The following is a 114,075-nucleotide window of genomic DNA, read 5'->3' as shown; positions in this document are numbered from 1 at the left end:
ACGAGCGGTGACCGAGCTCGGACTCGAGTCCTATGCCGCGATCTTCGTCGGCGGCTACCACGGCACCCAGGACCTCACCGAGCTGCTCTACAGCAGCTGGGACCTCGACGCGATCGACCAGAGCTACCGCGACTTCATCACCGCCCACAGCGCTCTCGCCGCCCGACTGGAGGACTCCACCCCATCGGGCCAGGACGCATTCGTGGCCTACCTCGGCGTCGTCGGCCAGTGGCGCAAGCTCCCATTCCGCGACCCGGGCCTGCCCCACGACGTCCTCGCCCCGAACTGGAGCGCGCCCGCCGCGGTAGCCCTGTTCGAGAAGCTCGTCGCAGACCTGGAGAAACCCGCACTCGCGCACGCGAGCGCTCACTGGCGCTCGGGCTGAGCGACGCCCGGTCGTCAGGGGCTGGGATACCGACTCTGAAGACGTACGCGCAAAGGCTACCCATTTCCGCCTTGCCGAGGGTGTCAGAGGCTCCTCCACCGCCCGAGGCGCATTGGCAAAAGTGTTCCTTCGATAAGTCGATACCCCAGCCCGTATGGGCATTATCACTTCACCACGCATTCACGCCCACGGCAGAAAAAGGGTGAACGACAACAAGGCGTTACGGGGGTGTTGCAGCCACCCCAATTCCCTGAACACCAGCGTTAAGAGCACTTCACTCAGCACTTTTCTTCGTTACAGGCGACATGCGCATGCGTAACTGCTCCGCAACTGGTGTGAGTTCAACTATTAGTGCCAACTTTCGGAACCAACCAATGCACATCGTCGTGCGCTTTCGCGAACACAGAATGGGTGGATGGGTATTCGCCATCCAGAAGGTTATCGACCGCAGCATTGCCGTTATCCCCACCCCATTCCTCGTCGCACCGGAACCACGGTTACCGCAGCCGCTCCCGCGTCGACACTGACACGGACGGCGGGAAGAACCCCGAGCCAGATCACGGGCACTGAGGCCATAAAGGGCATGCGACACGGTGCTGCACTCTCCTGCGCGGGTCCCGGCGCCGGCTGAGCCATGGACCACCCCTAGTTCGATGACCCTCGAAAACTCGCTTAGGTGGAAGCAATGTCGAATGCTTCAATACGCGGATCGCAGCGCCTCGCCACGGAGTTCGCAGCGACGATCTTCGCGCTCTCGTTCTTGATCCCCACACTGTTCACAGCCGAGCCAGCGTCCGCGCACGCCCACTTGGTCAAGAGCCTTCCGAGTGCCGGCGCCGTGCTCGCCGCCGGACCGTCGGAGGTGGTGCTCACCTTCGACCAGCCGATCCAAGCGTTTCCCGGCGCCAACGGCATAGTGGTGACCGGACCACAGAGCAGCCACTGGGCGTGTGGTCGTGCTCGCATCAACGGGGACACCCTGACCGCCTCGATGAGTGCGGTGGGGCCTCCGGGCCGCTACCAGATCCACTACCGGGTGCTCGGAGCGGACGGTCACCCGATCACCGGGTCGGTGCCGATCGACATCCGGCGGTCGGCGTCCACCGCGTCTACCGTGTCCACCGCGTCCGCTGCCACCGCGATGACGGCATTCGACGTAGATCGGCCGCGTGGTTTGGCAGCGATGCCCACGTGGGTGTGGATCGCGCTGCTCGCCGCGGCCGCGGCGTGTGTCGGGGCTGTCGGTCGCCTGACCGTACGCCGAACGGATGCGACATGAACGACCGTATCCGGCTCCTGCAGGTCTCTGCGCTTGTCGGCGCGAGCCTCGTCGTGCTTGCCTTCGGGATCCTGGTCACGCTGCCCCAGCCAGTCGTCGGCATTCCGGAGCCGTCGGTGGTGGTGCGCACCGGGATCCCGCTGCTCCGCTGGATCGCCAACGTGTGCGCGATCGGAGCCGTGGGCTCCGTGCTGGTGCTGGTGCTTCTGGGTGAGGCTGGTCGCGACCGTGCCCCTGCCCTGGCCCGACGTACTTCAGCGGCGGCGGTGTGGGCCGCAGCTGTGTGGGCGGTCGCGGCGCTGCTGGGTCTCTGGTTCAACGCGGCGGAGATCTCTCTCCGCCAGCTACGGCTGCCGGTCGGCGGCGTGCTCGGCTACGGCGGAAGCGTCAGCCTAGGTGTCGCACTGCTGATCAGCGCCGGGTCGGCGGGAGCGTTGACCGCCTATTCGGCTGCCCGCTTGCGGCGGCCGTCGCTGCCACCGGACGTGGGCTTGCTGATTGCGCTGTCGGGCCTGGTGGCCGTGTCGATGAGCGGGCACGCCTCGCAGGCTGAGCCGCCGTTGCTGCTGATGACGGCCAGCGCCCTCCACGTGACCGGAGCGTCACTCTGGGTGGGCGGACTGGCAATCACCTCTCTGATCATCAGCGCCGACCGGCAGGCGCTGGCCGTCGTTCTTCCCCGGTTCTCGCGGGTCGCCGAGGCGAGTTTCGCGCTGGTGGCGGTCAGCGGCCTGTTGTTGGCCGCGCCCCGGCTGACCGGCGACGTGACGCCGTCCCTCGGCGAGGCAGTCGACGCATTGACGCATACAGGTGCCGGCTGGCTGGTCATGGGCAAGCTCGTCTGCATGGTTCTGCTGGGCTGCTCGGGGGCGTACATCCGTACTGCCGTGGTCGACCGCGTGGCGCGCCAGCAGCCCACGCCACTCATCGTGTGGGCCGGGCTCGAGCTCGCCGTGATGGCGGTCGCGGTCTCGCTGGCCACGGCGCTCGGGCGTCCCCTCTGATATGTGACGACCTCTTGCCAAGCGCAGGGTGACGCGCCGCCGAGGCCTTGACGGCCTTCGGCGGCGCCTCTGCTGCCCATGGGCCTCAGGCAGCGCTCACGCGGGCACGGCGCCGCCGCAGTGTGTTCACGGTGCTGTCGAGGACGACGAACGCGACGAGGGTGACACCGAAGACCGGCATCGCCCAGCCCAGGGCACCCGCAGCGATAAGCACCACGACCAGCATCGGCAACGGCAGGTTGCGCCACACCGGCGCCGGGGAGGTACGCCCGGACCGAGTGGGCCGGCGCTGCCACCACATCCGATACCCAAGGCCCAGGAGAACGAGCGATCCCAAGGCCAGCAGGGCCAGCGCGAGCTGGTTGGCCAGACCGAACAGGGTGCCGCTGTGGGCGTCGACACCGATGCTGGTGAGCTTGGCCATCAGGGGGTAGTCCTCCCAGCCCTGGCGGGCAGTGACCTGCTCGGTGTAGGGATCGATGACGACCGAGGTCTTGCGGATCGGCAGCCCGTCGGACGACTCCTCAACGGTGAAGGGCCCTTCGGCGGCGTGCGGCGGGACGAGGGTGAGTTCACCCTGCAGGCCTTCCGACCTGGCCACCTCGACAGCGCGGTCGAAACCGATCGGCTCAACACTGTCCACGGCCGTCACCTCCGGCGCGGAAAGCAGAGGGGTCTTGCCGTTCAGGGCGGTGATCGCCGCGTCGACGCGGGCACCGGCATAGTTCGACCAGGTCAGGCCGGTGATGCTGATGCCGAGCAGACCGACCGCCAGCCAGAGACCCAGGACCCCGTGCCAGGACCGAGTGCGTGCACGTCCCTTCGCAGTGAAGGACGGAACCAGCACGGTCCGCAGGGAGCGGCCGCGGGCGCGCTTGCTGAGCCACAGCACCAGGCCACCGAGCACGATGAAGGGCAGCCAACTGGCGACGAACTCGGAATAGAGCCGACCGAGGTCGCCCATGTGCAGGTTGCCGTGGAGCTCGCGCAGCCACACCTGCGCGGGTGGCCGGTTGTCCACGGTGACCAGTTCGCCGTTGACGCCACCGGTGTACGGATCGACGTACACGGTCAGCGACTCCGAGGAGAAGTGGCTCCCGGTCTGTTTCAGGCCTTCTATGCCCGCGAGCACGACCCGGGCGGTCCTGTCGGGGTCCTCCGCCGGAATGACCGAGGTGACGTGTGCATCCGGATGGACGGCGAGTGCGGCCGCGACCTGCTCCGACAGCGGTCGCGGGCTTCCTGTGTGCGCCTCCACGTACAGCTTGTCGCCGTACAGCACATCGTTGATCTGAGGAGTGAAGGCGTAGGCCAGGCCGGTCAACGCCAACACCGCAAGGAACGGCGCGACCAGAAGGCCAGCCATGAAGTGCACGCGTCGCGCGAGCAACCACAGCAGGGCGCTGGAACGCTTTCGATCGGGCGTGCCGACACCAGCCCGGGGCTGTGAGGGTTCGGTGGGGATCGTGGTCATGCCAACTCCATCGGTACGACGTAGGTAAGACTGGGCATGGCCCCTCCTTCTTTACGTTTCCCTCGTTATACCCAATTGGTTTTGGATGTTTCAGAGGTTTGTTTTGGATGTTTCAGGGCTTCGTAGAAACGCCATTTGGGCCCCGATAGTCAGTAGGCCGACCGGGTATGTCTGATTCGTCGCTGTCACGTAACGCGACAGTAAAAGAGCCCACCAGTACCGAATTTTGCCTTTTCGGTGACTGTTCTCCAGGCACGCATTAGAGGTCTCAAATAAGCACCCGGGGGTATTATCGAAGCGAAACCACCCGGGGTATTATCGAGAAAATCAGCCGCCCCGTTCTTAATGCCCTCGTGAGGTTGTGAGGTCCCATTAACGATTAGATTTCAGCCAGGGTTCTGGGCCCTTAATGAGCGCGGGATTAAGTGGATTGCACTCCTCGGAATCCCCAAACTTTCCCCTTGGAGCTCGAAATCAATGCTCGAAAAGGAGAGGCATTCTTATGTCTGAATCAGCTCCCCAAGACTTCTTGGGGCCCAGGAAGCGACGACGACGGCTCAGCGCAGTGGCCGTGGCGGCGGTCTCGGCGATCACCGCGGCGGGTCTGACCACGATGCCGGCGGCAGGCCAGCAGCCGGTCGGGGTGGGCCCGCTCCCCATCACCTTCGACCTGACCGACGAGAACGGAGGATGGTTCGACTCGGGTCTGAACCTCTTCGGCAGCAAGTCCCTCGCGGTCGGCGTACTCCCCCGGGTCGGCGTACCTGCTGGCGGAGTGCCCTCTATCGGCGGTCCGCTGCTGCCGACTGACGCGTCGTTGGTGGAGAACCTCCTCGGCGGCCTCGGCACCACCGGCGGGGCGGGTGCCGCGACCGACCCGCTGGCCCTCGACTCGACCCTGGCCACCGTGCAGGGCATCGCGAAGTCCTCGCCGGAGGCGGCTTCCAAGGCCGCCGAGGCCGAGGATCTGATCGGCCAGCTCGAGGCGACCATCGCCGACATGCCAGCGGACGAGCCGGTCGACCTGAGCTCGCTGCCGGTCGGCGTCGACCTGGCGGGTGTCCTGGACTCCCTCCAGGAGTTCGCGGTCGAGGGTCCTCCGGTCACCGTCAAGTTCAACGTGGACCCGGCCAAGTCGGAGGGAATCCGCAACCCGATCGGGCTGATCGCCCCGGAGGGGGCGGACGAGTTCCCGTACATGGATTCCAAGGGCGCCTTCTTCGGCGAGAAGACGATCCAGCTCACCGAGCCGGGGCTGTACGCCTTCACCGACTCGGTCGCGCCCTACATGCTCGGCGCGGTCGTGGTCGACGACCCGCTCACGTTGGGTCTCGACTTCGGCGAGAAGCTGGTGGTCAACGGCAAGCCCGAGGCCGTTCCGTCGAACGCCGACATCATCCAGCGGCTGGTGAACGCGTTCTTCACCATCACCAACCCGAACAACTGGCAGCAGTTCAGCAGCACCAAGGAGGTGTCCTGGAACCCGGTCCAGCCGCCCGCCCCGATCCTGCAGTACGACGCAGACGGCAAGCCGGTGCTGATCCCGAACCTGGACGCGTACTACGACCAGAAGTTCGAGTACCCGAGGAAGCTGCCGGCGTTGAAGAAGCCGACCACCCCTGGCGTGGGTGAGGTCTGGATGGCCACTCAGATGGAGGACTTCGCAGGGAAGGAGAAGCACGGCTCCATCACGAAGATCAACGCCGAGGACTGGACGATCGACCGGAAGATCGCAGCCCCCGAGATCAACATGAACAACGTCCACAACATGTGGTCGGACAAGAACTACAAGTACGTGTACGGGAACGAGTGGTTCGACAACGAGACCGATGTGTTCGACCGGGAGACCGGCAAGTTCGTGCGGAGCCTCGAGGTCGGGCCCAACCCGGCGCACGTGATGACCCGTCCGGGCAACGACAACCTCACGATCGGCGTCAACGCCGGGACGGACATCGTCGAGGCGTCACCCGGCGCCACGAAGATCGTCAAGCGTATCCACGCCGACCCGGAGAGCGGCATGACGCCGCACCCGCACGCGCACTGGACCAGCCATGACGGCAAGACGGTCGTCGCGCCGAACACGATGACCGAGGAGGCCGTCATCGCCGACATGGACTCGGGGACCGTCAGGCACGAGCCCGTCGGGGCGTTCCCGATCGCCACGTCGATGACGCCGGACTCGAAGAAGGCGTACCTGTCCAACTTCCTGGGCATGAGCGTGTCTTGCGTGTCGCTGAAGGAGGACGCGTGTGCGACCCCCGACGGCGGTGTGGCCAAGAACTCCACGATCGACCTGTGGCAGAACTACGACGCGAAGACCGGTCCTGAGAAGGGCAAGCCGTGGGGCGGTCTGACCATCCAGCTCCCGGTGAGCCCGGACGGTAAGGCGCTGCTGGCGGTGAACACCCTGTCCCAGACGGTCAACGTGATCGACCCGAAGACTCACAGGTTGATCAAGGATCTGCCGTGCAACGCCGGTTGCCACGGCGCCAACTTCGGCGCCAAGGAGGGTGGCGGCTACTACGCCTACGTCTCCAACAAGTTCTCCAACGCCATGCAGGTCATCGACGTCGACCCGAACAACGATGGTGACATCTCCGATGCCGCCATCGCCGGCCAGCTGACGCTGGGGCCGACCTCGGACACCAAGATGGACGACGAGCTCGTCGCTCACCCAGGTGTGGGTGGACAGGGCGTCCTGGCCCTCCCGCTGGTCTACAACGGCTGGTCACAGGAGATCCCGGCGGCTTGGCGAAAGGGCCTGACCTGCGAGCAGATCAACCCGATCGACAAGTCGGCCTGCTGATCACCAGCTGACACCACCGACGGTTCGGGGCTGGGCAGCGCAGCCCAGCCCCGGACCGTCCGGAACCGACATCTTCCCAAGAGTTCCCAACCATGCAGGAGGCTGGCCGATGACGGCGCAGGAGATTCGCCCACAGGCTGTCACGACCCCACCCCGCCCCGGGTTCCGTCGGCGCGTGATCGGACTGGTTGTGTTGGTCGCAGCCTGCTGGGGAGTGTTGCCCACGGTGCTGCCGTCGCCATCCGGTGACCCTGTGCTGGTCTCGTTGAGTCCGGCGGACGGCGAGACGGTCAAGTCCCCCGACGAGGTCCGGATCACATTCGACCGGCCCGTCCCCGCAGAGCTCGCGACGATCCAGATGACTGATCCCGCAGGCGAGCGCATCGTGTCGACCCGGCCGTACAACCCGCCGGAGGCCGACGACACGATTGCCGTGCCGATGCCGAAGACCCGCTACGAGGGGATCTACTCGGTCGTCTGGTCGGTGCCGTCCAGCACCCTCGAACCGATGGTCGGGTCGTCGACCTTCTCGGTGTTCTCCGCGGCGAGGCTCACCGCGGTCCCGGGGCTAGTCGTCGACCGCGACCCGGTGGTCGTCACGGTGTACACGGTGGCGGGAGTCCTCGCGACGGCCGCCCTGGTGCTCGGTGTCGGGACCGTGTTCGTGCTCGGGGTCGTCTGGCCTGGGGGCGCCCGTCGCCCGGGATCGCGACGTCTGCTCCGGCTCACGTGGGCGACCATGGTGCTGGCGACGCTGGTGTCCCTGCTCTCGTTCGGCGGTTACGCCGCCCGGACCTCGCTCGGTGACGCGTTCGACCCGGCGCTCCTCGCCGGGACGGTCAAGTCGGACATCGGGGCGGCGCTCATGGCCAGGCTGCTCATCCTGCTGCCGCTCACCCTCGGCTTCTGGCAGCTCCTGCGGAGCGCCCCCGCCCGGACCTCGGTCGAGCGCTGGACGGCCGCGGCGACGGTGCTCGGTGCCGCCTCGGCGTTGGCTGCCACCTGGGTCTTCGCTCGCCCGCACGCACCGGCGGGACCGGCGCCGCTCACCGTGGCCGCGGACACCGCGCTCCTACTCGCGGCTGCGGTCGGCGTCGGCGCCGCGGTGATGCAGTGGACGGTCCTGCGTCGAGCCGGTGGACAGGCGGCGTCCGCCACGCGGCTGCTAGCCCGGATCATGCCGGTGGGCGGTGCGGTGCTGCTGCTCGCGGCGACCACGACCGACGGCCGGCAGCTGGCTGCGTACGGCGCGCTGGCGGTGGTGATCTTCGGCACGGGGTTGGCACTCCTGTACCGGGAGCGGCGCCGCAGATCCAACCCCGAGCAGAGCGCCGGCCAGCGCGACAAGCCCGCTCGCCGGCGGCTGCAGGCGGTGACCGCGATGTCAGCCTCGGCCACCGTCGTAGCGCTCGCGGCGCTACCCGGTTCGGGCCTCGCTGGTTAGGACCCGCCCATGCCTACACACCACCGCCCTCTCGGGCGATTCACCACCACCATCGCTGCGACGTTCACACTCGTCCTCGCGCTCGCCGCGTGCGGAAGTGCCGACGAGGACACCGCCCCACCGGCCGAGCCGACCGACGCATCGTCCTCCGTGACCCTCTCGGTTGCCACATCGCCAGCAGCTCCGGTCAGCCCCACGACCGAGTCGGCCGATCTCGGTCCGCTGCTCACGGTCACGATCGACGGAGACGAGGTGTCGCCCAATGCGGAGGAGATCGATCTCGGCACCGGAGAGAAGCTTCGCGTGGAGATCGACTCCGATCGAGCCGGCGAGCTGCACGTCCACTCCGCCTCTGAGCAGTTCATCGAGTTCGTCGAGGGGACCACGAACGGCGAGATCGTCGTGAACACGCCTGGCACCGTCGAGGTCGAGGACCACGACACCAGCGCCGTCGTCGCCCTCATCGAGGTGCGCTGACTTGTTCCCCCTGATCCTGCCCATGCACGGCTTGGGCGGGGGCGCCGACCTGCCCATTCCAGCCTCCTTCGCGATCGCTGGCGGCACCGCCGCCCTCGCCTTGTCGTTCGTCGTGCTGCTCCTGGCGTGGCGTACGCCTCGGTTCTCGACCGCCGGCGGCGAACGAGCCGTCCCCGTCGGGCTCGCCGCACTCCTGGACAGTCCCGGCTGGACCATGAGCATCCGCACGCTCGGGATGACGTTCTTCTGCTTCATGCTCTGGCCCGCGCTGTTCGGGCCGGACCTGCTGAACAACCCCACCTTTGGCGTGGTCTACGTCTGGCTCTGGGTCGGCATCGTCCCCGCTTCGCTGCTGCTCGGCCGCTTCTACCGTGCTGTCAGCCCGGCCCGCACCCTCCACCTGATCCTCGCGAAGGTCGCGGGACGACCACCTGGCGAAGGCGTCCGCAGCTATCCGGCCCACCTGGGGTACTGGCCCGCAGCAGTCGGTCTGTTCGCCTTCGTCTGGCTCGAGCTCGTCTCACCCCAAGCGACCTACCTGGGCTCGGTCCGCGCGTGGTTCGCGTGCTACCTGGCCGCGATGCTCCTCGGCGGCGCGATCTTCGGCGAACGCTGGCTCGAGCGCGCCGACCCCTTCGAGGTCTACTCCACCCTGCTCGCCCACCTCTCTCCATGGGCACGCAACGACGAAGGCGACCTCGTCTGGATCAGTCCGCTACGCCACCTTGCCCGGGTGCCGGGCGAAGCAGGACTGGTGGCCACGGTCGCCGTCCTGCTCGCGAGCACCGCGTACGACAGCTGGCGCGAGAGCGTGACCTGGATCCGGTTCGTGCAGTCCAGCGGCATCGATGGCACCGTGCTGGGCACGGCCGGGCTCCTGATCGCGGTCACCGTCGTCGGAGTCGTCTTCGTGGCGGCGTCGATGGCAACAGGGGTCGATGAGAGCGCCGATCGCTGGCAGATCCCACGTCAGCTCGCTCACTCCATCGTCCCGATCGTCGTCGGCTACATGGTGGCGCACTACCTGAGCTTCTTCGTACAGGTCGGCTCACAGACTCTGATCCAGATCAGCGACCCCATCGGAACCGGGGCGAATCTGTTCGGGACCGGGGGCTGGGAGGTCAACTACTGGTTCTCCCAGCATGGGACCTTCCTGGCCACAGCGAAGGTCGTCTCCATCGTGACCGGGCACGTCTTGGGCGTCATCGCAGCTCACGACCGTGCCCTGGAGATCCTCCCACGGCGTCACCAGGTCGCCGGTCAGCTGCCGCTACTCATCGCGATGGTGCTCTACACCTATATGGGCCTCTACCTGCTGTTCGGAGCCTGACCCGGTGGCCGACAGCTCGCCGCGCTGGCGAGTGTCGATCAGCCAGTCCTTGTAGTCGAGGTGCGCCTTGCGCAGCGCGGCACCCGGCCAGTCCGCGGGAAGCAGCTCGTCGGGCAGGACGGGATCCGCGAGCAGGTGACGTACGGAGGTGGCGCAGGCGGTGAACCGCAGCACGGGGTCGTCGGTGTCGGTGGCCGCCAGCAGCTCGCGCGCCCGGTCAGCCCAGCCGGCCAGATCCCACAGCCTGCCGGCAAGCTCCGCGGGGTCGGTCGTGGGCCGCATCGTCAGCCGCTCACACAGACCGGTGAGGTCATCGGACCACTCGAGGTCGAGGTTCGCGGGGCGTACCCAGACACCCTCACGCAGCTCGGCCAGACGGAGCTCCGTGAGCGTCGCCCGGAGGCTCGCCCTGTCGGCGGCGGATCGGCCGGTGGCGGTCACCACGACCATGTCCCAGTCACCGTCCCAGGCGCCGGTCTGCACGTGGATCGCCGCCTCCTGGCGGCGCTGGCGGTGGCTCAACCTCTCGGAGAGCTGGTATCTCCCGTCCGCGGTTCGGACCAGGTCGTCGGCGGCGACCATGCGGGAGAGCGCGACCCGGACCGTCGTCTCCGAGAAGCCGACCAGACGGCCGCCGGCGACGAGCTCGCGGGCGGACAACGTCGGCACCTCGGCGCTCATGAGCAGACCCAGGAGCGCAGAACGGGCGGACACAGGTCGAAGAGCGCTCGCATCGGAGTGAGTCGGTGACATCCCTCCGAATCTTACATGAATCCCGCATCCGCAGACGATGTGTTATTTACATCATTGCCACAGCCGCGGGAGATCTGTAACGTCCCCAGACATGAGCCTTACTGGACGCACCATCATCATGTCGGGCGGCAGTCGCGGCATCGGCCTGGCCGTGGGCATCGCCGCGGCCAAGCTGGGAGCCAACGTCACGCTGCTGGCGAAGACGGACAAACCCGACCCCCGCCTCCCCGGCACGGTTCACACCGCCGCCGCCGAGATCGAGGAAGCGGGCGGTCAGGCGCTCGCAGTGGTCGGCGATGTCCGCGACGAAGCCTCGGTGGAGAACGCCGTCGCACAGACCGTCGAGCGGTTCGGCGGCATCGACATCGTGCTCAACAATGCCTCCGCGATCGCCCTCGACGGCACCGAAGACCTGCCGATGAAGCGCTTCGACCTGATGACCCAGATCCAACTGCGCGGGACGTACCTGCTCACGAGCAAGTCGCTCCCCCACCTGCGCGCATCGACCAACCCGCACATCCTCTCGCTGTCGCCGCCGATCAACCTGTCGCCGCAGTGGCTCGGCGCGCACCCGGCGTACACCCTGGCGAAGTACGGAATGAGTCTGCTGACGCTCAGCTGGGCGGCGGAGTACGCCGAGCACGGCATCGCCGCCAACTGCCTGTGGCCCGAGACCCTCATCGCCACGGCCGCTGTGCAGAACCTCCTCGGCGGAGACGCAGCGGTGGAGAGGTCGCGTACGCCCGATATCGTCGCCGACGCCGCGGTGGAGATCCTGGGGCGCCCCTCGCGCGAGTGCACCGGCAACTCGTTCCTGGATGTGGACGTGCTTCGGGATGCCGGAGTCACGGACTTCTCGAAGTACGGCGGGACCGGCGATCTGGAGTACGACATCTTCGTGGACCGGCCATGACCAGCCTCGTGCGGGAGCGGCGCGGAGACGTCGAGATCCTCCGGCTCAACCGACCCGAGAAGCGAAACGCCCTCAACACCCCGGCGCTCCGCCTGCTCAACGACGCGTTGAGAGAGCTGTCCGATGACGGCGAGATTCGCGCGGTGGTGCTCTCGACGACATCTCCCGACGCCTTCTGCGCAGGCGCGGACGTCACCGAACCCCTGGACGCAGCAGGCGGAGTCGCCCGGATGGAAGCATTCGCGGAGCTCTACCAGCTCGTCGAGCAGGTGCCCGTGCCGACGATCGCTGTCTGTGTCGGCAACTGCGTGGGCGCCGGCGCCGAGATCATCGCCGGCTGCGATCTGCGCGTGGCCGGGGACAATCTGAAGCTCGCCTGGGCGGGCGCCCGGCTGGGCGTTCCGGTCGGCCCGGCCCGGCTGACCCAGCTCGTCGGCCTCTCGCGCGCCAAGGAGCTGATCTACACCGGGCGCCCCGTCGGGGCGGACGCGGCTGTCGCGATGGGCCTGGCTCAGCGTACGGCTCCTGCCGGCGAGGCCGAGGCGGTCGCTCTCGAGCTGGCTGGACTCATCGCGCGACAGTCGTCCGACGGGATTCGCACCCTCAAGGAGATGTTCCGCGAGCTCGAGGGCACCGCCCACCGCATCACCTATGAGAACGAACGGCTGCTCGACTTCCAGAGGAACAGCGTCGGCTTGCCGCAGGGCTAGCTGCAGCAAGCGGCTAGCTCGGGCTCGGGGTGCTCAGCGCGGATGCGTACGTCTTGGGGCAGGTGCTGCCCGAACAGGCGCGGTACTTCGCATCGAGTGCCTTCATCTGGGCGACGACCTTGGCGTACCTCCGGTCCCCAGCCAGGTTGCGCGTCTCGTACGGGTCGACGGCGCGGTCGTAGAGGACGGGCACACCGGTCGCGGTGAGGGTGATGTAGGTGTAGCGCCCGTAGCGGATGCCGCGATACTTGCTGTTCGTCCCGCCCTGAGTCGGCCAGGCGGCCACCGGGATCGGCCGGTAGAGCGTCTTGCCCGCCTTCACGCTCGCCGCGAGCACGCGGGTGATGTCGACACCGTCCTGTGCCCGCCCCGGCGTCGCCCGCCCGAGCGCGGCGACCGTGGTGGCGATGTCCGGGTTGCCGACCGCGGAGCCGACCTTGATGTTCTTCGGGATCCCGGGCCCGACCATGATCAGCGGGATCCGCATGGACTGCGACGACTCCCACAGCTTGCCCAGACGGTTGTGGTGCCCGGTGGTGTAGCCGTTGTCGCCGGAGAAGATGATGACGGTACGCCGGTACTGCCCGCTGTTCTTCAGGTGGGCGATCGTGCGGGCGACCGCCCGGTCGACCGACTGCGCCGCTTCGATGCGCTGCTGGTAGACGTAGCGCATGACCCGCTTCTGGGCTGTCGTGTAGGGCTTCCCGGCAGTCACCTGGCCCGGTCCGGCATAGAACATGTCCGGAGTCGTGGGCAGCCCGAGGCCGCTGAAGCGCCCCTTGTCCGCACCCATCGGCCGGGTGTTCTCCAGCCACAGTGACGGCTGGTTCGGGTAGCGCCTCTTCGGGTCGCTGGCCTCGACCGGGCCGCCCGCGTGCGGCGCCACGTAGTTGACCCACAGGAACCATGGCTTCTTGCCGCCGACGTTGGTCCCGGCGTTCTTGATCATCTTGATCGACCGGTTCTGCAACGCGACCGAGCTGTAGAGACCAGGGCTCTGGATCGTGCCGTTGTTGTTGAACTTCGGACTCAGCAGGTTATAGGTCGACGGATCGATCGTCGCCTGCCAGTTGTCCCACCCGGGCTCGCCGTTGGAGTAGCGCTCGGATCCCTTGCCGTAGTTGTTGAGGTACTTCCCGAGGAACATCGTCCGATAGCCGGCCTTGTCCATCCACACCGGAAGCGTGTTCCGACGCCCCGTGAAGCCTGTGTAACCGCCGTTGGTCCCGGAGATCGACCAGTTCTTGTGGTTGTGCGCATATTTCCCGGTCAGCAGGCTCGCCCGCGCCGGCACGCACAACGGCGTCGGCGCCACCCCATCGGTGAACGTCGTCCCCTGCTGCACCAGCAGCTTCTGCACGTGCGGCATGTACTTGATGTCCGTCGCCGCCAGGTCATCGACGTTGATCATCAACACGCTCGGCCGCCCCGACTCCAACCGCCCCGGCAGCGCCGCCGCCTCCGCCGACGATGTGGGCCCACACAGGACCGCAACAGTGCTCGCCACCGCCAGGGTGGCGATAGTGGTCCGTCCACGCCGAAGCGCCCGGCTCAGGCCCATCCCGGAACTCATCTTTCAACCTGTCTCTTCATGACCTCTGCCATCAGCGCCCAGGCCGCGTCAACAGCGCGGATCACTCCGGCCGCTAGGCCTGCTGCGCGAATCACGCCGCAACCATCGAATGACTCGACTCAAGCCATTCGACTCACTGCTTCTCGGCTTCCGTCAGCACCGGGTCTCGCGTCGAAGTTCGACGAGACTCCTGGCAACGAATCGGACAGCTGGAAACGCTTCTCCGATCCCGAGCCGGCGAGCAACACGCAATTTAGCCCGCGGCGGATTTTCGCCGCAGCCGTTCAGGGCTCTGTTAACCAGTTGTACACATCGGCCAGCCGCGCTTCGGTTCCACCACCCGTGGCGAGCGTTGGGGCCCGCGAGCCCTCGAGGCCGTGCCGTTCTCAGAGAAGGCCGAGACCGGTGGCGTGGCGACGTACCGCCTCGCTGTCGGCGACGAGCACGAGCGGAACCTCGTCGCCCATGGAGCTCCACACGCGCTCGACCCGGCCGTCGTGAGGATCGAGCCGCACCTCGCGGATGTAGACCGCGAGGATCCGCCCCGGATGGCGGCGGACGGCATCGGCGTAGATCTCCGGATCGTGCTCACCGGAGTCGCCCAAGAGGACGAACGGAAGACCAGGGTGGAGCGCGAGGACCTCGTCGATGCGCCCGCTCTTCGGTTCCCGGCCGTCGGCGCTGCCGAGCAGATCGCGCAGCAGCAGCGGCCCGCGTGGGAAGTCGCGGTGGCGCACGAAGGCGTCCAGGAACGCATACAGGTTCCACGGGCTGGAGGAGATGTAGAACACCGGGTTCGCGCGGGCGGCAAGGTCGCGATAGAGCTCGGGCGCGCCAGGGAACGGCGTACGCGTGAGCGCCGACCCGGTGAGGGTCTGACGCACCATCCGCCCGACGCGCTGCACCCCGGTCTCGAGGATCGTGTCGTCGATGTCGGAGATCACGCCGAACCGCGCCTCACCGACAGGCACGCGGACCTCCACCGTGGCCCGGTAGTCGCCGGCCAGACCGCGATACTCGCCGGCCAGCTCGACGGCGCCGAGCGTCAAGGGAGCCTCCAGCGTTTCCGGGTCGGGCCGCAGCCGTGCCACGAAGTAGCCCTCGTCATCGGTGACCGCGTCCACCGCGGCATCACCCACGGTGACCCGCAGCGGGACACCCGGCAGCTCGTCGGTCACGAAGTGGCGGATCATGCGGCGTACGGCGGCCCGTGCGCCCTCGCCCTCCACGGCCTCCGAGGGCGGTGGATCGTCGACGACCCGACCGCGTACCACGACTCCCTCGGCACTCCCGTGCCCGCCGTAGCACTCGATCCGGAAGTCCGCCGGCACCCGCGATCCTGCCCGACGGAATCTCGCCGCATCCCACGCTCGCTCCAACCCGAGCATCCACTGACGTGCCGACATGGCCACAGCCTAGGGTCCGCCCCGTCCGGACGGCTCACCGCCCGCGACGGGACCAGGGACGTACTCAGCGCGCGTCGCGCGCACCTTGTCGACGGGCGCCCTGTGCACGCGAGGACGCGTCCCGCTTGAGGCCTCCGGTCGTCCGGGTCGCGTCCCGCCGCGCACTGGGCACAGGGGTGCCCCCGTCGTTCACGGGAGTTTCACGAGGTGGCCCTGCGCTGGTGGCGGCTCGCGCCGCGGCGATCCGTTCGGCCCGCAGCTCCTGCGAGGCCTTCCTCGCCGCCGTGCTGACCTGTCGACTGACCTGCGCCAACACGGACTCGAAGACCTCCACCTTGGCCCTGGCGCGCTGGTTCTGGTCGTAGGCCTTACCGCGACCGCCGACGCTCTCCACCGCGGCGCTGGCACCACGGCGGTAGACCTTCAGGTGCTTGCTGCGCTCGCGTCTCACCCGCTCATGAAGCTCGAGGAGCTGGTCCTCGTCGAGCTCGCGCAGGACAGCAGGGTCCGCCTCACGGACGAGAGCTGCTTCCTTCTCGGTCAGGGAATTCAGCAAAGCCTTGTTCACAGGACCCTCCGGTGTCTTCGCCGACGACTGCGCCGCCCCCGGTTGACGCACACGGCGCAAGCCCATGCTACGCCCGGCACAGGGCCCCGGTCTGGTGTTCAGGACCTCCGGGGGCACGAGGCGAGTGGAACGCAGAAACCCGGCCTGTTCAGCAATGAATTGCCTACTGAGACCGGGTTTCGCTTGGTGGAGCTGAGGGGATTCGAACCCCTGGCCTTCTCTTGGTGCCGGGCGGCCTTCGTCGGGTGCCGAATCTCTCGAGACTCTTCGGCCAGCTTCGGAGAAACCTCCGTTTGACCTGGGCGAACATCCGTCATCAATGTCGATGACGAGGTCCACATTACCTCGTCGCCTCGCCTGATCTCGGGGACTCTCGAAGGGGTTTTCGCGGAGTATTCGCGGAGTTCAGGACCACGTCCGGGCCTCTGCCCGCCACTGCGCAGCGCCGGGGATATCGGCACTCAGCAACGGGTCGGCGAACCTGACCGCCATCTCCACTACTTCCTCGAATGTCGCGGGGAGATGCTCGCCATCGGCACCGAGCCCGCGGCGATACGCGACGTACGCTGAGGCCCGGACCTTCACGAGGTCACCGATCGCCTCAGACATCGATCTGACGACGACGCCTCGAAAGTTCATGGTGGCCGCCACCGCCGCGCTCACCTCGGCACCGTCGAGGTCATGGGTCGTGACCAGGGTGTAGATGTCGGCCCAGTCCCGCACTCTTGTGCTCGCCGGCCCGAGATCGATCGCGGTCGAGATCTTCTCCGCCAGCACGGTCGCGATCGGATACCCCAATATCCGCACCGGCGCCGCACCTGGTCGCAGCGCAGGCAGTTCGACGACTGACGGCTCCGGTGTCACTGGATCGCCGAAGTTGATGTCCAGCTTGAGCTTCAGCTGCGCCGTGCCCAGCGTCGCGTCCATGGTCACGCGGACGCCGGAGTAGAGCGCATCGTCTCGGATCATCGCCGCCTTGACGGTCTCGGTCAGGTAGACAACTCCGTCATCCGGGTCGGCCAGACCTGCGATCTCGACGACCCGGGCCGCGACAGCGCTCTCCTCGGCAGGCATGTTCCGAGCCAGTGCGTCCGCATCGGTGGTCGGACGCCGGCTCCCGAAGCTCGCCAGAAGCATCCCGCCCTTGAGGACGAAGTCACCGGCGTACGGCGATGTACTCATCCGCGCCAGCCACCGCTCCACGACATACATCGTCAACAGGTCCTGGGTACGCCTGCGCTCCCGCCGAGCTCGGTTCTGCAGATCCAGATACGCCCGCCCAGCAGCTGTTTCCCGCGTCAGCCGACTCATCGTGCCCCTGCGATGTCCAGCGCCAAGCGCACCGGCCCAACGGCACCGAGGATGTTGGCGTACTCCAGCACCCGCCCCGGCTTCGCTCCTGGCGATTCCAGGTATCTGTTCAGGACCGTGTGCGCCAGCGGCTCACCAAGTCGGTGCCGCAGACGCATCAGGTCCACCACCGTTCGCGCAGGGTCATAGATTCTCGTGAACTCATTCGGCGCGGCCTCCACTCGCGAGAGTCCGACCTCGAACGTCTCAGCGTCGAACCGGAACACGGTGGTCGGCGGATAGGCAATGCGGGCCAGGTTTCGCCCGGAGGCGATCGCGATCTGGACCGCGGGCTCCATCTCATCGCTGAGCCCGTGGGCCACCGCTGCGCTCACACAGCACACGATTGCCTCCGGGGCCCGCATCCCAACCGCCAAGAGATCGGGAAACGAAGGTTCGGGCGCATCCGCGTGACGGAACACGCCGCGCGAGAGCTCGATGGCGTCACCTTCGTCCCGCCAGCGATATAGGTCCCGCGGATGCACTCCTGCCTGCAGGGCCGCTCGTGTCGTGAACGTCACCGGAAGTGACTCCAATCCCACCATGGATAAAAACCATACACTCTCACCGGGAGCGTGAGTGGTTTTTATCCATGGTTGCAGGCTCATGCAGACACCGCCAGGCGGCGGCTAGAAGTGGCGCGCAACGCTCGGGCGGGTCGGATGTAGCGGTCGATGAGGATGTCGATGCGTCGGTGCCGGGCCTGGGCGGCGATCCGGTCGATGCCGACGCCGGCCATGGCGGCGGTGGTGGCATGTCCTGCGCGCAGCGAGTGAGCCGTGATGCGGCCGGTCAGCCCGGCGGCCTCGGCATAGCGCTTGACGACACTCGTGACAACGTTGCCGGAGATCGGTTGGAGCGGCGGAGCGCCGTTGCGGAAGCTGGTGAAGACCGGGCCCTGCCCTGGTCCGCGATGACTGAGCCAGGCGTCGAGGGCCGTGATCGGGTCGGTGTCGCGGTGGCGGCCCGGTGCGATCCCGACGACCTGCCCGCGAGCATCGGGGTCGGTCTTCGAGCGGCGCAGGCGGAGCAGTAGTCCGCCGGGCTTGGGTTCGAGGTCGGCGAGCGTGAGGTTCGCGAGTTCGGAGCGGCGCAGTGCGCCGGCGAAGCCGAGCAGGATGATCGCGGCGTCACGGTACCCGGCCGATGTGTCGCGATCGATGGCGGCGAGCAGCCGTCGGATCTCCTCGGGGCCGACCGGGCGGGCGGGTCGATGTGGTGCGGTGCCGAGGATCCGGTGCAGTCCGCGGCGTACCTGGCGGACCGCCGCTGTCTGGGTCGGGTCGGCCAGGCCATAGCGATGGTGGTGGTACCGGATCGCGGAGCAGGCCACGTCGATCGTCGCGGCCGAGGCCCCGTCGGCGGCCCGCTCAGCGAGATAGGCGCACACTACATTTGGTTCGGCTCCGGTGCCGCCGAGCGAATCGAGGCCTCGCCCGGCGCACCATCGTTCCCAGGCGCGCCAGGCGCAGGCATACGCGGTGCGGGTGGTCTCGGCGTGGGAGGCGCTGATCGCGGCAGCGATCCGGGCGGTGTCGTCCTCGGTGAGCAGCGGATACGTCATGGCGTCGACGCGTACAGGCAGGGTGGAGGTCATCGCCGGGTTCTACACCTGCACCACCGGAGCGCGACCTGCCCGCGCATACAGCCGGCCCGAGCGGGCACTGGCGCGAAAAAGTGCGAGTATTCGCGGAGTTCAGGACGATGTCCGGGGCCCTACCCGCCACCGTGCAGCGCTGGGGGCGTCTGCACTCAGCGCTGGGCCGGAAACCGGACCACCATCTCCACGACTTCCTCGAGGGTCACGGGGATGCTCACCAAGATCAACTCTAGATCGACGGCCGTGCAACCTGCGGCGACCTCGATCCCGGGACGCCTCCGCGGACAGCCCTGCGTATCGGCCAATTCGTACTGATACCCTCCACGGGTATACATTCATACCCCTATTGGGTATCTGACCCCGTCGTCGCCACGACGCCGGGGGTGAGTTCGTTCCGCGCGGCAACGTCTGCGCGAAGGAGGAGAATCCAGATGACGACCACGAAGTCGACCCGCGGTGGTTTGGTTCCGCTGCTGGTGATCGCCTCAGCACAGCTGATGGTGGTGCTCGACGATTCGATCGTGAACATCGCGCTGCCGAGCATCCAACGGGAGCTCGAGGTGGCGCCGACGTTGCTGCCGTGGGTTGTCAACGCCTACATCCTCGCTTTCGGAGCGCTCCTGCTCCTCGGCGGCCGGATCGGAGACCTCTGGGGACGCAAGCGGACTCTCCAGGTCGGCATCGCGGTCTTCGTCGTCGCCTCCCTGGTCGGCGGTCTCGGCCTGAACGTGGAGATGCTCGTCGCGGCGCGCGCGGTGCAGGGCCTCGGCGCGGCGTTGGCCGCGCCCAACGCGCTCGCTCTGATCGCGACGACGTTCTCCGAACGGAAGGTGCGCGATCAGGCGCTCTCCCTCTACGGGGCGATGTCAGGCCTCGGTATCGTCATCGGCCTGCTCCTCGGCGGTGTGCTCACCGACCAGCTGGGCTGGCGATGGGTGTTCTTCATCAACGTCCCGATCGGCATCCTCGTCCTCCTCGGGACACGCACGCTGATCGCCGCCGACCGGGGCACCGGACGCCTCGGCGCGCTCGGAGCCGTCCTCGGCACCGCCGGCATGGTCGCCCTCGTCTACGCGATCACCCGCTTCGGCGAGAACGGTTTCGCCGACCCGACCGCCTACACGGTCGTCGGTGCAGCGCTGGTACTCCTGGCCACGTTCGTCCGTACGCAGCGCTCGAGCCCCAACCCGCTGATGCCACCGAGCCTGTTCCGCGACCGCAACCGCACCGGCGCCTACCTGACCATGCTGGGGCTGGCGATCGGACCGATGGGCACGTTCTACGTGATCACCCTCTACATGCAGGAGGTCGTGGACTTCAGCCCGCTGCAGACCGGGCTCACCTGGCTGCCGTTCGCCCTCGGCATCGTCCTCGGCGCCGGGATCGCCCCGCAGCTGCTGATGAAGATCGCTCCTCGGTACGTCGCCGCATTCGGCGCGCTGCTGGGCGCCGGCGGGGCGTTCTGGTTCTCCACCATCACCGTCGAGCCCAGCTACTGGACGCTGATGGCTCCCGCGATGGTGCTCATCGCGCTCGGTTTCGGGCTGGGGACGATCACCCTGACGCAAGCGGCTGTCTACGGCGTCGCGGCGGATCGAGCCGGCATCGCCTCGGCGCTGCTGAACTCCGCCCAGCAGATCGGCGTCGCCCTCGGCTTGGCCATCCTCGCCGGAGTCGCGGCCACCGTGACGGCAGGGAACGGCACCACGACGCCCTCGTCGCTCGTCGACGGATACAGCACCGCACTGGTCGTCGGCGCGGGGATCCTGCTCGCGTCGGCAGTGCTTGCGCTGCTCACGCTTCGCGGCGGAGTCAGCGATGCGGAACAGGCGATCAAGGAGCCTCGAACCATCTCCGCCTGAACACCCGACCAACCGACACATCGGAATCGAACAACCAAGAAGGAGCAGCAATGCACTCTCACAACGACGAAGCGAAGTCATGGTCGACATCAAGCACGCCGCCCCGGAGATGGTCTCGGCATTCTTCGGGTTCGACAAAGCCGTGTTCAACAAGAACACCGGCAACCTCGACCTGGCCACCCGAGAGCTGATCGCCGTCGGAGTCGCAGTGACCACGCAGTGCCCGTTCTGCATTGAGGACCACGCCAAGCGCGCCGTCAAGGCCGGTGCATCCAAGGCCGACGTCGCCGAAGCCGTCATGGTCGCCGCCGCCCTCCGCGCCGGCGGCGGCGTCACCCACGGCTGGAAGGCGATGAAGAGCATCGCCGAAGACGAGTAGCGCCGTCTCACAAGGCACGTGCCGCAGCTTTACTGTCACCAGCCGGTCGCGACCGCTGCCCCCGGGAGACCACGTCTCGGGGACAGCGCTTGAACGGTCCGACCAGCATGAAGGAGAGACCCCGGTCAGCGACCGTGCAAGTAGAGGCTATGCAGGTCCAACGGTCAATCGCCGTCGCTGGTGCCGGCATCTAGATTGGCGCATCGTGCTTCTGGCGGCTCTCGGCATTCGCTGAGACCAATTCGAACTGTTGCACGGGGATCGACTTGCGGGATCGAGGAATCTCGAAATTGATGCCAACCGACAGGCTGTCGTGCACATCACGACGAGACTGGTGATCTGTCTACGTGCCTATCCGCCGGCGCTAGTCACCGTCGCCGCATCGGCTGCCCACGCCTCGGCGGCTCGTCGTATCTGCTCGACCGTGGTCCTGCCTTCGGAAACCGAGGCGATCTTCGCCCCATCCAGCAGCGCCATAAGGACTTGGGTCGTCTGTGTTCGCCGGGACTCATCGAGGTTCGGGAGGTTGCGTGAGAAGAAGTCGAACACTGTCTTCCTGTGGTCGGCGATGATCTCGGCGACCCCACTGCTGGGATCCAGGTGCTCGGCCGCCGCGTTGATGAAGCAACACCCGTTGTAATCAGGCTCGTCCGCCGTGGCGGCGACATGGTCGAACAAGGCGGCGATCCGGCGAAGGCCCGGGTCGTTGTCCGCCTCGATCCGCTCGAGGTCCGCTCGCGCCATCTCGGCTCGGGTGCGCAGGTACGCCGCGATGAGGTCGTTCTTGGATCGGAAGTGCGAGTACAGCGTCGCCTTGGCGACGCCGGCGTCTTCGATCACCTTGTCCACCCCTACCGCTCTCACCCCGTGGGCATAGAACAGATGAGAAGCCGTGCTCAGGATGCGGTCCCGCGCCGTACTTCCGCTTGCCAGCTGATTCATGGAGTTGACGTTAACAGACAGATCTGTCTACCGTTCAAGTGAACAGACAGACCTGTCTGTTCGGACGAATTTGAGGAAGGTGCCCTCGATGGGTGGCACGAACCAGGAAGTCAGGCATTACGACCTGGCAGTGATCGGCGCCGGTTCCGCCGCAGAGGCGGCAGCAGCGGAAGCGCGCCGCCGCGGAAAGTCGGTCGCGCTCGTGGAGCGTGGCGTCATCGGGGGGACGTGCCCGAGCGTGGGCTGCGTTCCGTCGAAGTCGCTGCTGGCGGCAGCGGCAGTCCGCGCTACGGCCATGAGCGGACGCTTTCCGGGGATTGCCACGAGCGCGGGGCCGGTCGACCTCGCGGGACTGGTGGAGGACAAGGACCAGATGCTGACCGTGCTGCGTCAGCGTGACCACGTTGAGCGTCTGGACCGCGAAGGCGTTGACGTCCTCGTCGGGTCGGCAGCCTTCGCGCCCTCGCAGGAGGATCGTCCAGTCCTCCTCGTCGCGGGGCGCGATGGCGCCGAGACGCAGGTGGTGGCGGATCAGGTGATCGTCGCCAGTGGTGCCGGTCCGTCCATTCCAGAGGTTCCCGGTCTCCAGGAGGTCGACTACCTCACCTACGCCACGGCGATGTCGCTGGACCGCGTGCCGGAATCGTTGTTGGTGGTCGGCGGCAATGCGGTCGGCCTCGAGCAGGCGCAGCTCTTCGCGCGTCTCGGTGCCGAGACCACCGTCATCGAGGTCGCGTCCAGGATCGCGCCGCACGAAGACCCGACCGTCTCCTCCGCGCTACGCGAGGCGCTCACCGCGGAGGGCCTCACGATCATGACTGAAGCGACCCTGACCCATGTCGAATCAACCCCGACCGGGATCGAAGCCACTCTGACCCATGACGGAGAGACCCTCACCATCGCGGCGGAGAAGATTCTGATCGCGACCGGCCGTCGGCCGGCAACCGACGGTCTCAATCTGGCCACCGTCGGGGTCGAGACCGGCCCGCGCGGGGAGGTACTCGTCGACGAGCAGCTCCGCACTGCCAACCCGCGCATCTGGGCCGCGGGCGACGTGACCGGCGTGGCGCAGTTCGTGTACGTGGCACACGCCCAGGGCACGGCTGCGGCTGCGAATGCCCTTGGCGACGAGAATCGGACACTCGACTACACGGCCATGCCGCGAGTCACGTTCACCTCTCCGTCGGTGGCCGCCGTCGGGCTCGCCCCAGCGGACGCGGAGGCCAGGGGGCAGGAGTACGAGCAGCGCGAGCTACCCCTCAGCTCAGTGCCTCGTGCGATCCTGGACCGCCGGTTCCACGGCGTCCTCAAGCTGGTCTCCGATCCCACCACCCAGCGCCTGCTCGGCGTCCACATGGTCGGCGAGGACGCCGGCGACATCGTCGGCGCCGCCACCTACGCCATGTCCGCGGGCCTGACCGTCCAGCAATTGGCGACCACCTGGGCGCCCGCCTTCACGATGGCCGAGTCGCTCAAGCTCGCCGCGCAGCTCTCACCCGTTCCTAGCTCCTCGACAGAATTGCAGGCATGACATGACATTCTCCACGCTCGCCCAGATCGCGCACCGCTTCGTTGACGTCGATGGAGTGCGGGTCTTCTACCGCGAGACGAAGCCCGAAGGGCAGGATGCGCCGGTGTTGCTGCTCCTGCACGGCTTTCCCTCCGGGTCTCACCAGTTCCGCCGGCTCATCGACCTGCTCGGCACGCAGTATCGGGTGATCGCCCCCGACTATCCGGGTTTCGGTCACACCCAGGTGCCGGACGACTTCGAGTACTCGTTCGACCGGCTCGCCGATATCACCGAGGGATTCATCCAGGGCCTCGGTCTTGACCGCTTCACGATGTTCATCTTCGACTTCGGTGCCCCGGTCGGCTTCCGGATCGCTGAGCGACACCCCGAGTGGATTGCGGGGCTGATCATCCAGAACGGCAACGCCTACGAGGATGGCCTGTCGGAGGCAGCCCGGTATGTACTCACGCTGAGCCCTCGGGACCCCGGTGCCGAGGACACGTTGCGCGAGTTCTTCACACTCGCCGGAACCCGGGCCCAGTACGAGACCGGCGTCACCGATCCAGAACTGATCGCTCCCGACGGGTGGACCCTCGACCAGCACTTCCTGGACCTGCCGGGCCGCAAAGAAGCCCAGTTGGCGTTGTTCTTCGACTATCACACCAACATCGAACGCTACGACCAATGGCAGGCCTGGCTGCGCCAGCACACCCCTCCCACGCTCATCACCTGGGGACGCAACGACCCCTACTTCATCGAGCCGGGCGCCCACGCCTACCTTCGCGACCTGCCCGACGCCGAGCTCCATCTGCTCGACACCGGTCACTTCGCCCTCGAGTCCCACTCGCCGTCGATCGCCCCGCTCATCGCCGACTTCCTCGATCGCACGTGGAGATGAAGACCCACGCTCGAAGCCAGTGTGGATGGTTTGATGCTTGCATGAGCGCTGGCCCGGTTCTGAGGGCCCTGGACAGGAGCAGTAACATCCCGCAACTTCGGTCGTATGCGGCCCTCGGCGGGAGCGTCAGTCGTAGGTGTAGAAGCCGCGTCCGGTCTTGCGGCCCAGGAGGCCGGCCTCGACCATGCGGGCGAGGAGCGGCGGGGCGGCGTAGAGCGGCTCCTTGAACTCCTCGTAGAGCGACTTGGCGACGGCCTTGGTGGTATCGAGGCCGATCAGGTCGGCTAGGGCTAATGGACCCTGGGGGTGCGCAGCGCCGCGGACGAGGCCTTGGTCGATGTCCTCGGCGGTGGCGAAGCCGGACTCGAGCATCCGGATCGCGGAGAGGATGAACGGGATCAGCAGGGCGTTGACGACGAAGCCGGCTCGGTCTTGGCAGTCGATGGCGTGTTTGCCGAGTTCGTCTTGGACGAACACGCGGGCGCGTTCGGTGGTCGCGGTATCGGTCATCAGCGAAGGGACGAGCTCGACGAGCGAGAGCACCGGCACCGGGTTGAAGAAGTGCACCCCGAGGACGTGGCTGGGGCGCTGCGTCGCGACGGCGAGCTTCATGATCGGAATCGAGGAGGTGTTGGAGGCCAGGATCGCCTCGCGGCTGCTGACGATGGCGTCGAGGCGGCGGAAGAGGTCGGTCTTGGCTGCCTCGTCTTCAACGATGGCCTCGACGACGAAGTCGCGATCAGCCAGTGCCTCGAGGTCCTCGACGACCCGGATCCGGTCGAGCACGGCGTCCGCCGACTCGATCTTGCCGCGGTTCTCGGCCTTCTTCAGCGAGGCCTTCAGTCGGTGGCGGGCAGCGTCGACGGCGGCCGCGGACGACTCGACCACGATCGCGTCCTTGCCGGCGCGGGCGCACACCTCCGCGATGCCCGACCCCATCAGGCCGCCGCCGACCACGCCGATTCGTCCAATGCTCTCCATGTTGATCACTTTCTTTTCGGTGGACGCTTCGCGCGCTACGAGTTGCTCCGACGGCGCCCGCGAAGAACCCGGGCGCAACTGTGTGAGAGGGGCGCCGCACGGCTCCGACCAGCAACCCGACGGATTCCAAGCATCAGGGCGCCGAAGCCGACCCGGAAGCCGGTGGTCCCGACGCGGCCGGCGCTGAAGGCCTAGCGAGGCCGCCACCGCTTCCAGTGGGCCTTGGCGCTGCTGCGCTCCTTTCCTTTCCACTCCAGCCAGACCCTGACCTTCATGTCCGCCTCGGACGCCCCGCTGATTCGAGCGCCAAGCGAGATCGTCCGGTTGAGTGGGGCTGGGCGGAGGTAACGGACGTCGAGGCCGCGGTCACATAGGCGAGCGATGCTCCTGGCAGCGGTGGCCAACCCAGCAGGTGCGCTTCGTGTGCCACTGCAGCTGCTAATGGCAGTCGGGAAGCGTGCGATGATGCCGCCGTTCAGATACCCGAGGCCGTTGTCGTGTTGAGGCCATGGGGTGGACTCACCTGTCGTGAGACCGCCACCGGCGTCGAAGCTCTTCAGCTGCAGTCCGTCGGCGTTCGACGGGCCGCAACCGAAGCACGAGAGAGCGGGAACGTACCGGACCTGCAGCGAAGCCTCGACTGTCACAGCGGAACCCGATCTCTTCGCGCAGGGCTACGTCGCGAGCCGTCGCTCGTTCGCATCACTTGAACCTCGGAGCGCGTTTTTCGAGGAACGCGCGGATGCCCTCCTGACCGTTGGAAGAGCCGACGAGTCGGCTGATCGACTCGGCTTCCTGGCGCATCCGCGACTCGGGCGTCGGTTCGGCCACATTTCGCACCAGGCGCTTGGTCGCAGCGAGTGCCTCCCTTGATCCGGTGACCAGCCCGGCCACGATCTCGTCGGCGGTCGCCGCCAGCTCTTCGGCGGGAACCAGACGCGCGACCAGGCCGGCGTCGTACGCCTCCTGCGCGGTCAACAGGTCGCCCAGCAGGGCGAGCCGGAGGACGCGATGCAATCCCAGAGTGTGTGTCAGCATGCTTCCCCCGCCGTCGGGGCTGAGACCGACCTTCGCGTAAGCGAGGCTGAACTTCGCAGAGTCAGCGGCAAGGACGATGTCCGCGGCCGCCGCGATCGGGAACCCGATGCCTGCTGCGGTGCCATGGACAACACTCACCACGAGCGCATCGCCCCGGACCAGTTCCGTCACGACCCGGTTCGCGCCCTCGGCGAGCTCGAGAAGCAGTGCCTCTGGATCGTTGGCCGTGGCGAAGCCGTCGAGCGCGCCTCCGACCGAGAAGAATCGGCCTTCGGCGGCCAGCACAATCACGCGTGCGGCGTCGGCCTTCGCCCGCAGCACCGCGTCCCGCAGCTGGTTGCAGGACTCGATGTGCACCGGGTTGCCGCGGTCGCCGTTGACGAGCGTAATCCTCGCAGCCCCGTCATCGAAGGTGTAGTCGACGTACTTCTCGCTCATGCTGGTTCCTTCTCCGAGTCCGGGCTCAGTTGACCGCACGCTCACGGCTCTCCCAGTAGGGGGCGCGCAGCTTGTACTTCTGGAGCTTGCCGGTCGCTGTGCGGTCCAGGACCTCGCGGAACTCCACCGTGGTTGGCGCCTTGTAGCCAGCCAGTCGCGCCTTGCACCACGCGATCAGCTCTGGCTCGGTCACCAGGACGCCCGGGGCCAGCACGACGAGCGCCTTGATCGTCTCGCCCCACTCCTCACTCGGTACACCGATGACGCAGACCTCGGCGACCGCGGGATGGGAGAACAAGCAGTCCTCGACCTCGATCGAAGAGACGTTCTCGCCGCCGGTGATGATCACGTCCTTCTTGCGGTCCGCGATGGTGAGGTAGCCGTCGTCGCCGATCACGCCACCGTCACCTGTGTGGAACCACCCGCCCGCCAGCGCGTCGGAGGTCTCCTCCGGCTGCTCCCAGTAGCCCTCCATCACGACGTTTGACCGGGCAAGTATCTCACCGGCACCCCCTTCGGAGTCCTCGGTCCTGAGGCTGACACCAAGGGCAGGCGCACCTGCCCTGATCAGCTTGGCGGCACGGTCCTCCACATCGAGGTGGTTCCACTCGGCACGCGAGCGGTTGATGGTCAGGAGGGGCGAGGTCTCGGTGAGGCCGTAGATCTGCATGAATTCCCACCCGAGCTCCTCTTCCACCCGCGCGACTGTCCTCGTCGGCGGCGGCGCCCCTCCGTTGATGATCCGCACCCGACCGCGACCCGGGATCTCACCGTCCCATGTCTGCGCCGCCTCGAGCACTGCGGCGGTGACCGCCGGCGCCCCGCACATCAGCGTCACCCCGTGGTCACGTACCCGGCGCAGGATCTCGGAACCGTCGACCTTGCGCAGGATGATGTGTTGCGCGCCGACGCCTGTCATGGCGAACGGCATGCCCCAACCGTTGCAGTGGAACTGGGGCAGCGTGTGGAGGTAAACGTCGCGGTCGCTGACCGTGGCGTGCAGACCGAACGTGACCGCGTTGACCCAGATGCTGCGGTGGTTGACCTGAACACCCTTGGGCCGCGACGTGGTGCCGGACGTGTAGTTGATGGCCGCCGTAGCCGACTCATCGTGAACCCATGGCGTCGGCTCCGCGCCGGGCGCGGCGTAGATGTCGGAGTCGGAGCCGAGCACGAACTTGTGCTCGCACTCAACGTCCTCGAGCGCCTCCTCGAGCTCCGGGTCCACATACAGGGCCCGGGCCCCGCTGTGCTTGACGATGTAACGCACCTCGTCGGGCCCGAGGCGGAAGTTGATCGGCACGATGACCCGGCCCCAGCCACACACGCCGAAGAATGCGGTCATCAGCCGGCTCGAGTTGTGGCTCACGACCGCGACCCGTTCCCCCACACCGATGCCGAGTTCGTCGAGCCGCGCGGCCTGTCGACAGGCCAGATCGCCGATCTCGGCGTAGGTCAGCGACCCCAGGCCGGGCGCAGGCTGATCGGGCTCGTCGACCACCCCGACCCGATCGCCGTAGACAGCGACCGCACGGTCGAGGAAGTCATTGACACTGAACGGGACGAGCAAGACGGTCTCCTCGGAAGGTTGTGGGCGATATGCGCAGGCTCACAAGCCTCGCCGAGGCGAGCCGACATGTCAATACACAATGACGCATTTCGCCCGTGTATAGTTCTCATGTCAGTAGTCGATGACTCGAACAAGCGACAGGAAGGCCAGCACGCATGGCGAGCAACGATGTGTCCGCCGTCCTCGACGCCCTTGGCGACGCCACCAGGAGGGAGATCCTCCTCGTGCTCGGCGAGGGCGAGATGTCGGTGAACCAGATCGCGGATCGCGTTCAGCATGTCGGGCGTACGGCCGTGTCCAGCCACCTGCGCGTATTGCGACTGGCCGGCGTGGTCTCGGAGCGCCGCGAGGGCCGTTTCCGCTACTACAGCATCGATCCGACACCCGCGTCCCAGGTCGTCGACTTCGTCGCCTCGATCTACCGCTCTGCAGTGACCGATCTCGGACAGATTGCCGCTTCGGCCCACGAGTCGGGCGGCGAGGAGTCCAGCGTCATCTCGGCGTGAGGACAAAGCTGCGATGGGCGAGATCATCATCTCCGACCAGCTCGAGCTTCCGTGCTCGTCTCGCGACGCTTTCGACCTGATCGCGATGCACGGTCTGCCGCCGTGGCGATTGCCTCTTGGCACTGACCTGCGGGTAGGCGTACCGATCAGCGTGCCGATCACCTTGCCCGCCAGCCTCGGTGGGCAGCACGCCGACGTCTTGGGTCGGGTCGTTCGCGTCGAGCGGCCCCATCTCCTCGTGATCGCGCACGAGCTGCCTTGGCGCGGAACGATCACCGTTAAGGTTCGACCGGTCGGCGGTGACAGCTGCCGGCTCCGTCTGGTGAGCAGCGTGGACGAAGACCTCGTCACCTGGGCGACTCGACTGTTCATGCCGCCAAGCGTCCAGAAGGACAGCGCCGAAACCTGGCGGATCGGTCTGCTCTCGAGCGGCAGCGGACCAGCGGGCGTCTTCTCGATGGCCACCAAAAACATGGCGACGCTGGCTGTGGAGGAGCTGAATCAGGACGGCGGAGTGCTCGGGCGGAACATCGAGCTGACTCACGGCGACGACGCCTCGCATCCCGGCCTCGGCGCAGCGGAACTCGTGCGTCTCAAGGCATCGGGCTGCGATGTGGTGCTCGCGAACGTCATGTCTGCCACATTCCGTAAGCTCCTGCCCGTCGCGCGCCGACACAACATCCTCCTCGTTCATACTCTGATGAACGAAGGCGACGCCACCGGCGAGGAGAGCTTTCAGCTCGGCGAACGCCCGATGGCGCAGGCGTCCGCTGCCATTCCGGCCCTCATGCGAGCGACGGGCGGCGACCGCTTCTACCTGGCAGGCAGCGACTACTGCTGGCCTCGGGTGATGATGAGGTCGGCCCGGGCTGTGATCGAACGAGCTGGCGGCTCTGTCAGCGGCGAGCACTACTTGCCCCTGGGAAGCAATGACTTCACGAGCTTGATCGAGTCGATCGATCGTCACGGCACCGAGCTGGTGGTGTCCACGTTCGTCGGCGCCGACGAGGTCGCTTTCGAACAGCAGATGCACATGGCTGGCGTGGGCGAGCGCGTCAGGACTGTCTCCTTCACCCTGGACGAGTCGACCCATGAATACATCGGCCCAGCCGCAAGTGCCGGACTGTGGACGGTGTTCTCCTACTTCCAGGCACTCGACTCAGCGGAGAACATCGCCTTTCTCGCCCACTATCGCGCGCGTTTCGGTGCGGATGCTCCGCCGGTCTCGAGCCTGACCGAATGCGTCTACGAGGCAGTGCACCTCGTTGCCAGAGCAGCGATGGCGGCTGGCGAGACGTCACCGTCCGCACTCGGGCGGCAGCTGCGTGACGGTGTGGCGTTCACCGGACCGCGCGGGCGAGTCGAAGCAACCGCAAGCGGGATCCGCCAACCCATCTATGTGGCGCATTCCAGCAGCGGGCAGCTCGAGGCCGTCGATCAGCGTTCCACCCTGCTGGGCTGATCATCGACCCTTGTCGTGGCCAGAGCCGCCATCGATGGTCGACTGAACGGCTGGGTGAGGTGTGAGGCCAGATCCGCAGGAAGGGGTGCACAACCTGGGCCGCCGTCGGCGATCCAGGCCGCGATGACGTTGTTCTGCCCGTGGTCGAGGATCCTGCCCAACCAGACTGGCGACCCTCCCCTGATTCGACCAGCGCGAGAGGGAGAGACGACAACGACGTTGGCCTGCTCGCATTTCAAGAGGCAGTCGGAGATTCGCATCCGGGCGCGTCCCGCCACGCGTAAGCGGAGGTCGGTGACCAAGGCATCGTGATCGATGCCGGGATACTGGAGCGGATCTCCGCAGCAACAAGCACGGCAGACCGTGACCACACAGCGGTCACGGTCTGCCGTGGCGTTCTGCCCCATCAGCGTCGGTCTTTCACACCAGGCTCCGCTGCCGGCGCGCAAGGTCCGAGCCTGCTCTGGTCATGCGATGTGTTCGGATGCCGTGGACAACACCGATCGCCGCCCACATGCCTGCCAGCTGCGCCAGCGAACCGACCCGGAACTCCCAGATCAGGTCCGCAGGGACAACCGCCGGGATCTCTGGGGCGATACCAGAAGAAGCGAGCAACAAGACCGCAGTCGCGGTCACGGCGCCCAGCACCGTTGTCATCCATGCCCACTCAACCGGAACGGACCGACGCTCCAGCTTGCGCTTGAGCGCGAACACAGCGCCGATCGCCAGGATGCTGAGCAGGATCGTCAGCAGATAGGCGAGCGTCCGCTGTGTCACGGTGTCCGGGTCCCCCACCGCGGGCGGGTTGGCGGGCACGGTCAGCGCTGGCATCAAGACGATCGCTCCGAACGCGAGGGCCGACAGATGGAGCGAGCGGCCCATGGCGGTGCCACCTGCCATCCGGTGGTGAGACTTCGCGTAGGCGACGGCGAATGCCAATCCGAACAAGATCCCGACCAGCACGACAGTGAGTGTGCCACCGAGCTGTTGCTGAAACCGCGTGACGAGCTCACCGTGGTCGTGGGCCGCGACGCCCTCGGCGCCGTGATGGTGCGAGTGCTCGTCGGCCGCGCCTGCGTTCTCGATCGCGATGGCACGGTTGATCGACGGCTCGACCAGGATCCAGAAGAGCGCGGCCGAGACCACACCTCCTCCGAGGCCCGCCAGTGCGCCGGTGCCGAGGCGTCGCCCCCAGGACAGCTCCCTCATCGGACTAGTGGCACGGCACGCCGAGCGCGTGCCGTCCGTCGTGGGTGACCTCGTGCAGCCAGGTCGCTGCGCCCGCGGAGAGCAGGGTTCCGTTCTCCTGAAGCAGCACGTAGACGGCGAAGAGCGCGATGGCCGCAATTGCCCAGGCCCAGACGGGCACCTGAACCTTCGTTGCCCCGCTCGCGAGTGCAGTGTTGTTGATCATGGTGAATCCCTTCGTTCAGTTCGGGGTCGCCGGGTCGACGGCGATCGGGTCGAGGTGGGCCTTGTGGTGACCACGGTTGGGTGGGACGGCCAGGACCTCCTGGGTCTTGGCCTCCAGGGCGCCGGGCTCGATGCTTCCGATCTGGTCGAGGACCGACTCGAGTGCGTTGACCCAGTGCTCGTAGTAGGACCAGCCCGGATCGGCGAGATCGTTGGTCTCCTTCTCCCACGCCTGGATCGACTCGATCAGTGCTCCCTGGAATGCGGACCACTCGAACTCGCCGACCTTGTGTGCGCCCACCGCCAGGGCGAAGGCCCTGATCTGCCACGGCTCGTCGAACGCCCGATCCCCCTCGCGACCGGCCGGAACTCCGCACACCAGGGCCTCGATCTCGGCGCGCTGTACGTCGACCGACTCCTTTGTCGCCGCCGCGCTCACGATGCCGCCTTGACCGCGCCGACGCCGATCATGGAGTCGCGGGTGACGAGCTCGGCGAGCTGCTCCTCTGACCATCCTTCGGTGCCGGTGGGCCGCTGGGGCAGGACCCAGTAGCGCATCTCGGAACTGGAGTCCCACACGCGGATCTCGGTGGACTCGGGGACGACGTACCCGAACTCCTCGGCGAGGACCTTGCGAGGCTCACGCACCATTCGCGAGCGGTACTGCGGCTCCTTGTACCAGTTCGGCGGGAGGCCGAGCACGGGCCACGGATAGCAGGAGCACAGCGTGCACACGACAGCGTGGTGGACGTCGTCGGTGTCCTCGAGGGCGACCATGTCCTCCCCCTGAAGGCCGCTGATGCCCAGCTCCTTGCACGCCTCCGTGGTGTCCTCGAGGAGTCGTGCCTTGAAGTCGGGGTCGCTCCAGGCCTTGGCGATGACCTTGGCGCCGAGCTGCGGCCCGACCTCGTTCTCGTAGATCTCGACCATGCGGTCGACCATCTGGGTGGTGATGAGGCCCTTGTCGATGAGCATCGACTCCAAGGCCTTGACGCGCGCGGTGATCTCCTCGGGCGTCCGAATGATGCTGCTCATGCGGTTGCTCCTTCCAGCTGCTTGGCGAGCTCGATGTAGGGGTCCCAGACATCGAAGGTGGTGGTGGTGTTCGGCTCGGCGTGCTCACCCCAGAGCTCGGTGGCGTCGAACTGGACGGTGTAGACGTGCTGTGGGTCCTCCCCCTGGAGGTTGCCCGCCGCATCCGGGTAGACGAACGAACCGCGGTGAGCGATGACCGTGCCGGTCTTCCCGCGCACGTAGCGGGCGAGGCGGGTGTGACCCAAGGGCGCGTTGGTGGAAAGCGTCACTCGGTCGCCGACAGCGAAGCGGACCGGGTTGTCCGTCGGCCGCCGAGGCGGCACCCCTCCGACTGCTGCGGCGGTCGCAAAGTCGACAAGCTCCTGGTTCGGCTCGTGCTCGGGCAGCGGTGCCTCGGGGTTGTCGAGGTAGTACGTCGTACGCCGGTCCAGCTCGTCCATGTCGAGCTCGCCGAGTCGCTCGCCGTGAACCTCGAACGTGTGCAGCCAGTGCTCGTAGTACGGAGACTTCAGGTAGACGACGGGGTCCATGACCTCAATGCCGTGCCGGAACGAGTCGAGACCGAACCAGCCGGCCCGGAAGAGTGCCGGGAACATGGTCAGGATGGCCTTCTCCCAGTCGGCCCGGAAGACCGGCTCTTCGGCTGGCGGGTTGACGGGGCCGAGGCCGTCGGCTCCTCCGAGGTCGAACAATCCATTCATGCGTTGCTCCTCATCATGTTGGGGGTCGGGAATCCGCCGATTGCGGTTTCGAAAGCGTGGGCCACGCGAAGCACGGTGGCGTCGTCGAAGTGGCGGCCGATGATCATCAGTCCGACCGGAAGGCCATCGCTCATGCCAGCTGGGACGGTGCAGGCGGGATGGCCTGTAACGTCGAAAGGGCAGGTGTTCCCGATCATCTCGAGAGCACGTCCGATGACCGCGTCGACAGGGGCGTCGGCTCCGGGAAGGGGGGTTGGGAGCATGGGCATGGTCGGCATCACCAGGACGTCGTACTCCTGCAGCGCAGCGTCGTAGGCAGCGCTCAACTCCTGCTCGAGGTTGCGCGCCATCGCGTAGTGGCGGCCGTGGTTGGTCTCCAGGGCATACCGACCGGCCAGAGCGACCATCTTGACCGTCTCCGAGAACTGGCTGGCGTCCTGACGCCACCGCGACCCGTAGTGAGCCATCAGCTCGGGGTCGTAACGCCCCTTCCAGTTCATTCCATAGCCGTTGCCGTCCACCATCTGCCAGGTGGCGCCCTCTGTGGCGATCACGTCCCAAAGGGCGGTCCCGTCGAGGTGCCAGGGGATGGAGACGTCCTCAGCCGGCAGACGGGCCGCACGCAGGGTCTCGACGGCTTCGCGGACCACCGCGTCTGCCCCCGCGTCGGAGTTGACGCGCCCGAAGCCCTCGACGACCACCCCGATACGCAACCCTCGGGCAGGCTCGTCGAGAGCTGCGACGTAGTCGACGGGATCGAGGGTGGTGGGCTGGCGAGGATCCTTGCCGTCGGCTCCTGCCATGACCGACAACATCAGCGCGGCGTCGGCGACGGTTCTGGCGATCGGGCCAAGGTGGTCGATGGACTGCTCGATGGGAAATGCCCCGGTGTAGGGAACCAGTCCGTGGGTGGGCTTGTGCCCCACGACACCGCACCAGGCGGCAGGCATCCGCACCGAGCCACCCTGGTCGCCACCCACCGCCAAGTCCACCTCGCCCTGCGCCACCAGGACTGCACTGCCGCTCGAGGATCCGCCGGCTGACCGGGTCGTGTTCCACGGATTGCGGACAGCATGAGGCTTGCTCGTGTGTGAACCTCCGGAGAAGCACAGGTCCTCGCAGGTCGACTTGCCAGCGATCACCGCGCCGGCGTCGAGGAGGCGGCGCACGACCGTGGCGTCTTCGGCGGGAACGAATCCCTCGAGCGTGCGCGAGCCGTTCATCATGGGGATCCCCGCCACGGCCGTGTTGTCCTTGATCGCAACTCGGCGCCCGGCCAGGAGGCCGGAAGTGCTCTCCTGGATCTCCGTGGTGACGTACCAAGCGTTGTCGGGATTGTCTGCAGGGTCGGGCTGTCCCCAGCGTCGGTCCGGCGGGGTCGGGGCGATCTCGCCGTAGAGATCTTCCACCTTGTTCCACGACTGCAGCAGCCCACTGGCGGCGGCTTCGTAGATGGCCATGTCGCCCTCCGCGATCCCGAAGCCATAGCCCTCCGCGATGCGGGCGAGCGCGGCAGCATCCGGCTGATCCATCGGCATGCGTTCCTCCCTTCGAGCGGGCCACGGTGTGTGTCCCCAGCCACAGTCAAGGCGGAATCTGTCAATATGTCAATGGTTAGGCACAGATTAACAAGAACGCCAGACGCGGTACACCGGCACGTCACACAAACGCCGAGCGCCGATACCTCGAGGTATCGGCGCTCGGCGTTTGTGTGGTCTCAGGCGGAGGCCATCTTGTAACCGGCCTTTTCGACGGCCTGCTGCACGGATGCGTCGCTGATGTCGTTCTCGCTGGTGAGAGTGATCGCGCCAGCGGCGAGGTCGACGTCGACGTCGACGTCGAGGATGCCGGGGATCTGCTTGACCTGGTCGGTGACCTTGCCGGCGCAGCCGCCGCAGGTCATGCCGGAGATGGTGTAGGTGGCGTTGGTTGCCATGGGTGAACCTTTCTGGTGGATTCCGTGCCCGGGTCGGGCCGGTTGTTGTGGGGTCCTGCCTACGAGGCAGGACCCCTGGGGCCCCGATTCGTCTCAGGGAGCCCAGAAGTGCGAGGTCAGGCGATTGCCGGCTCGGGCCGGGACACCTCCGCGTCGGTGTCGGAGCCAGTTCGGGGACCGCTGTTGGTCGCTCGGAAGCCGCGCAGCCGGAGGCTGTTGGAGACCACGAACACCGAGGAGAACGCCATCGCGGCTCCAGCGAGCATCGGGTTGAGCAGTCCAGCGGCTGCCAACGGGAGGGCCGCGACGTTGTAGGCAAACGCCCAGAACAGGTTCCCCTTGATGGTGGCGAGGGTGCGTCGGGAGAGCCGGATCGCGTCGGCGGCCGCGCGGAGGTCTCCGCGGACCAAGGTCAGGTCGGAGGCCTCGATCGCGACGTCAGTGCCGGTGCCCATGGCCAGGCCGAGGTCGGCCTGGGCGAGTGCCGCGGCGTCGTTGACTCCGTCACCGACCATGGCGACGGTCCTGCCCTGCTGCTGAAGTCGCTTGATCACATCGACCTTCTCCGACGGCATCACCTCGGCGATGACCGTGTCGGGGCCTGCCTCGATGCCCACCGCCGTCGCAACCGCCGTGGCGACGGCGGCGTTGTCGCCGGTGAGCAGCACCGGCGTCAGCCCGAGGCCGCGCAGCTGGCCGATGGCCTCGGCGGAGGTCGGCTTGATCGCGTCGGCCACGACGAGAACCCCACGAGCTCGACCGTCCCAACCGACCGCGACCGCGGTCTGGCCCTTCTCGGCGGCTTCAGCCATCGCCGCCTTCAAGGGCGGCGTCAGGTCCTGGGACCACTCGGCAAGCAGTTGCGGTCGTCCGACCAGGACGGCGTGCGAGACCTCCCCGTCGACGATGATCCCCTGCACACCCAAGCCTTCGATGTTGGCGAAGTCTTCGACCGCAGGGAGGTCACCGACCTGCGCAGCCGCGCCCTTGGCGATGGCCTGGGCGATCGGGTGCTCGGAGGCGTCCTCGAGGGCGCCGGCGAACCGCAGCAGCTCATCGACGTCCTCGCCATCGGCTACGACCGTACGGACCAGGGTCATCTGACCGGTGGTGACGGTGCCGGTCTTGTCCAGGACGATGGTGTCGACCTTGCGCGTGGACTCCAGCACCTCGGGCCCCTTGATCAGGATGCCGAGCTGGGCGCCACGCCCCGTGCCCACCATGAGAGCCGTCGGCGTCGCCAACCCGAGCGCGCACGGGCAGGCGATGATCAACACCGCCACGGCGGCAGTGAATGCCGCGCCGACGCCACCGCCCGTGCCTGCCCAGAACCCGAAGGTCGCCACAGCCAGGCCGATCACGATCGGCACGAAGATCCCCGAGACCCGATCCGCCAGGCGCTGTGCCTGAGCCTTGCCGTTCTGGGCGTCCTCGACCAGCTTGGCCATCTGGGCCAGCTGGGTGTCGGCACCGACCCGGGTGGCCTCGATCACGAGTCTGCCGCCAGCATTGACGGTCGCGCCGACCACGAGGTCTCCGGGGCCGACCTCGACCGGCACGGACTCGCCGGTCACCATGGAGGCGTCCACGGCCGACGAGCCTTCGAGGATCAGACCGTCGGTGGCGATCTTCTCCCCGGGCCGGACCACGAACCGGTCACCAGCTGCCAGCTGGTCGATGCCGATCCGTTCCTCGATGGGGCCGCCGGGGCGCTCGCGGAGGACCGCGACCTCCTTCGCGCCCAGTTCGAGCAGGGCACGCAGCGCAGCGCCGGCGCTGCGCTTGGAGCGCGCCTCGAAGTAGCGACCCGCCAAGATGAACGTGGTCACTCCTGCGGCGGCCTCGAGATAGATGTTGCCGGATCCGTCGGTGCGGGCGATGGTGAGCTCGAACGGGTGGGTCATACCCGGGGCTCCGGCGGTGCCGAAGAACAACGCGTACAGGGACCAGCCGAGCGCTGCCAGGGTGCCCACGGAGATCAGCGTGTCCATGGTCGAGGTGGCGTGCTTGAGGTTGGTCCAGGCCGCCTTGTGGAAGGGCAGAGCGCCCCAGACCACCACCGGGGCGGCGAGCGTCAACGAGAGCCATTGCCAGTAGTCGAACTGCAGCGCCGGGATCATCGCCATCGCGATCACCGGGACTGTCAATACCGCAGAGACAACCACCCGGTTGCGCAGGGCGCGCACAGAGTCGTCCTCGGTGCCAGTCTCCGCAGTCGATCCCTGGCTCGACGTGCCCTTTGGCTCAGGGAGGCGCGCGGTGTAGCCGGCCTGCGAGACCGCCTCGACCAATGCGGTCGGCTCGATGCCGTCGGCGTAGGTGACCTTGGCCTTCTCGGTGGCGTAGTTGACCGTTGCGGTCACACCCTCGAGCTTGTTCAGCCTCCGCTCGATACGGTTCGCGCACGAGGCACAGGTCATGCCACCGATAGCCAGCTCGACCTGATTGCCACGGGCACCGCTCTCGGGCGTGACGTCATCGAGCGCGCTCATCGTCTCTTCCTTCCATACCGAATGCTTCTCGTTCTCGTGCGTGCTGGTCGGTTCTGGTCATGCGGGTCAGTGGCTGTGCTCGCCGTGACCGCCCGAGCCGGATCCGCTGGGCTGTGCGGTGGACTCAGCTGCGCTGGGTTCGCCGGACGCGGGCGCGGACCTGCCGGCCTGGACGGTGAACTCGGCGGTTCGGACCACACCGTCGTGCTTGAAGTCCAGGTACAGGCGGTACGGACCGGCAGTAGGCGCGGTGGCGAAGAAGGTGACATCCGGGCCGGGCTTGGTGATGCCATCGCCCGGCTCACCCTCCGGGTGGACGTGCAGGTAGGCAAGGTCTCCCGAGCGCAGCGCCACCAGGTGTCCGTACGCGGCGAGGTAGGGCTGCAGGTCGGTCACCGCCTTCCCATCACGGCTCACCGTCAGCGTCAGCTCCGAGGACTCACCGGGAACGAGCTGCCCCATCAGCGAGACGGTGTAACCGTCGACCTCCGCAGTCTGGCTGACCGGCGGCAGCGGCGTCGGCTGGTAGGTGCCTGGGACCAAGATGTCGCCGCCCAACGGCATGGTCTCGCCGTGGGCCGCGGCCCGGAAGTCGGCAAAGACCCGCCACGCCCCGGGCGTGAGGTCTACCTCGATCGTCCAGGTACCCGCCTCATCACCCGACCTGGCCAAGGTGGGGTGCAGGTGCTGGAACCCACTCATGTCTCGCCGGACCGCGATGAAGTGGAGCTCCTCGTCATGGGTGGGCTCGTAGTCGGTGACGGGCTGCCCGTCAGGTCCGATCACCCGGAACTTCACCGGAGTACGTCCTGCGGTCAGGATCGTCGAGTCCAGGTCCAACGTGTATCCGTTCTCGGAGATCATCAGCCCGCCGGGCTGCTTGGCAGGCGCTGCACCGTGGCCGGCCTCTCCGTGGCCTCCTGAGTGGCCGGTGACTTCCGCGGTCCGGCCGATCGGCCCGGTGGCATTGCCGACGCCGAACGCGACGGCGAGGACTGCAACAAGGGCGGCGATGAATCCGCCCAGCTTGAGCGATGTCTTCACGGGAGGCTCCTGATTCGGGGACCAAGTCGATATGGCCGGCTGGCTTCTTCTCGTAGATACTATACCCCCGTATGGTATCTCGCGAACCAAGGCACCCCGAAGCCCGCCGCGGCCCAGAGCATGACGCCCTCGAGGTCGGAAGAGAGGGGTCGACAAAAGTCACGCCCACCGGCGGCCCCTGGCCGGTGGGCGTGGTCTCGTCTTCGTCGATCAGCTCAGCGCGCTTGGCCCCGACCTCGTCGCCGGGACCGGCTCAGGTGAGGGCGAACAGGGTTCCGCCGACCGGGAACCGGTTGGCGAAGACGCCCGGCCCCCTGCTCGAGAAGGGCGGCTCGTCGGGGATGATCTCCGGGCTGGGGTCGGGTTCCGGATTGTGGCCGTGCGACATCTCGACCATGGCCGGGTAGAGATCGGCGAAGTCGATCGTGCGACCGTTGAACGTGAACGGCGTGCTTTCGAGCAGGCTGTAGTTGACGCGGGTGTCGAACACTCCTGCACGTGGATCGATCTGGAAGAACTCCTCGGCCTTATAGGTCGCCACGAGCTCACCACGCTGGAACGAAGCGCGATCGTCAAAGCTCCGCGAACCGTCGGGCGACGCGTCGAAGTAGACCCGGAATCGGGTCTCCGATGACGACCGCCCAAAGGTGTGGCCCTGGAAGTCGCTGTCGTGATCGGTCACGAAGCCTTCGAGAGTGATGCCGCTCCGGATCGCGACCAGGTGCGCACTCTGCGGGCCGCGCCCGAACTCCGCAACCGCGTCTGCGGCGAAGAGCGAGACGTCCTCACCGAAGACGGGCGCGTCATGATCGAACAGCCCGAAGACAACGAAGCGGCCCTCGAAGCGCGCGCCGTCGACGTCCCCCGGCGGGTGACCTTCCAGACGACCGCGTCCCGCGAGCTGCATGGCGAGCCGTAGGTGAGGACTGTTCATGTGTGAAGCCTCCTAGATGACATGGCGCTTATGCGTGTACGGTATACGCAACGGCGTCGGCCCACAAGAGTGTCACAACACGCGACTCCCCTGGTCGGCGTTCCGCAATCGCGAGCCCGTCGATCCAGGAGCGTTCCATGTCACTGTCACCCGGTCGCCGAACCGTGCTGGTCGTCCAGCCCGACCACGAGGATCCGCTTGAGCTCTTCGACTCGGTCTTCCGGTCGAGCGGCGTCGCAGCGACGATCGTGAGACCGTTCGACGGCGAACCGGTCCCCCGCCAGGTCGAAGCCGACGGACTCGTTGTCCTGGGCGGAGACATGGGCGCGAACGACGACCATGAGTATCCATGGCTCGCCGATGTCCGCCACTTGCTACGAGTGGCAGTCGACGAACAGGTGCCCACCCTGGGAATCTGCCTGGGCGGCCAGCTCCTGGCTGCCGCGTGCGGTGGCACCGTCGCGCGCGGGGAAGCCGGAGTCGAGGTGGGCGCCGTCCCCATCGATCCTCGCCCCGAAGCGTCGGACGACTCCCTGGTTGGCCAGATCACGTGGCCGGCGACGTACGCGACGATGCACCGGGACGCCATCGTCAGCCTGCCGACCGATGCGGTCTGGCTCGCAGAGTCGGGAATGTACCCACACCAAGCGTTCCGTCTGGGCCAGTGCGCGTGGGGCCTCCAGTTCCACCCAGAGGTCTCGCTCAGCCGATTCCGACGGTGGGCCGATCACCTCAGCGATGACGCCGAGACCAGCAGGCGGATGCAGCACGGAACGGCCGAGTTCGCCCTGAACTCGCGCCAGGTCGCAGTCTCCGCGCACGAACTCGCGACCGGCTTCGCCAGAATTCTTCGCGAGCACGAGGGTGTCCCTCACTCCCCGTCCTCACGCGAACCCACGGCATAACGCATATACGGAATACGGTAGCCTAATATGGAGTCAGGGTGCCGCGGTAGCGCACGACCACCCTTCGGGCAGTCCCCACTCGCCCGCGATATTGGCGGCAACTCATCCACGAGGAGTAAGCATGTCTGAGCCAGGTCCAAGCCCGAGGAGCATCGCCCCGGTGGCCAGCCCGCGAAACGCCCTGGCGAACGAGGTGTACGAGAACCTGCTCGACGCCCTCATGAGCGGCCGATTGGCGGCCGGCGACCGCCTCGTGATGGACCGGCTCGCCGAGGACCTGGGCGTTAGCCGGTCTCCGGTACGCGACGCGCTGCTCCGTCTCCACAGGGAAGGCGTGGTCGAGCCCGGAGGACGGCGCGGCTATCTGGTGCGCGAGGGGTCCGACATGGACATCCACAACTTCTACGCGGCTCGCACCGCGGTGGAGGCATTCGCCGCCGAGCAACTGGTCGCACTCGACATCGACGCATGGGGAGAGCTGCGCGAGCTGCTCAACAGGCTCGCGGCGAAGGCGCCGCTGTCGGTCAAGGAGTCCTTCGACGCGAACCGTACGTTCCACCGAGCGATCGTCGCCGCGACGGGCAACACCTATCTCGAGGACATGTTCGACACCATCTGGAACCGCAGCCGCACCGCTCTGACCTTCCGTTCTTTCGCGGCGGCTCATCCCTACGCTGGATTCGTGCCCGATCACGCCAAGCTGATCGACGCGCTCGAGCAGGCTGATCCCGAACAGGCGCGGACCCTGATGACCGAACACATCGCACACGGTCTTGAACAGACCACCTCAGACGCCGGCTCGGTCGACGCAATGGGCTGATCTCTCCGGACTTCTGGTTGAGATCGTCTCAAGACCGGCCGGCGTCTTTGCGGGCATGAACCCCGGCGGCTGCGGAGCACGCGCCGCAGAGGGGTCCGTTCTCAAAGGACAGATGCCAAAACGTACGCCACCCGATGGTGCTCATTCCGCAGGCTGTGGACATGGTGGCATCGCGCCGGATGTGCCAGGCACCCCAGGGGTGACGGCCTTGGGGGTGCGCTGGGTCCAAGTGCTTCGTGGTCACGAGCCACTTGGTCCCAGGACTCGCCGGTCGTACTTGATCGACATGACGTTCTCGCACGAGTCTGCCTTCCTGAACGGTAATCGCTGGAACAGCGGACGCCCCGGCGCCCGGCGGCATGGCCAGGGCGTCCGCTGGGTCTCATTAGGCGCCCGGTGCACCCGGGATCCAGTTGGTGCCCGCGAGCGGCACCCGGGCCATGGCCGCTGCTTCGACGGTGAGTGCCACGAGGTCCTCCGGCTCGAGATGCGTCACGTGGGCCTTGCCGCAGGCGCGGGCGATGACCTGGGCCTCCATGGTGAGGACTCGGAGGTAGTTGGCCAGCCGACGGCCGCCCTCGACCGGATCGAAGTGCCGTGAGAGCTCGGGATCCTGGGTAGAGATGCCAGCCGGGTCCCGTCCGTCCTGGTAGTCGTCGTAGTACCCCGCTGCGGAGCCGATCTTGCGGTACTCATTGTCGAGATGCGGATCGTTGTCGCCGAGCGCGATCATGGCGGCCGTCCCGATCGCCACTGCGTCCGCGCCGAGCGCCAGCGCCTTGGCGACGTCCGCTCCGGTGCGGATGCCCCCCGACACGATCAGCTGGACTCCGTCGGGTTTGCGATGGACGCCGAGCTCCTGAAGGGCCTGGACGGCCTGCGGGATCGCGGCCAGCGTGGGAATACCGACGTGTTCGATGAAGCAGTCCTGCGCGGCTGCGGTGCCACCCTGCATGCCGTCAACGACGACCACGTCCGCCCCGGCGTTCACTGCCAGTTTCACGTCGTAGTAGGTACGCGTCGCGCCCATCTTGACGTAGACCGGCTTTTCCCAACCGGTCAGCTCACGGATCTCGCCGATCTTGATCGCGAGGTCGTCGGGCCCGCACCAGTCCGGGTGTCGGCTGGCGCTGCGCTGGTCGATCCCCATCGGCAGGGTCCGCATCCCGGCCACCCGCTCGGAGATCTTCTGACCGAGCAGCATGCCTCCCCCGCCAGGCTTCGCGCCCTGTCCGACGCCGATCTCGATGGCGTCGGCCTTGCGGAGGTCATCGGGATTCATGCCGTACCGCGACGGAAGGTACTGGTAGACGAGGTGCTTGGACTGCCCACGCTCCTCCGGGGTCATACCGCCGTCGCCCGTGGTCGTCGAGGTTCCCGCCTCGCTCGCCCCACGACCGATGGCCTCCTTGGCCGGTCCGGACAGGGCGCCGAAGCTCATCCCAGCGATGGTGACCGGGATGTCGAGATGGAGTGGGAAGGCGGCGTTGCGCCCGCCCAGCACCACATCGGTGCCGCACCGCTCGCGGTAGCCCTCCAGGGGGTAGCGGCTGAGGGTGGCGCCGAGGAACAGCAGGTCGTCGAAGTGCGGAACCTTCCGCTTGGCCCCGCCGCCGCGAATGTCGTAGATGCCCTTGTCCGCCGCGGACTGGATGGCGTGGATGGTGGCCGGGTCGAAGGTGGCGGACTGTCGAAGTCCGCGCCGGGCCAGCTCGATGTCGTCCATGATCATCTCCTGGGGTCTCAGTACGCGGAGTGGTTGTCGATGTGGAAGTTGTAGAGCTTGCGGGCGGACCCGTAGCGGGTGTACTCGCTCGGGTCGTCGTCGTAGCCGGCGCGCTCGAGCAGCTGGCGGAGCTCTTCGATGTGCTCGGGGCGCATCTCCTTCGCGGTGCAGTCCGCACCAAGAGAGGCCACGCTCCCGCGAACGTAGATGCGCGTTTCGTAGATCGAGTCTCCGAGCGCATCGCCGGCATCGCCACGAACGACCAGGCGGCCGGCCTGGGCCATGAACGCGCTCATGTGGCCGATCGAACCGCCCACAACGATGTCCACACCCTTCATCGAGATGCCACATCGGGCTCCGGCGTCGCCCTCGATGACGAGCAGCCCACCGTTGCCGGTGGCGGCCGCCGACTGGGACGCGTTGCCCACCACTCGCACCACACCGCTGATGATGTTCTCTGCGACCCCGACGCCGGCGCTCCCCTGGATCGTGACCTCTGCCTGCTTGTTCATCGCGGCGGCGTAATAGCCGACGGACCCCTCGATGGTGACCTGGCGAGTGTGGTCCATTCCGACCGCGACAGCGTGAGCCCCGCGGGCGTTGCGAACGACCACCGGCTCGCCCTCCTCCAAGGGCTTCAGCCCCTGAGCGGGGCGCCCCTGGAGCAGGTCGTTGACGACCCGCAGGGTCGTGTCGGCCAGGTCGACTTCGCGGGCCTGGGTGACGGTCATCGTGTCCATGCGTAGATCCTCTCGGGCTCGGGCTCGTAGATGCGGGCGTCGTCGATGCCCGGGAGTTGGACGAGGGCGCGGTACTCCGAGGCCATCGCGACCCAGTCGGGGTGCTCCGCGATGACTGCCGGCTTGAGGGCGATGGCGTCGCGAACCACGGCGAACGACTCGGTGTTGCTGACCAGGAGTGTGTAACCGCCGTCGAAGGTTGCGAGCAGCTCCTTCAACGCCGTCTCGACGTCGTACCCCTGCGCCAGACGATCGGCGACGAACCATGCGCCGACCTCGGTGTCGTTCTCCGAGCTGAAGGTGATGCCCTTCTCGCGGAGGTGGCGGCGCACGGATGCGTAGTTGTGGAACGACCCGTTGTGGACCAAGCACTGGTCCAGTCCGACGTTGTAGGGGTGGCACCCACCGGCCGTGACCGCTGACTCCGTGGCCATCCGAGTGTGACCGACGCCCTGCCAGCCCTGCGCCTGGGGAAGGCCGTACGCGTCCGCGAGGTCGCGCGGTAGACCGACGCCCTTGAGTACGGCGAGGTGCTCACCGAAGCCTGCGATCAGCGCCTTGGGGTACGCCGCGAGGATCGCCGCGCGGAGCTGATCGGCACCCAGGTCGCGAGGCACGTGCGCGACGAAGGTCGGACCGGCATCGATGACCTCGACCGGACTTCCCAGGGCGTCGGTCAGCGCGGTGGCCGCGTCCTGCTCTGCGAGGCCGGTCGACAGCGCACGCGAGGTCGAGTCCGGCACGAACGACACGGTCATCCGCCCCTCGGGCGACCACCGCGGGTCGCCATAGACGGCGACGCCCGCAGACTCATCGCCGCGGTCGGTCATCTCGACCAGCATCCCTGTCAGCAGTTCGCCGAGTCGGGGATGCAGCTCAGGGTTGCGCAGATGCAACCCGACGATTCCGCACATGTGGTGTCAGTCCTCTCAGTGGTTAGGTCAGGGTTCACACCCTGCGAGGTCTTGCTTGGCCTCGGCCGACACTCGGGTGTCGACGATTGGCGATCGAATGGTTCAGTCAGCCGATCGGGTCGTCATGCTGACCCGGGCAGTGAGGCCTTCGGTCACGTCGACAGAGTCGACGATGGCCACGATGGCTAGGTCGGTCGCAACAGTTCGCGTCTCTGGAGCGAGCCGCGCGGCCGATCCCCTAGCGAGTAGGACCCGGTCTCCCGGGCCGGCTCCCACGAGGTCAACTGCGACCTCGCACAGGGTGTCAGTGGGTCGATCGATGCCGACACGCTGCACCACAAGCAGGCGGTGTGACCTCAAGCTCGACACCTGTTCAGGTGCGGTCACAGAACCGAGCACATCTCCTAGTTGCATTCGTACACCGTATACGAATTCAACAGTCGAGTCAACACACAGACCGATCCACGCACGACGAAAAAGACGCGGCCCCGGACATAACGGTCCGGGGCCGCGACATCACGAATCAACTCAACGGCGCACGCGATCGGTGGTCTGATCGAGGTCTGGGCCCGCGTCCTTGTCTTCGTCGAGCACCACCGCGCCATGCGCGTCATCGGCCAGGACGACGTGGCCGATCGTCTCGTACTTCAACGGGTCAGAGCGGCGCAGGTAGAGTGCCTGCGCAGCTCCCCACACAAAGAGCGCGGCCGAGATGTAGGGCACCATCTTGAACAGGAGCGACGAGGCCGCAGGTCCCGCTGCCGTGTCGAGGTTGTCGATCATCAGGGCCACCACGGCTGCCATCGCCAGTCCGCCGACGACGGGGGCGACCTTGGTCCGCCAGATGTTCTCCTCTGGATGGTGCTGGGTGAAGTAGCGGAAGACGGCGGCCATCGTGATCGTCTGCACGATCAACAACGAGAACGTGCCGAGCACGGCGAGGAGGACGAAGACGTCCAGGTACGGGTCCTTGTCGAACGCCGCGAAACCACAGAGCCACATCACGGCGACGAGCGTCTGGAGACCGGAGGCGACGTAGGGCGAGTGATGGCGCCGGTGGGTCCGGCCCAGAATCCTGGGAAGCAGACCCTCGCGGCCCAGCGCGTATCCGTAGCGTGACGCCGCATTGTGGAACGCCATGGCGCAGGCAAAGGATCCTGTGATCATCAGCCACTCCATGACCACGACGGCCCAATGACCTACGTACGTCTCCGTGGGCGCGAAGAAGAGCTGGAGCGGGTCGGCGCTGGTGCTCAGCCGGATCGACTCCGTCGCGCCGTTGCCGGCGATGGTCATCCAGGACACGAAGATGTAGAAGACCCCGACTCCGGTGACGGCGATCATGGTGGCGATGGGGATGATCTTCTTAGGGTTTCGAGACTCCTCGCCGTACATGACCGTTGACTCGAAACCGGTCCAGGACCAGAAGGCGATGAACATCGCGAGGCCGATCGAGGCCACGGCGATCCCGTTGGGCCTAAAGGCCCCTGCCGGATCAAGCACTTCCGGCATCAGACCGTCAGGTCCCCCACCCTGCACCAGGACCGCGAGCGCCATCACCCCGAGGATGGCGATCTCGGTGAGCAGCAGCACGGTCAACACCTTGGCCGCGACGTTGATCTCGAAGTAGGACAGCACGGCGATGGCGACGAGACCCACCAGGGCGCACACCAGCCAGGGCACCTCGATGCCGACCTGGTTGGCGAGCGTGTTGCGGGCGAAGTAGGCAAAGATGCCGATGATGGCGCCCTCAAACACCGAATAGCTGAAGGTGACCATGTAGCCCGCGCCAAGGCCCGGAACCCGCCCGATGCCACGCGATATGAAGCCGTAGAACGCGCCGGTCGATGTGACATGCCTCGCCATCGCAACATAGCCCACAGCGAAGACCGACAGGATCATTGTTGCCCAGATGTAGGTGGCTGGCGCACCGGTGCCGACGCCGAAACCCACGCCGACCGGCAGGTTCCCGCCCATCGCGGTGATGGGCGCGGAGGTTGCGACCGCCATGAACACCACATCCCACAAACCGAGAGCGTTCCTCTTCAGCATCCCGGCAGAGCGGTGCCGGGCAGTCCCTTCCTCGAATGTAGCCATCGGAGATTCCTCCTCGTCCGGCCTCAAGCGGCCGGGTCGTCCGGATACGGAGCCGAGGTCTCCGCTGGTCCCACATCACTCATACGGTTTCGAGTACCGTATACGAAATGCAAATCTGATACAAGGGGCTCCGACTTACAAATGGTCGACGTCGCCCGTAGGTCGTCTGTGCTGGGCGGATCAGCGCGCGTTCATGCGCGCGCTCCCGGCCCATAGGCGAGCGCGAAGGAGCTTTCGCCGTTGATGAGGCGGTCCGCTCCGAGCTGGCTGATGTCGACGGGCGATTCAGTGCCCAGGATCTCGGCCGCGAGGCACTCCCCGATCGAGGGCGCAAGCTTGAACCCGTGGCCGCTGGTGCCCACCGACATGTAGGCGCCCTCCACGCCAGGGACTGCGCCAACGATCGGGTGCCAGTCGGGGGTGAAGTCGTACGGACCGGCCCAACCACGTACGGGCCGAGCGTGAGCGAGTGCCGGGAACCGTCGACGGAACCGTTCGGCAAGCTGTTGGTCGTGCTTGGCCGAGACGGAATAGTCGAAGTCGCCGAGAGCGTCGGCCGGACGCTCAGGCGAGTACGCGACGGCCAGGAACTCGTTGGCTCGGTCAGGGCGGACGACAAGGCCAGAGACACCGTCGGAGCAGACCACCTGGGGAATCAAGCCACCGGCCGGGACTCGCCACACCGAGACCTCGATGCGGCGTAGCCGGATCGGCGGCTCCCACCCGACGTCGGCAAGCAACGGACGTGCCCACGCGCCGGCAGCTACGACCACCGTGTCGGCCTCGATCACTCCGCACGATGTGCGGACACCGACGACGCGGCCGTGTCGGACGATCAACGATTCGACACCCGCGCCAAACCTGGCCTCCATACCCATCGACGCGGCCGCCGTGATCCAGCCGAGGATCATGAGGTACGAGTTCGCGAACCCACTGTCGGGCTCGTAGGCGCCGCCCGCCACCCCCTCGAGGTTGATGAGCGGCTCGATCTCGGCGATCTCTTCCGCCGTCACGAACCGCGTGTTCAGCCCGAGCCGCTGCAGTCGACGTACGTTCGTAGTGCACGCCTCGAGGCGCTCCTCGGGAACGGCCAGGAGGTAGCCCGAGCGCACGAAACCCGCGTCCGCGACACCGACGCTCTCGGACCAGTCCCGGATCGTCTGCGCGCCGCGGATGGCGAGCTTGGCGGTCACGTCGTTGGAATAGTGGTGCCTGACCATCCCGACGGTTCGGCCGGAGTCACCGGATCCTGGCATCGCCTGGTCCAGGAGCAACACCTTCCCCGCCCCGCCCTTGGTGAGCTGGTATGCCACGGAGGCGCCGTACAACCCGGCGCCCACCACGATCACATCCACCTTCGACGGCATGGGGCCGCGCATTCCGTTCAGACCCTCAGCACTCATCTCGATTCCTCATTTCGATCGATCCTCGTCACCGCGCGATGTTGTGCCAGTCCTGACCGCGGCGATCTAGACCTGCAGCTCGGCCAGGGCCTGGAGCCCGCGGCGCACGCCGTTCGCGGCCGCCTGAACCGCCGTCCGCTCGTCGGCCGAGAGTGGCACCTCGACCACCGACTTGAGCCCGTGCTGATTGAGCGTCGCGTTCACCCCGAGAACGGTGTCCTCGACGCCGTACTGGTCGTCCAGCCACACCGAGGCCGGAACCGGTCCTGGCCGTGCACCGCGCAGCGCGTTGACGATCTCGAGCGCCGCGTGAGCGGGAGCGATCGCCGGCGGCCGCGTCGACCGGAGACTCTGCACGTGGTCTGCCGCCACCCGGGCGTCAGCAAGAGCGGCCTCGAGCTCGGACGGGCGCAACACGTCCCCGACCGCCCGGCCACGCACGCGGGCCGACGACAAGAGCGGCACATAGGCACCGTCGGCGCCGAGAGCAACCGCTTCGACCTCCTCACGGGCGACGCCGGCATGGGCGGCGAGAGCATTCACCAACCGCACCGAGGCCAGCGTCGCACCGGTCCCGATGACCTTCTCCGGCGCGAGGTTCCCCGAACGCCTCAGCTGTTCTGTGAACACCTCCGACGGCCAACCGCCGAAGATCACCACAGCGTCGGGAGCGTGTGAGGCGATGGACTCCGCCGCGAGCTGCACCTCTCCGAGGAGCACCTCGGTCATTCCGGGCAAGCAGGCGGCCTCAGGGGCGACCACGACCACGTCGGCGCCGGCGATGTCGGCGCGGTCGGTCCCGCTCACGACGTCGGTGCTCTTGCCGATGAGCGGGGCGGCCTGCCGAAGGTCCTCAGCCACGCTGGCGGCCAAGCCAGGGATGAGATCGACGATCTTGACACGGTCACAAGCACCCTCGGAGGCGAGCAGGCCGGCGAGTGCGCTCCCCATACCGCCCGCTCCGATGATCGCGATCTTGTCGAACCGCACGGCGCGTACGTTGGTTCGGCGACCTGCCGGCACGAAGCCCGGATGCCGACGGTAGAGCGTCCGACTCAGCGCCCTGCCGGGCTCGGTGCTGAGCGGAGGCGCCTTCGTCGTCGGCGCCCGGAGCAGGCGCATACCGAGCCGGTCGACCGCGTCGAGCGCCTGAGGCGTGACGATGTCGGTTGGTTCGGCGACGACCTTGCGCTGCCCACGCCGGTAAGCCGCGCGTACGACCTCCTCGCCGACGACGTTCACGACCGGCCTTCAAAGGCTGAGAGGGCCTCGACCGCGGTGTCCACCGCCGCCCGGACGTCAGCCTCGGACCCAGTCATGAAGAGCCTGCCGAACCGACCGACCGAGTTGACGTCGAGGAAGCTGATGGACGCAGACTTCTCCGCTTCATTGGCCGCAGCCATGATGTACGCCGCCGGGGCGCACTCCACGATGCCGAGCGTGTTGCCAGGCACCAGCAGCGAACCGGCCTTGCGCTTGTTGAGCAGCTGCGCCTGGTACGGCTCGACGGACGTGATGACCTGACGTGACTCGACCGTCGGCGCGCGGCGGCTCTCGAGCGGAAGGCCCAAGTAGGACAGAAGGGCCTCACGCGCAGCAGTGATCTCGGAGTTCACCGGCGATCGCAGCACGAAGAAACCGAACTCCCGCTCGACAACCTGGGACGCGGCCTGGACGTCGGCCGCCTTGAGGGCCACGTCGACGACGCGGAACACCTCGTTGCCTGGCCCCATCTCCCCGATCAGCAGGGTGTCACCGGCAAGGGGCACTGCCCCCTGCACCACTGCGCCCGTGTAGGCAGCGAACTGGGGCTGAAGGCGGTCGATCTGAAGGAGTGCGCGCAGGTCGAACGCGTTGCTGCTGGCCATCAGGAGGTCCTCTCGTCGAGCAGGTCGGTGATCGAGCGCCAAGGCCGCGACTCGTAGGCCACGCGCTTGATGTTGATGAGATGAAGTGCAGTGACGTTGTCGGAGACGATCGACCCGGACACCGACCCGGTGCCGAGCATGAAGCTGGGGTCGATGTCACACGACCATCCGATGCCTCCGTGCAGACAGGGCGTGTCGACGAGCACCCGGGCGGCCGGCACCCGCGAGAAACGCGTGACGACATCGGGGTCGGTGGCGTGCACGGCAGCCGTGTGCCCCAGGCCACCGAACTCGAGGATGTCGTGTGCGCGACGAATGCCTTCGTCTGCGCCATCGACGACATAGAAAGCAAGTACTGGGGCGAGCTTCTCCGCCGACAACGGGGTGGACCGACCGACCGAGTCGAGCTCGGCCAGAATGACTCGCGTGTCCGGCGGAGTCTCAAACCCGGCGAGCTCACCCAACTTGTGTGGCGACTGGCCGACGCTGTCGACGACCAGGGCACCATTGGGTCGGAACAGCACCTTCCCGAGAGCTTCGGCTTCACGCCAGGTGCAGAAGTAGCCGCCGGCCGAACGAATCGCGTGCTTCAATCTGTCAGCGACAGGCCGGTCCACGATGATCGCCTGCTCGGCGACACACGCCGTGCCGTAGTCGAACGACTTCGAGCTGAGCAGCATGTCTGCCACCTCGTCGAGGTCGTCGGCGCGGCTGCGGTCGACGTAGACCGGAACGTTGCCGGCACCCACCGCCAGCGTTGGCTTGCCCGAGGAGTACGCCGCTCGGACCATCGCGGGACCGCCGGTCGCCATCACGATCGCCGTGCGCTTGTGCTTCATCAGCTCGGCCGTGCCTGCCAGGTCACCACTGACGAGGCACTGGATCAGACCTCGCGGCGCGCCGTGTGCCTCGGCCGCATCCGCCATGACACGCGCCGTCTCTGCGCAGCACTTTGCTGCACGCGGGTGCGGAGCATGGACGACGGCATTGCCGGACTTGATCGCTGAGAGTGTCTTGAAGATGACGGTCGCGGTCGGATTGGTGACCGGAACGATCGCCGCGACCACCCCCATCGGCTCTCCGATGCCGGCTACGCGAGTCACCTCGTCCCGCCACAAGACACCGAGAGTGCGGACACCTCTGAGCCAGTCGGCGACCGCCAAGGTGTTGAAGAGGTTCTTCAGCTCCTTGTCATCGACGTTGCCGTAGCCGGTCTCCTCCACCGCGAGCGCACCGAGTCGCCTCGCTTCCGGTGCCACCGCGCGAGCCAGGACCTCCACCAGATGGTCGACCTCGTCCGGCGACCACTGGCGGAACTTCTGCCACGCGTCATGTGCCGTCTGAGCAGCCTGTCGAGCCTCTTGAATGGCGTCCAGGTCTGAATAGGTCAAACTCATGCGAGCACCTCCTGGGCGAGTGCGTTGTCAGCGCCGTCGAGAGCGCGACGGATCTCATCGGGGCGCATGCGGTCAAGTCCGAGTGCGGCCATGGTGCGGCCGTGACGAGCGTGATCGAAGCCATCGATTGCCGACGCCAGGGCGATGAGCGATGCCGTCGCTGGTGTCGGAACGTTGGCGATGGCCGCGGCGCTGGCGATCGGCACCAGGCAGGTGGACACCGCGTCGCGGACCTCCGCTTCGCCGACGACAGGCGCACGGAGCCGACTGAATGCAGTCACCTCATCCAGTGCGGTGACGGTGTCTTTCTCCGTCGTGCCTAGAGCGACCTCCAGCCACTGGTGGAAGCTGGCGAGCTCGCGGACCCCGAACGCGAACGCGGTACGACGGCGTTCGGCATCGACACGCGAGATGACACTCTCGACGAGTGCCGCGGGCAGCCGCTCGCGGACCGTCGCGGGCCCGGGCGCCGACGCTGAGAGAAGAGCTGGGACGGCAACCAGCAGGCCTGCCATGTTGGCGAAACTTGTATGCAGGACGCCTGCGGCAGGCTCGACTGCCGGGAACAGGGTGCGGAGCACCGACACCGCGCCTTGGGTCGCTGCGTTCGACAGTGCAGCGCCCAGCACGCGCTGGTGCTCAGCCTCGATGGTCAGCTGTCCCGGGTGGCGCGAAGTCACCAGATACGGAGCCGAGCACAGCTCGACGACGGTGACGTCCTCGCTCGGCCGCTGTCGACGCAGTCCCCTGGCGACCTCCAGCGCCCCCATACTCCGACCGGGCGCCAATACGATCATCTGGCCGGATCGGAGCACGGGAGCAAGGAGTGCGGCATAGGTCGCGTGGGCGCTGGCAGGGACCGCAAGCACGACCACATCCGCTCCACGGATTGCGATATCGAGCTCCGGAACCACGCGAATCCCCTGTGAACGACGTCGAGCGTCGCCGGCGACGAATGCGTAAGAGCCTGCCAGAGACCCACCATCCACCTCGATAGCGCCGGCGTCAGTCAGTTTGCGCGTCTCCTCACCGAACGCCGAGTGCAGCGTGACCTCGGTACCACCCGCGAGAGCAGCGCACGCGATCGACTGACCCACCGGGCCGGCGCCGATGACCGCGACCGAGGAGACCGTGTCGGCATGAGGTGTCATCGGTGATTGCTCCAACTGCGCGAGCATCTGCTCGAACATGAATTCCTCCGATCGCGATCGGACTACCGCGGCCGGGCCGGCACCGGTGTATCACCGGCCGGCTCGGCCTCAAGCGGGTCCTGGTTGGGTAGGTCAGGCTTCGATCTGCGGCAGCGCGCGCGCCAGATCCGTGTGCGGGCGCGCGATCACGTGGATCGAGAGCACCTCTCCCACCTTGGTGGCGGCCACGCCGCCGGCGTCTGTTGCGGCCTTGACGGCACCCACGTCGCCGCGGACGATCACGGCCACCAGGCCGCCACCAGACGCCTCTCGAGCAATGAGCTCGACGTTTGCAGCCTTGACCATCGCATCGGCGGCCTCGAGAGCCGGGACCATGCCACGGGTCTCAATCATGCCGAGCGCTACCTGGGGAACTTCGGGCATCGGAGCAGCCTTCCTTCTCTTCGAGCCGGCACTTTTCCGGGACTCAGTCATTACGTGTACCGTATACGGAGTACGAACTAGCTGTCAAGGCCCCCTGGCACTGTTTCCAGCGCTTTTTCGCACCAACCAGCGGGCCCATGGGCACGAAAAGGTGCGTCGAGGCCGGGGCGACCGCCGCCAGCGGTCGCCCCGGCCTCGACGGGGACATCAAGTAGGTCAGATCATCAAGTAGCGCTTGGTGTCCCAGTCGCTGACCGTCGAGATGAAGCTCTGCCACTCCGCGCGAGCGAGGGTCAGGTAGTCCGCTACGGCGTCCTTGCCCAGAATGTCAACGATGCGCGCGTTTGCCTCCGCGGACACGATGGCGTCCTGGAGCGTCGTCGGGAGGGGCGCACCCACACCGTAGAGATTGCCGACGCCCTGCTCGGGAGGCTCCTTGCCGTCCTCGAGACCGCACGCGACCGCAGCGAGCATGCTCGCGATGGCCCAATGCGGCTCGGCGTCGGCACCCGGGGTGCGCAGTTCGAGGCGCGTGCTGGTAGGGCCTTCGCGCAGCGAGCGCAGTGCGGTAGTGCGGTTGTCGACGCTCCAGCCACTTGTGGTCGGCGCGAAGGAACCTGGTTCGAAACGCCGGTAAGCATTGACCGTAGGGGCCTGGTAGACAGCGAGGCCGGGCAGGTTGTTGAGGATCCCCGCGGCCGCGTGCCGCATGACCTTGTTCTCTCGCCCGTCCTCGAGACCCATGGCGGGGTTACCGTCGCGCCACAGCGACACGTGCAGGTGCATCGAGCTTCCCGAGTAGACGTTGAACGGCTTGGCCATGAAGGTCACCTCGGCGCCGGCGCGACGGGCGAGCTCGCGCGTGGCGTACCGGAAGAAGGTGGCCTCGCCGGCGACTCGCAGCGCTTCGTCGTGGCGGATGTTGAACTCGCACTGCGCAGGGCCGTACTCGACGTTGCCGGCCTCGACGTCCACGAAGCCCATGAGGCCCTGCGTGAGCGAGCCGAAGACGGGCTCCATCACGTTGGCACGCTCGAGCGAGTATGCCTGGAGTCCGTCGGCGAACGGCTGACCGTCCTTGTCGATCAAGTAGAACTCGATCTCGACTCCGACCGACGTCGTGTATCCGAGCTCGGCGAGACGGTCGACAGCGCGGTGAAGAACGCTACGTGGAGCGGTCGGGACGAGGTCGCCGTGATGGTTGTACACGTCGCAGTGCACGAGCCCGGCGTCCGAACGCCAGGGCAGGTAGCGGAAGGTGGACAGGTCGGGGCGGGCGATCAGATCCGGCATGCCGGTGTCCCAACTGGAACCCACCATGCCGTCGACCACATCACCAAGCACGTCCCACGACAGGGCGACATCACAGAAGGCGACGCCCGGACCCGTCACTTTGTCGATGAAGTGCTTGACCGGGATGCGCTTACCCCGCGGGTGACCCTGATGGTCTGACCAGAGGATCTCGATCTCCTTCAGGCGACCAGAGGCCGCCTCCGCTTCGATGTGTCGAAGCGCTTCCTCGTGACCGAGGCCCTTGAGCCCCGGGCCGTCGAACTCGGCTGCCATGAATCCTCCTACAGATCTCTTAGCCATGCGCGTCGCATGCGCTCGTGCTGAGGGGTTCGGTGGCGCCCCCGCGAGTGAACTCCGATGGGACCGGCGACGACGCCATTCTGAACTTTCGTACACGGTATACGGAACGTGCTTGCCCGTCAATGCCCTTGCGCACGTTGCTGGACGCCGGCCGGTGCGACATCTGCAGTCACCGCTCCCCCATCCGTTGACCTGAGGACTTCTCCTGAACCAAGTCTGCGAACGGGCTCCGACCGAACCATCGCGGAAACTCACCAACGAGGAACTGTGGCCCTTCGATCTCGACGAGCCCAGCCCCCAGAGCAGCTGGAAGTGCGCGGTGGCCATACCACACTTCATTCAGGACGCGTGGTGTCGCTGTCACGATGAGGTCGACGTCGTAGTCCGGAGATCCAAGACACGCCCCCGACCCCTTGGAGTCAGCGCGTATCCACCCGCGCGAGGGATCGGTATCCGGGAACCGGAACTCGATGCAGATCCCGCCACCAGGGATGGCATTCCGATCCATCCCTTGGTGCATCCGCCACAGCAGCAGGGCAGGATCCGACTGTCGATCCGTCGGGCGCGGGAAGCGCCAGTCGACAGTCCACGCGCCAATCGCCTTGATCACCGGGTACAGGGCGCGGCCAGCATCGGTGAGCGCATACTCATGCCGCCTGGACGGCGAATCGATCGGCAACCGCTCGAGCAGACCAAGGTGCTCCAGATGACGCAGCCGGTCGGACAGCACACTCCGATTCAAGCCAGGCAGGCCGCGGTGGATGTCGTTGAACCCGCTCGATCCGACCATCAACTCACGGACGACAAGCAGGGTCCATCGATCGCCTATCAGGTTGGCGCCGATCGACACCGGACAGTACTCAACCGGGGGAACCGCCCCGGTCAACGGATGAATCTCCACCAGATTCCGCTCATCGGACCCGATCGATGTCATCTGAACTCCCTCTCGTGAGGCCGCCGGTCGAACCGATGCCATCCCGAACGACCACAGCTTCGGACCTGCAGCGCTACGCGCGGAAGAAGTGATTCGTATACGGTATTTGTTCAAACCTGAGAGTGCAAGGGGTAACGCTCGGTTCAGCCCGAATTTGCCAACCAGGGGCTTCCGGTCGGCGAGGCGGGGCGTCCTCGCGAGGCAATCTGCAGGGCGAGCCGGGTGGTGGCCGCACCTATAGCGAGTTGCACTCTCTTGGGTCCGGGATCGATCGGAACCGGGACCTACGCCGCCTGATCACGAACGGTAGGTCCGGATCTCGTACTAGAGGTTCCCCGCGAAGCGCCCTTGACTGTACCGAAATCTGGACCTCCACGCCGACTTCCTGCAGTGACGCGGCGTCCGGAGGCTGACCCGAGGAGCGCAACATGACTCACCCGAAAAGTCGCCCGAGGCCCATGGGCCGGATCGCTTTCGCAAGCCTCATCGGCACCACCGTCGAGTTCTACGACTTCTTCATCTTCGGCACCGCCGCCGCCCTTGTGTTCGGCGCCACCTTCTTCCCCGCCCTGGGCCCCGCAGGTGGGACTTTGGCCTCGCTCGCCACGTTCGGCGTCGCGTTCGTCGCCCGCCCGTTCGGCTCGGCATTCTTCGGACACTTCGGCGACCGCCTCGGACGCAAGGTGACCCTGATCTCCACGCTCATGTTGATGGGCGGTTCCACAGTCGCGATCGGTCTGCTGCCCACAGCGGCCACGATCGGTGCCGCCGCCCCGATCCTGCTGGTGCTCCTCCGGATCCTGCAGGGCATCGCACTGGGCGGCGAGTGGGCCGGCGCGGTGCTGCTGGCCGGTGAGCACGCGCCGTCGGAGAAGCGGGGCTTCTACACCATGTTCCCCCAGCTCGGCCCAGGGATCGGGCTCGCACTCGCCCTCGGGACGTTCTTGGCCACCGGCCTGACCATGTCCAACGAGGCGTTCGTGTCATGGGGCTGGCGGATACCGTTCCTGGCCAGCGTGGTGATGGTCGCGATCGGTCTTTTCGTCCGACTGAAGATCGCAGAGACTCCCAACTTCGAGAAGCTGAAGTCCGCGAACCATGTGGCCAAGGCCCCGGTCTGGGAGGTCATCCGGAACAAGCCCGTGCAGCTTCTCGCCGGCGCAGGGTCCCTCGCGATGGCATTCGCCATGTTCCACACCGGTGCGACCTGGCTGATCGGATACGGTCCGACGGCACTGGGCCTCAGCCGCAGCACCGTCCTGTCCCTCGGGGTTCTCGGAGCGCTGGCGTTCGCCGCGATGGTCCTGGTGGGCGGAGCACTGTCCGATCGTCGCGGCCGCCGGTTCGTCATCATGAGCGCTGCTCTGGTCTCGATCCCATGGTCGCTGGTTCTGCTGCCCATCGTTGGCACAGGCGCTCCGCTGGCCTTCGCCGTCGCGGTGATCGTGACGCTCGGAATCTCCGGATATGCGTACGGCCCTGTCGGCGCCCAGCTCCCCGAGCTGTTCCCGACCCGCTACCGCTACACCGGCGCCGGCATCGCCTACAGCCTCTCCGGAGTCGTCGGCGGCGCACTCCCGCCTCTCATCGCTGAAGCGTTGATCCCCCGCTTCGGCACGCAGGCCGTCGGCTACTACCTCGTCTGCTACGGGCTGATCACGGTCGGCTCACTACTCGTGCTGCGCCTTGAGACCAAGGCGATCGACTTCGACGCCCTAGAGACCACCGAACCCGAAGGAGCAGCACAGGCCTGAACCGGCCAAGCAGCGCTCATCGAGGCTCCACAACAACGAATACAGAATCTGGAAGGTGATCACATCATGAAATCACGCAGGCTACGGCGAGGCTGGCTCCTCGCCCTTGCGATGGCCACCGCACTGGTGGCCAATCCGATCCAGCCGGCGACAGGCGCTGACCCAGAGACCGTCAACGAGGTCCGGACTCGTCTGCTCGGCGCCGGTTGGGACGATCCCAACGAGATCCGGGGTCGCTCGATCGGCAACACCACGTGGCTGGTCTCGTACGGCGGGACTGTCATCCTTCACGACTCCACGATCGAGGACCAGCTGACCGACACCGGAGAGAATGCCGAGACCAACGGCTACGTCAGCCTCGACGACATCGTCGCCGCCAAGCCCGTCGCGATCCTCCAGGACCACACCCACTTCGACCAGCAGCACCACGCCGCGCAGGTCGCCGCCCGAGCGGGCACGCCGATCGTCACCGACCTGGGTGGCTGCGTGTGGACGAAGACCGACGCCATCAAGCTCGGCCTCGACCCTGCGGACGTGAACTGCAACCTGATCCGGGACGCCTCAGGAAAGCCCTTCTTCACAAATGACTCCTACTTCCTGCCGGTCGGTCAGGGGCTCGACCTCGGGATCGACGACCTTCTCGACGGCCTCAATCTCAACCCAGACCTGAGCGGCGCCGTGGGCGAGGACGCCACGCTTGGTGACTTCTTCACGTTCACCGCGTACGGCGACAAGGGTTGGCCCGAAGACCCGCTTCCGGGCGGAATCGATGCCATGGCGACGCAGATCAAGCACAGCCCGACCTTCACCAACCGCCCGTACCCCGAGCACCTCGACAGCGGGCCGAGTGTCGACCCCCTGGCGTCGGCCCAAGACATGCTCGAGGACTACAAGGACGCCAGCCCGGAGGAGATCGCCAACAACATCTGGGGGATCTACGCTCCGTTCGACCTCGAAGGATCGAACATCGCCTGGCGCGTGAAGTACCGCGACTTCTCGCTGGTCCACCACGGCTCGACCGGCCCGACCAACGCGATCGAGCCTGGCGCCACCGACGTCAAGCGCGCCTTGGAGACCCTGTCGCAGGACGACCGTGTCGACCTCGAGATCGGCGGGCTCGCCGAGCAGGTCTTCTACCTCTACGGCGGTGAGTCCCACCCCGAGCAGAAGGAGTACGCCCGCGCGATCGGGGCGAAGAAGTACTTCCCGACGCACCACTACAACTGGTTCCCTCAATGGCTCACGCAGCCGGCTGCGACCTACTGGCCGGCAATGCAGGAGACCTGGGCTGCTGGCCGGAAGGAGTACGGCACGAAGTTCCCGGAGATGTGCTACCTGACCGAGGACAACTACGCCACGCTCTGGTCGACCAAGGCATCCACATGGGCCGGGGACAAGGTCGGCACGTTCACGCCGCTCACCGGACCGGGTTGCTACACGGGATGATCCGATGCGCATGATTCAGCCCCGCATGTCGAGGCTGGGCCGCGCAGCAATGGTGGTGGGGCCGGCGACGGCAGGGGTGCTCAGCATCCTGTCGTTGCTGGCTCCGCCAGCTGCCTTCGCCCATCGCGATCCGACGATCGCCGTCGTCCTCACGGGCGTGACGCCGAAGCTGCCCGAAGGGGTGGTCCTCGAACTCCTCGACAGCGAGATGACCTACGCAGCCCTGAGGAACGATGCAGAAGAGCCCGTGTACGCCCTCGATCGGGAGCGCAAGCCGTTCCTCCAGGTGTCGGCCGACGGCGTGTACGGCGACCTCGATTCACCGTATCTCCAGTCGGCCCCCGGGCAGATCACGCAGGACTCGACGGTGAAGCTCGACTGCTGCCCCGACGGCAGATGGGCCCGACTGAGCACCAAACCGGCGTGGGTCTGGCCCGATCCTCGCCTCGATCCCCCGCTGCGCACGCCGACGACCAACGATGACCGCGGCCTCGGCGGCATGCCCTCCGACGAGCCGCTCGCCCATTGGGACTTCGATCTTCGCTACGACGACACCAGGTACACGGCCAAGGGAGTTGTCGAACGGCGGCAGGTCGGCGAAGTGACGACGAAGATCGAGCACGCACCAGACGGGATCTCTGCCTCGGTGATCGAAAGCAGGCCGCCCCAGATCAGGATCCAGGTAAGCAAGGGAACTAACGTCGAAGTCCTGGATGCCGACGGCGCCAGCTTCATCCAGATCTCGCCAAGAGGCGCCTACGGCCGAGTCGCAAGCGCCTCGTACCAGGCGCACCTCCGGGCGACAGGTCTGTCGACACCCGAAAGCGGGGCCTGGCAGCCGATCGCCGGTGGTGGCCCCGGCAAAGCCACCTGGGCCGATCTGCGCCTCGACTACCAGGCCAACATGCCTGACGATGCCGGGCAGGCCCAGGCTGCGTCGGTCGACAAGTGGAGCATCCCTGTGCTCGTCAACGGCGAGCGCTCCGAGATCAGCGGCGTGTCGAGGTGGAAGCCGGCCACGCCGCCGCCCCTGCCGAGCGAGGAAGGCAGCACCGGCTTCTGGGCAGCAGGCGGCACGGCGTCGTACCTCGTCGCCGGGGGCCTGACCATCGCTGTGCTCGGCGCGTACGCGCTGTCCCGCGCTCGAAGGAAGGAACCAACATGACTGTTAAGGACACGCGACTCCGCGTCGGGTCGGCCGTTGCTGCACTGGTGATCGCATTCGGCGTAGCCGGCTGCGGAGGATCCGACGAGGCGCAGACCCCATCGATCACCAAACCAAAGGAGCTGTTCAAGGACGTAGCTCTGTCCTACGACTCCCGCACCGCAGCCACGAAGCCGAAACGTGTCGAGGTCGCTCAAGGGCAAATGGTCGTCATCGCCGTCATCAGCGATGTCCCGGGGATCGTCTCGGTGGAGGGACACAACGTCGAGCGCGACGTGCGCGCGAAGGAGGTCAGCACCCTGGTCATCAGCGCCGACGCGTCAGGCTCCTATGACGTGACGATGAAGGGCAAGGGCGTTGACACACATCTAGCCGAACTGGAGGTCACAAAGTGAACAGGATCAGCAACGTCAGGCGCGTGTTCGCCGGGTCCGCCGTCGCGCTCAGCCTGCTCGGGCTCGCGGGGTGCGGCACGGCGGCGGCAGAGCACGCCGGACACCACGAGCACACGTCGCACCAAGCAGAGTCCACGCAGCCCGAGCACTCCTCGCACCCCGAGGGCGAGCACCACACGATCAACATCACGGTGGAGAACGGTGAGGTCGTCGTCGACTCCGACCGAATCACCGTCGCAGTGGGCGATCGTGTGGAGCTGAAGGTGACCTCCGACGTCTCCGATGAGGTGCACCTCCACGGCTACGACATCGCGGAGGACGTCGACCCAGGAACCCCGGCCACCATCTCATTCGTCGCCGACGTTCCCGGGCAGTTCGATGCGGAGCTCGAGCAACGCCATCAGAAGATCCTGGAGTTCGAGGTCAGATGAGCGGCTGGTCGTCACCCGACACGGCCGTGCTCGCCCATGGAATCGGAGGCAGATCCGACCTACCGGTTGCGCCGTGGCTCGCGACCTATGCGGGGGCGGCCGTCGTCGCGTTCACCTTCTTCGCCCTGGCTTCGCTCTGGGCGACGCCCAGGCTGCGCGGAACAGATGCCGGCGTGGCCGTGCCTTTGCTGCAACGCGTGGCAGACGCACGGCTGACCCGGATCCTCCTGCGCCTGGCCGGCGTGCTTCTGCTGGGCGTGTTTCTCACGGTCGCGTGGTTGGGACCGGACGACCTCGGACGCACCAACCCCGCTCCGACCTGGTTCTACGCCTGGTTCTGGGTGGGGTTGGTGCCGACGTCGCTGCTGTTCGGGCCGGTGTGGAAGCTCTTCAACCCGTTGCGGACCGTCACGGATGCCCTACGCGTGACGTTGCGGGTGAAGCACCATCGCCTGCCGACCTGGCTGTCCTACTGGCCCGCGACTGCGGGTCTGCTCGTCTTTCTATGGATCGAGCTCGTGTACGACATGGCGGCCTCGCCGCGGGCGGTAGCGCAGTTCGTCTCGATCTACTGCTTGATCCACACGGCCGCAGGCACCTTCTTCGGCGGTGCCTGGTTCTCTCGTGCCGACGGATTCGAGGTCTATTCCTCGCTGATCGCACGCGCCGCGCCGATCGGTCGGCGTACTGACGGCAGGCTGGTGCTACGCAACCCCCTGGACGGGCTCGCCGGAACGCCGATCAAGCCCGATCTGACCCCGGTCGTCGTCGTGGTCCTCGGTTCGACTGCCTTCGACGGCCTCAGTCGCACCTCGTGGTGGTCGAGCCTCGTCGCAGGCACAGGCCGTGCGGAATACCTGCTGTTCGGCACCATCGGGTTGCTCGTGACCATAGGATTCATCGCCCTGACCTTCTCGACCGCCATGCGGCTGACCCGACGACACCTGAAGCTGGATGAGAACCCCGGGCCAGACTTCGCGCCGACCCTCATCCCGATTGCCATCGGCTACACCGTCGCCCACTACTTCTCCTTCGTCCTCTTCCAAGGGCAGCAGGGCATCCTGCTCGCCAATGACCCGCTCTCGATCGGCTGGGACCTGTTCGGGCTGAGCGACGCGACAGTCAACTACACGCTGCTATCGGGGACGCAGATCTCGATCGTTCAGATATCGGCGATCGTCCTTGGCCACGTGGTGGCGGTCATTTCCGCCCACGACCGATCAGTTCGCCTCTTCAACCCGACAGCGACCGTTCGTGGGCAGTACCCGTTGATGGCCGTGATGGTCGCCTACACAGCAGGTGGAATCGCGCTGCTCGCAGGATCCTGACCCGAGCGGCGTACGCCCTGGGTCGGCTTGGCGTGGGATCGCGCGCCACCAACCGTGAGGCTCATCAGGGGCGTACGTCGGGACTCTTGTCGTCTCGACGCATGAGCCCTGACAACACTCGAGGAGAGCAGGATCCAGGGAGCTGTCCGGATGTGAGTTATCGGGACCCAAGCCTGGGCTGTCCTTTCGACATCGACGCGCGCGTTGAGCGGCGGTGTTGCCACGCCGATCGCGATCCGGGCACGGATCGGAGTGCCGCTGTCTCCCCAGTTCAGCATGCCCTGGCACGATCGAGACTCGCTGACCTGTTCGGGCGCTGGTCAAGTTGGTGGCCTTGGTCGGTAGTTGGGGACTTGACCAGTACGTCGAGTCCGAGGTGGCGGCGGCCTTCCTCACGCACTTTTCAGCGACGGCGTCGGCGGCCACGAAAAGTGAACGGGCCACTCGGGATCACCGGTCAGACCCGTGATCCCGAGTGGCCCGTCGCCCCATCTCGTTGAAGATGTGCACCCGCTGGGCCGCCCAGCCGGAGGCCGCGAGCAGGACCCCCGGGCTCGCGGCTATGCCGGGATGGTGATGGTTTCGCCTGGTGCCACGGGGACGAAGAGACCGCCGAGACCGTCCGCCTCGAATGCCGCCTGCATCGAATCGGCCCCTTCGGTGAAGTGCCGCCAGCCTTCGGTGTGGCACGGCACCACGTGCTTCGCATCGACAAGTCGCGCGACCTTGACCATGCCCTCGTTCGACATCGTGATCATCGTGCTGTCCAGGATCTCGGCAAACCGAGCGCCACCACCGAACATCACCACGATGTCCACCGGAGCGATGTGAGCGGCGATCTTCTCGGCCACCTCGAGCGAGTAGTTGTCGCCGGTGAGGTAGACCTTGGGAGCGTTCGGCGCCTCGAGCAGGAATCCCAGAACAGGGGCGAGCTCCTCGCAGAGCGGTGCCGGTCCGTGCTGCGCCGGCAGGCCAGTGATCGTCATGACCCCGCCGCCGGGCAATGGCAGGGTGGTGGACTCGAAGTCAGCCAAGCCGATCACCTCGGGGCCAAGCCTCTTCGCCCCGTCAGCCGTGGTGATGACCTTCCCCGCGGCCAGGGCGACCTGCCTGCCCAGTGTGTCGAGGTGGTCATGGTGGTGATCGTGAGTGACGAGGACCGCGTCGATCGGCCCGATGTCTTCGGCGGCCACGGCCGGTCCACGAGTCTTCACCAAGTCGATCCCGTCCACGTCGTACGTCTGTGGGGGATCGAACGTGGGATCGATCAGGATCCGTAGGCCGGCGAGCTCAGCGACGGCCGTTGCTCCGCCAACCAGCGTGTAGGTGAACGTCATGGTGCAACCTCCATTAGTAGGCTGTAGGTTGTCGGACAACCTACGACTCGCCAGTGACACTAGTGAGCCGAGCCGTGATGCGTCAATAAGCAATCCAGTGCCACTGCGTCCCACTAGCTGGTGCTTCCTTGACAGGGCAGGTCCGTCCGGCGCCCACAGTTCTCGCCGCCGCACACTCGTCCGAACTCCCGGTCGGGACAGGGCTGGTCCGCAACAATCACCGCCCGCCGCAGCGGGCGTATTGGCTGTTGGTCAGCGTGGTGCAGTGGGTGTGCGAGAAGCGGTTGAGCTCGACTCGCTCGCGACCGCCGCGGCGTCCGCCCCTGGCCGAGACAGGTTGACGATTGCATCGATGATCGCCCGAGCGCCTTGTTCGTCGCGGTTCCGCAATGCCTGCGACAAGTCAAGGTGAACCCGAGCACTCACGGGCAGTGCGTCGGGGAACGTCTCGGCTGTTGTATCCAGGTTCGCCCGGATTCCAAGGCGGAATAGGTCGCGAATGCTGCTGTAGACCATCTCGAACAGAGGGTTGTGGCTGAGCTTGCAGAGAGCAAGGTGGAACTCGTAGTCGTAACCGAGGTACTTGTTCACGTCACCTGTTGCGGCGACCTCGACCAGTTCCTTGGCCAGTTCACCGAACTCGTCAAGCTCGGCATCTGTCGCCCGCTCTACGGCCAGCGTGATCGACGCATTCTCGATCAGTTCTCGAAACTCTGCGACGTAGGGAGTCATCGACTCCTGTGCTACGAGCGCACTCACCTCCCTCATGAGGCTCTCGAAGGAGCCGTCTCGAACGAAGGTTCCCTCGCCGACGCGGCTCTCGACGAGTCCGAGGGTTCCGAGCTTCTGCAATGCCGCCCGCACGGACGCACGACTGACTCCGTAGTTCTCCGAGAGCGTGTGCTCAGCGGGAAGCTTCTGTCCTGCCTGAAACTCCCCGGCCAGGACCCGCGCCTTGAGGTCGTTGAACACCTGGTTCGCGACACCATCGCGGTTGATCTTTTCGATCGGCCGTACCACCGTGCCTGCTCCTCCGAAGCCGTGGACCTTCCGGGCAACCCGGGCGGGCCCGGGCCCGCCATGTCGGTTGTCTGACAGCAGAAGGATACCGGTCGCAGCGAGGCTGCGCGTCGTTCGGGCGCCTACCCCTTGACATCGGTGTGACGCGAGTCATACCGTCGCTGTCAGTTGTCTGACAACCTACAGATCGGGGCATCGAATGCGAATCACCAGCGTGCGGATCATCCAACCCAAGACACCAGGACTCAATGACTTCGGCATTCCGTGGAACCCCACCGTGCTGCGGATCGAGACCGACGAAGGCATCTACGGCATCGGTGAGATCGGCCTGCCCATGGGCCATGCGGCTCACGGGCAGGTGGGACTCGCTCGTGACTATGCGCCGCTGATCATTGGCATGGACCCGTTTCAGACGAGTGCGATCTGGGAGAAGCTCTATCGGCAGACGTTCTGGGCGATGGGTGGAGGCATGCTCATCTTCGGGGTCATCAGCGCGATCGACAACGCGCTCTGGGACCTGAAGGGGAAGGCCCTGGGAGTGCCCGTCTACCAGCTGCTTGGCGGGAAGACCAACGATCGACTGCGCGCCTACGCCTCTCAGATCCAGTTCGACTGGGCCCCATCGCTGGGCACCATGGTGACGCCCGACGACTACGCCGAGGCGACCCGCAAGGCGCTGGCCGACGGTTTCGACTGCGTGAAGGTCAACCCGATCGGCTTCGACCTCGACGGCCGTTGGATGACGTGGAACATGCACGGCGCCCTCACTCATCAGCAGGTCCGGACCGCGGTCGAACGGGTCGCCGCCGTTCGGGAGGCGGGTGGCGAGGATCTCGACATCATCATCGAGCTGCACTGCCATACCGACGCCAACACAGCCATCCAGCTCGGCAGAGAGCTGGAGCAGTTCCGGATCCTCTATTACGAAGAGGCCACGGCGCCGCTGAACTGGAAGACCATGAAGGAGATCGGGCAGCGCATCAACATCCCGATCGCCACCGGCGAACGCCTCTACAGTCGGTTCGGTTTCCGGCCCTATATCGAGCACCAGGCGGTCAACATCGTCCAGCCGGACCTCGGCACCTGCGGCGGTTTCACCGAGTGCCGCACGATCTGCGACATGGCATCGACCTATGACATCGGCGTGCAGCTGCACCTCATCGGCAGCCCGATCTCGACAGCGGCCGCACTCCAGATGGAGGCGGTCCTACCCAACTTCGTCATCCACGAGCACAACAACACGAGCCTGGTGCCGGCGAACATCGACCTCTGCGTCAACGACTACCAGCCCAAGGACGGCTGGTTCGAGATTCCCGATCTTCCCGGAATCGGTCAAGACCTGACCGAGGCGGCCTACGCGAGCGCGGACACGATCGTCGTGAACTGACCTCACGCCGTCAGAGCACCTCATTCCACCATCACAATCCCATCCAAGGAGTCACCATGAAGTACCTCATCGTCGGCGGCGGTGCGATCGGGTCGGTTCTCGCCGCGTACATGACGCAGGCGGACAAGGACGTCACCCTCCTGACCCGGGGCGCGCACTTCGATGCCATCCGAGCCAACGACGGCCTGAAACTTCACTACGCGCCGGACAGGGTGGACCACCTGGTGCCGGTCAAGGTCGCAAACGAGGAGGAGTACGACGAAAAGCCCGACGTGGTCATCGTCGCCGTCAAGGCCTACTCGCTCCCGTCGATCTATGGGTTGCTCGACCGCGTATGTCGCACCGACACCGTGATCCTTCCCCTGATCAACGCGCTGGACATCGGCCGGGAGATCGACGAAGGCATGTCCACCTCCGCCATCGTCGCCCAGGGCGAGGCCTACGTCGCGTGCGAACTGGTTGAGCCTGGTCAGTGCAAGCACAAGCTCGACTTCTTCCGGATCGTCTTCGGCCCTCGCCTCGGACAGCCGGCCATCGACCTCGCGCCTCAGATCCGTCAGGACCTCATCGACTGTGGCTGCACGGCGGAGATCTCGGAGAACATGCTCCAGGCCGCGCTCATGAAGTTCTGTCGGGTGTCGGCGACGTCCGGCGCCATGGTCTATTTCAACGCCCCGCTGGGTGCGATCGTCGCTGACCGTGAGAAGTGCGACTTCATGGTCTCGCTCTGCAAGGAGCTGATCGCCATCGCCGACGCCGCCGGCTGTCCCTTCCCCGAGGAGTTCGACGCAGTCGACGACCTGCTAACGATCGCCCGCACGATCGACCCGAACTACAAGACGTCGCTGATGTACGACTTCCTCGCCGGGAAGACGGTCGAGTCCAAAACCATGTTCCACGACCCCTATCGCCTTGGCCGTGAGCTCGGACTGGACATGGCCTCCTATGGCAAGGTCTGCGAGCTCTTCGGACATACCGGGTGAGCGTTCGTCCCCTCTGACCGGGCGAGGCCTCGGGCACCCCGCCCTCCGACATGCCCCCGCTGCATCCCCGCAGCGGTTGGGCACCGACCGCAATGAATCGCCTCTCGTACAATCCTTCCAACGACCGATGGAGGTCGCCATGACCGTCGCCGAGCACTCTCCGCGCACCTATGCCCGATGGACGCGGGTAGGAATCCCCCTCCTCATCATCTATCTGCTGACGATGGTGGACCGGACGAACATCAGCATCGCCGCATCGGACATCATCACCAGACTCGAGCTCACCAGCGCCGCGACGGGTGTCTTGCTGTCCGCGTTCTTCTGGGGCTACGTCATCACCATGGTTCCGGGAGGCGTACTGGCTGATCGCACCAGTCCTGTACGCGTCATCTCCTGGGCCCTCGCCGTCGTCGGCGTCACCGCCGCACTGACGGGCATCGTCGAGAACTTCACGCTCCTTCTCGTGGTACGCGTTGCCCTTGGTCTTGCAGAAGGCGTGATCTTCCCGGCCTTTGCCGTGCTGTTCCTGAAGTGGTTCCCCAGCCACGAGCGAGGGCGCGCCGTGGCCGCGACGACCTTCGCCGTTCCGCTCTCGACAGTGGTTGCAGCCCCGCTCGGCGGCTGGATGATCGATCAGTGGAACTACCAGACGATGTTCATCCTGCAGGGCCTACCGGCCATCATCGTCGCCATCATCTTCGCTCGTACGGCCTCCGACGACCCGGCCAGCGATCACCGCATCAGTGCGACGGAGCGTGACCTGATCCTGGCCTCCCGCGCGGCGGACACCCAGGCCGAAGGTCGCTTCAGTGAAGTGATCGGCAAGCCCTTGGTCTGGATCGTCGGCTTCACGTTCTTTCTCTGGGTCAGCGGAATCTACGGCTTCAACCTCTGGATGCCCAGCCTGATCAAATCGCTCTCCCAGAGTGGCATCGGCGCAGTTGGCCTCCTCTCCGCCATCCCGTTCGCGGCGGGCGGTCTGGGCCTCTTCATCAACTCCTGGTTGTCGGACCGGTCGAAGCTGTCGCGCAGCTGGTTCATCGCAACCCCGTTGACCATCGGCGCGATCGCCCTCATGCTCCAGCACTACATGGACCTGGGACTCGTAGGAGACATGGTCCTCCTGAGCTTCGCCGGCCTCGGCCTCTTCGCAGGAACCGGCCCTTGGTGGTCATGGATGGTTTCGCTGTTCCCCCAGAACCAGGTGGCCGGCAGCGTCGGGCTCATCAACGTGTTCGGCAATCTCGGAGGCATCGTCGCCCCCGTTCTCCTCGGTGTCCTCGGTGGCGCAGCCGGTGGCGGATCCAGCTTCTACGTGCTGGGCTACGGCCTGGTCATCGCCGCCGCTCTGGTGATCGGCCTGTCACTTCGCCATGGACAGCGCAGCGATACGCCGAACAAGGTCGCGATGGCCAAGGCGGGATCAGCGCCGGCCGACTCTTAGAGGGGCGTGTCACGTACCAGTCGCGAGTTCGCGAGTACGAATTCTGGACTACCGATGCCTCAGGAGTGCCTATGTAATCGAGACACGCGCGTATGAACGTCGGTCGTTCGTGCAGAGAGACCCATGAGCCAAACGCTAGTCAACGAGAAAGGCGGACCCATGTCCGATTCTGAGATTCCGAGTGGCACCGTAGACGAGTGGGGGGTGCTGTTCGCCGGCTACGCGCCATGGCCATTCCCATCCGAGATGGGCGTGACCATCGATGCCGCCTCCAGCGTCTCCTTCTTCCGCTCCGGCGACAAGACGATCATCCACGATCCCGGGTTTGTCCCGGACCGCAAGGTGATTCTGGACCCGCTGCGCGACCGGGGGGTCGCCCCGACCGACGTCACAGATGTGGTCATCAGCCATCATCACCCGGACCACACCCTCAACATCGCGCTCTTCGAGAACGCTCAGACCCATGACGTCTGGGGCATCTACAAGAACGACAAGTGGCACGTCCGGATGGCTGAAGGCGTCGACGTCGCACCGGGGGTGCGGCTCATCCAGACGCCGGGGCACACCGACCAGGACATCACCATGCTCGTGAACACCAAGGACGGCCTGGTCGCCTTCACCCACCTCTGGTGGCGTCCCGACACCCCGACCAACGATGACCCCGTCGGGACCAACAACGAGGCTTTCCACCTCAGCCGTGAACGGGTCCTGGGCTTGCAACCGGCTCTCATCGTCCCAGGCCATGGGCCTGCCTTCGAGCCGACGAGCAAGACGCCGCGATAGCCGGGGTCGGGAAGGACCCTGCATGAGTCAGCCGGGCAACGCGGTCGTGTTGCCCGGCTGACTCATGCAGGGGTGGAACGGTGAACTCGACAGCTCCGAACGTCATGACGGAGCGAGGAGAACGAGCGGTGCAGCACGCCGCTCCATATCCAAACCCGTCAACAACACGGATACCGACTCGATCCTCGCTAGGCGGGGCTGCTAGGGGATCAGGTAGCAGGTCCCTATCGCCTCTCGGCTGTTCCCACCTCGAAGGCAGACAGACCTCTTTCATTCAGACGTACCCGCCCTACCCGGTGGCCACTCGCGCGCCGTCGTACCCCCTTGTGGGACGTGACGATGACGATCCACAAGCTGGCGGCTGGATCGGGGTATGAGTACTTGACCCGGCAGGTCGCCGCGCAGGACTCGACCGAGCTCGGCGACATGGCGCTGGCCGACTACTACGCCGCCAGGGGCGAGGCACCAGGTCGCTGGGTCGGGTCCGGGCTGACCGGTCTCGGCTGCTCAGACACGGGTGCTCTCGCGGAGGGCGATCTCGTCACCGCCGAGCAGATGGGGCACCTGTTCGGTACAGGTGAACACCCTGTCACGGGCCGGCCGTTGGGGCGTCGGCAGCGGTCGGACGGGGTGGCCGGTTTCGATCTGACGTTCAGTCCGGTCAAGTCGGTCTCCACTTTGTGGGCCGTTGCCTCGCCCAATGTTGCAAGGGCGATCGAGTACGCCCACAACGCTGCGGTGGCCGATGCGCTCGCCTACCTGGAACACGAGGTGCTCTTCACCCGGGAGGGGGCCGATGGAGCTCGGCAGGTCGAGACCCGTGGGTTGATCGCGGCCGCGTTCGTGCATCGCGACTCCCGGGCCGGGGATCCCGACCTGCACACCCATGTCGCGGTCGCGAACAAGGTCCAGGCCCGCGCGTCGGGCAAGTGGCTCTCGGTCTACGGGGTGGTGCTGTTCCAGCACGCTGTGGCGATCTCGGAGACCTACAACACCGCCCTCGAGGCCCGGCTTCATGACGTCCTCGGTGTCCGGTTCGCCGAACGCCCTGCCTCGACGGGTCGCCGCAGCGTACGCGAAATTGTCGGGGTCGATGCCGACTTGTGTTCGCGCTGGTCTCGTCGTGGGAGCGACATCAACGACCTCGAGCACGAGCTCACCAACGGGTTCGTTCGCGACCACGGACGCCAGCCAACCGAGAAGGAACGTCTCGCCCTGGTCCAACGAGCGAATCTGGAAACCCGAACACCCAAGCACGAGCCACGCGCCGAGTCCGAACAGCGCGCCGCGTGGCGCGGTGACGCCGCCGAGGTGCTCGGTGGGGATGCTGCGATCGGGGCGATGGTCCGCAAGGCAATCCGCCCGGCGGCCGGGTCGTGCAACGTCGCGGCTACCGTGGATCCTGCGACGATCCGGGCAATCGCGATCGCGACGATCACCGAGCTCGAGATCCATCGTGCGACCTGGCAGATCTGGCACCTCAAGGCAGAAGCCGAACGCCAGATCCGAACCCTCGGTCTCGCCACCGCCGACGCACTCCCCCACCTCGTCTGCGACGTCGTCGAGGCCGCCAAGCGGCTCTCGGTCCACCTCACTCCCGAACTCGACCCGATCACCCAGAGCACGGCAGAGCCTCCGGGTATGCGGCGCTCGGACGGCACCAGTGTCTACCGGCACACCGGAGCCGACCGGTACACCAGCCAGCGAATCCTCAACGCCGAAGACCGAATCGTCCAGGCCGCTGGGCGTACCAGCGACTTCGCCTTCACCAACGATGAGGTCGAGATCGCGATTCTGGAGAGTGCCGTCAACGGCATCGAGCTGAATCGCGGTCAACATGACCTCCTCCGCGACATGGCAGGCAGCTCCAACCGGGTACGTCTCGCGCTTGCCCCGGCAGGCACCGGGAAGACCACCGCGGTCCGCGTGCTGACGCGGATCTGGTCCGGCAACGGCTACGCCGCCGTCGGTCTCGCACCTTCCGCGGCCGCCGCGGCCGTCCTCGGCGAGGCCACCGGCATCACCACCGACACGCTGGCCAAACTCGACTGGGAACTCCTCAAACCCGGCCGCACCAGCACCGCGGGGATCAGCCAGCGGATCACATCCGGCACCCTGGTCGTCATCGACGAGGCCGGGCTCGCCGACACCTTGACCCTCGACCGCGTCATCGACCATTGCCTCGCCCAAGGCGCCATCGTGCGACTGCTCGGTGATGACCAACAGCTTGCCGCCGTCGGCGCTGGCGGCATCCTGCGCGACATCGCCGACCGGTTTGGTGCCGCCCGGCTCAACGAGGTCGTACGGTTCGCCGACCCCACTGAGGCCGCCGCATCCCTTGATCTTCGTGAAGGTGACCTCGCAGCGCTCGGGTTCTATCTCGACCAAGATCGCCTCCACACCGCCGACCAGGACGGCACCATCAGCGACGTCCTCGACGCCTGGCACCGCGACCGGACCGCCGGGCTCGACTCCCTCATGCTCGCCTCCACCCGCGACCTCGTCGCGCACCTCAACCGCCGCGCACGAGCCGACCGGCTCGCGGGCATGACCCCGAAGGTGGAGGTCGACCTCGCCGATGGAAACAGGGCCTCGGTCGGGGACACCGTCATCACGCGCCTCAACGACCGACGCCTACGAGTTGCGGCGACCGACTGGGTCAAGAACGGTGACCGCTGGACCATCACCCATGTGCGCCGCGGCGCGCTCACTGTCCAGCACACCACCACCGGCCTGAAGGCGGTGCTCCCCGCCGAGTACGTCGCCGACCACGTCGAACTCGGCTACGCCTCCACCGTCCACACCGCCCAAGGCATCACCGCAGACGTCATGCACGGGATCGTCACCGGGCGCGAGGACCGCCAGATCCTCTACACCATGCTCACCCGTGGCCGCCACGAGAACCACGCCCACATCATCACCGAGCCCGACGCTACGGCCGAGTGCGACCAGCACCCTCTGCCCGGCCTCGACGAACAACTCACCGCCACCCAGACCCTCGAGAACATCCTCGCCCGTGACGGCGCCGCGGCATCGGCCACCACGGTGCTTCGACGCGGCCGCAGCAATGCCACCCGGCTCCAGTTCGCCGCGACGCGCTACGCGGATGCGGTTGCGACCGGTTCACATCACGTGCTCGGCAACGCCTGGGAGGACGCTCTGGAGGCAGCGGGGCCAGGTCCGCTCCCGTGGTTGGCCGCGGTCCCGTTCGACGTTGCGCGTCACGAGAAGTGGGGTCCGTATCTGGCCGCCTGCGCGCGCCATGTCACGGAGTCTGCTCGGCGCTTCCACGCTGATCTGGACAATGCCGGAGTCGCGGTATCGGAGGCTGGACCGCACGGCTGGGTGGATCGCGCCCGTGCGGTACTCGGCGACCTGCGAGAGCCGGTGGCGTTGTGGCGGGCAGCGCACGGGGTCCCCGAGGACGATCGGCGTCCGACTGGTCCACCGGTCACGGATCCGGTCGCAGCGCGCTACCAGCGTGATCTCCTGCGCCAGGTTCGTGACCGGTGCAGCGAGGGCGTGCGGGCTTGGCAAGACATCGTGCTGAACTGCACCCGGACACCGGACGAGGACACCCAAGGTCGAGGCGAGGCCCTAGAGCTCGCAAGACGGCTCGATGCCCTCCAGCGTCACGGCTACGATGCGAGCCGCCTGCTCCGACGGGCGTTGGCGCGGGGGCCGCTTCCTGCCGAGCACGCGGCTGCTGCGTTGACCTACCGGGTGCGCAAGCTTTCCCCGACACCTTCTGTACCTAGGGCTCGCGACGGTCGACGCCGCGCCCTCAACGAGCCCTTGCCGCAGATGGGTCAGCAAGCGAACACGGAGGCACCACCCTCCATGGGTCTGTGACCGCCAGTTGCGTATGCCCGGCAGATTTCAGGCCGCGCCAGGGTCATCGGCATGCACCTGCTCGACGTGCGCCGTGCCCGAGGCCGCGTACGCCCGCAGCTGATCCAGCGCCTGGCTGGCTCGGCGACGAAGGGTGCGAGCCGCCTGAGGTCGATCCCGGGCGACAAGTTCCACGGCCGCGGGCGTGGTGAGGCCAAGTCGGCCGCGATGCGATGGCGCGTCGACGGCGTCGGCCGCGATCGCGAGGTCATGCAGGAGCGTGACCTGATCCTCGTCGACGGCTCCGTCGGCGATGGCCAGACCGACGAAGGCATCGAACTCCGCAGCCGCATCGAGGCTGGCTTCCCCGCCCGGATCGACGCCGGGAATGGACTGGGCGAGGGCCGTGAGATCGGCAGCGAGGTGCACTTGGCGCCAGGTCCGGTCGCAGCGATGCCCGACACCGAGCTGGCCGGCAACTTGGCGTCTGGTCGCGTTGAGCAGTGCCCGCGCGATCCAGGGCGTCCGAAGCCGATGAGCCTGGGATGCCTGCACCCACAGCTCCGAGGCGACCAGGGCGTCGACGTCCGGGGACAGATCGCTCAGTGCCTCGGCGACGCGACAGGCGCCGGGGATCAAGAGCCACACCAGGGCGGCGACGGCCGACCGGTCCGACGCGGTCAGCTTCGCCAGCTCGCGCAGCACTGTCAACTTGTCCTCGAGGCTCGCCTGTTGGGTCCAGCTCCGCAGGTCGGTCAGGTCGTCGACGACCGCGAGACATGGATCGGTCGCGCACCATCGCTCCCATCCGGTCCGCGCTTCGGCCAGCAGCGGTGATCCTGGATCATCGAATCCGTACTCATCTGCAACGCTCATCGGTGCCTCCTGCCTGGGGTCACCAGGTAGGTGCGCAGCACGAAGACGCCTCTTGAGCGTGCCAGATCCGAAGAGTTATGTTTTGGTATGCCCATCGGCCACGAGGGCTCGTTGCTGGAGGCCGCTCGCGTTGCTCGCGGGTTGACCCAAGAGGCGCTCGCGCGCCGATGCGGAACGTCACAGCCGTCGCTGTCGGCTTACGAACGTGGCACGAAGTCGCCCACGCTGGCGGTCCTCGAGCGGATCTTGCGCTGCCTCGACTTCGAGCTCGCCCTCAACGAGCGGATCGTCTTCCACCAGATCGAGGTCGCCGGGCCCGGGCGATCCACGGCCCTGGTGCCGAACCGGCTGTGGCGGTTGTCGCCCGAGCGGTGCTTCGCGCCGCTATGGGTATGGCACGGTCGCGATCACAAGGTGCTCTCCCTGGGTGATCGCGACAAGCGGGCTGCTGGTTATGCCTGGCTGTTGCGCTACGGCGACGAAACGCAGCTCTTCGAGCACCTCGACGCTGCACTTCTGGTCGACGTATGGCCCGATCTGGTTGACGGCCTGCCTCCGGAGATTCGCGAGGCGTGGTGGCCGTTGATCGGCTGGACCAAGGATCAAGCCATCGAGGAGCTGATCCTCGCCGACGCTCAGGCATGGGGGCAGGACTACCGACGCCGAACCGCGACCCGCGCGAAGAGGTTGCGGGTGTTTCGGCGGCTGGCCGAATACGGGTTGGACCCCGATCAGATCCGAGCACTGATGCGGCACTGGTGACGGGCCCGGCCATCACCACCGGCGTCGGCACGCCCGGGCAGCATCACGCGGCGGTGTCACCGTCATCAACCTCCTGCTCGACCCGCGCGATGACCCCGTCCTCCCCTGGTGCGGGCGGGAGGGTGAGCAGGGTGCCGTCGGGGTTCTCCCGGCGGAAGGTGCGCTCCATGTGGGCCGCCGGGGTCCGGTCGATGGTGGTGTCGACCTCGATGTAGAAGCCCTCGGTGATGGCCGATGAGGTGTGGCCCAGGAAGGTGGCTGCCGCATCACTGTCCATGCCGCGGGCGATGACAGTTGCTCCGGTGCGGCGGTACCAGCGCAGGCTGATCCCGGAATCGGCGAGGCCGGCATCGACGAGGAACTCGCGGAAGGTGCGGCGTACGTTGGGCGGGACGAGCGGACCGCCGGTGCGGCCGGCAAAGATGGTGCGCTCAGTGGGGACACCGCGCATCCGACGGCGGATCACCGCAGCCGCGAACTCCGGGACCGGGACGACCCGGTTCGAGGAGTCGGTCTTCGGGCGTTCCTGGCGGAAGGTGCCCTTCTTCTTGCGCTGCACCACGGTGCCGGTGACCGCGGCGACCATGCCTGCGGGGCCGTCGGTGATGTCGCAGGGGCGCAGGGCCAGCACCTCGCCGGGGCGCATCGCGGTGCCGAGCAGGATCTCGATGATGTCGCGGACCTGGCCGTCGGGTTTCGGGCCCGGCAGCCCGGGCTGGGTGCGCCAGTTGGCGGCGGCCTCGCGGATCTTGCTGACCTGGTCGAGGGTGAGCGCCTTTGGCTTGTTCTTCACCGCGCGCAGCCGTGAGGTGCCCTGGACCGGGTTGCGGTTGATCGCGTCGTGACGCAGCGCGTAGCCGAAGAGAAGGTTGAGCACGGTCCGGGTCTTACGGGCGCGGGAGGGCGAGTCGACCTCCTGGGCATTGAGCAGCGCCTCCACTCGGCCGGTGGTGAGCTCGGCGAGGGTGAAGTGCTCGAACGCGGGCAGGATGTACAGGCGGACCTGGTCGCGGTAGTGATCCTTGGTGCCGTCGGCCAGCTCCTTGGTCTCCAGGTCAGCGTCCCAGCGTTCGACCAGGGTGGTGAACGGGGCGTCGGGGCGCAGGTCGCCGGCGTGACCGAAGCCGGGGCGCCGTAGCAGGCGCTTCTTGAGTTCGCGCCGTGCCTGCGGTGCTGTCTCTCGGCTGACCCGAACCTGCCGGACCCTACCGTCGGCATCGCGCACTCGGGTCTCAGCGATCGTCTTCTCACCCTTACGGCGAGTGGTGATCGTGCCGTAGGTGCCGATGTCGATACGCGGTCGAGTCATCACCGCTCACCCCCGTCAGCCGGCCTCCGCGTCGGGACGATGACGTTGGGCGTCCTCCGCCTCCAGGTTGGCCAGCCAAGCCTCGATCTCGCCCGCCCGGAACCGAAGCTCGCGGCCGACTCGGAATCCCCGCGGCCCGCGGCCCTGGGAGCGCAGGTCGTAGAGGGTCTGTATGGGGACGTGGAGATGGGCGCAGAGCTCGGAGAGGGTGACCACCTGACCGAGTGGCACTGACGTATCTGGGCGTGCGGGGTTCGCGTGGCTATCGGAGTTGGCTGCAGTGCTGGGAGTGTTCTCGTGGGTGTCCATGCACCCCAAGGCACCGAGCCTGCCGCGAGTGGCCGAGACGGCCCGAGGAAACTCGACCATGCTGTCGTGGGCGGAGCGGTGGTTTCGCTGAATTCGCGGAGTAAACGCGGAGCGGGCATCTGTTCATCCTTGGTTCTGGATGACGGATGCCCGCTCTGACCTGGTATTTCTTGGTGGAGCTGAGGGGATTCGAACCCCTGGCCTTCTCATTGCGAACGAGACGCGCTACCAACTGCGCCACAGCCCCAAGCGATGAGAAACGTTAGCATCTCGTCGCGGGTGTTACCCAATCAGTATGGCCTCAGGAGCCCGTGGCGCGGCCGCGGGCAGCCTCGGCGGCCTCGGCCGCTGCACGCTCGGCCTCTTCGGCCTGGCGGACGAGCTCGGAGTCGGCGGCGTTGCGACCCGAGCTCCACACACCAGTGGCGTCCAGGTCGATGGTGCGGACGGTGCGGCGCGGCGCGGCCTCCTTGGAGACGTACGTCGGCAGCGGTGTCTCCACCGGCTTCCAGGATCCCGCGGGGAGGTGCTCGCCGGTGTCGTCGTGCTCGACGACGGCCACCAGGTCGCCGGTGTCCTGGTCGATGTCGAAGGTGACCCGGGGCGGGGCGACCGGCTCGGGCTCAGGGATGTCCTCGGGGAACGGGATCCGTGCCCAGACCTCACGCTGGTGGCGCACGCTGAGCCGGCAGGTGACGAGCCAGGCGACGACCAGCACGCCCGGGATCGCGATCCACACCGGCCCGAAGACACCGAAGCCAGCGAGCGCGCCGACCACGGCGAGACCGAGGAGGAGCACACCGAGCACGATGCTGCGGCGCTTGGCCGCGGCGCGAGCAGCGCGGCGGCGTACGGCCATCGGGACGGGTCGCGGAGCACGCCCTTGATCGGGCTCCGGGATCGCCTCGGCCTCCACCTCCGGCTTCTTCGGCGACTTCTCGGTCACCAGATCGGTGGAGTCTTTGCTGGTGGCTTCTCGCCGTGCGAGGATCCGGCGGGACTTGGAGATGGCGGCGCTGGCCCGGCTCTTGGTCCCATCCTCGGCCGTCGCTGTCTGTTCAAGCGCTTTGGGCACCAAATACACCGCCCACGCCACGGCGAGGGCGACGAAGATGAGTGCGCTCGGGTCCACGTTAAGAAGCGTAGGAGCCATTACCAGCCCGTAGGCGGACGTGCAGTGGTGTGTCGCGTGTGACTTGTGTGATTTCAGCAGGACACGCCGAGTCAATGCCTCATTCAGGTGACAAACCGAGCCTGGCCAGCATTCCTTGGTGACATTCTTCAACCGTTATCGCGAAGATACGGTGATCTCTCCAGGCCCCGTCGATATGCAGAAATCGGGGCGCATATCCGATCTCGTTGATGCCCAGTTTCTCCACGACGCGGAGCGAGTTCGAGTTCTCCGGGCGGATGCAGATCTCGATCCGGTGCAGCCGCGCGGCGGTGAAACAGTGGTCGATGACCAGCGCCACCGCCAGCGGCATCACGCCGCGTCCGGCGAAGCGCTGGTCGATCCAGTAGCCGATCGAGGCGAACTGGGCGGAGCCGCGCACGATGTTGTTGACCGTCACCTGACCAGCGAAAACACCGTCGACATCGATCGCGAACGGATAGGTCACGCCACGCTTGGCCTGACGCCGCAGACGACGTACGAGGCTCGCGAACGTCGTGGGTCGCGCGCTCGATCCCGGGGGAACGGTCGCGTCCCATTGGTGCAGCCAGGCCGCCGAGCGGCGGCGTGCCTCGGTCCATGCCTTGGCGTCGGTGCGGTCGAGCGGGCGTAGAGTCACCGCGCCGTGAGAGAGGACGGCGGGCCAGCCGGGATCGGTCACTGATGGTCGCTTCCGACACTCTGCTCCACGGCGTGGGGCAGCACCGGACGAAGGACCTCGATCGCATCCTTCACGCCACCCCGAGACCCGGGAAGGTTCACCACCACGCACGCTCCGATCTGACCGGCCAGACCGCGGGACAGTAGCGCCGTCGGGATCCCCTTGGCCACTCCGGCCGTGCGGATGCCCTCGGCGATGCCGGGGATCTCACGATCGAGCAGCGGGCGGGTGACCTCGGGGGTGCGGTCGGTGGGAGTCAGCCCGGTGCCGCCGGTGGTCAGGACCACCCTCGCGCCCTCCTCCGTCGCGCGGGCGATCGCCTCGCCGACCGGGTCTCCGTCGCGTACGACCTCGGGAGGGCCGACCACGAAACCGAGCTCTTCCAGAAAGGTGACCAGGAGGGGGCCGGTGGTGTCTTCGTAGACACCGGCCGAGGCGCGGTTGGAGGCCACGACGACGGTCGCTTTGAGGCTCATCGCTGGAAGGTACCCGACTTTCCGCCGGTCTTCGTCTCGACCCGGATATCGGTGATGACCGCCCGCTTGTCGACGGCCTTGATCATGTCCACGACGGTGAGTCCGGCGACCGCGACCGCGGTCAGTGCCTCCATCTCGACACCGGTGCGGTCGGTTGTCTTCACGGTCGCGGTGATCTCGACAGCATCGTCAGCGACGCTCAGCTCGACCTTGACGCCCGAGACCGCCAGCGGGTGGCACAGCGGGATCAGGTCGGGGGTCTTCTTGGCACCCATGATCCCCGCGATGCGGGCGACGGCGAGCGCATCGCCCTTGGGTACGCCCTCTCCGCGGAGCAGCTCGATGACCTCCGGTGCGACCAGCACCCGCCCGGACGCGGTCGCCGTGCGGGTCGTGACCGCCTTCTCGGAGACATCGACCATCCGAGCCGCGCCGGTCTCGTCGACGTGGGTCAACCTGTCAGCCATCAGAACTCCACGTCCAGCTCGATCACGTCCACCTCGGCGTCCTTGTCCAGCGACGTCGTCTCCGGCGGGACGACGATCAGGCAGTTGGCGCCGGCGAGGTCACCGATCAGGTGGGACCCCGGGCCACCGATGGGCGAGACGCCGGCACGGGAGCCGTCGTACCAACCGCGCAGATACTGCTCCTTGCCCTTCGGGGAGCGCACCGCGTGGGTCAGGGCGGCGCGGCGTACGGGCCTGGCCTCGGGGGTCATCCCCATCAGCCGGCGCAGCGCCGGGAGCACGAAGAGCTCGAAGGAGACGAACGAGGAGACCGGGTTGCCGGGGAGGCAGAGGACCGGCACCCGCTCCTCGCCGATCCGGCCGAACCCCTGCGGCTTGCCCGGCTGCATGCTCACGGGGCCGAACCAGACGCCCTCCGGGGTCAGCGCCTCTTTGACCACGTCGTAGTCGCCCATCGAGACGCCGCCGGAGGTCACCACCAGGTCGGCCCGGACGAGCTGGTCGGAGAGCGCGGTCATGAACGCCCGCGGCTCGTCGGGCACGATCCCGACGCGGTACGCGATCGCGCCGGCCCGACGGGCGGCGGCGGCCAGCAGGAAGGAGTTGCCGTCGTAGATCGAGTCGTGACCCAGGGTCTCGCCGGGCTCGCGCAGTTCGGTGCCGGTCGAGAGCACCACGACCCGGGGGCGCGGGCGCACCGCCACCTGCGCACGGCCGACGGAGGCGATCAGGCCCAGATGGCGCGGGCCGAGCACCGTGCCCGCGGGGATGAGCAGGTCGCCCTTGGCGACGTCCTCGCCCGCGTAGCGGACATGCTGAGCCTCTTCCGGCGTCTGCCGGATCTCGACCTCGGCGACGCCGCGGTCGGTCCACTCGTACGGCACGACCGTGTCGGCACCCGTCGGTAGCGGAGCGCCCGTCATGATCTTCGCCGCCGCACCCGGCGGAAGCGCCAGCAGCGAGGCCTGCCCCGCACCGATCTCACCGAGCACCGGCAACCGCACCGGAGCCTCGGCCGAAGCGGTCGCGACATCGGCGTAGCGGACCGCGTAGCCGTCCATCGAGGAGTTGTCGAAGCCCGGCAGGGCGACCTCGGCGTGGATGTCCTCCGCCACCGCCAGCCCGAGGCAGTCCATCAAGGGCTGCGGGTAGGCCGGCATCGGCTCGAGGTCGGCCAGGATTCGCTCGCGGTACTCGGCGGGGGTCACCCCGCCAACACTAGTCGGAGAGAACTGTCGCGGGCGCGACGCGTTCGGCGTTGGCACCGTCGAGCGAGACCGCCCCGATGACCTGGACGCCCTTGCCGAAGGTCCAGTCGCCGTTGACGGTGAGCGAGGCAGCCTTGCGCAGCGACGGCGCGCCCTCGGGGAAGCGCTCGTCGAAGTTCGCGACGTACTTGTAGTAGTCGCCGTCCAGGTCGATGAACGGCACCACGTCGGCGACCTGGTCGAGCACGAAGTTCTCCCCGATGTCGTAGACGTCGGAGCGGAGGACCAGGAGGTCGTTTGTGGTCTTGACCGGGACGAACCGGTCGCGGCCGACCTCGATCAGCTGCGAACCCTCGAAGACCTCGATCGCGGCGCCCATGGCGGTCTCGATCTGGACGACCTTGGGGGTCTTCGGGTCGGCAGGGTCGACGGTCTTCTCGTTGCGGATCAGCGGCAGGCCGAGGATGCCGTCGCGCTCGGAGAGGACCTTCTTGAGCGCCTTGAGGTCGAACCAGATGTTGTTGGTCGAGCAGTACTTGTGGCGGTTGAGGTCCTGCAGCGCCACCTTGTCCTCGTCCAGCGTCTGCGCGGTCTCACGCAGGATGAGGCGGCCATCGGACTTGCGGCGCGCGAAGTGGCCGCCCTTGCGGTCGCTCGGGGTGCGGCGTACGGCCTCGATGGCGAAGGGGGCACCGGACTTGGCGAACCAGCCGGCGACCTTCTCGTCGGGGACGGCGCCGAGGTTGTCGGAGTTGGAGACGAAGACCCGCTCGTAGCCCTGCTCGATGAGCAGGTCGAGGAGCCCGGTGTCGAGCAGGGCGGTGTAGATGTCCCCGTGGCCCGGCGGGCACCACTCGAGCTCGGGGTCCTTGGGCCACTCGACCGGGGTCAGGTCGTCGACGAGCAGGCGCGGCTCGCGGTTCTGCAGGAACTCCAGCGGCAGGCCCTCGACCGGCAGGTCCTGGTAGCGCTCGAGCGCGGCCAGGCTGTCCTCGGAGGTGCGGAAGGAGTTCATCAGCAGCAGCGGGAGACGTACGTCGTACTTCTCGCGCATGTGCAGGATCTGGCGGGCGATCACGTCCAAGAAGCTCAGACCCTTGCGCACGCACAGCAGCGACTTGGCGCGGTCCATGCCCATCGAGGTGCCGAGGCCGCCGTTGAGCTTGATCACCGCGGTGGTCGAGATGGCGGCGTGCGCCTCCTCATCGGTGACCACGGCGTCGCTGATCGACGGGATGTCGACCGGCTCGATGGTCTCCTCCGGGATCATCCCGGTCTCACCGTGCTCGAGCTGGCGGTAGTAATGTGCGAATGTCTGCACCGCGACGTCGTCTACGCCGGCATCGCGCATCTTCGCCATTGCCTTGGCCAAACCTGGGCTACCCATAGAGGAAAGCCTAGGCTGTCGTTGTGTCGGGTTCACACACCCCTCCGGGTTCTGATAGTCCAGCCCCCGCTGACTTCGTGGGGCGCAAGACTGCCTTACGCGACCAGTTGCTGACCAGCCGAGGGCGCATCGGGCTCCCTCGGTTGGGTTCGCTCGCGCGTTCCCTGTCGCAGGTGGTCACTGATATTCCAGACGTACGCAGCGCCGGAACGGTTGCGCTCTACGTCTCGATCGGCACCGAACCGGGCACCGGACCTCTTATCGACGAGCTGGACGCGGCCGGGAAACGCATCCTGCTGCCCTGTCTGCTGCCGGACAACGACCTGGACTGGGCCGCCTACGACGGAGAGCTGGTCCGGGCGCCTCGGGGGCTGCTGGAGCCCGGCGGGGAGCGGTTGGGCGTCTCCGCGATCGCCGGCGCTGACGTCGTGCTCGTCCCCGGCCTGGCCGTCGACACGCGTGGGCATCGGATGGGACGTGGCGGCGGATCCTACGACCGTGTCCTGGCTCGGGTGCCGGTCGGAACCTTTACCTGCGTACTTCTCTATCCGTGGGAGATCGGTGTCGCGGTGCCGGTCGAGGCGCACGACCGGGCGGTCGGAGCGGCCGCGAGCGCGGAGGGAATGCAGCGCTTCTCCTAGGCGTTCGCTAATATTGGCAGTCGCGCCCGTCGAGTGCCAGATTCTGTTCTAGGAGAAACGTGCCCACCTATCAGTACGCCTGCACCGAGTGCGGCCACGCCTTCGACCAGTTCCAGAGCTTCAGCGACGCCTCGCTGACCGAGTGCCCCGAGTGCGGCGGCAAGCTGCGCAAGGTCTTCAGCGCCGCCGGCGTCGTCTTCAAGGGCTCCGGCTTCTACCGCACCGACTCCCGGTCCGGGTCCTCCTCGTCGACGTCCTCCACGTCCTCGACGACGTCGCCCTCGAGCACCTCCTCCCCGGCACCGGCCGCGTCCAGCTCCTCGGACTGAGCCCCACCCGCGACAGCGGGTTATCCACAGGGTCATCCACAACCTGATCTGGGCTGTGGATAGCGAGATGCGGGAATCGCGCGGGCGACTTAGCGTGCCCGCATGTTCACTCGAGCCACGTCCTTGTCCCGCCGCGTACGCCGCGGAGTCCTCGCCCACCGACGCCTGCTGGCGTTCCTGCTGACCGCCTCCGCGGTCGCGATCGGCTTCTCGGCCACCCGGGCTGAACCACCCGACACCTCGACGATGGCGGTGGCCTCCCGAGATCTGCCGGTCGGCACGGTCCTCACCGCCGCCGACCTCACCGACGTCTCGACCGACCCCGCCAACGTGCCCGCCGACCTCGCCGAAGCGCCGCTCGGCGAGCGCCTGGCAGCGCCCTTACGGCGCGGCGAGCCCGTCACTGACGTACGTCTCGTGGGTCCGGAGCTGACCGAGGGACACCCCGACCTGGTGGCCGTCCCGGTCCGGCTCCCCGACGCCGAGATGGCCGGCCTGCTCCACGTCGGCGACACCGTCGACCTCTACGCCACCGACCCCGCCACCGCCGAGACCGCCCTGGTCACCACCGACACGCTGATCCTCAGCCTCCCTCAAGCCGCGGAGACGAGCCGCGATGATTCCATGGCACAAGGAAAGACCGACGGGTTTGGCGTCACGAACGCTTCGGCGGGGCGTCTGGTCATCGTCGGAGTCGCCGAGAACAGCGTCGAGGACGTCACATCAGCAGGGGTGGGTGGCTACCTCACCTTCGCGTATTGACGACCAACGCACGCCATATCCGGGGTCTCCTTCACCTCACACAATGAGCAACAGGAGAATGCAACACATGAACGGTTTCAAGAAGTTCCTGCTCCAGGGCGACCTGATCAAACTAGCGGTCGCGTTCATCATGGGTGCCGCGTTCGCCTCGGTGGTGACAGCCACCGTCGCGGTGATCATGGACCTGATCGGCAAGCTCGGCGGCACGCCTGACTTCTCCAACTGGAAGCCCTATGGCATCCACTTCGGCGACTGGTTCACCGCGGTGATCTCCTTCGTCATCATGGCTGCGGTCGTCTACTTCATGATCGTCAAGCCCTACACCGCCGCCAAGGAGCGCTTCTTCCCGGAACCCGAGCCGGGCGAGACCGAGATCGACATCCTCAAGCAGATCCGCGACCGCCTCAGCGCCGCCCGCTGACCCGTTCGCACCCAGGTGCCGTCTCACCCACCGTGGTGAGGCGGCACCTGCGATTTCAGCCATCGATCCGACGCCGACTCCTCCGACTCCGCCGACGACTCCCGCTCGTCGCTGGTCGTCTCGGGCAGTACGTCACCGAAGATCCGCGCCAGCCTCTGCTTGCGCTTCCACTCCGGCTCCTCCGGCGCTTCCGGTTCGGGCGAGGTGTCCTCAGCCATCAGCAGAGTCCCGCACGCTCGCGCGCCGCCTTCGCCTCTTCAGCGATCTGGGCGAGCTCCTCCTCGGAAGCACCACTGCTGGCACCGCCCGAGGCGGTATCCGACGACTCGCCGGACGCGGCCTCGTCGCTGGGTGAGGTTTCCGCGGTCTCGCCGTCGGTCGCGGTGTCGTCCGGAGCTGCGTCGCCTTCGCCCGAACTCTTGCTCTTCTTGCCCGAAGCCTCGCCGGCGTCCAGCGCCCCGGCCGCGATCTTCTTGGTCAACGGCTTGTCGTTCGCGATTGCCCTGAAGACGTTCTTCGCTTTCTCCTCATCGAGGACGACGGTCGCTTCAGGGTTCTGAGGATCGGCGACCGTGGGAATCGTGAGGAACTTGATGTTCTCCATCCCGATGCTCTGGAACCCGGCGCCGATCTGCGCCATCGTGTCGAGGTTGTCCTTGAGACCCTCGTCCATCGTCAGGCCCTTGGTCGCGGCGTTCAAGAAGCTGAGCACCTTCGTGGGACTGGACAGAGTGTCGCCGGAGAGCAGCTTGGCCGCCATCGAACCGATGAAAGCCTGCTGGCGTTTGGACCGGTCGAGATCGCCACCGTCTCCGAGTCCATGCCGCAAGCGCACATAGTTGAGCGCCTGCTTGCCGGTCAGCGTCTGCTCACCAGCGTCGAAGTGAGCGCCGGTGAACTTGTCGTCGACCTCTTCAGGAAGGCAGACGTCGACCCCGTCGATGGCATCGACCATGCCCTTGAAGCTCGCAAAGTCCACCACGACGAGATGGTTGACTGTGATGTCGCACTTCTCACCGCACATCTCGCTGGACACGGACTCCAGCTGCTCGATCGTGCAGGTCGGGCCCGCCGTCGCGTACGCAGCATTCCATCGCACGTACTCAGCAGGCGCCGTCTTACCGTCCTCGGTCTTGCAAGAGGGCCGATTCACCATCGTGTCGCGCGGGATCGAGACACCGTAGGCGAACTTCCGGTTGGCGGACAGGTGCAGCAGGATGTTCGTGTCCGAACCACCGCCACTCTCACCGTCGACGCCACATCCCTTGCAGTCGCGGCTGTCCGACCCCATCACGAGGATGTTGATCGGTTCCTTCGGGCCGACGTCAGCAGCCGCCTCGCCAAGACTGACGGTGCTGATGTTCGACCGCAGGCTGCGGTAGGTGTAGACGGTGAACAGGCCGACGAGCAGCGCCAGCACGAGCAGGGTCGAGCTGAGCACCTGCCACACACTGACCCGCGGCTTGTCGCGCTCCTCGCGCTCGTCGTCCGGGTAGGGCGCGTACGGCTCCTGGTAGCCATCCTGGGGCGGATAGTCGTCGTAGGACTCGTCGTCGTAACCCGCTGCGTACGCAGCGCCGCGGCGGCCCGGGGCGGGATAGGCCTCATGGCGGGCCTCGTGCAGCTCATCGCGTGAGGACGTACGCCCTCGGGGCCGGTCGGCCGGGTCAGGTCGGGGCGCGACAGCGGTCGCGCCGGGGTCGTTCCAGTCGAACTCGCGCGCGGCCGGCGGGGCGAGCTGCTGGTCAGGGACCTGGGGTGCGGGAGGAGCCGGGTGAGGATCTTGGCGATACCACTCAGGTGCCGGCGCGACCGCGGTCTCCTCGACGGAGGGAGCGGGGGCGGGCGGCGAAGGTATTCGGCGCTCGGGACGCGGGGTCTCACGCAGCGGAGGGGCTACGGCCGTTGCGTCGGGGTCCCACTCCTGAGGGGCAGGAGGGGGAGGCATCGACGGCCCCGGAGTCCCCCGGCCCATCGCCTGCAAGCGCTCGGCGCGGGTCGGCTCGCGCCGCACCGGTTCTGCGTGCAGCGGCTCGACAGCGGGAGGCTCAGGCTGAACCGGCTCCCGGTGGGCCGGACGCGCAGCCCGGCGGCCGCCACCCGACGAACCGGGCCCGGGAGGCGGCGGCGACACGAACTCGGACTGCGGACGCGCGGCCCGCCGGCCACCGCCCGGCTCCACCGACGGCTGGTCGGTCGGTACGTCGGCGACCCGAGCACCACGGCCGGAATGAGTCCCCCCGGACTCGTTGCTCTCAGGCTCGTCGGCGCCGTACATCCACTCGAATCCGGACACGCCGGAGCCTGAATCCGCACCCCCACGTCGGGGAGGCATGGAGGCGTCAGGCATAGATCACCGTCACTCGTCGCTTGTCATTGGGGGGATTCGGGTTGAGTCGACGGTGACTCAACCTACGCGAGGGCCCCAAGTTTGGCCCCTGACCGCATCGAACCCCAAACCGTAGTATCACCTGCCACCATGGCAAGATATTCGCGAATGCCCCAGTAGCTCAGTGGATAGAGCAGCCGCCTCCTAAGCGAAAGGTCGCAAGTTCGACTCTTGCCTGGGGCACCAAGACAACCAGAGCAGCCGACTCCCCAACGGCGAAAGGCCCGCAAGTTCGACTCTTGCCTGGGGCACCAGTGCCAGATATTTCCCTATGCCACCGCGCCCTGCGACGCGTCGATGACCTCGAACCGGATCCCCGCGGCCTGGAGCCGATCGAGCAGCGCGTCGCCCATCGCGACAGCGGTGGTCACCGAACCGGACGTCTCGGGCAGCGTGTCGAAGGCCAGGCAGAGCGCCGACTCGGCGAGCATCTTCGCCGTCTCGGTGTAGCCGGGGTCGCCTCCGGAGACCTTGGTGTGGATCTTCCGGCCGCCGGACTCGGCGACGAAGTCGACGGTGAACCACGACTTCTCGCGGCGGCCCTCGGAGGGTCCGGTGCCCTGCTTGACCCGCTCGCCGAGCTTGGCCCGCAGCGGCGGCACCTGCATCGCGAGGGCGAGGGCACCGACGCCGACCGCGCCGCCGACGGCGTACCTCAGAGTCTTGGTCCCGGCGAAGTGCGAGTAGGTGAAAGCGGGGCCGTAGGCCTCCAGCGCCCGCCCGGACCGGGCGACGATGAACGGATCGATGGTCGGCAGCGGCAGCAGCCAGAAGCCGAGCTCGCTGTCACGGCCTAACGTCGGCTTCGCCGGTCGAGACGTACGCCCCTTCGGCCGCTCCTCGAGCGCGCGGCGCTCGCGCGACGCGGCCGCCATCTCCCGGGGCCGCGACATCTGTCCCAGCGCGGAGTGGAAGGTGCCGCCGGAGAAAGTGGCGTTGGAGCGGACGACGCCCTTCATCGTCAGCGGACCGGTGATGTCGCCGCCGGCGGCGAGCTCGCGCACCGTGAAGTAGGCACCGAGGTCGTGCGGGATCGAGTCGAACCCGCAGGCGTGCACGATCCGGGCACCGTTGGCGCGGGCGGTGGCGTCGTACATCACGAACATCCGGTCGACGAACTCGGGTTCTCCGGTCAGGTCGACGTAGTCGGTGCCGGCCTCGGCGCAGGCCTTGACGAGCGGCTCGCCGTACTCCAGGTAGGGCCCGACGGTGGTGATCACGACGCGAGCACGAGCGGCCAGCGCGGCCAGCGACGAGGAGTCGTGCACGTCGGCCTGGAGGAGCTCGACGCCAGCAGCGTCGAGTCCGTCTCGCACGGCCTCGAGCCGCGACAGGGAGCGGCCCGCGAGCGCCCATCGCAGTCCCTCGGGCGCGTGCTCGGCGAGATATTCGGCCACCAGACCGCCCGTGAATCCGGTCGCGCCGAACAGGACGATGTCGAGATCGCGAGGAGACGTCATAACCGCTACCTTTCCAGAAGCAACGAAATCCGAGACGGCACGGGTCTCTCAGTGATCAAATGTTGCATCAATAGGGATACTCTTGAGCGGTTTCTTTCGGTGAATCAGCATTTGAGTGAACGACCAGGCACCATCCCCAACCACGAGATGAGTGAGACGAGCCTGTGGGCGACGCGGTGATCAGCGTTCTGCTGGCCGACGGTCACGACGTTGTGCGTGTCGGCGTGCGTACGGTCCTGCTGCCCGAACCGGACATCGAAGTCGTCGGTGAGGCCCGCACCGCCGCCGAGGCACGGCCGCTGATCGCGACGCTCCGTCCTGACGTACTCATTCTCGACGCCCACCTGCCCGACGCCTCCGGCGTGGCGCTCTGCCGCGAGGCGCTCGCGATCAAGAGCGACATCCGCTGCATGATCCTGGCCACCGACGCCGACGACGAGGTGATGAGCCAGGCGATCATGGCCGGGGCGGCCGGTTACGTGCTCAAGCAGATCGAGGCGACGAGCCTGGTCTCCGGCGTACGCCTGGTGGCCAGCGGCCACACCCTCTTCGACCCCGAGGCGGCCGCCAAGGTGGTCCACAACGTCGAGGAGCGCCGCCGGATGCACGAGGTGGTCGCCGACCTGACTCCGCAGCAGCGCCGGATCCTGGTCCTGCTCGCCGAGGGCATCTCCAACCGGCAGATCGCCGACCGTCTGGTGCTGGCGGAGAAAACCGTGAAGAATCACATCACCGGTCTGCTCGCCAAGCTCGGCGTCAGCCACCGCACCCAGGCCGCCCTGATGGCGAGCCGGCTGCTCGAGGACGGCGTCGTGCCGCGGCCCGCTCCCCCGGCCGACGACGCGAGGCAGGCCAAGGGCGCGCCCAACGGCGGGCCGATGCCCCCGCACCCGCGCGGCCAGGCCCCCTCCCACAGCCCCGGCCGATCGCGCTGAGCGTCGCCTCGATCCAGGTACCGTTGAAGGCATGTGCCGCAACATCCGCCCGCTCCACAACTTCGAGCCGCCTGCCACCAACGACGAGGTCGCCGCTGCCGCCCTGCAGTTCGTACGCAAGGTGAGCGGCACGACCAAGCCTTCGGCCGCCAACCAGGAGGCCTTCGACCACGCCGTCGCAGAGATCGCCCACATCACCCGGCATCTCCTCGACGATCTGGTCACCAACGCTCCCAAGAAGAACCGTGAGGTCGAGGCCGCGAAGCGCAAGGCTCGCGCCGAGGGCAGGTACGCATCGTGACCCTCGCCCCGGAGGCGAGCAACACCGATTCGTACGCAGAAGCCCTGGCCCTCCTGCAGGACCGGCGCCTCGTGGTGCTGACCGGGGCCGGCGTCTCGACCGACTCGGGCATCCCCGACTATCGCAGTCCGGGCAGCCCGTCACGGCAGCCGATGACGTACCAGCAGTTCATCTCTGGCCCGCAGGAGCGGCAGCGCTACTGGGCGCGCAGCCACCTCGGCTGGCGGCGGATGGGCAGCGCGGTGCCGAACGCCGGCCATCGCGCCCTGGCCGCGATCGATCCCGAGCTGCTGATCACCCAGAACGTCGACGGTCTGCACGAGCAGGCGGCACCCGAGCTCGCCAGCAGCGGCCGGATCGTGACACTGCACGGCCGGGTGGCCGATGTGATCTGCCTGTCCTGCCGAACGCTGAGCCCGCGCCGCGACCTCCAGGAGCGGATGGAGGCGCTCAACGTGGGATGGGCCGAGGCGCACGCGGACGTCGAGACCCGGCCTGACGGTGACGTCGCGCTCGAGGAGACGCTGGACTTCGTCGTGCCCGACTGCGAGATCTGCGGTGGCATCCTCAAGCCCGACGTCGTCTTCTTCGGCGAGAACGTCCCCAAGGACCGGGTCGCCCGGTGCATGGCGGCGGTCGACGAACTAGCAGAACCAGATCTCGAACGCCGCGACGAGCGGCAGGGGAAGGGCGTGCTGCTCGTCGCGGGCTCGAGTCTGGCGGTGATGAGTGGCTATCGGTTCGTACGCCGGGCGGCGAAGGCCGGGATCCCGGTCGTCATCGTCAACCGCGGCGCCACCAGGGGCGACGGGGAGGCTGCGTACAAGCTGGAGGTCGGGACCAGCGAGTTCCTCACCACCTTGGCGTCACGCAGAGCGTGATTGGGGCAGGTCGGCCATGCGGCCGGCGGCCTCGTCGACGGAGAGTCTGGCACCGATGAAGAAGTGGTAGACCGGGCCTTCGTCGATCAGCAGCACCTTGGCGCTGTGGTAGTCACCGCCGAGGTCGGTGAGCACGATCTCCTCGCCGCGCTCGAGGTGACGGGTCAGGCCGGTGTCGGTGTGGTGGACGGCGACTGGGCGGAACGTCTCATCCAGCTCGCGGCCGCGAGCGGGCAGATGAACGACCTCCATAGAGCTCTCCCCTCCGGAGACCCCCGCAAGTCTCGACATGACAACTGCTGAAGCCCACATCGACAATCGGGCTTCCAGCAGGCCTTGCACGTCAAACATAAGCATCTATGCCGTAATCGGTCCAGAGTGATGTGCCAGATTCTGCTGACGTCGAGAGAATTTCACCCACGGTTACAAAAGTGGGCGCAGCGTTGCCACATCGAAAACGACTCGTGGAGCCGCCCAGCGACAAATCTGCGGGTCAGAGGGCCTTGACGAAGATATGGTCCGCGGCCTCGGGGATGATCTCCGCGGTCTCCCCACCGGAGCCGAGCATGACCCCGTCGGGGGTCGCCTTGATGGCGACGGTCTGGTCCGGGGTCGCACCGACCCGGCGCAGGGCGCTCATCAGCGACTCGTCCTTCTGCATCTCCTCGGAGATGCGGCGCACCAGGACGGTGGCGCGCTCGGAGGTCGCCGCGGCCGTGAGTGACTGGACGCCGGCCATGAAGTCCTCGTCGGCGGGCTTGCCGCCGAGCTCGTCGAGACCGGGGATCGGGTTGCCGTAGGGCGACTCGGTCGGGTCGCCGAGCAGGTCGAGCAGTCGCTTCTCGACCGTGTCCGACATGACGTGCTCCCAGCGGCACGCCTCCTCGTGCACGAGCTCCCAGTCGAGGCCGATGACGTCGGTGAGCAGCCGCTCGGCGAGGCGGTGCTTGCGCATCACCCGGGTGGCCAGGCGAAGGCCCTCGTCGGTGAGCTGCAGGTGACGGTCACCCTCGACGGTGAGCAGCCCGTCGCGCTCCATCCGGGCGACGGTCTGGGAGACCGTGGGGCCGGACTGGTGCAGGCGCTCGGCGATGCGGGCGCGCAGCGGAACGATTCCCTCTTCGACCAGCTCGTAGATCGTGCGGAGGTACATCTCGGTGGTATCGATGAGATCGCTCACGGGCTAATCCTACATCCTTGAATCAGTCAGAAAAACCGAACCCAGCAGGGTGTGTCCCGAACGACGTCGGCCTGCAGGAGAGATCATCGCGGCGCGATCCCCTAGGAGCCCTGGCGTTCTAGGGCTTCGTTGTATCTCGAAAGCATAGCGCTGAGCCGGTCGATGTCGTCGGGACTCCAGTCGGCCAGCCGGTCGTTGAAACGTACGCGACGCTCCCGGGCCACCCGCTCGAGCCCCTCGCGGGCCTCGGCGGTCACCGAGACCAGGCTGGCCCGCCCGTCCTCGGGGTCGGGATGGCGCTCGAGCAGGCCCAGGTCGATCATGGCCTGCACCATCCGGCTGACCGCTCCCTTGTCGATGCCGAGTCCGTCGACCAGCGCGGAGGCGCGCACCGGGCCACGCTCGGCGATCCAGGTCAGCATCATGTAGCCACCGGGCGGCAGATCCGGGTGGAGCATCCGGCCGCGTGCCTTCATCGCCCGCTTGGCCCTCCACACGAGCACGCCGACCTCGGACTCGAGCCGGCTGAGCGACTCACCGCGAGGGCCGTCCTCGAACTGCTCGCCCTGAGCGGCGTCGTCCATGGCTGTCATCCCTGTCATCTCCGGCCCGCTCCCCCCGCCTCGAGCTCCGCGGCGACCTCAGGAGCGATCTCATCGTCGGCGAGGTCCTCGATCGTAGTCTTGAGCGGAACCTCCTTGATACCCAGGATCGCCACCAGCGCGATGACCGCGCACGGGATGGCCACCAGGAAGAGATCGGCGGTGGCGACGGCGAAGGCGTGCTCGTAGAGGGCCTGCATCGCGCTCGGCATGCTCGCCGGGTCGGCGAGCCCACCGCCCTGCAGGCTCTGGAGCTCCTCGGGGGTCACCTTTCCGCTGGCCACCAGCTCCGGGATGCCATCGGTGATGACGTCCTCGACCCGGTGCGAGAGCACGGCGCCGAGCGCGGCGATGCCCATCGAGCCGCCCATCGACCGGAAGAACGCGACGACCGAGGAGCCGGCACCCATGTCCTTGTTGTCGAGGTTGTTCTGCACCGCGAGGACGAGGTTCTGGTTGGTAGCGCCGACGCCGAGACCGAGGATGGCCATGAAGGCACCCACCAGGGCGAGGTTGGTGTGCTCGTCGATCGTGCTGAGCAGGAAGAGCCCGATCGGCAGCATGACGCCGCCGAAGATCAGGTAGCGCTTCCAGCGTCCGGTGGAGCTGATCAGGCGCCCGGTGACCATCCCGGCACCGGAGAGTCCGAACACCATGAAGATCGACATCAGTCCGGCGTGGGTCGGCGTCATCCCGCGAGCGGTCTGGAAGTACTGCTGCAGGTAGACCGTCGCGCCGAACATCCCGGCACCGACGAAGAACGAGGCGAGGGTGGAGAGGACCATCGTGCGGTCGCGGAAGAGGCGCAGCGGGATGATCGGCTCCTTGGCGAACCTGCCCTCGACCAGGATCGCGAGGGCCAGCACCAGGACGCTGCCGGCGACCAGGGCGTACGACATCGGTGAGGTCCACGCGAAGGAGTCGCCGCCCAGGGTGACCCAGATCAGCAGCGTGGAGACGCCGGCGACCAGCAGGAAAGCACCGAGGTAGTCGATGCTGACCTCGCGGCGTACGTGCGGGAGGTGCAGGGTCTTCTGGAGCAGGATGAAGGCGACCACCGCGAACGGCACGCCGACGTAGAAGACGCCGGGCCAGCCCAGCGGGGAGTCGACGATCACGCCGCCGACGAGCGGCCCGATGACCGTGGCCAGGGCGAAGACCGCGCCGATGTATCCCGAGTAACGACCGCGCTCACGCGGGGAGACGATCGTCGCGATGATCACCTGGATCAGTGCGATGATGCCGCCCATGCCGAGGCCGGCGATCACTCGGCCGGTGATGATCACCGGCATCGACGGCGCCAGACCACAGATCGCCGATCCGACGATGAAGAGGCCGAGCGCGGCCTGGACCAGCACCTTCTTGTTGTAGAGGTCGGCGAGCTTGCCCCAGATCGGCATCGTCGCGGTCATCGCCAGCATGCTCGAGACGACGATCCAGGTGTAGCCACCCTGGGTGCCGCCGAGGTCGGTGACGATCCGCGGAAGCGCGTTGGCGACCGACGTACCGGACAGCATGGCGACGAAGAGCGCCATCAGAAGGCCGGAGAGGACCTCCATGATCTGGCGGTGGGTCATCTGCGGCGCCGCGATGGCCTGCGAGGACTGCTGGGACTCTGACAAGTGGGACTCGGCTCTCACGCGAATTGGTTGAACATCGACAACCAATGTACGTCGGATTAGTTGCTAAACGCAACTTATCGCCGGGCCCGGCTGATCCCAACAATGCAGAAAACGGGGCGACCCGCAGGCGGGCCAGGTGGCCAACCCGGTGGATGAGTCCGGTACGCCTGCGGGTCGGGTGGCTGCTGATTTATTGCCAGCCCCCATCCGTAGTTGGGGAAGCTGCTAGCGAGCAGCCACCTCACGCATCCAATCGTTCTTCATCTGATCGGATCACCTCCTTTCCCGTGTGGCTCAACGGTAGGCGCCGGGCCATCGCGGGATCAAAGGGTTATTTCTCAAGCCGGCTCCTCGACGAGTGCGTGGCTGAACTGCGACTGGTAGAGCTCGGCGTACGCTCCCTTGGCCTCGAGCAGCTCGGCATGGTTGCCCTGCTCGACGATCGCGCCGTCGCGCATGACCAGGATCAGGTCGGCGTCGCGGATCGTGGAGAGCCGGTGGGCGATCACGAACGACGTACGGTCCGAGCGCAGCGCTGCCATGGCGTGCTGCAGGAGCAGCTCGGTGCGGGTGTCGACCGAGGAGGTCGCCTCGTCGAGGATCAGCAGCGACGGCTCGGCGAGGAACGCGCGGGCGATCGTGATCAGCTGCCGCTCGCCCGCCGAGAGGTTGCCGCCCTCGTCGGTGATCAGGGTGTCGTAGCCATCCGGCAGCGAGTGCACGAACCTGTCGACGTACGTCGCCCGGGCCGCCTCGAGGAGCTCCTCCTCGGTCGCGTCCGGCCGGCCGTAGCGGATGTTGTCGCGGATCGTGCCCTCGAAGAGCCAGGTGTCCTGGAGCACCATGCCGGTGCGCTCGCGCAGGTCGGAACGGGGAATCGAGGCGATGTCGACGCCGTCGAGGGTGATCTGGCCGGCGTCGAGCTCGTAGAACCTCATGATCAGGTTGACCAGGGTGGTCTTGCCGGCACCGGTGGGGCCGACGATCGCGACGGTCTGACCTGGACGGGCCACCAGGGACAGGTCCTCGATGAGCGGCCTGTCCTTGTCGTAGGAGAAGCTCACGTGCTCGAACCGGACCTCGCCGGCACCGGCGCCGTTCCTGGGGGTGCCGACATCGGGCGTCTGCTCCTCGGCGTCGAGCAGCTCGAAGACCCGCTCGGCCGAGGCGACGCCCGACTGGAGCAGGTTCATCATCGAGGCGAGGGTGGTGATGGGCTGGGTGAACTGGCGCGAGTACTGGATGAAGGCCTGCAGCTCGCCCAGGCTCAGCGCGCCGCTGGCGACCCGGAGGGACCCGACCACGCAGACCACGACGAACATCAGGTTGCCGACGAACATCATCAGCGGCATCAGGATCCCGCTGATGAACTGTGCCTTGAAGGATGCGGCGAAGAGCTTGTCGTTCTCCTCGGCGAAGGTCTTCTCGACCTCCTCCTGACGCCCGAAGACCTTGACCAGGTCGTGGCCCGAGAAGGTCTCCTCGATGTGGCCGTTGAGCTTGCCGGTGTGACGCCACTGGGCCACGAACTGACCCTGCGACCGCTTCATCACCGCGCCGGTCACCACCAGCGAGACCGGCACCGCGAGCAGTGCGATCAGGGCCAGCACCGGGCTGATCCAGAACATCATGAACAGCACCGTGACCAGCGTGAACAGAGCGGTCAGCACCTGGCTGAAGGTCTGCTGCAGGGTCTGGCTGATGTTGTCGATGTCGTTGGTGACCCGGCTGAGCAGCTCGCCTCGCGGCTGCTTGTCGAAGTAGGACAGCGGAACGCTGTGGACCTTCTTCTCGACGTCTTCGCGCAGGCCCTTCACGGTGCCCTGGACGACCGAGTTGAGGATCCAGCCCTGCACGAAGGAGAGCAGGGATGCGACGAGGTAGACGGCGAGCACCACGAGCAGTGCGCTGCGCAGAGCGTCGAAGTCGACGCCCTGGCCCGGGGTGACGTACTCCATCCCGGAGAGCATGTCGGCGAGCTTGTCGTCGCCCTGGGCGCGCAGACCCTCGACGGCCTCCTCCTGGGTGACCCCCGCCGGCAGCTCCCTGGAGAAGACGCCGCCGAAGATGATGTTGGTCGCCTTGCCCAGCAGCCACGGTCCGAGCGACATCAGGGTGACGCTGATCGCGGCCAGGCCGATGGTGGCAAAGGCGTGGACCTTGTAGGGCGCCATCCGGCGCAGCAGCCGCTTGGCCGAGGGGACGAAGTTCATCGCCTTGTCCCCCACCGCGCCGCCGGCGCCCATCGGGCCGGGGCCGCCCTGGGGACGTACGATCCGCTCGGTCTTCTTCATCTGGCCATCTGTCTGGCCGTTCGTCTGGTCGCTCATGCTGCCGCCTCCTCTGCACTGAGCTGGGAGGAGACGATCTCCTGGTAGGTGGCGTTGCCGGCGAGGAGCTCCTCGTGGGTGCCCTCGCCGACGATGGCGCCGTCCTCGAGCACGAGGATCTTGTCGGCGTCGCGGATGGTGGAGACCCGCTGGGCGACCACGATGACCGTGGAGTTGCGGGTCTCGGGGGCGAGCGCCGCGCGGAGCCGGGCGTCGGTGGCGACGTCGAGCGCGGAGAAGGAGTCGTCGAAGAGATAGATGTCGGGTCTCCTGACCAGCGCCCGGGCGATCGCGAGACGTTGCCGCTGACCACCGGAGACGTTGGTGCCGCCCTGGTCGATCTCGGCGTCGAGGCCGGTGCCGTCCTCGGGGGCCATCCGCTCCACGAAGTCACGAGCCTGGGCGACCTCGAGGGCATGCCAGAGCTCCTCGTCGGTGGCGTCCGGCTTGCCGTGGAGCAGGTTGGAGCGGACGGTGCCGGTGAAGAGGAAGGCCTTCTGCGGCACCAGCCCGAGGGAGCTGCGCAGGGTGGCCGGGTCGAGGTCGCGTACGTCGATCCCACCCACGCGGACGACACCGGCCGTCGCGTCGAAGAGCCGCGGGATGAGACCCAGGAGGGTCGTCTTCCCGGCGCCGGTGGAGCCGATGATCGCGACGGTCTGCCCGGGCCGGGCCTCGAAGGTGAGGTCGTGGAGGACGGGGTGGTCCGCGCCGGGGTAGGTGAAGCCGGCTCCGGTCAGATCGACGTACCCGTGCCGGGAGATCTCGGTGACCCCCGCTGTCGGCGGGGTCACGCTGGTCTCGGTGTCGAGGACCTCGGCGATGCGGTCGGCACAGACGGCGGCGCGCGGCACCTGCATGAGCATGAAGGTGCCCATCATGATCGACATCAGGATCTGCATCAGGTACTGCAGGAAGGCGGTCAGCGGGCCGACCTGCATCAACCCGTTGTCGACCCGGATGCCGCCGAACCAGATCACCGCGACGCTGGCGACGTTGATGACCAGCATCATCAGCGGGAACATCGTCGACATCCAGCGGCCGGCCCGCAGCGCGACGTCGGTGAGCTCGTCGTTGGCCTTGGCGAAGCGCTCGGTCTCCTGACGCTCGCGTACGAACGCCCGGATCACCCGGATGCCGGTGATCTGCTCGCGCAGGATGCGGTTGACCGCGTCGATGCGCTCCTGCACCTTGCGGAAGTTGGGGACCATGCCGCGTACGACCACGGTCATGGAGATGAGCAGCACGGGGATGACGACCGCGAGCAGCCAGGAGAGCCCGGCGTCCACGCGGATCGCCATCGCGACGCCGCCGACCATCATCATCGGCACCATCACCGCGAGCGTGCAGGTGAGCACGGCGAGCATCTGGACCTGCTGGACGTCGTTCGTGGTCCGGGTGATCAGCGACGGGGCGCCGAAGCGGCCGACCTCACGAGCGCTGAACGAGCCGACCTTCGCGAAGATCGCCGCCCGCAGGTCGCGACCGAAGCTCATCGAGCTGCGTGCGGCGAAGTAGACGCTGACGATCGACGCGAGGATCTGCACGAACGCGACGCCGAGCATGATCGCGCCGATCCTCATGATGTAACCGGTGTCGCCCTCGGCCACGCCCTTGTCGATGATGTCGGCGTTCAGGCTGGGCAGCAGCATGAAGGCCGACGTCGAGACGAGCTGCAGGATCGCGATGACGACCAGGAATCTCTTGTACGGGAGCAGGTAGTCCCGAAGGAGTCGGAGAAGCATTCAGGGGGTCTCTCTGGTCAGGCTGTGCTCGATGGGACCGTGCTCGATGGGACTGTGCTCGATGAGAATGCCGCCGAGCAGCACGTCGATGACGTCTCCGCTGCTCAACGGCTGGTTCGTTCGGTTCAGACCAGGGAGCCAGGCCCCGATCGTGAGGCTGCGAAGCACCAGCGCGGCCTTGCGCGGCGGCAGCCGCAGCTCGCTCACGTGCGGCTCGAAGACGAGCCTGGTCAGGTTGTCGACGAGGGCCTTGTTGGCATCGATGATGAACTTCGGGGGCACGTGCTGCTGACGTACGTCTTCAGGGTCTGGCTGCTCGAGCACGGCCGAGCGCACCGCCATCATCACGAGGAGGTTGCGCTGCGAGGATGCCGCGAGCAGGTCGATGACCGCACGGAGCTTGTCCTCGATCTCGGCCTTGCCCGCCACGACCTCCGTGATCGACTCGCCCGCTCGGACCGGGTCGAAGATGTTCTCGGCCACTGCTCGGTAGAGCTCCCGCTTGTCACGGAAGTGTCTGAAGATCGTGCCTTCGGCGACTCCGGCCGCCTCGGCGATGAGCCTGGTCGTAGTCGCGGTGCCGTGCTCGATCAGCAGCGTCTCGGTCGCCGCGATGATCGCGGCGCGCCGGTCGGCTGCGGGAATCGGCTTGGCCCGCGTACGTCGTTCGTCCACACGGACCAGGGTAAGTGAGTGAGTACTCACTCACAAACCTAATTATGGGTGGGTGCTCCTGCCAAACCCTGTTCGACCCGATGCGGACTAGGGCATGCTGGGCCCACTGTCGGGCCGACAAGGGCCATGACAGCGGTGGTCCCGACAATCTCGACCACCGAATCCAGGAATGGAGACAGCATGCGTAGGTTGTTGACAGGCGCGGCCGCAGTCGCGCTGGGGGTCACCGGCACCCTCGTCATGGCGAACTCGGGCAACGCCACCTCTGACCAGGAGGTCCGCTATGTCGTGGCATATGCCGAGGGATCCTCGGCCGCCAGCGCCCGTGCCGCGGTGAAGGCCGCGGGGGGCGAGATCGTCTCGGAGAACAGTGCCATCGGAGTCGCGACGGTGACCGCAGGTGAGGGATTCGCCGAGGCGGCCAACGCCTCGAACGCCCTCGTCGGCGCGGCCCAGGACAGGATCGTGGGCGCCACGACTCCTGACGCGGCCAGCAAGGCCCGCAAGCAGGAGGTGTCGAAGGTCGAGACCGAGTTCCGCAGCGGCACCAAGGGCACCGGACCCAAGGCGCCGAAGCCCAAGGGCAAGACCGAGCCGCTCTCCGGTCTGCAGTGGGACATGAAGCAGATCGACGCCGCGGCGGCCAACAAGACTGAGCGCGGCAAGGGTGTCCGCGTCGGCATCCTGGACACCGGTGTCGACGGGTCGCACCCCGACATCGCGCCCAACTTCGACGCGCGGCTGAGCCGCAACTTCACCACCGACATCCCCGTCGACGCCAACGGCGCCGCGGTCGACGGTCCGTGTGAGGACGAGCCCGACGCGTCCTGCAGCGACGCGGCCGACGTCGACGAGAACGGCCACGGCACCCACGTCGCCTCGACCATCGCCTCGCCGGTCAACGGCGTCGGTATCTCCGGCGTCGCCCCGCAGGCCGACATCGTCAACCTGCGCGCCGGCCAGGACTCCGGCTACTTCTTCCTGCAGCCGTCCGTCGACGCGCTGACCTACGCCGGCCGCAACGGCATCGACGTGGTCAACATGAGCTACTACGTCGACCCGTGGCTGTTCAACTGCACCAACCACCCGGCCGACTCGGCCGCGGACCAGGCCGAGCAGGTCACGATCATCACCGCGATGCAGCGTGCGCTCGACTATGCCCGCGCCCGTGGCGTCACCCTCGTCGCGGCCGCCGGCAACCAGGCGATCGACTACACCAAGCCGCAGACCGACGCGAGCAGCCCCGACTACGCCAGCGAGCCCGGCGAGGCCGCCTACGTCCGTGACCTGCTCGACCCGGAGTCGTGCGTCTCGATGCCCACCGAGGGCAACGGGGTCATCGCGGTCAGCGCCACCGGTCCGTCCGAGCGCAAGTCCTACTACTCCAGCTACGGCAACGGCTTCGTCGACGTCGCGGCACCTGGTGGGGATGCGTACGACACGGCCGACGGGACGCGCGACTACGCCGCCAACATCCTGGCCGCCTACCCGTACGACCTGGGCGTGGCCGAGGGCGCGATCGACCCTGCCACCGGCGAGGTCCTGGTGCCCTGGGCGGTCGCGGACTGCTCCAGCGGTGAGTGCTCCTACTACCAGTACCTGCAGGGCACCTCGATGGCCTCCCCGCACGCTGCTGGTGTCGCCGCGCTGATCGTCGGTGAGTACGGCAGCCGCGACTTCTCCGGCAAGACCCTCTCGCCCAAGAAGGTCGAGAAGATCCTGCTGAAGTCGGCCACCGACAAGGCCTGCCCGGTCCCGGCGGACTTCACCTACGTACGCCACCTGCCCAACGGCACGACGGCGACGTCCACCCACACCTGTGAGGGTGGCGAGGCCCCGAACGGCTTCTACGGCGCCGGCATCGTCGACGCCAAGGCGGCGGTCAGCCACTGAGCTACTGCAGGAATACCCGGTTAACCGGGTATTCCTGCACTTCTCTGGCATTGCAACACCTGAGAAGTGCAGGTTTCACCGGTTAACCGGGGATTCCTACCGCCACCAAGGGCCCGGATGCTCAACCCGAGCATCCGGGCCCTTCGCGTCCCATAGGGTTCGGCCATGCAGAGTTGGTTGGTGGCGCACTGGGTCGAGATCGCGGGGGTCGTCACCGGGGCGGCGTGCGTGATCCTGGCGGCGCGGCGGAGCATGTGGACGTATCCGATCGGGATCGCGAACACCGCGCTCTACCTCGTCGTCTTCGCCGAGAGCGCGCTCTACGCCGACGCGGCGCTGCAAGTCATGTTCATGGTGCTCTCGGTGACCGGCTGGGTCGACTGGGCCATGGCCCGGCGGCGGGAGTCGGAGGCGCACCTGCGCCGTGACGAGGCGTTCGTCGGGGTCGCCTCGGCGCGCACGCTGCTGCTCCTGGCGCTGGGGTTCGTGGTGGCGCTGGCGGCGATCGCGTACGTCCTGTTCGCCTTCACCGACTCCACGACCGAGCTTCCCGACGCCACGGTGACCGCGGGCAGCGTGATCGCGCAGATCATGCTCAACCGCCGCTGGTGGCAGTGCTGGCTGGTCTGGCTGGCGGTCGACGTCGTCTCCGTCGGCCTGTACGCCTATAAGGGGCTGTGGCCGACCGCCGTGCTCTACGTCGGCTTCTGCGTGATCGTCCTGGTCGCGCTGCGGGACTGGCGCCGGGTGCTGGTCGCCGATCGCGAGCCGGAGGTCGCGGGTGTCTGAGAAGGCATACGGCCACGGTCTGGTCCTCGGGAAGTTCTACCCGTTCCACGCCGGCCACCAGGCGCTCATCCGTGCGGCGCTGCGGGCATGCGGCCGGGTCACCGTCGAGCTCCTCGGCTCGCAGGTGGAGACGATTCCGCTCGAGGTGCGGGCGGAGTGGCTGCGCGAGGAGCACCCGACCGCCCACGTGGTGGCCGCGATGGACGAGGCCCGGGTCGACTTCGACGACCCGGCCGCCTGGGACGAGCACATGGTCGTCATCTCCGAGCTGCTCCCGGCTCCGGTAGACGCGGTCTTCTCCTCCGACGCCTACGGCGAGGAGCTCGCCCGGCGGCTGGACGCGGCGTGGGTCCAGGTCGATGCCGGGCGGGTGTTCAATCCCGTCTCCGGCACCGCCGTACGCCCCGACCTGACCGAGCACTGGGCCGAGCTGCCGGCTCCGGTCCGCGCCTGGCTCACCGAGCGGGTCGTGGTGCTCGGCGCGGAGTCGACCGGCACCACGACGCTGGCCGAGAGACTCGCCGCCGACCTGGGCACCCACTGCGTTCCGGAGTACGGCCGGCTCTGGTCCGAGATCCGCCCCGGCGGCCTGTTCACCCCCTGGCGCAGCGACGAGTTCGACCTCATCGTCGACCGGCAGATCGGCAGGGAGGACGCCGCCAGCAGACGGGTGCCGAAGCCGGTCCTGGTCTGCGACACCGACGTGCTCGCGACGACGCTGTGGCACGAGCGCTACGTCGGCCCGACACCCGACCACCTCCTCGAGCGCGCCGCCGCGCACCGGCCGGTCGCGTACGTCCTGACCGGAGACGAGATCCCGTTCGTGCAGGATGGGATGCGCGACGGCGAGCACCTCCGGCACGGGATGCAGGAGCGGTTCCGCGAGGTGCTGGCCGAGCAGCCGGTGCCGTGGATCGAGGTCCGCGGCAGCGTGCAGGAGCGGCTCGCCGCCACCACAGAGTTCCTCGAGCCACTGCTCGGGCGAAGCAACCGGATCGGCCCGTCACTTGAGGAGCTGGGTAGATGAGCGAGCGTCAGCGAGCGATCAACAAGTCCTTCATCGGGCCGCGTCCGTATTCTGGCGCTTGCGCTACGGAGGTGGCCCGATGAGTGATCGCTGGCAGAAGACGTCGGCGTCGCCGACCGTGCCGCACGTGCAGCGCGGCGGGCCGCGCGACGGGCTCACCGCCGCCGACCTCTTCAGGTCCCCGGACGAGACCGTCGAGCTGGACGAGAAGCTGCGGCGTACGTATTTCTGGCTGGTCAACAAGGCAGTGATCTCGCCGTTCTACGACGTCGAGTTCGACGCCGCGAAGGCCAACCGGTTCCCGCTGGGCGATGCCGGCGCGGAGATCACGCTGCCCACCCAGCCGGCCTACTCCTCCAACGTGCTGCTGCCGCTGCTCACCTTCGCGGTCGGCGGGAAGTGCCTGATGATCGGCGGGCCCGGCCGCGGCAAGACGACGCTCGCGGTGCTGATGGGGGTGCTGTCCGGCGCGACCCCGGAGGACGTACGCCGCCACCTGCAGCAGGGACAGCCGCAGCTGACCGTGTCGGACCTGGTCGGGCTGCCGCTGCCGCGCGACCTCGTCGCCGCGGGGTCGCTGGCGGAGATCACGATCGCCTGGAAGTCGTGGCTGACCCAGAAGGTCAAGATCGTCGACGAGTACAACCGCATCCCCACCAAGACCCAGTCGGCGCTGCTCACCATGGTCGCCGAGGGCTATGTGGAGAGCCACGACCAGCTGCGCCGCACGGCGCCGGACGCGGGGGTCGAGAGCTGGTTCTTCACCGCCAACGACGACTCCGGCGGCGGCACCTTCCAGGTCATCCAGGCCCTCAAGGACCGGCTCGACGTCACCGTGCAGGCGTTCGGCTTCAACGGCCGCTTCTTCGACGAACTGGTGACCAGGGTCGAGGCCGGTGAGCGGCCGGAGGAGCACGTGCCGTCGTCCCTGGTCTTCTCCGCCGACGAGCAGTCGACGATGCTGGCCGCCATCCGGGCGGTGCCGCTGCCTGCGGACGTACGCCGGAAGCTGGAGTACTTCACCGGGCAGTTCGAGTTCGTGCAGCACGGCGGGCGGCGGTTCGAGTACCGCACCAAGGACGTCGTCGCGACCGCCGGCGGGGACGTGAGCGCGGTCATCGACGCCAACTCCGGCGCCGACCTGGTCGTCGACCTCGGCGCGCAGACCCTGAACGGACTCTCGGTCCGGGCGCTGCAGACCCTGATCCTGTACGCCAAGGCGTCGGCCTGGTTCCGCGGCGCCTCGTCCGTCGGGCTCGACGACGTGCGCGCCATGGTGCCGTTCGTGCTCCGCGGGAAGCTGCTGCCCAACCCGCAGCACCCGCGCTTCGAGGCCGGCGACAAGGAGCTCGCCCACGACCCGGCCTCCTGGCTCGTCGACCTCTTCGACACCGCGATGAAGCAGTTCGTCGCGCTCGGCCTCGACGCTGCCGATCCCGTCGGCGACCTGCTTGCCGAGCTCGGGGGCGGGCTGGACGGGCTCGACCGGCTGACCGTCTCGCAGCGGCTGACCCGGATCGAGTCGGAGGTCGGCCGGATCTCCAAGGTCGGCAAGATCTACGGCCGCGACTACGACGACCTGGTCGCGCTGAAGTATCTCCACCAGCGCTACTCCAACTACCTCCACTGGCTGGAGGGTTCATGATCCGGCGTCCTGGGCACTCGGTGAACGCCTCGGTGGCTCGGCAACCGGGCGGGTTACCTGCAGTCACCGGGCTCGACCTGGAGCTGGCCGTCGCCAACGTTGCCCGCTGGGGCGGGGACGCCGGGCTCTTCGGCGCCTCCCTGACCGCCGGGCTGGCGGCCGCACCGGACGCGCCCGATACCGCGGCCATCCAGGATCTCGCTGCCGTCGCCGCCTGGCGCGCCGGAGTCATCGGCCTGCGCAAGGACGCCCTCCGAGCGGCGTCGTCCTGTCTCGACACCGGGCTCGCGGACGCGGTCGGCGCGACGCTCGGGATGCCAGGTGCCGACGTCGCCGGATTCGTCGAGGGGCAGCGTACGGACCGGTTCTTCTGGCCCGCTTGGCAGCAGCTCGGCCGTGCCTATCTGATCGCCCGGATCGGCGGTTTCGCCGGGCTCGGCGGACCTTGGCTGGCGCACCCGGGCGACGTCATCGCGGCGGGTGATGGCCGGTGGCTGGTGGAGGTTGGCGAGGAGCTCTGGGAGGTCGACGCCGACCTGTTCGGCCACTCGGTCTCGCAGGCCGCCGACGACCCGGCGAGCACCGGCGACCCGGGCGACCCGGGCGACCCGGGCGACCCTGTCGGCACCCCCGGCGTCCGGGTGGTCAGCGTGCCCACGTCCTACCTGCTCGAGGTCGTGCGGGAGGCCGGGTGAGATCGCCGACCGCAGCGGAGCGCGAGGCCTGGGATGCGGCCCTCGACCTGTGGGGCGTGGACCTCCATGACCCGGTCGTGCACACTCGTTCCGACGAGAAAAGCTTCGCCTGGTTCGGGTTCCCGCCGGAGGTCAACGTCGACCCCGGCGAGCTCGCCCGCCACGGCGGAGAAGGGCATCTGACCAGCGTCTTCGCTCACGAGATCGGCCACCACGTGCTCTCCCCGAGCACCCGGGTCGACTCGCTGAAGATCCGTCAGCAGATGGCGCGAGTGATCGACCTCTACGACCGGCAGCATCGCCTCGACCTGGTCGCCGCGAGCGGGTTCTGCGCCAACCTGTGGTCCGACATGCTGATCAACGACCGGGTGATGCAGCTGCAGCGCGCCCGGCTCGCCCCGGACGAGACCCCTGACATGGTGCAGCTCACCCGGGCCCTCGCCGCGCCTGCTCTGGCCAAGGGTCTGCGCGGCGCCGAGGACAACGAGCTGTGGTGGGTGGTGCAGCGGGCGTACGAGCTCCTCTGGCGGCTCCCCGAGGGCTCCCTCGCCTGGCCCGAGGCGCCGACGCGGTGGAAGACGGACTACGAGCAACAGCTCCGTAGCGCCCGGCGCCGCCTGCACGGCTCGAAGTCGAAGCAGCGGAACGAGGCCTATCAGGCCAAACGGGAGGTCGCCGAGCTCGAGTACGACCCGCGAGCGGGCCTCGACCCGGCCCACGACGCGACGACGGTGGCCGACGTGGTTCGTACGCTCGCCGCCGACCCGGTCAGCGGCGCGGTGCCCTGGGCGATGGTGATGGCGCCCTACCTGCTGCTGGGCTTCAAGAGCAGCGGGTGCCACGAGGACTCGCCGGGTGCCCCCACCGCGGCCGAGCTCGCCGGTGCGATCGGCGACCCACGGCTGCAGAAGCCATTGGTGCACCCCGACGACGCCGAGGTCGTCCTCGCCGAGGGTGACGCCGCCGCGGCCGCCTCCGACGGCAGCGGGCAGGCGCTCGGGCTGGCCAGGACGCTCGAGCTGATGGCCGGCTCCGACCCCAACGCGGTGATGGCGGCCTGGTACGAGGCCGAGGCCCGTCCACACGTCGCACCTCTGGTCCAGCGCGGGCTCGCTCCCGCCGGCCCCGCGATCCCCGGTCCTCTCGAGGAGTGGGAGCTCGGCGACGACCTGGCCGAGCTGGACTGGCCGGCGACGCTGACCACGGGTGCGGTGTTCGTGCCGGGAGTGACCACCCGGCGGCGTACGTTCATCGCGGACGAGCCCGAGCCGGCGTACGAGCCCGTGCTGCTCGACCTCTACCTCGACTCCTCGGGGTCGATGACGAACCCGCAGCGCGGTTCGGCCGCCATCGTCGCCGGGACGATCCTGTCGCTCTCGGTGCTGCGCGGAGGCGGGCGCGTGCGGGTCACCTCGTGGAGCTCGGCCGGCCAGGTCGCCGGCGACAGCGCCTACACGCGCGACCGGGTCGAGATCATGCGCCAGCTGACCACCTACTTCGGCGGCGGCACGACGTTTCCCCTGGACCTGTTGCGTGCCCGCTATCCCGAGAACCAACCGCCGGCCGAAGGACAGCGCCACCTCGTGGTGCTCTCCGACGCCGGGCTGGACACGTTCCTGGGCCGCGGCCAGGAGGAGTACGCCGACGTCGCCCCCGCCGTGCGGCGCGTGATCGACACCGGGTCACTGATGATCATCGGACACTGGCGCGGGCAGTCGCGCGAGCAGGCCGAGCGGCTCGGCTACGACGTCGCCGAGATCCCGGACGTGATGCAGGCGCCCGCGGCGTGCGCGGCGCTGGCCGCCCGGATCGCCGTCTACACCCCAGAAGGAGCAACCCGTGGCTGACGAGGAGCTGTTCGAGGCCTGGCTCGACGAGGAGCTCGATCTCGACACCGCCTGGAACGGGCTGGGGCCGGGACCGTCCGTCGACGAGGTGATGGCCCGGATCTCGACCACGCCGTCGTGGTTCCTCGACGACGCCGTCGACATCGTCGCGCTGGCCGGGGACGTGCTCGACACCTCCGGCGGGCAGTTCATCGCGGCTGCCCGGAAGGTGGCCGCGACCGGGAAGACAGCCGCGCGCCAGGGAGCCGGCGTCGTCCTGTGGCTGGTCGCCTCGCAGGAGCTGGCGGGACCGTTCTCGGCCGCGCTGCGCGAGGACCGGTTCGACCGGGCGCTGCTCACTCTCTCGCTGCGCCTCGCCGCGGTCGTCGAACCGCAACGCTGGGTCGAGGAGGCCGAGCGCCGAGAAGAGGCGGCGCGGACCTTCCTGCTGTGGAACGGGCAGCTGCCGGCTCGCGAGGACGAGCGCAACGCCCGCGCGCTGTTGTCGCGCCTCGACTCCGCCGCCCGCGCCGAGGCGCTCGAACGGGCCCGGCGCGACCGGGAGCACCGCTCCGAGATCCGGCGGCGTCTGGAGGACGCGCGAGCGCGTGAGGCCGCCAGCCGCTACAGCCCGGAGTGACCGTGAGCGAGACACAGGACCCGCTTGACCTGGCCGAATACACCCCGATGGCCTCGGCCGCCCTCACCGACGCCGAACGCTGGCCGGGGCTCTCGGCTGCCGGATCCGCCCGGCTGGCCGCTGCGGACGGCCATCCCGCCGCGCCCGTCTGGCGGCACCGGGTCGGCCACCGGCTCACTCCGTCCGAGCAGGGCGCGGCCCGGTCACAGCTTCCGCTCGCGGGCTGGCTGGAGCAGCACCTGGCGGTGGCGCGGTCACTTCCTGCGTACCGCCGACATCGGAGGACGCTAGACACGCTCAGTGAGTTTCCGCTGATCAACCGGCAGAACCTGGTCGACGACATCGGCGGGTTCGTGCCGCTGGACGCCGACTACGGGCGGATGCTGCACGGCACCTCCTCGGGGAGCACCGGGGCGGCGCTGGTCATGCCGGACGACCCCGACGAACTGGCCCGCGGGTTCCACTGGCTCCGCGACCTGGTCGCCGGGCTGACCGGCGGCTGGGCGCCGGATCCGGCTCGTTTCGCCGTGGTCCAGGTCGTGTGGCAGCGCCAGGCGTTCACGTACGTCTCGGTCGCTCCCGGCTTCGGCGAGAGCCTCGTCTCGCGGGTGAACCTGCACCCCGGCGAGTGGCCCCTCGAGAGTCAGCGGGCGTTCCTGCGCGACGCCGACCCGCAGGTGGTCTCCGGCCACCCCACATCGCTGGAACACCTCCTCGACCTCCGCGACGTCGTACGCCCGATCGCGATCGTCTCCTCCGCGATGGCGTTGAGCGCGACGCTGCGCGCGGACCTGGAGCGGACCTTCGAGTGCCCGGTGATCGACGTCTACGGCCTGCACGAGACCCGGCCGGTGGCGGTCAGCACCGACGGCGGCCCGTTCGTCGTCGCCGATCGCCGGGTTCACGTCGAGATCCTCGGTCCGGACGGCTCCGCGCTCCCCGAGGGCGAGATCGGCGAGATCGTCGTCACCGCGGGTGAGAACGCCTTCCTGCCCCTGGTCCGCTACCGCACCGGCGACACCGGCCGCCTGGTACGCGTCGACGGCAGGCCCGCGATCGATGCCCTCGAAGGACGCGAGGCCACCGTCTTCACCACCACGGCCGGCACCCTCGTCCCCTGCGTCGACCTCACCCAGCACCTCCAGGACGCGGGGGCTCGTGGCTGGTCCGTCGAGCAGGCCGCCGACGGCACCGTCGTCGCGACCATCGCCGGCGGAGACGCCGACGCCGTCGTCGCCCGCCTGGGCACCATGCTCGCCCGCGACGTCACCGTCCACCGGGTCGCGACCCTCGCCGACCTCGGCGAGGGCAAGCCCCGCCGCTACCGGTCGTCCATTCCCCGGGGCGCCGTCACCCCTCCCGGATGACCGCGACCTGACCCGCGCGGACGAGGTGGGGGCCGCCCTCGTTGCCGGTGAGCAGGTCGGTGCCGCGGACGGGGACGATGACCGCCTCGTGGGTGTGGTTGATGACGAAGACGTACGCCCCCTGCTCACCGACCCGCCGGATCGCCTCGACGCCCTCGGGGAGCCCACCGACGACCGGCTTCGTCGTGGTGAAGATCTGGGTGGCCAGGGTCTCGAGGGCGTCGGGGGTGAGCTCGGTGCCGACGTACCAGGCGGTGCCCTTGCCGACGCGTCTGCGCGTGACGGCCGGGTCGCCGGCGCAGTCGCCGGTGGCGTACGCAGCCAGGACATCGGCCCCGACGGCGCGGCCGCGCTCGCTCCAGATCGTGCCGGAGCCGTAGGCGGTCAGCGGGATCTCGTCGCCCTCGGGCAGCGGGCAGAACTCCTCGACCCGCACGCCGAGAAGATCGGACAGCGCGCCGGGGTAACCGCCCAGCCGGATGTGGTCGTGCTCGTCGACGATCCCGGTGAAGTAGGTGGCGACCAGGGTGCCGCCGGCCTCGACGAAGTCGGTGAGCCGGTCGACGGTCCCGTCAGCGAGCAGGTACTGGACCGGCAGCACCACGACGTCGTAGCCGTCGAGCGGGTCGGTCACGCCCACGACGTCGACGCCGAGATTGCGGGCCCAGCAGGCCCTGTGCCAGGCCCGGGTGGTCGCCATCGGGTCGACGTCGACCGACGGGTGCGAGTCGAAGGTCGCCGCCCACCACGAGTCCCAGTCGAAGACGATCGCCACGCTCGACTGCTCCACCCGGGTGCCGGCGACCTCCGCGATCGCGGAGAGATCCGCCCCGAGGCGTACGACATCTCGCCACAACCGGCTCTCGGTGCCGGCGTGCGGGACCATCGCGGAGTGGAACTTCTCCGCACCACCGCGCGAGGCACGCCACTGGAAGAACAGCGCGCCATCCGCGCCGCGAGCGACGTGCTGGAAGGAGTTGCGGCGCATCTCGCCGGCGGTCTTGGCGATGTTTCGCGGCTGCCAGTTGACCGCGGAGGTGGAGTGCTCCATCAACAGCCACGGCTCGCCGTGGGCAAGCGAGCGCGTCAGGTCGGCGGTCATGGCCAGCTGCGGGGTGCGGTCCTCGTCGGCGGCGTTCAGGTAGTGGTCGTTGGAGACGAGGTCCCCGACGTCGACCCAGCTGCGGTAGTCGAGCGACTTGCGGAACCCCATGAAGTTGGTGGTCAGCGGCTTGTCCGAGTGCGCCCGCACCGCCGCCGCCTCGACCCGGTAGATGTCGCGGATCTCGTCGGAGCAGAACCGCCACCAGTCCAGCTGCTGACCGGGGTTGGCGAAGTTGCCGTAGGAGACCTGTCGCGGCGGCCCGATCTGCTCCCAGCTGGTGTAGCGCTGGCTCCAGAACGCCGTCGCCCACGCCTCGTTGAGCTTCTCGATCGAGCCGTGACGCTCCTGCAGCCAGCGCCGAAAAGCCACCGCGCTGGCGTCGCAGAAGCAGTGGTCGTTGTGGCAGCCGTACTCGTTGTTGACGTGCCACATCACCACCGCCGGGTGGTCGTCGTAGCGCTTGACCAGCTCGGTGATGAGGGTCGTGGCGGCGTCACGGTAGGCGGTCGACGAGGGACAGTACGCCTGGCGCGCACCGAACGCGCGCGGGTTGCCGATCTGGTCGACGAGCGTCGCCTCCGGGTGATGCTCGAGGAACCACGGCGGCGGGCTCGCGGTCGCCGTCGCCAGGTCCACGGCGATCCCGCCGGCGTGCAGCTTGTCGAGCACCCGGTCGAGCCAGTCGAAGTCGTACGTCCCGGGCTCGGGCTCGAGCAGGGCCCAGGAGAAGATCCCCACGCTGACCAGGTTGACCCCGGCCTCCCGCATGAGGCGTACGTCCTCGTCCCAGACCTCCTCCGGCCACTGCTCCGGGTTGTAGTCGGCGCCGTAGGCGATCCGTCCGCCGAGCGCCTGGGTGACCTGCTCCATCCCTCTCGAAGGGCCCGTCACGGGGCCAGCCGCTCGGTGCGCCACTTGTCACCCTCGCGCAGGTAGACGAGCCGGTCGTGCATCCGCCCCGGCCGCCCCTGCCAGAACTCCACCCGCTCCGGCTCGACCCGGTAGCCGCCCCACTCCTCGGGCACGGGGACCGGCCGGCCCTCGAACTGCGCCTCGATCCGTTCGTAGGCCGACTCCAGCTCCTCGCGCCCGGAGACGACCCGGCTCTGGTGGGAGGCGTGCGCACCCAGCTGGGAGCCGCGCGGACGCTGCGAGAAGTAGGCCTCGACGTCCTCTCGGGAGAGCTCGTGGGCGAGCCCGTCGATGCGTACCTGCCTCTCCAGCGGGTGCCATGGGAAGAGCACCGCGCAGCGCGGGTTGTGCGCGAGGTCGGAGCCCTTGCGGGAGGCGGTGTTGGTGAAGAAGGTGAACCCTTCGGTCGAGAAGCCCTTCAGCAGCACGGTCCGCGACGAGGGCGCGCCGTCGGCCGAGACGGTGGAGACCACCATGGCGTTCGGCTCGACGATGCCCGCGTCCCGAGCCTCGGCGTACCACCTCTCGAACATCAGGAACGGGTCGCTCGCGAGGTCGTCCTCGTGCAGCCCGCTGCGGGTGTAGTTCTCTCGTGCTGCCGCCAGCTCAGCCGCCAGATCCATGCCGTCGAGCCTATCTTCTGGGCGGGTGGGGCAGAATGCGGAACGACACTAGGAGAATGGGAGATGGCAGTGAGCCAGGTACAGCACGGTCTCGAGGGCGTCGTGGCCTTCGAGACCCAGATCGCGGAGCCCGACAAAGAGGGATCGGCACTTCGCTACCGCGGGGTCGACATCGAGGACATCGTCGGCCGAGTGCCGTTCGAGAACGTCTGGGGCCTGCTGATCGACGGCTCATACGGCCCCGGCCTGCCGCCCGCAGAGGCCTACAACCTGCCGGTGCACACCGGTGACGTGCGCGTCGACGTCCAGGCCGCCATCCCCATGCTCGCGCCCGCCTTCGGGTTCGGGCAGACCTACGACATCTCCGACGAGCAGGCCCGCGAGGACCTCGCCCGCGTGGCCGTCATGGTCCTCTCGTACGCCGGCCAGTCGGCCCGCGACATCCACCTGCCGATCGTGCCGCAGCGCGAGGTCGACAAGGGCAAGACCCTCGCCGAGCGCTTCCTGATCCGCTGGCGCGGCGAGGCCGACCCCGCCCACGCCCACGCGATCGACGCCTACTGGTCCTCGGCCGCCGAGCACGGCATGAACGCCTCCACCTTCACCGCCCGGGTGATCACCTCCACCGGCGCCGACGTGGCCGCGGCCTTCTCCGGCGCGATCGGTGCGATGAGCGGGCCCCTGCACGGTGGCGCGCCCTCGCGCGTGCTCGGCATGATCGAGGACGTCGAGAAGTCTGGCGACGCCTCCGGCTATGTGAAGGGGCTGCTCGACTCCGGCGAGCGCCTGATGGGCTTCGGCCACCGCGTCTACCGCGCCGAGGACCCGCGTGCGCGCGTCCTGCGCCGCACCGCCCGCGAGCTCAACGCGCCCCGCTACGAGGTCGCCGAGGCCCTGGAGAAGGCCGCGCTCGAGGAGCTCCGCGCCCGGCGCCCCGACCGCGTCCTGGAGACCAACGTCGAGTTCTGGGCCGCCATCGTCCTCGACTTCGCCCAGATCCCGGCCAACATGTTCACCTCGATGTTCACCTGCGCCCGCACCGGTGGCTGGTCCGCCCACATCCTGGAGCAGAAGAAGACCGGGCGCCTGATTCGCCCGAGCGCCATCTACACCGGCCCCTCCCCCCGCCCCGCCGACGCGGTCGAGGGCTGGAACGCCGACTGGGCGAAGTGACACGCCCTGGCCCGGGCGTCACAGCGAAGCCCGGGCCAGGTGTCCGATCTCAGCCGCGATTCCGCTGGAAGACTGTGGCGATCTCATCGAGCGCTTGCGCCATTTCGTCCGAGTCTTCGCCGATCTCGAGTGCCTCAGCGGACATCTCGCCGCCAACTTCGACGTCATCGAGCAGCACTCGCACGGCACGCTGGACGAAGTCAGAAACGCTGTGGACGTTGCCCTCGGCGACGAGCTCATGTATCGCCTCGAGGTCGGGCGCCGACAGGGTGACCACAATCTCCTGAGCATCTGCCATGACAAAGGAGCGTACGCCGACGGAATCCGCCGCACACGCTCCGCTGTCGAGTCCGGGAGGTGGCCTAGAGCCTCTTGGCCATGCAGACCACGAGGTCGTCGTCCTTGTAGAAGCCGAAGGGCTCGACGTCGACATAGCCGTTGGCAGCGTAGAGACCGATGGCCTCGTGCTGGAGGCCGCCGGTGGTGAGGACCATGGCCTCTAAGCCGGCGCTGCGGGCTGATGTCTCGACGTGGGCGAGCATCCGCTTGGCGAGCCCCTGGCCCTGGGCCTCGGGCACGACGTACATCCGCTTGATCTCGGCGGTCACCACGGTCCCGAGGGCGGGCTCACCGGAGCGTCGCCAGGCGCCGGAGGCGACCGGGACGTCATCGAGGTAGCCCAGGAAGTACTCACCCGCGGGCGGCTCGAACATCTCCGGCACGGTCGGGTCGTAGTCGGGTTCGCCGTAGCGTTCGACGTAGAACTCCTGGACCCGGTCGACCAGCTTCTGAGCATCAGGGTGGTCGTACGCGACCGGGCGAATCTCAACAGACACGTCGGTATTCTGGCCGATGCCCGCAACTTGCGAGAATGGGTTTATGACGCTGCAGATCCCCGCCGACCTCCTGCCCGCCGACGGACGTTTCGGGTCCGGGCCGTCCAAGGTGCCCGCCGGCCGCCTGGAGGCGCTCGCCGCGACCGGGGTGTCGGTGATGGGGACCTCTCACCGGCAGCAGCCGGTGAAGGATCTCGTCGCCCGCGTCCAGACCGGGCTGGCCGACCTCTTCTCGCTGCCGGAGGGCTACGAGGTCGTCATCGGCAACGGCGGCTCGGTGGCGTTCTTCGACCTGGTGACGTACGCCCTGGTGCGCGAGCGCAGCCAGCACGCCGTCTTCGGGGCGTTCGGCAAGAAGTTCCTCTCCGCGGCCAAGGCGGCGCCGTGGCTGGCCGACCCGTCGGTGATCTCGGCCGATCCGGGGTCGCTGGCCGCGCCGGCGTACGAGTATGACGTCGATGTCTACGCTTGGACACATAACGAGACCTCGACGGGCGTGATGGCTCCGGTCGTACGTCCCGCCGGCGCGGGGGCGGACCAGCTCACCGTCGTCGACGCGACCTCGGCCGCCGGCGGCCTGCCGCTCGAGGTGACCCAGACCGACGTCTATTACTTCGCGCCGCAGAAGTCGTTCGCCTCCGACGGCGGGCTGTGGCTGACGCTGCTCTCCCCTGCCGCGATCGCGCGGGCCGAGGAGATCGCGGCGAGCGGCCGGCACATCCCGTCGTTCTTCTCGCTGACCGAGGCGATCAAGCAGTCCCGCAGCGCGCAGACCGTCAACACCCCGGCGGTCGCGACGCTCTTCCTGATGGCCGAGCAGCTCGACTGGATGAACTCCTCCGGCGGGCTGGACGCGATGGTCGCCCGCACCACCGCCTCCTCCGACGCGCTCTACGCGTGGGCCGAGAAGGCGCCGTACGTCCGCCCGTTCGTCGAGGACCCCACCCACCGCTCCCTCGTCGTCGGCACCGTCGAGCTCGACGCCGGCATCGACAAGGACGAGCTGCGCCGCGTGCTCGCCGAGAACGGCGTCGTCGACCTCGACGCCTACCGCGGCGTCGGTTGTCGACAGTCGACGATCTCGGGCTCACCTCCAGCGGGACGGCCGGGAGTTGCGTACCTTCGACAGTGAGCTGCTGCCGGTCGAGCACGTCGGC

General features: G+C 67.5%; 106 protein-coding genes and 2 tRNA genes (1 of these 108 only partly in view). 47 read left to right on the top strand and 61 right to left on the bottom strand.

Features of this window, described 5'->3' with window-relative positions:
* From ABZY89_RS12125 to ABZY89_RS12115, 3 genes are all read left to right on the top strand, one after another.
* Positions 1-385, top strand: partial view of a PaaX family transcriptional regulator C-terminal domain-containing protein gene (locus ABZY89_RS12125; RefSeq protein ID WP_355227400.1) — the 3' end only. Its footprint begins 461 nt before the window's first position; only the last 385 of its 846 coding nucleotides appear in the window; its start codon lies off the left edge, out of view; the stop codon is at positions 383-385.
* Positions 386-1,070: 685 nt separating this feature from the next.
* Entirely contained in the window at positions 1,071-1,664 is a 594-nt protein-coding gene (locus ABZY89_RS12120) for a copper resistance CopC family protein (protein WP_355227399.1), read from the top strand.
* Positions 1,661-2,668 (top strand): CopD family protein, encoded by a 1,008-nt coding sequence (locus ABZY89_RS12115; protein WP_355227397.1) that lies wholly within the window; start codon positions 1,661-1,663, stop codon positions 2,666-2,668. The genes ABZY89_RS12120 and ABZY89_RS12115 overlap by 4 nt, the downstream gene beginning before the upstream one ends.
* Before the next feature lie 85 nt (positions 2,669-2,753).
* Here the strand turns inward: ABZY89_RS12115 and ABZY89_RS12110 are convergent, their stop codons facing one another.
* On the bottom strand, positions 2,754-4,142 hold the full coding sequence (locus tag ABZY89_RS12110; RefSeq protein ID WP_355227395.1) for a PepSY domain-containing protein: 1,389 nt from the start codon (positions 4,140-4,142) through the stop codon (positions 2,754-2,756).
* A gap of 502 nt (positions 4,143-4,644) precedes the next feature.
* Between ABZY89_RS12110 and ABZY89_RS12105 the strand changes: the two genes are divergently transcribed.
* From ABZY89_RS12105 to ABZY89_RS12090, 4 genes are all read left to right on the top strand, one after another.
* The gene (locus ABZY89_RS12105; RefSeq protein WP_355227393.1) at positions 4,645-6,948 is read left to right on the top strand and encodes a copper oxidase; all 2,304 of its coding nucleotides are present in this window, start codon (positions 4,645-4,647) and stop codon (positions 6,946-6,948) included.
* A gap of 175 nt (positions 6,949-7,123) precedes the next feature.
* A complete protein-coding gene (locus ABZY89_RS12100) occupies positions 7,124-8,392 on the top strand; it encodes a copper resistance protein CopC (RefSeq protein ID WP_355227392.1) in 1,269 nt (422 codons plus the stop codon).
* Positions 8,393-8,401: 9 nt separating this feature from the next.
* On the top strand, positions 8,402-8,869 hold the full coding sequence (locus ABZY89_RS12095; RefSeq protein ID WP_355227390.1) for a hypothetical protein: 468 nt from the start codon (positions 8,402-8,404) through the stop codon (positions 8,867-8,869).
* A 1-nt stretch (position 8,870) separates the two neighbouring features.
* Complete coding sequence (locus tag ABZY89_RS12090; protein WP_355227388.1) at positions 8,871-10,199, top strand: hypothetical protein; 1,329 nt, start codon at positions 8,871-8,873, stop codon at positions 10,197-10,199.
* On the opposite strand, the gene ABZY89_RS12085 is transcribed toward ABZY89_RS12090, so the two are convergent.
* Positions 10,140-10,952 (bottom strand): PaaX family transcriptional regulator C-terminal domain-containing protein, encoded by an 813-nt coding sequence (locus ABZY89_RS12085; RefSeq protein ID WP_355227387.1) that lies wholly within the window; start codon positions 10,950-10,952, stop codon positions 10,140-10,142. The genes ABZY89_RS12090 and ABZY89_RS12085 overlap by 60 nt on opposite strands.
* Positions 10,953-11,043: 91 nt before the next feature.
* Here ABZY89_RS12085 and ABZY89_RS12080 point away from each other — a divergent pair, with 91 nt between their 5' ends.
* On the top strand, positions 11,044-11,865 hold the full coding sequence (locus tag ABZY89_RS12080; protein WP_355227385.1) for an NAD(P)-dependent oxidoreductase: 822 nt from the start codon (positions 11,044-11,046) through the stop codon (positions 11,863-11,865).
* Positions 11,862-12,575, top strand: a complete 714-nt coding sequence (locus ABZY89_RS12075) for an enoyl-CoA hydratase/isomerase family protein (RefSeq protein ID WP_355227383.1) — start codon at positions 11,862-11,864, stop codon at positions 12,573-12,575. Before ABZY89_RS12080 ends, ABZY89_RS12075 begins: the two co-directional genes overlap by 4 nt.
* 13 nt (positions 12,576-12,588) lie before the next feature.
* Here the strand turns inward: ABZY89_RS12075 and ABZY89_RS12070 are convergent, their stop codons facing one another.
* The 6 genes from ABZY89_RS12070 to ABZY89_RS12045 form a co-directional block, all read right to left on the bottom strand.
* Positions 12,589-14,148, bottom strand: coding sequence for a sulfatase-like hydrolase/transferase (locus tag ABZY89_RS12070; RefSeq protein WP_355227382.1), 1,560 nt, complete (start codon positions 14,146-14,148; stop codon positions 12,589-12,591).
* A 386-nt stretch (positions 14,149-14,534) separates the two neighbouring features.
* Positions 14,535-15,554: a phosphatase domain-containing protein gene (locus tag ABZY89_RS12065; RefSeq protein WP_355227381.1), complete on the bottom strand. Its 1,020-nt coding sequence runs from the start codon at positions 15,552-15,554 to the stop codon at positions 14,535-14,537.
* A gap of 64 nt (positions 15,555-15,618) precedes the next feature.
* The gene (locus ABZY89_RS12060; protein ID WP_355227379.1) at positions 15,619-16,122 is read right to left on the bottom strand and encodes a hypothetical protein; all 504 of its coding nucleotides are present in this window, start codon (positions 16,120-16,122) and stop codon (positions 15,619-15,621) included.
* 405 nt (positions 16,123-16,527) lie between these two features.
* A complete protein-coding gene (locus ABZY89_RS12055; RefSeq protein WP_355227377.1) occupies positions 16,528-17,304 on the bottom strand; it encodes a nucleotidyl transferase AbiEii/AbiGii toxin family protein in 777 nt (258 codons plus the stop codon).
* A gap of 125 nt (positions 17,305-17,429) precedes the next feature.
* Positions 17,430-17,993 (bottom strand): type IV toxin-antitoxin system AbiEi family antitoxin domain-containing protein, encoded by a 564-nt coding sequence (locus tag ABZY89_RS12050; RefSeq protein ID WP_355227375.1) that lies wholly within the window; start codon positions 17,991-17,993, stop codon positions 17,430-17,432.
* Positions 17,994-18,076: 83 nt separating this feature from the next.
* A complete protein-coding gene (locus ABZY89_RS12045; RefSeq protein WP_355227374.1) occupies positions 18,077-19,069 on the bottom strand; it encodes a tyrosine-type recombinase/integrase in 993 nt (330 codons plus the stop codon).
* 434 nt (positions 19,070-19,503) lie between these two features.
* Between ABZY89_RS12045 and ABZY89_RS12040 the strand changes: the two genes are divergently transcribed.
* A complete protein-coding gene (locus ABZY89_RS12040) occupies positions 19,504-20,934 on the top strand; it encodes an MFS transporter (RefSeq protein WP_355227372.1) in 1,431 nt (476 codons plus the stop codon).
* 79 nt (positions 20,935-21,013) lie between these two features.
* Complete coding sequence (locus tag ABZY89_RS12035; protein WP_355227370.1) at positions 21,014-21,313, top strand: carboxymuconolactone decarboxylase family protein; 300 nt, start codon at positions 21,014-21,016, stop codon at positions 21,311-21,313.
* 351 nt (positions 21,314-21,664) lie between these two features.
* On the opposite strand, the gene ABZY89_RS12030 is transcribed toward ABZY89_RS12035, so the two are convergent.
* Positions 21,665-22,255: a TetR/AcrR family transcriptional regulator gene (locus tag ABZY89_RS12030; RefSeq protein WP_355227368.1), complete on the bottom strand. Its 591-nt coding sequence runs from the start codon at positions 22,253-22,255 to the stop codon at positions 21,665-21,667.
* An 88-nt stretch (positions 22,256-22,343) separates the two neighbouring features.
* Here ABZY89_RS12030 and merA point away from each other — a divergent pair, with 88 nt between their 5' ends.
* Positions 22,344-23,786, top strand: a complete 1,443-nt coding sequence (gene merA / locus ABZY89_RS12025; protein ID WP_355227366.1) for a mercury(II) reductase — start codon at positions 22,344-22,346, stop codon at positions 23,784-23,786.
* A gap of 1 nt (position 23,787) precedes the next feature.
* The gene (locus ABZY89_RS12020) at positions 23,788-24,663 is read left to right on the top strand and encodes an alpha/beta hydrolase (protein WP_355227364.1); all 876 of its coding nucleotides are present in this window, start codon (positions 23,788-23,790) and stop codon (positions 24,661-24,663) included.
* A gap of 126 nt (positions 24,664-24,789) precedes the next feature.
* On the opposite strand, the gene ABZY89_RS12015 is transcribed toward ABZY89_RS12020, so the two are convergent.
* The 3 genes from ABZY89_RS12015 to ABZY89_RS12005 all read right to left on the bottom strand — a co-directional run bounded on the left by ABZY89_RS12015 (position 24,790) and on the right by ABZY89_RS12005 (position 28,690).
* Positions 24,790-25,644 carry a 3-hydroxybutyryl-CoA dehydrogenase gene (locus ABZY89_RS12015; protein WP_355227363.1) on the bottom strand — a complete coding sequence of 285 codons (855 nt, stop codon included), beginning with the start codon at positions 25,642-25,644 and terminating at the stop codon, positions 24,790-24,792.
* Positions 25,645-26,346: 702 nt separating this feature from the next.
* The gene (locus ABZY89_RS12010) at positions 26,347-27,120 is read right to left on the bottom strand and encodes an enoyl-CoA hydratase-related protein (RefSeq protein ID WP_355227362.1); all 774 of its coding nucleotides are present in this window, start codon (positions 27,118-27,120) and stop codon (positions 26,347-26,349) included.
* A gap of 25 nt (positions 27,121-27,145) precedes the next feature.
* Positions 27,146-28,690: an AMP-binding protein gene (locus ABZY89_RS12005; protein WP_355227360.1), complete on the bottom strand. Its 1,545-nt coding sequence runs from the start codon at positions 28,688-28,690 to the stop codon at positions 27,146-27,148.
* Positions 28,691-28,845: 155 nt separating this feature from the next.
* Between ABZY89_RS12005 and ABZY89_RS12000 the strand changes: the two genes are divergently transcribed.
* Together ABZY89_RS12000 and ABZY89_RS11995 are read left to right on the top strand one after the other, a co-directional pair.
* Positions 28,846-29,196 carry a metalloregulator ArsR/SmtB family transcription factor gene (locus ABZY89_RS12000; protein ID WP_355227359.1) on the top strand — a complete coding sequence of 117 codons (351 nt, stop codon included), beginning with the start codon at positions 28,846-28,848 and terminating at the stop codon, positions 29,194-29,196.
* Between the two features lie 13 nt (positions 29,197-29,209).
* The gene (locus ABZY89_RS11995; protein ID WP_355227358.1) at positions 29,210-30,658 is read left to right on the top strand and encodes a substrate-binding protein; all 1,449 of its coding nucleotides are present in this window, start codon (positions 29,210-29,212) and stop codon (positions 30,656-30,658) included.
* A 420-nt stretch (positions 30,659-31,078) separates the two neighbouring features.
* Here the strand turns inward: ABZY89_RS11995 and ABZY89_RS11990 are convergent, their stop codons facing one another.
* From ABZY89_RS11990 to ABZY89_RS11945, 10 genes are all read right to left on the bottom strand, one after another.
* A complete protein-coding gene (locus tag ABZY89_RS11990) occupies positions 31,079-31,867 on the bottom strand; it encodes a CbtA family protein (protein WP_355227357.1) in 789 nt (262 codons plus the stop codon).
* Between the two features lie 4 nt (positions 31,868-31,871).
* Entirely contained in the window at positions 31,872-32,072 is a 201-nt protein-coding gene (locus tag ABZY89_RS11985; RefSeq protein ID WP_355227356.1) for a CbtB-domain containing protein, read from the bottom strand.
* Between the two features lie 15 nt (positions 32,073-32,087).
* Positions 32,088-32,510 (bottom strand): nitrile hydratase accessory protein, encoded by a 423-nt coding sequence (locus ABZY89_RS11980; RefSeq protein ID WP_355227354.1) that lies wholly within the window; start codon positions 32,508-32,510, stop codon positions 32,088-32,090.
* A complete protein-coding gene (gene nthA, locus ABZY89_RS11975) occupies positions 32,507-33,106 on the bottom strand; it encodes a nitrile hydratase subunit alpha (RefSeq protein WP_355227352.1) in 600 nt (199 codons plus the stop codon). The genes ABZY89_RS11980 and nthA overlap by 4 nt, the downstream gene beginning before the upstream one ends.
* Entirely contained in the window at positions 33,103-33,807 is a 705-nt protein-coding gene (gene nthB, locus ABZY89_RS11970; protein WP_355227350.1) for a nitrile hydratase subunit beta, read from the bottom strand. The genes nthA and nthB overlap by 4 nt, the downstream gene beginning before the upstream one ends.
* Positions 33,804-35,345 carry an amidase gene (locus ABZY89_RS11965; RefSeq protein WP_355227348.1) on the bottom strand — a complete coding sequence of 514 codons (1,542 nt, stop codon included), beginning with the start codon at positions 35,343-35,345 and terminating at the stop codon, positions 33,804-33,806. The genes nthB and ABZY89_RS11965 overlap by 4 nt, the downstream gene beginning before the upstream one ends.
* 179 nt (positions 35,346-35,524) lie before the next feature.
* Positions 35,525-35,743: a heavy metal-associated domain-containing protein gene (locus ABZY89_RS11960; protein ID WP_355227347.1), complete on the bottom strand. Its 219-nt coding sequence runs from the start codon at positions 35,741-35,743 to the stop codon at positions 35,525-35,527.
* Between the two features lie 116 nt (positions 35,744-35,859).
* Positions 35,860-38,235, bottom strand: a complete 2,376-nt coding sequence (locus ABZY89_RS11955) for a heavy metal translocating P-type ATPase (RefSeq protein WP_355227345.1) — start codon at positions 38,233-38,235, stop codon at positions 35,860-35,862.
* 66 nt (positions 38,236-38,301) lie between these two features.
* Positions 38,302-39,279: a hypothetical protein gene (locus ABZY89_RS11950; RefSeq protein WP_355227344.1), complete on the bottom strand. Its 978-nt coding sequence runs from the start codon at positions 39,277-39,279 to the stop codon at positions 38,302-38,304.
* Between the two features lie 253 nt (positions 39,280-39,532).
* Positions 39,533-40,213 carry a hypothetical protein gene (locus tag ABZY89_RS11945; RefSeq protein ID WP_355227342.1) on the bottom strand — a complete coding sequence of 227 codons (681 nt, stop codon included), beginning with the start codon at positions 40,211-40,213 and terminating at the stop codon, positions 39,533-39,535.
* A gap of 137 nt (positions 40,214-40,350) precedes the next feature.
* Here ABZY89_RS11945 and ABZY89_RS11940 point away from each other — a divergent pair, with 137 nt between their 5' ends.
* Together ABZY89_RS11940 and ABZY89_RS11935 are read left to right on the top strand one after the other, a co-directional pair.
* Positions 40,351-41,118 carry a type 1 glutamine amidotransferase gene (locus tag ABZY89_RS11940; RefSeq protein ID WP_355227340.1) on the top strand — a complete coding sequence of 256 codons (768 nt, stop codon included), beginning with the start codon at positions 40,351-40,353 and terminating at the stop codon, positions 41,116-41,118.
* A gap of 160 nt (positions 41,119-41,278) precedes the next feature.
* The gene (locus ABZY89_RS11935) at positions 41,279-41,938 is read left to right on the top strand and encodes a GntR family transcriptional regulator (RefSeq protein ID WP_355227339.1); all 660 of its coding nucleotides are present in this window, start codon (positions 41,279-41,281) and stop codon (positions 41,936-41,938) included.
* A gap of 385 nt (positions 41,939-42,323) precedes the next feature.
* Here the strand turns inward: ABZY89_RS11935 and ABZY89_RS11930 are convergent, their stop codons facing one another.
* The 13 genes from ABZY89_RS11930 to ABZY89_RS11870 all read right to left on the bottom strand — a co-directional run bounded on the left by ABZY89_RS11930 (position 42,324) and on the right by ABZY89_RS11870 (position 56,184).
* Positions 42,324-43,664: an FMN-binding glutamate synthase family protein gene (locus tag ABZY89_RS11930; RefSeq protein ID WP_355227337.1), complete on the bottom strand. Its 1,341-nt coding sequence runs from the start codon at positions 43,662-43,664 to the stop codon at positions 42,324-42,326.
* Between the two features lie 17 nt (positions 43,665-43,681).
* Positions 43,682-44,404 (bottom strand): hypothetical protein, encoded by a 723-nt coding sequence (locus ABZY89_RS11925; protein WP_355227335.1) that lies wholly within the window; start codon positions 44,402-44,404, stop codon positions 43,682-43,684.
* Positions 44,392-45,318, bottom strand: a complete 927-nt coding sequence (locus tag ABZY89_RS11920; protein ID WP_355227333.1) for a hypothetical protein — start codon at positions 45,316-45,318, stop codon at positions 44,392-44,394. The genes ABZY89_RS11925 and ABZY89_RS11920 overlap by 13 nt, the downstream gene beginning before the upstream one ends.
* Positions 45,319-45,420: 102 nt before the next feature.
* The gene (locus ABZY89_RS11915; RefSeq protein WP_355227331.1) at positions 45,421-45,732 is read right to left on the bottom strand and encodes a EutN/CcmL family microcompartment protein; all 312 of its coding nucleotides are present in this window, start codon (positions 45,730-45,732) and stop codon (positions 45,421-45,423) included.
* A 114-nt stretch (positions 45,733-45,846) separates the two neighbouring features.
* Positions 45,847-47,415 carry an APC family permease gene (locus ABZY89_RS11910; RefSeq protein ID WP_355227329.1) on the bottom strand — a complete coding sequence of 523 codons (1,569 nt, stop codon included), beginning with the start codon at positions 47,413-47,415 and terminating at the stop codon, positions 45,847-45,849.
* A gap of 191 nt (positions 47,416-47,606) precedes the next feature.
* On the bottom strand, positions 47,607-48,818 hold the full coding sequence (locus ABZY89_RS11905; RefSeq protein WP_355227327.1) for an FAD-binding oxidoreductase: 1,212 nt from the start codon (positions 48,816-48,818) through the stop codon (positions 47,607-47,609).
* Positions 48,819-48,884: 66 nt separating this feature from the next.
* Positions 48,885-50,060 carry an NAD(P)-binding domain-containing protein gene (locus ABZY89_RS11900; protein WP_355227326.1) on the bottom strand — a complete coding sequence of 392 codons (1,176 nt, stop codon included), beginning with the start codon at positions 50,058-50,060 and terminating at the stop codon, positions 48,885-48,887.
* Positions 50,057-50,686, bottom strand: a complete 630-nt coding sequence (locus ABZY89_RS11895; protein WP_355227324.1) for a BMC domain-containing protein — start codon at positions 50,684-50,686, stop codon at positions 50,057-50,059. The genes ABZY89_RS11900 and ABZY89_RS11895 overlap by 4 nt, the downstream gene beginning before the upstream one ends.
* On the bottom strand, positions 50,686-52,083 hold the full coding sequence (locus ABZY89_RS11890) for an aldehyde dehydrogenase family protein (RefSeq protein WP_355227323.1): 1,398 nt from the start codon (positions 52,081-52,083) through the stop codon (positions 50,686-50,688). The genes ABZY89_RS11895 and ABZY89_RS11890 overlap by 1 nt, the downstream gene beginning before the upstream one ends.
* Positions 52,080-53,273, bottom strand: a complete 1,194-nt coding sequence (locus ABZY89_RS11885) for an NAD/NADP octopine/nopaline dehydrogenase family protein (protein ID WP_355227322.1) — start codon at positions 53,271-53,273, stop codon at positions 52,080-52,082. The genes ABZY89_RS11890 and ABZY89_RS11885 overlap by 4 nt, the downstream gene beginning before the upstream one ends.
* A gap of 93 nt (positions 53,274-53,366) precedes the next feature.
* The gene (locus ABZY89_RS11880; RefSeq protein ID WP_355227320.1) at positions 53,367-53,657 is read right to left on the bottom strand and encodes a BMC domain-containing protein; all 291 of its coding nucleotides are present in this window, start codon (positions 53,655-53,657) and stop codon (positions 53,367-53,369) included.
* Positions 53,658-53,873: 216 nt separating this feature from the next.
* Positions 53,874-55,223, bottom strand: coding sequence for a glutamine synthetase family protein (locus ABZY89_RS11875; protein WP_355227318.1), 1,350 nt, complete (start codon positions 55,221-55,223; stop codon positions 53,874-53,876).
* Between the two features lie 196 nt (positions 55,224-55,419).
* Entirely contained in the window at positions 55,420-56,184 is a 765-nt protein-coding gene (locus ABZY89_RS11870) for a helix-turn-helix domain-containing protein (RefSeq protein WP_355227317.1), read from the bottom strand.
* A 428-nt stretch (positions 56,185-56,612) separates the two neighbouring features.
* Between ABZY89_RS11870 and ABZY89_RS11865 the strand changes: the two genes are divergently transcribed.
* The 6 genes from ABZY89_RS11865 to ABZY89_RS11840 all read left to right on the top strand — a co-directional run bounded on the left by ABZY89_RS11865 (position 56,613) and on the right by ABZY89_RS11840 (position 62,703).
* Positions 56,613-57,938 (top strand): MFS transporter, encoded by a 1,326-nt coding sequence (locus ABZY89_RS11865; RefSeq protein ID WP_355227315.1) that lies wholly within the window; start codon positions 56,613-56,615, stop codon positions 57,936-57,938.
* A 66-nt stretch (positions 57,939-58,004) separates the two neighbouring features.
* On the top strand, positions 58,005-59,384 hold the full coding sequence (locus tag ABZY89_RS11860; protein ID WP_355227313.1) for a hypothetical protein: 1,380 nt from the start codon (positions 58,005-58,007) through the stop codon (positions 59,382-59,384).
* Between the two features lie 4 nt (positions 59,385-59,388).
* Positions 59,389-60,549: a hypothetical protein gene (locus ABZY89_RS11855; protein WP_355227311.1), complete on the top strand. Its 1,161-nt coding sequence runs from the start codon at positions 59,389-59,391 to the stop codon at positions 60,547-60,549.
* Between the two features lie 47 nt (positions 60,550-60,596).
* Entirely contained in the window at positions 60,597-60,944 is a 348-nt protein-coding gene (locus ABZY89_RS11850) for a hypothetical protein (protein ID WP_355227310.1), read from the top strand.
* A gap of 23 nt (positions 60,945-60,967) precedes the next feature.
* Entirely contained in the window at positions 60,968-61,375 is a 408-nt protein-coding gene (locus tag ABZY89_RS11845) for a hypothetical protein (RefSeq protein WP_355227308.1), read from the top strand.
* Entirely contained in the window at positions 61,372-62,703 is a 1,332-nt protein-coding gene (locus ABZY89_RS11840; RefSeq protein WP_355227307.1) for a hypothetical protein, read from the top strand. The genes ABZY89_RS11845 and ABZY89_RS11840 overlap by 4 nt, the downstream gene beginning before the upstream one ends.
* A gap of 560 nt (positions 62,704-63,263) precedes the next feature.
* Here the strand turns inward: ABZY89_RS11840 and ABZY89_RS11835 are convergent.
* Both ABZY89_RS11835 and ABZY89_RS11830 read right to left on the bottom strand, forming a co-directional pair.
* Complete coding sequence (locus ABZY89_RS11835) at positions 63,264-64,040, bottom strand: MBL fold metallo-hydrolase (protein ID WP_355227305.1); 777 nt, start codon at positions 64,038-64,040, stop codon at positions 63,264-63,266.
* Between the two features lie 252 nt (positions 64,041-64,292).
* A complete protein-coding gene (locus tag ABZY89_RS11830; protein WP_355227304.1) occupies positions 64,293-65,060 on the bottom strand; it encodes a FadR/GntR family transcriptional regulator in 768 nt (255 codons plus the stop codon).
* A 199-nt stretch (positions 65,061-65,259) separates the two neighbouring features.
* Between ABZY89_RS11830 and ABZY89_RS11825 the strand changes: the two genes are divergently transcribed.
* From ABZY89_RS11825 to mobF, 5 genes are all read left to right on the top strand, one after another.
* Complete coding sequence (locus ABZY89_RS11825; RefSeq protein ID WP_355227302.1) at positions 65,260-66,447, top strand: mandelate racemase/muconate lactonizing enzyme family protein; 1,188 nt, start codon at positions 65,260-65,262, stop codon at positions 66,445-66,447.
* 56 nt (positions 66,448-66,503) lie between these two features.
* On the top strand, positions 66,504-67,430 hold the full coding sequence (locus ABZY89_RS11820) for a 2-dehydropantoate 2-reductase (RefSeq protein WP_355227301.1): 927 nt from the start codon (positions 66,504-66,506) through the stop codon (positions 67,428-67,430).
* 139 nt (positions 67,431-67,569) lie between these two features.
* Positions 67,570-68,874 carry an MFS transporter gene (locus ABZY89_RS11815; protein ID WP_355227300.1) on the top strand — a complete coding sequence of 435 codons (1,305 nt, stop codon included), beginning with the start codon at positions 67,570-67,572 and terminating at the stop codon, positions 68,872-68,874.
* Between the two features lie 252 nt (positions 68,875-69,126).
* The gene (locus tag ABZY89_RS11810) at positions 69,127-69,657 is read left to right on the top strand and encodes an MBL fold metallo-hydrolase (protein ID WP_355227298.1); all 531 of its coding nucleotides are present in this window, start codon (positions 69,127-69,129) and stop codon (positions 69,655-69,657) included.
* A gap of 339 nt (positions 69,658-69,996) precedes the next feature.
* Entirely contained in the window at positions 69,997-73,509 is a 3,513-nt protein-coding gene (gene mobF / locus ABZY89_RS11805; RefSeq protein WP_355227296.1) for a MobF family relaxase, read from the top strand.
* Between the two features lie 27 nt (positions 73,510-73,536).
* Here the strand turns inward: mobF and ABZY89_RS11800 are convergent, their stop codons facing one another.
* The gene (locus tag ABZY89_RS11800; protein ID WP_355227294.1) at positions 73,537-74,364 is read right to left on the bottom strand and encodes a hypothetical protein; all 828 of its coding nucleotides are present in this window, start codon (positions 74,362-74,364) and stop codon (positions 73,537-73,539) included.
* A gap of 87 nt (positions 74,365-74,451) precedes the next feature.
* Here ABZY89_RS11800 and ABZY89_RS11795 point away from each other — a divergent pair, with 87 nt between their 5' ends.
* Positions 74,452-75,126 (top strand): helix-turn-helix transcriptional regulator, encoded by a 675-nt coding sequence (locus ABZY89_RS11795; protein WP_355227292.1) that lies wholly within the window; start codon positions 74,452-74,454, stop codon positions 75,124-75,126.
* 43 nt (positions 75,127-75,169) lie between these two features.
* On the opposite strand, the gene ABZY89_RS11790 is transcribed toward ABZY89_RS11795, so the two are convergent.
* The 9 genes from ABZY89_RS11790 to ABZY89_RS11750 form a co-directional block, all read right to left on the bottom strand.
* Complete coding sequence (locus ABZY89_RS11790) at positions 75,170-76,435, bottom strand: tyrosine-type recombinase/integrase (RefSeq protein ID WP_355227291.1); 1,266 nt, start codon at positions 76,433-76,435, stop codon at positions 75,170-75,172.
* 15 nt (positions 76,436-76,450) lie between these two features.
* The gene (locus ABZY89_RS11785) at positions 76,451-76,666 is read right to left on the bottom strand and encodes a helix-turn-helix domain-containing protein (protein ID WP_355227289.1); all 216 of its coding nucleotides are present in this window, start codon (positions 76,664-76,666) and stop codon (positions 76,451-76,453) included.
* A gap of 249 nt (positions 76,667-76,915) precedes the next feature.
* Positions 76,916-76,991 (bottom strand) — tRNA-Ala (locus ABZY89_RS11780).
* Positions 76,992-77,045: 54 nt separating this feature from the next.
* Positions 77,046-77,876: a hypothetical protein gene (locus ABZY89_RS11775; protein WP_355227287.1), complete on the bottom strand. Its 831-nt coding sequence runs from the start codon at positions 77,874-77,876 to the stop codon at positions 77,046-77,048.
* A 100-nt stretch (positions 77,877-77,976) separates the two neighbouring features.
* Positions 77,977-78,576, bottom strand: a complete 600-nt coding sequence (locus tag ABZY89_RS11770) for a GNAT family protein (RefSeq protein WP_350836541.1) — start codon at positions 78,574-78,576, stop codon at positions 77,977-77,979.
* The gene (locus tag ABZY89_RS11765) at positions 78,573-79,052 is read right to left on the bottom strand and encodes a MogA/MoaB family molybdenum cofactor biosynthesis protein (protein WP_355227286.1); all 480 of its coding nucleotides are present in this window, start codon (positions 79,050-79,052) and stop codon (positions 78,573-78,575) included. Before ABZY89_RS11765 ends, ABZY89_RS11770 begins: the two co-directional genes overlap by 4 nt.
* On the bottom strand, positions 79,049-79,519 hold the full coding sequence (moaC, locus tag ABZY89_RS11760) for a cyclic pyranopterin monophosphate synthase MoaC (RefSeq protein ID WP_355227285.1): 471 nt from the start codon (positions 79,517-79,519) through the stop codon (positions 79,049-79,051). The genes ABZY89_RS11765 and moaC overlap by 4 nt, the downstream gene beginning before the upstream one ends.
* Complete coding sequence (gene glp, locus ABZY89_RS11755) at positions 79,519-80,727, bottom strand: gephyrin-like molybdotransferase Glp (RefSeq protein ID WP_355227283.1); 1,209 nt, start codon at positions 80,725-80,727, stop codon at positions 79,519-79,521. Before glp ends, moaC begins: the two co-directional genes overlap by 1 nt.
* Before the next feature lie 10 nt (positions 80,728-80,737).
* Entirely contained in the window at positions 80,738-82,114 is a 1,377-nt protein-coding gene (locus ABZY89_RS11750; protein ID WP_355227282.1) for a UTP--glucose-1-phosphate uridylyltransferase, read from the bottom strand.
* Positions 82,115-82,137: 23 nt separating this feature from the next.
* Between ABZY89_RS11750 and ABZY89_RS11745 the strand changes: the two genes are divergently transcribed.
* The 4 genes from ABZY89_RS11745 (at position 82,138) to ABZY89_RS11730 (ending at position 84,267) form a co-directional block, all read left to right on the top strand.
* The gene (locus ABZY89_RS11745) at positions 82,138-82,755 is read left to right on the top strand and encodes a 5-formyltetrahydrofolate cyclo-ligase (RefSeq protein ID WP_355227280.1); all 618 of its coding nucleotides are present in this window, start codon (positions 82,138-82,140) and stop codon (positions 82,753-82,755) included.
* A 59-nt stretch (positions 82,756-82,814) separates the two neighbouring features.
* Positions 82,815-83,084 (top strand): FmdB family zinc ribbon protein, encoded by a 270-nt coding sequence (locus tag ABZY89_RS11740; RefSeq protein ID WP_355227279.1) that lies wholly within the window; start codon positions 82,815-82,817, stop codon positions 83,082-83,084.
* Between the two features lie 102 nt (positions 83,085-83,186).
* Positions 83,187-83,846: an SAF domain-containing protein gene (locus tag ABZY89_RS11735; protein ID WP_355227277.1), complete on the top strand. Its 660-nt coding sequence runs from the start codon at positions 83,187-83,189 to the stop codon at positions 83,844-83,846.
* A gap of 67 nt (positions 83,847-83,913) precedes the next feature.
* Positions 83,914-84,267 carry an MscL family protein gene (locus ABZY89_RS11730; protein ID WP_350663447.1) on the top strand — a complete coding sequence of 118 codons (354 nt, stop codon included), beginning with the start codon at positions 83,914-83,916 and terminating at the stop codon, positions 84,265-84,267.
* A 23-nt stretch (positions 84,268-84,290) separates the two neighbouring features.
* Here the strand turns inward: ABZY89_RS11730 and ABZY89_RS11725 are convergent, their stop codons facing one another.
* Both ABZY89_RS11725 and ABZY89_RS11720 read right to left on the bottom strand, forming a co-directional pair.
* Entirely contained in the window at positions 84,291-84,485 is a 195-nt protein-coding gene (locus ABZY89_RS11725; RefSeq protein WP_355227275.1) for a hypothetical protein, read from the bottom strand.
* Positions 84,485-86,563: an LCP family protein gene (locus ABZY89_RS11720; RefSeq protein WP_355227273.1), complete on the bottom strand. Its 2,079-nt coding sequence runs from the start codon at positions 86,561-86,563 to the stop codon at positions 84,485-84,487. Before ABZY89_RS11720 ends, ABZY89_RS11725 begins: the two co-directional genes overlap by 1 nt.
* Before the next feature lie 203 nt (positions 86,564-86,766).
* Between ABZY89_RS11720 and ABZY89_RS11715 the strand changes: the two genes are divergently transcribed.
* Positions 86,767-86,842 (top strand) — tRNA-Arg (locus tag ABZY89_RS11715).
* Positions 86,843-86,925: 83 nt separating this feature from the next.
* On the opposite strand, the gene ABZY89_RS11710 is transcribed toward ABZY89_RS11715, so the two are convergent.
* Complete coding sequence (locus ABZY89_RS11710; RefSeq protein ID WP_355227272.1) at positions 86,926-88,116, bottom strand: saccharopine dehydrogenase NADP-binding domain-containing protein; 1,191 nt, start codon at positions 88,114-88,116, stop codon at positions 86,926-86,928.
* Between the two features lie 176 nt (positions 88,117-88,292).
* Between ABZY89_RS11710 and ABZY89_RS11705 the strand changes: the two genes are divergently transcribed.
* Genes ABZY89_RS11705 through ABZY89_RS11695 form a run of 3 tightly spaced genes read left to right on the top strand, consistent with a single transcriptional unit; the run spans position 88,293 to position 90,233 of the window.
* Positions 88,293-89,051: a response regulator transcription factor gene (locus ABZY89_RS11705; RefSeq protein WP_355227270.1), complete on the top strand. Its 759-nt coding sequence runs from the start codon at positions 88,293-88,295 to the stop codon at positions 89,049-89,051.
* Positions 89,052-89,082: 31 nt separating this feature from the next.
* Positions 89,083-89,352, top strand: coding sequence for a DUF2277 domain-containing protein (locus ABZY89_RS11700; protein WP_292650787.1), 270 nt, complete (start codon positions 89,083-89,085; stop codon positions 89,350-89,352).
* Positions 89,349-90,233, top strand: a complete 885-nt coding sequence (locus ABZY89_RS11695) for a Sir2 family NAD-dependent protein deacetylase (protein WP_355227269.1) — start codon at positions 89,349-89,351, stop codon at positions 90,231-90,233. Before ABZY89_RS11700 ends, ABZY89_RS11695 begins: the two co-directional genes overlap by 4 nt.
* Here ABZY89_RS11695 and ABZY89_RS11690 read toward each other — a convergent pair.
* The 7 genes from ABZY89_RS11690 to ABZY89_RS11660 form a co-directional block, all read right to left on the bottom strand.
* Positions 90,219-90,485: a hypothetical protein gene (locus ABZY89_RS11690; RefSeq protein WP_091042652.1), complete on the bottom strand. Its 267-nt coding sequence runs from the start codon at positions 90,483-90,485 to the stop codon at positions 90,219-90,221. The genes ABZY89_RS11695 and ABZY89_RS11690 overlap by 15 nt on opposite strands.
* A 241-nt stretch (positions 90,486-90,726) precedes the next feature.
* Positions 90,727-91,413: a metal-dependent transcriptional regulator gene (locus ABZY89_RS11685; protein WP_160025543.1), complete on the bottom strand. Its 687-nt coding sequence runs from the start codon at positions 91,411-91,413 to the stop codon at positions 90,727-90,729.
* A 101-nt stretch (positions 91,414-91,514) separates the two neighbouring features.
* Entirely contained in the window at positions 91,515-91,997 is a 483-nt protein-coding gene (locus ABZY89_RS11680; RefSeq protein WP_355227267.1) for a MarR family winged helix-turn-helix transcriptional regulator, read from the bottom strand.
* A gap of 14 nt (positions 91,998-92,011) precedes the next feature.
* Positions 92,012-93,655 carry an MDR family MFS transporter gene (locus tag ABZY89_RS11675; protein ID WP_355227266.1) on the bottom strand — a complete coding sequence of 548 codons (1,644 nt, stop codon included), beginning with the start codon at positions 93,653-93,655 and terminating at the stop codon, positions 92,012-92,014.
* Positions 93,656-93,975: 320 nt separating this feature from the next.
* Entirely contained in the window at positions 93,976-95,967 is a 1,992-nt protein-coding gene (locus ABZY89_RS11670; RefSeq protein WP_355227264.1) for an ABC transporter ATP-binding protein, read from the bottom strand.
* Positions 95,964-97,712 (bottom strand): ABC transporter ATP-binding protein, encoded by a 1,749-nt coding sequence (locus tag ABZY89_RS11665; protein ID WP_355227263.1) that lies wholly within the window; start codon positions 97,710-97,712, stop codon positions 95,964-95,966. Before ABZY89_RS11665 ends, ABZY89_RS11670 begins: the two co-directional genes overlap by 4 nt.
* A complete protein-coding gene (locus ABZY89_RS11660; protein WP_355227262.1) occupies positions 97,713-98,387 on the bottom strand; it encodes a helix-turn-helix domain-containing protein in 675 nt (224 codons plus the stop codon).
* A 180-nt stretch (positions 98,388-98,567) separates the two neighbouring features.
* Here ABZY89_RS11660 and ABZY89_RS11655 point away from each other — a divergent pair, with 180 nt between their 5' ends.
* The 8 genes from ABZY89_RS11655 (at position 98,568) to ABZY89_RS11620 (ending at position 108,269) form a co-directional block, all read left to right on the top strand.
* Positions 98,568-100,280 carry a S8 family serine peptidase gene (locus ABZY89_RS11655; protein ID WP_355227260.1) on the top strand — a complete coding sequence of 571 codons (1,713 nt, stop codon included), beginning with the start codon at positions 98,568-98,570 and terminating at the stop codon, positions 100,278-100,280.
* Positions 100,281-100,445: 165 nt separating this feature from the next.
* The gene (gene pnuC, locus ABZY89_RS11650) at positions 100,446-101,069 is read left to right on the top strand and encodes a nicotinamide riboside transporter PnuC (RefSeq protein WP_355227258.1); all 624 of its coding nucleotides are present in this window, start codon (positions 100,446-100,448) and stop codon (positions 101,067-101,069) included.
* Positions 101,062-102,096, top strand: a complete 1,035-nt coding sequence (locus ABZY89_RS11645; protein ID WP_355227257.1) for an AAA family ATPase — start codon at positions 101,062-101,064, stop codon at positions 102,094-102,096. The genes pnuC and ABZY89_RS11645 overlap by 8 nt, the downstream gene beginning before the upstream one ends.
* A 79-nt stretch (positions 102,097-102,175) precedes the next feature.
* A complete protein-coding gene (locus ABZY89_RS11640) occupies positions 102,176-103,741 on the top strand; it encodes a MoxR family ATPase (RefSeq protein WP_355227255.1) in 1,566 nt (521 codons plus the stop codon).
* Positions 103,738-104,436: a hypothetical protein gene (locus ABZY89_RS11635; RefSeq protein ID WP_355227254.1), complete on the top strand. Its 699-nt coding sequence runs from the start codon at positions 103,738-103,740 to the stop codon at positions 104,434-104,436. The genes ABZY89_RS11640 and ABZY89_RS11635 overlap by 4 nt, the downstream gene beginning before the upstream one ends.
* Positions 104,433-106,283 carry a hypothetical protein gene (locus ABZY89_RS11630; RefSeq protein ID WP_355227252.1) on the top strand — a complete coding sequence of 617 codons (1,851 nt, stop codon included), beginning with the start codon at positions 104,433-104,435 and terminating at the stop codon, positions 106,281-106,283. The genes ABZY89_RS11635 and ABZY89_RS11630 overlap by 4 nt, the downstream gene beginning before the upstream one ends.
* A complete protein-coding gene (locus ABZY89_RS11625; RefSeq protein ID WP_355227250.1) occupies positions 106,276-106,902 on the top strand; it encodes a hypothetical protein in 627 nt (208 codons plus the stop codon). The genes ABZY89_RS11630 and ABZY89_RS11625 overlap by 8 nt, the downstream gene beginning before the upstream one ends.
* A gap of 2 nt (positions 106,903-106,904) precedes the next feature.
* Positions 106,905-108,269 carry a hypothetical protein gene (locus ABZY89_RS11620; protein WP_355227248.1) on the top strand — a complete coding sequence of 455 codons (1,365 nt, stop codon included), beginning with the start codon at positions 106,905-106,907 and terminating at the stop codon, positions 108,267-108,269.
* Here the strand turns inward: ABZY89_RS11620 and ABZY89_RS11615 are convergent.
* Both ABZY89_RS11615 and pdxH read right to left on the bottom strand, forming a co-directional pair.
* Complete coding sequence (locus tag ABZY89_RS11615) at positions 108,253-110,244, bottom strand: beta-galactosidase (protein WP_355227247.1); 1,992 nt, start codon at positions 110,242-110,244, stop codon at positions 108,253-108,255. The genes ABZY89_RS11620 and ABZY89_RS11615 overlap by 17 nt on opposite strands.
* A gap of 17 nt (positions 110,245-110,261) precedes the next feature.
* Entirely contained in the window at positions 110,262-110,909 is a 648-nt protein-coding gene (gene pdxH, locus ABZY89_RS11610; RefSeq protein ID WP_355227245.1) for a pyridoxamine 5'-phosphate oxidase, read from the bottom strand.
* 63 nt (positions 110,910-110,972) lie between these two features.
* On the opposite strand from pdxH, the gene ABZY89_RS11605 reads away from it, so the two are divergent.
* A complete protein-coding gene (locus ABZY89_RS11605) occupies positions 110,973-112,082 on the top strand; it encodes a citrate synthase 2 (RefSeq protein WP_355227243.1) in 1,110 nt (369 codons plus the stop codon).
* Between the two features lie 49 nt (positions 112,083-112,131).
* On the opposite strand, the gene ABZY89_RS11600 is transcribed toward ABZY89_RS11605, so the two are convergent.
* Positions 112,132-112,380: a hypothetical protein gene (locus ABZY89_RS11600; RefSeq protein ID WP_355227242.1), complete on the bottom strand. Its 249-nt coding sequence runs from the start codon at positions 112,378-112,380 to the stop codon at positions 112,132-112,134.
* A 64-nt stretch (positions 112,381-112,444) separates the two neighbouring features.
* The gene (locus ABZY89_RS11595) at positions 112,445-112,918 is read right to left on the bottom strand and encodes a GNAT family N-acetyltransferase (RefSeq protein WP_355227241.1); all 474 of its coding nucleotides are present in this window, start codon (positions 112,916-112,918) and stop codon (positions 112,445-112,447) included.
* A gap of 43 nt (positions 112,919-112,961) precedes the next feature.
* Between ABZY89_RS11595 and serC the strand changes: the two genes are divergently transcribed.
* Positions 112,962-114,050 (top strand): phosphoserine transaminase, encoded by a 1,089-nt coding sequence (serC, locus tag ABZY89_RS11590; protein WP_355227239.1) that lies wholly within the window; start codon positions 112,962-112,964, stop codon positions 114,048-114,050.
* Positions 114,051-114,075: the final 25 nt, after the last annotated feature.

The organism is Nocardioides sp. NPDC006303, assembly GCF_040613175.1.
Classification (GTDB): Bacteria; Actinomycetota; Actinomycetes; order Propionibacteriales; family Nocardioidaceae; genus Nocardioides.
This window is presented reverse-complemented; position numbering and strand designations above follow the sequence as displayed.

What these genes read in the sequence shown, in the direction of transcription:
- ABZY89_RS11730 (WP_350663447.1), top strand. Translation starts at nt 83,914, where the DNA reads ATGAACGGTTTCAAGAAGTTCCTGCTCCAGGGCGACCTGATCAAACTA.
- ABZY89_RS11790 (WP_355227291.1), bottom strand. Translation starts at nt 76,435, where the DNA reads ATGACTCGACCGCGTATCGACATCGGCACCTACGGCACGATCACCACT.
- ABZY89_RS11655 (WP_355227260.1), top strand. Translation starts at nt 98,568, where the DNA reads ATGCGTAGGTTGTTGACAGGCGCGGCCGCAGTCGCGCTGGGGGTCACC.
- ABZY89_RS11825 (WP_355227302.1), top strand. Translation starts at nt 65,260, where the DNA reads ATGCGAATCACCAGCGTGCGGATCATCCAACCCAAGACACCAGGACTC.
- ABZY89_RS11905 (WP_355227327.1), bottom strand. Translation starts at nt 48,818, where the DNA reads ATGAGTGCTGAGGGTCTGAACGGAATGCGCGGCCCCATGCCGTCGAAG.
- ABZY89_RS12030 (WP_355227368.1), bottom strand. Translation starts at nt 22,255, where the DNA reads ATGAATCAGCTGGCAAGCGGAAGTACGGCGCGGGACCGCATCCTGAGC.
- ABZY89_RS11895 (WP_355227324.1), bottom strand. Translation starts at nt 50,686, where the DNA reads ATGGCCAGCAGCAACGCGTTCGACCTGCGCGCACTCCTTCAGATCGAC.
- ABZY89_RS11795 (WP_355227292.1), top strand. Translation starts at nt 74,452, where the DNA reads ATGCCCATCGGCCACGAGGGCTCGTTGCTGGAGGCCGCTCGCGTTGCT.
- ABZY89_RS11820 (WP_355227301.1), top strand. Translation starts at nt 66,504, where the DNA reads ATGAAGTACCTCATCGTCGGCGGCGGTGCGATCGGGTCGGTTCTCGCC.
- ABZY89_RS11960 (WP_355227347.1), bottom strand. Translation starts at nt 35,743, where the DNA reads ATGGCAACCAACGCCACCTACACCATCTCCGGCATGACCTGCGGCGGC.
- ABZY89_RS11725 (WP_355227275.1), bottom strand. Translation starts at nt 84,485, where the DNA reads ATGGCTGAGGACACCTCGCCCGAACCGGAAGCGCCGGAGGAGCCGGAG.
- ABZY89_RS11615 (WP_355227247.1), bottom strand. Translation starts at nt 110,244, where the DNA reads ATGGAGCAGGTCACCCAGGCGCTCGGCGGACGGATCGCCTACGGCGCC.
- ABZY89_RS11875 (WP_355227318.1), bottom strand. Translation starts at nt 55,223, where the DNA reads ATGGCAGCCGAGTTCGACGGCCCGGGGCTCAAGGGCCTCGGTCACGAG.
- ABZY89_RS12110 (WP_355227395.1), bottom strand. Translation starts at nt 4,142, where the DNA reads ATGACCACGATCCCCACCGAACCCTCACAGCCCCGGGCTGGTGTCGGC.
- ABZY89_RS12120 (WP_355227399.1), top strand. Translation starts at nt 1,071, where the DNA reads ATGTCGAATGCTTCAATACGCGGATCGCAGCGCCTCGCCACGGAGTTC.
- ABZY89_RS11670 (WP_355227264.1), bottom strand. Translation starts at nt 95,967, where the DNA reads ATGAGCGACCAGACGAACGGCCAGACAGATGGCCAGATGAAGAAGACC.
- ABZY89_RS11600 (WP_355227242.1), bottom strand. Translation starts at nt 112,380, where the DNA reads ATGGCAGATGCTCAGGAGATTGTGGTCACCCTGTCGGCGCCCGACCTC.
- ABZY89_RS11995 (WP_355227358.1), top strand. Translation starts at nt 29,210, where the DNA reads ATGGGCGAGATCATCATCTCCGACCAGCTCGAGCTTCCGTGCTCGTCT.
- serC (WP_355227239.1), top strand. Translation starts at nt 112,962, where the DNA reads ATGACGCTGCAGATCCCCGCCGACCTCCTGCCCGCCGACGGACGTTTC.
- ABZY89_RS11800 (WP_355227294.1), bottom strand. Translation starts at nt 74,364, where the DNA reads ATGAGCGTTGCAGATGAGTACGGATTCGATGATCCAGGATCACCGCTG.
- ABZY89_RS12055 (WP_355227377.1), bottom strand. Translation starts at nt 17,304, where the DNA reads ATGAGTACATCGCCGTACGCCGGTGACTTCGTCCTCAAGGGCGGGATG.
- ABZY89_RS12040 (WP_355227372.1), top strand. Translation starts at nt 19,504, where the DNA reads ATGACGACCACGAAGTCGACCCGCGGTGGTTTGGTTCCGCTGCTGGTG.
- ABZY89_RS12045 (WP_355227374.1), bottom strand. Translation starts at nt 19,069, where the DNA reads ATGACCTCCACCCTGCCTGTACGCGTCGACGCCATGACGTATCCGCTG.
- ABZY89_RS11880 (WP_355227320.1), bottom strand. Translation starts at nt 53,657, where the DNA reads ATGCCCGAAGTTCCCCAGGTAGCGCTCGGCATGATTGAGACCCGTGGC.
- ABZY89_RS11985 (WP_355227356.1), bottom strand. Translation starts at nt 32,072, where the DNA reads ATGATCAACAACACTGCACTCGCGAGCGGGGCAACGAAGGTTCAGGTG.
- ABZY89_RS11700 (WP_292650787.1), top strand. Translation starts at nt 89,083, where the DNA reads ATGTGCCGCAACATCCGCCCGCTCCACAACTTCGAGCCGCCTGCCACC.
- moaC (WP_355227285.1), bottom strand. Translation starts at nt 79,519, where the DNA reads ATGGCTGACAGGTTGACCCACGTCGACGAGACCGGCGCGGCTCGGATG.
- ABZY89_RS12010 (WP_355227362.1), bottom strand. Translation starts at nt 27,120, where the DNA reads ATGAGCGAGAAGTACGTCGACTACACCTTCGATGACGGGGCTGCGAGG.
- ABZY89_RS11690 (WP_091042652.1), bottom strand. Translation starts at nt 90,485, where the DNA reads ATGGAGGTCGTTCATCTGCCCGCTCGCGGCCGCGAGCTGGATGAGACG.
- ABZY89_RS11865 (WP_355227315.1), top strand. Translation starts at nt 56,613, where the DNA reads ATGACTCACCCGAAAAGTCGCCCGAGGCCCATGGGCCGGATCGCTTTC.
- ABZY89_RS12115 (WP_355227397.1), top strand. Translation starts at nt 1,661, where the DNA reads ATGAACGACCGTATCCGGCTCCTGCAGGTCTCTGCGCTTGTCGGCGCG.
- ABZY89_RS12065 (WP_355227381.1), bottom strand. Translation starts at nt 15,554, where the DNA reads ATGTCGGCACGTCAGTGGATGCTCGGGTTGGAGCGAGCGTGGGATGCG.
- ABZY89_RS11635 (WP_355227254.1), top strand. Translation starts at nt 103,738, where the DNA reads ATGATCCGGCGTCCTGGGCACTCGGTGAACGCCTCGGTGGCTCGGCAA.
- ABZY89_RS11930 (WP_355227337.1), bottom strand. Translation starts at nt 43,664, where the DNA reads ATGGACGACATCGAGCTGGCCCGGCGCGGACTTCGACAGTCCGCCACC.
- ABZY89_RS11750 (WP_355227282.1), bottom strand. Translation starts at nt 82,114, where the DNA reads ATGGGTAGCCCAGGTTTGGCCAAGGCAATGGCGAAGATGCGCGATGCC.
- ABZY89_RS11945 (WP_355227342.1), bottom strand. Translation starts at nt 40,213, where the DNA reads ATGAACAGTCCTCACCTACGGCTCGCCATGCAGCTCGCGGGACGCGGT.
- ABZY89_RS11870 (WP_355227317.1), bottom strand. Translation starts at nt 56,184, where the DNA reads ATGACATCGATCGGGTCCGATGAGCGGAATCTGGTGGAGATTCATCCG.
- ABZY89_RS11860 (WP_355227313.1), top strand. Translation starts at nt 58,005, where the DNA reads ATGAAATCACGCAGGCTACGGCGAGGCTGGCTCCTCGCCCTTGCGATG.
- ABZY89_RS12095 (WP_355227390.1), top strand. Translation starts at nt 8,402, where the DNA reads ATGCCTACACACCACCGCCCTCTCGGGCGATTCACCACCACCATCGCT.
- ABZY89_RS11840 (WP_355227307.1), top strand. Translation starts at nt 61,372, where the DNA reads ATGAGCGGCTGGTCGTCACCCGACACGGCCGTGCTCGCCCATGGAATC.
- ABZY89_RS12000 (WP_355227359.1), top strand. Translation starts at nt 28,846, where the DNA reads ATGGCGAGCAACGATGTGTCCGCCGTCCTCGACGCCCTTGGCGACGCC.
- ABZY89_RS12035 (WP_355227370.1), top strand. Translation starts at nt 21,014, where the DNA reads ATGGTCGACATCAAGCACGCCGCCCCGGAGATGGTCTCGGCATTCTTC.
- nthA (WP_355227352.1), bottom strand. Translation starts at nt 33,106, where the DNA reads ATGAGCAGCATCATTCGGACGCCCGAGGAGATCACCGCGCGCGTCAAG.
- ABZY89_RS11835 (WP_355227305.1), bottom strand. Translation starts at nt 64,040, where the DNA reads ATGACGTTCACCTACACGCTGGTTGGCGGAGCAACGGCCGTCGCTGAG.
- ABZY89_RS12020 (WP_355227364.1), top strand. Translation starts at nt 23,788, where the DNA reads ATGACATTCTCCACGCTCGCCCAGATCGCGCACCGCTTCGTTGACGTC.
- ABZY89_RS11990 (WP_355227357.1), bottom strand. Translation starts at nt 31,867, where the DNA reads ATGAGGGAGCTGTCCTGGGGGCGACGCCTCGGCACCGGCGCACTGGCG.
- ABZY89_RS11765 (WP_355227286.1), bottom strand. Translation starts at nt 79,052, where the DNA reads ATGAGCCTCAAAGCGACCGTCGTCGTGGCCTCCAACCGCGCCTCGGCC.
- nthB (WP_355227350.1), bottom strand. Translation starts at nt 33,807, where the DNA reads ATGAATGGATTGTTCGACCTCGGAGGAGCCGACGGCCTCGGCCCCGTC.
- ABZY89_RS11640 (WP_355227255.1), top strand. Translation starts at nt 102,176, where the DNA reads ATGAGTGATCGCTGGCAGAAGACGTCGGCGTCGCCGACCGTGCCGCAC.
- ABZY89_RS11735 (WP_355227277.1), top strand. Translation starts at nt 83,187, where the DNA reads ATGTTCACTCGAGCCACGTCCTTGTCCCGCCGCGTACGCCGCGGAGTC.
- ABZY89_RS11925 (WP_355227335.1), bottom strand. Translation starts at nt 44,404, where the DNA reads ATGGACACGATGACCGTCACCCAGGCCCGCGAAGTCGACCTGGCCGAC.
- ABZY89_RS11910 (WP_355227329.1), bottom strand. Translation starts at nt 47,415, where the DNA reads ATGGCTACATTCGAGGAAGGGACTGCCCGGCACCGCTCTGCCGGGATG.
- ABZY89_RS11920 (WP_355227333.1), bottom strand. Translation starts at nt 45,318, where the DNA reads ATGTGCGGAATCGTCGGGTTGCATCTGCGCAACCCTGAGCTGCATCCC.
- ABZY89_RS11965 (WP_355227348.1), bottom strand. Translation starts at nt 35,345, where the DNA reads ATGCCGATGGATCAGCCGGATGCTGCCGCGCTCGCCCGCATCGCGGAG.
- ABZY89_RS11955 (WP_355227345.1), bottom strand. Translation starts at nt 38,235, where the DNA reads ATGAGCGCGCTCGATGACGTCACGCCCGAGAGCGGTGCCCGTGGCAAT.
- ABZY89_RS12080 (WP_355227385.1), top strand. Translation starts at nt 11,044, where the DNA reads ATGAGCCTTACTGGACGCACCATCATCATGTCGGGCGGCAGTCGCGGC.
- merA (WP_355227366.1), top strand. Translation starts at nt 22,344, where the DNA reads ATGGGTGGCACGAACCAGGAAGTCAGGCATTACGACCTGGCAGTGATC.
- pnuC (WP_355227258.1), top strand. Translation starts at nt 100,446, where the DNA reads ATGCAGAGTTGGTTGGTGGCGCACTGGGTCGAGATCGCGGGGGTCGTC.
- ABZY89_RS12070 (WP_355227382.1), bottom strand. Translation starts at nt 14,148, where the DNA reads ATGAGTTCCGGGATGGGCCTGAGCCGGGCGCTTCGGCGTGGACGGACC.
- pdxH (WP_355227245.1), bottom strand. Translation starts at nt 110,909, where the DNA reads ATGGATCTGGCGGCTGAGCTGGCGGCAGCACGAGAGAACTACACCCGC.
- ABZY89_RS11890 (WP_355227323.1), bottom strand. Translation starts at nt 52,083, where the DNA reads ATGAGTTTGACCTATTCAGACCTGGACGCCATTCAAGAGGCTCGACAG.
- ABZY89_RS11605 (WP_355227243.1), top strand. Translation starts at nt 110,973, where the DNA reads ATGGCAGTGAGCCAGGTACAGCACGGTCTCGAGGGCGTCGTGGCCTTC.
- ABZY89_RS12105 (WP_355227393.1), top strand. Translation starts at nt 4,645, where the DNA reads ATGTCTGAATCAGCTCCCCAAGACTTCTTGGGGCCCAGGAAGCGACGA.
- ABZY89_RS12085 (WP_355227387.1), bottom strand. Translation starts at nt 10,952, where the DNA reads ATGTCACCGACTCACTCCGATGCGAGCGCTCTTCGACCTGTGTCCGCC.
- ABZY89_RS11915 (WP_355227331.1), bottom strand. Translation starts at nt 45,732, where the DNA reads ATGCAACTAGGAGATGTGCTCGGTTCTGTGACCGCACCTGAACAGGTG.
- ABZY89_RS11815 (WP_355227300.1), top strand. Translation starts at nt 67,570, where the DNA reads ATGACCGTCGCCGAGCACTCTCCGCGCACCTATGCCCGATGGACGCGG.
- ABZY89_RS11680 (WP_355227267.1), bottom strand. Translation starts at nt 91,997, where the DNA reads ATGGACGACGCCGCTCAGGGCGAGCAGTTCGAGGACGGCCCTCGCGGT.
- ABZY89_RS11885 (WP_355227322.1), bottom strand. Translation starts at nt 53,273, where the DNA reads ATGTTCGAGCAGATGCTCGCGCAGTTGGAGCAATCACCGATGACACCT.
- ABZY89_RS11940 (WP_355227340.1), top strand. Translation starts at nt 40,351, where the DNA reads ATGTCACTGTCACCCGGTCGCCGAACCGTGCTGGTCGTCCAGCCCGAC.
- ABZY89_RS12075 (WP_355227383.1), top strand. Translation starts at nt 11,862, where the DNA reads ATGACCAGCCTCGTGCGGGAGCGGCGCGGAGACGTCGAGATCCTCCGG.
- ABZY89_RS11710 (WP_355227272.1), bottom strand. Translation starts at nt 88,116, where the DNA reads ATGACGTCTCCTCGCGATCTCGACATCGTCCTGTTCGGCGCGACCGGA.
- ABZY89_RS12015 (WP_355227363.1), bottom strand. Translation starts at nt 25,644, where the DNA reads ATGGAGAGCATTGGACGAATCGGCGTGGTCGGCGGCGGCCTGATGGGG.
- ABZY89_RS11855 (WP_355227311.1), top strand. Translation starts at nt 59,389, where the DNA reads ATGCGCATGATTCAGCCCCGCATGTCGAGGCTGGGCCGCGCAGCAATG.
- ABZY89_RS11665 (WP_355227263.1), bottom strand. Translation starts at nt 97,712, where the DNA reads ATGCTTCTCCGACTCCTTCGGGACTACCTGCTCCCGTACAAGAGATTC.
- mobF (WP_355227296.1), top strand. Translation starts at nt 69,997, where the DNA reads ATGACGATCCACAAGCTGGCGGCTGGATCGGGGTATGAGTACTTGACC.